Here is a 115,343-nt window from a genome sequence, read left to right on the forward strand (position 1 = left end):
ATTAATTGTATTATAGCTTAAAACTTCATTTTCATTTTGTTTTTTTGGTTTTGTTTTTAGGTATTCACGAAATTCGAATATATGGTCATAAGTTAATTTATTTAAATTTGTATTTTTAAAATAGGGCTTAATATGTCGCTCATAATTGTTTCTTTGTGTACTTGTATAGCTTATTTTTCTGCCATTTTTCAAATCATCTTCTTCAAGTAGGTCGAATAACATATCTGTGGTCACTACAAAGTCAAATTGTTTTTCTTTTAATTCTACAACTCTAATATGTTGTTCAAGTTCTAGGGCTTCCTTTTTAGATTTTAATCCTTTACGAATAATACGTATTCTTTTTTGTGTGACTGGGTGGAAACCGTTAGAAACATCAACAGTCCATTTACCACTTTTAGTTTTACGAATAGTCATTCATTATGCTTCTTTCTGGAGTTCAATTCCTAGTAGTTCTTCAGCGACACTGGCTGGAATTGTACCAATCCGTTTGTTATCGTAGATATTAAAACCACGATTCACTAATAGTAATTTGCCAGTATGGATAATCTTTCTTGCAGTTCCTGGAGCAAATCCAAGTTCGATAAGGTCATCTTTTGTTACAGTTTTAATCATGTGCTCTCCTTTTCTAATTAGATTAAGTACGGGGAGGATTAACTCCCCTTGTCTTATACTTATTTTTGTTTTACATCTACTAAATGGATAGCATCCGCCTTGTAATACATCGTTGAACTAATCATAGTAGCTTGTAAATTGTCAAATGTAACTGGTACTTGATCCATTGCTTGGATATAGTCATTATCGACTAAAGCTTCTGGATTGTCTACTGAGACTTGGGTTGATTTCTTTTTGAATTGTCCATCCTTGATCGTTACATTGTATTTCCAACCAATGATTTTATCGGTATTAAAACGTCTTTCGCTACCATCTCGGTTTTTAATAATTTCTCCGTTTGCATCTGCTCGGACTTCCGTTTCAAATTTTGGAATGACTTCATCCAATTCAAATTTTGTTCCAATGTTATTGAAATTCCAGTCATTTTGTGAGAGCATTTTTGCCATATTTAATTTCTCCTTTTGATATTTTCTTTGATTGTAGGGATTAAATCTTCTCTTTTAAAGAGAATTGCCCTTTCTATTAATCCACTTGCTAAATCTGGTGGATATTCCATATTGTTGAGTGCGAGATAGTTAGATTTCTCATACTCATGCAGTAAGTTATTGTCGTATAGAAATTTATACGCTTTTAGAATAGCTCCAGAACCTTTATAGGTAAACCATTCTAATTTTTGTTCTAGTTCTGTCTTTGGTTTTGAAATAATGATAGAGACAGGTTTTGAGTGACCTAAAAACTTTTCCCAAGATCTCAAAGGTTTTGAGAAGTGACTATCACTATAGAACCTCACTTTTTCTTTGAGGTATCCCTTGGTAAAGTTAAGAAGATCTATTTCTGAATGCAACCATTCTTGAATGAAGTAGTGAGCTTTTGCTTTCCTAAGTTCTAACTCAGTTCTTATCCAATTTTCTATATACCGCTTGCTGATCCCGAGCTTTTCAGCTTGTTCTAAGCGCTTATCGTAAATTCTAAGTCTTTCATCATCATTGGGTTTTCTTAAATATAAGGTCTGACCGATCGTTTCATCTCCGTAGGTATTGTAGTAGGTGCTTTTTCCATATAGAAAGCGTTTCTTCTGACAAATCTTTAGAAGTTGATTAGGAGTGAAATAGGGTGTTTCATTAAAATCATCTATTGCAATATCAATTCGTCTTACTGAAAAATGAATGTAATTGTAGTAGAGGTTGTTCAGAAACTGTCTTTCGGAGAGACTATTTGGATCTAATACCATATCTCTATAGAACTCTAGTGCCTGTCCTGACATGACAAGCATGTAGGACGACTCTTTCGCTCCATAGTAGATACGGATATTCCCATAATGAAGCTGGCTATCATAGTTATAGTATTTAAGGCTCCCCTTATTCTCAATAAATAGGTCAAAGTCAAGAAATAGGATATCTTCGATTATTTCTTTTGGCGAAAATTCAGTCTTATCAAACTGAATTTGAATCCAGTCAAATACAGAACGTAAATGCTCATTTTTTGCCATAGATTTTGATTCAACTTTTTGCCTAATTTTGCCACCCTTAAAATCTCCAAAACCCTTGGTAATACTGAATTTTTTCGATGGTACACCTAACTTGCAGAGGGTGGTGTTACTACACACCCTATCGGTCAAAAATGGTCCGTCCGCATCTACGCTCATTTTCGGCTTTCTGCCTCATGGCTCAGCCGAAAACTCGCTATTAGCCGAACCTATTTTTTGACCTCTTGTTAACAAACCCTAGTAAGCCGGTTTGCATCGACTCTTCAATATCTTGGATTTTCTTTTTTAGGTTGGAATTCTCAATTTTTATCAGTCGCATTTCTCGCTTAAATTCCTGTTTTAAGGCGCTCAGTTCATCGTAGAGCTCATCTATTACTTGGTTTAGGGATTCATGTTCATTGTCTGCTAGACTCCCAAATACGGCTTGTATAGCCTCTTTTAGACCTATTTCAAGTTTTAGTTTAGCTAACTTTTGAAATTGTCTAAGGTCTTCGTCTGTAAAATCATAGGCAACTGTATAACTTAATTGATGAGTTCTGGGATTTCTACTGATAGGAACTTTAATTTTCTTAAATTCCTTGCCACTTATCTCTTTAATCAGTTGAATCCAATTTTTAAGAGTAGAGGTAGAGTTTAGGCCAGAAATTTGATTGACTAACTCTTTATTGGTCATCTTTTTGTGAAACCTCCGAAATTTTCTTGTGCAACTGAAGAGTTTTCTGTGGTATAATTGTTACATAATATGTTTTGATCTTGGAACGAACGGCACATTTGTTTCAAGATTTTTTATTTTGTCGAATCCTACCTCCTTTATTAAAATTTTTTAAATCGACTACTAGTTACATACGCTTTTACCTCCTTTTATGCTATAATATTCTCAATGGAATATTCAATCTCAAAACAAATATTCCTTATGGAATAATTCTATTTTATACCGTTTAGAATATTTTGTCAAGCTAAAATATACGAATAAGAATATCTATAGGAGAATTATGTATACAGAGGATTATAAATTTTCAGAGAGGTTAAAAACTCTCAGAAAATCAAAAAAGTTAACTCAAGTACAAATATCGGAATTAATTGGAGTTCAACAAGGGACATATTCTCGGTGGGAGAATGGAACGTTAGAACCAGGATTAGAATTCGTTGTGAAATTAGCAAATATCTTTGGGACTACTACAGATTATTTGCTGGGACAAAAACCTTATTCAATTATCAGTAGTTTACCTCTAGAACAATTAGATCTTACCAATATTGCAAACTTTTCAAAGGATGAGTTTGATATTTTGAAACATTCAATAGCAGTTTCGGTGGCAAGAAATAAAATAAAGGCAACAGAACTAAAAGATAGAGTTATAGAAAAAAATCAGTTGTCAGAAAAAGATGCAGAACTTTTGAATAAGATTTTTGAAGAAGTTAAAACTTATTGGGAAAATTAGGAGGACGCTAGTCTTCAAAATTCCCTCCCAAAATGTGTCCAAAATATTGACAGAATTCTAGCTTTTCATTATAGTTCTTATGGAACTTTTTTTCTACAACAAAATAGGCTCCATAATATCCATAGGGGATTTACCCACTACAAATAGTATAGAGCCGGTTTTATTAATGTCCTGCATTTCCTAATAAGTTAACCATGACAACACCAATGATAATCAAAATTAAACCGATAATGCTATAAACATTTAGTGTTTCTTTGAAAATCATTACTGCGATAGAGGCTGTCAAAACTAAACCGACAGCTGACCATGTTGCATAAGCTATTCCTAAAGGAATTTTTTGCATTGCTAGTGAGAGGAAATAGAAACAAACGCCATAGCTAAGTAGGGCAGAAACGGTTGGAATAGGCTTTGTAAAACCGTCTGATAATTTCAAAAGGTTAGTTCCCAATATCTCTCCTACAATGGCGATAAAAAGATAAAAGTATGACATGTCTTTAACCTCCTATATGTCATGTTTTTGCTCTAAGAGCTATTATAGCTATCCGTTTTTTATAAATCTTGGCACAAGTCATGAGAATTTGTAGTAAAACTGTGGCAGACACTTTTTCAGAACCAATAGCTGATAAGTTTAGTATATCATAAGATAAATTTAAAAAAAAAAGTTTTGTTAGAAAATGAATTATCAAATTCTTGGGCTAAAGAGTTATTTTTGTTAAAATAATAAAAAACACTTACCCTAATTAAAGGAGAAAATAAAATGATTACATTAACTGTTAATCGTACAAGTGTCTTGAATACCTCTGGATGAATATAACCTGTTGGGACATATCGTCTATTCTCTGATGATGCTCTTAGAACGATAAGGTATGGAGTGTTACCAAAAAGTTACTAAAATTTGAAAAATGAGTCTATTTTGCAAGATTCAAAAGGCTTAAAACCCTATTAAATCAGGGTTGTAAGATTTAAATAATGGAGTTATGGAACTCAAAATCCAGTGTCCGCAAGGACGTGCCGGTTCGACCCCGGCCGCCGGTATAGATTATAAAGGAGTTTTGCTCCTTTTTTTGTTTTATTTTTTTCTTTTTTATGATATAATTAACCGGTAAAGTTTCTTTTAGTGAATTAGAAGGAGTTAATTTTGTCTGAAGTTGCAAATAAAATCGATCGATTTTTAAATTCTATTTTATTGTTATCAGAAAATCAGCATGAGATTTTAGTTGGTTCTTGTACAAGTGGTGTTTCATTAACCAACACTCAGGAACATATTTTAATGCTGGTTGCTGATGAAGCTCTAACCAATTCTGTCTTAGCTAAGAAATTGAATGTCAGTCAGGCGGCTATCACGAAGGCTGTGAAGCCCTTATTAAGCCAGGGGATGTTAGAGACTTATCGCGATGAGAATGATGCCCGGGTTCTCTATTATCGCTTAACTGATATTGGCAAGCCGATTGCCTTAGAGCATCAACATCACCATCAGCATACACTTCACACTTATGAGGATGTTTTGTCGAAATTTACTCATAATGAGCAAGGAGTTATTTCGCGATTTTTAGATTTATTAGAAGAGGAGTTATAGGTTGAGGTATATTACGGTTTCAAATTTATCGTTCTATTATGATCGAGAACCGGTTCTGGAAGGGATTAATTATTACTTGGATAGTGGAGAGTTTGTTACGCTGACTGGTGAAAATGGTGCTGCTAAGTCAACCTTGATTAAGGCTAGTCTTGGGATTTTACAGCCCAAGGTCGGGACAGTTGAGATTTCAAAGACGAATGTTAAGGGAAAGAAGTTAAGGATTGCTTATTTGCCACAACAGATTGCTAGTTTTAATGCTGGATTTCCAAGTACGGTCTATGAATTTGTGAAGTCAGGTCGGTATCCTCGTAAAGGCTGGTTTCGAAAGTTGAATGAGCACGATGAAAAGCATATTCTAAAGAGTTTAGAATCTGTTGGCATGCTGGAGTTCAAGGATCGGGCGATTGGTTCTTTGTCTGGTGGTCAGAAACAGCGGGCCGTCATTGCTCGGATGTTTGCTTCAGATCCGGATATCTTTGTTTTAGATGAACCGACAACAGGGATGGATGCGACGACAAAGAGTGATTTTTATGAGTTGATGCATCACAGTGCGCATTACCATCAAAAATCTGTGTTAATGATTACCCATGACCCTGAAGAGGTTAACCAATTTGCGGATCGGAATATTCATTTGGTTCGTGACCAGAGCTCTCCTTGGAGATGTTTTAACGTCCATGATACAGAAGGGGAGGGTGACCATGCTTGATTTATTCCAGTATGATTTTATGCAGCGGGCCTTGTTGGCTATGGTTGCCATGAGTCTTTTTTCTCCTGTGTTAGGGATTTTCTTGATTTTGAGACGGCAGAGTCTGATGAGTGATACGCTGAGTCACGTCTCTCTTGCGGGTGTCGCTTTTGGGCTTTTCCTTGGGATCTCTCCAACGCTCTCGACTATGATCATTGTCATTATAGCTGCGGTTTTTCTAGAGTATTTGCGGACCTTATTTAAGGACTTTATGGAGATCGGGACGGCAATTCTAATGTCCACTGGTCTTGCCCTAGCTTTGGTACTGATGCGTGGTGGTGGGAAAAGCTCCATGAGCTTGGATCAATATTTGTTTGGTTCTACCCTAACCATTACGGATGAACAGGTGATCGCCTTGTTTGTGATTGCTTTCGTTGTATTAGTGCTGACGGCCTTATTCTTGCGGCCTATGTATATTTTGACCTTTGATGAAGATACGGCCTTCGTAGATGGCCTTCCGGTCCGGACCATGTCCATCTTATTTAATGTGGTAACGGGTGTTGCTATTGCTTTAATGATTCCTGCAGCAGGATCGTTATTGGTTTCAACCATCATGGTCTTACCGGCTAGTATTGCGCTGAAATTAGGGAAGAACTTCCGTGGGGTCATGCTGATTGCGGTCATCATTGGTTTTATCGGGATGTTTAGTGGGTTGATTTTGTCTTATATTGCAGATACACCAGCGAGTGCCAGCATCACGCTTTTATTTGTGGCCTTGTTCTTGCTTGTGAATCTTGGATCACGTTTGAGGAAGTAGATATGAACGTTAAAAAATTTGGTTGGTTATTGTTAGTGGCTTTAACACTTGTTTTGACAGCTTGTGGCAAAAGTCAGAGTCAAAATGGGAAATTAAAAGTGATGACCACTTTCTATCCTGTTTATGATTTTACAAAAAATATTGTCGGAGATGAAGGAACGGTAGACCTGCTCATTGGAGCGGGATCAGAGCCTCATGAATATGAATTGTCTGCTAAGGGGCGGGCCATGATTCAAGATTCGGATGTTTTCGTCTATGAAAATGAAAATATGGAAACCTGGGTTCCAAATCTTTTGAAATCAATGAAGGATAAGAAAACCAAAGTGATCGATGCCACCAAGGGCATGGTCTTGCTTCCTGGATTGGAAGAGGAACATGAACACGAAGGGGGCGAAGAACACCATCATGAATATGATCCTCACCTTTGGCTCTCTCCACATCGTGCCATGAAGATGGTAGAGTCGATTCGTGATCAGTTAGTCGCAGCTTATCCAGATAAGAAAAAGACGTTTGAGAAAAATGCCCAAGCCTATCTGAAGAAATTACAGGCCTTGGATCAAGCTTATCAGGATGGGTTGAAAGATGCAAAACAAAAGAATTTCGTAACCCAACACGCAGCTTTCCGTTACTTGGCCTTGGATTATGGATTAAACCAGGTAGCCATTTCAGGGATTTCACCTGATAGTGAGCCTTCTGCCGCACGATTGCGTGAATTGACAGAGTATATCAAGAAAAATGAGATCAAGGTCATTTACTTTGAGGAAAATGCTTCTAAGTCCTTGGCGAAAACCTTGTCTTCTGAAGCTGGTGTTGAGTTGGCTGTCTTAAATCCTTTGGAAAGCCTGACGGATCAAGAAATGAAAAATGGCGAAGACTACGTGTCTGTTATGAAGGAGAATCTGAAGGCGCTAGAGAAAACAACGTCACAAGCTGGTAAGGATATTCAACCGGAACATGAGGAAGATTCAAAGACAGTTCAAAAGGGCTATTTCGAGGATAGTCAAGTGAAGGATCGTAGCTTAGAAAATTATGCAGGTGATTGGAAATCAGTTTATCCATACTTGCAAGATGGAACGTTGGATCAGGTCTTTGATTATAAGGCAAAATTAAATCCAACTATGACGGCTGCTGAGTATAAGGAATATTATACCAAGGGTTACCAAACAGATATTGATCGGATTAAGATTGATAAGGATTCAATGGAGTTTTATCAAAAAGGATCTTCTAAGAAATACACCTATAAATACGTAGGTAAGCACATTTTGACTTATAAGAAGGGGAATCGTGGTGTTCGTTATCTTTTTGAAGCGAAAGAGAGCGATGCGGGAGACTTCAAATATGTTCAATTTAGTGACCATGAAATTACTCCGGTAAAGGCAGCTCACTTCCACATTTTCCATGGAGGAAAGAGTCAAGAAGCGCTTTATGATGAGTTGGAAAATTGGCCAACTTATTATCCTTCGAACTTATCTGGTTTAGAAGTGGCACAGGAAATGCTGGCTCATTAAAAGTTGTATCAAAAGAGAGACTAGGACTGATTATCCCGGTCTCTTTTTGATTAAAAATGGGGAGTGAAGCTTGTCAAATGCTTGAAAATACGTTACAATGAAAGGGCTTTAAATTAAAAAATGTATGGGGAATTTTAAATGAAAAAAGTTGGTGCAATTCTTGTGAGTCTTCTCAGCGTGGTCCTGTTGGTAGCTTGTTCGCAACAGGGAGCGAGTAAAAAATCAACCGCTTCCTCTAGTCAAACGACGACCTCTTCTGAAGTCAAAAAGACGGCTGCTTCTAGTTCGGAAGTGAAGGAGAAAGAAAAAAAAGAAGAGAAAAAAGAAGTGAAGAAAATGGATCTTGAAGCGATTGCCAATGGAGATTACAGCAGTATTGCTGGGGTCTGGCAAGATGATAAGGGAAACAAGCTGGTCTTTAACGACAAAGGGTTGGTCTCACAAGAGTTAGAGGGCTATGGAGCTTCTTTGACAGATTATGGAACAGCATCAGAAGGCATTTATGGTGGTCGTGATGGAGGCTTCTTGTTGGAGTATATTCCTGCAGGAGTGACCATTGGTGATCAGGTCGATGATCAAGGACAAGTCGTCTTTAAAGATACATCAGATACCTCTAAAAACCGCTTATGGTCTGGTGTTGGTATCGCTAGTTTTGGGGAACAAGGCTCGATCTACTATCATGTAGGAGATGAATAATGGAAAAAGAGAGTGGGACAGAAATCGGTAATTCGTTAGAATTCGATTTCGTCGTCCCACCTCCGCACAGTTGAGTAGGGCTGTAAAAGCTGATGAAATCAGCGTAGTAGAGCCCACTCAACCACTGCGTCTTGCTCGACAATCTAAAAATAATTGAGAGGCTAGGACTTCTGTCCCACTCTCTTTTTCTTATGCATGTGGGGGGAGCCAAGAAAGCTCAAATTGGAGCAATTGGGCTTCAAGGAGATCTTGATGGGAAACCTCTTGTTTCTCTTTGCCATCTAATAGGGCTTTTTGGATGAAATAGGCGCCTGCAGTGTGTGAGTTGGCGCAAATCTTGAGCTCTTGCTTGGGAAGATGGAGAAGGACTTCTTTAAAGAGAGGGAGGCCTAGATCATAGATTGGTTTTCCAGGACAGGTTGGATAGAGTCCAAGGGCTGACCAGATGTACCAAGCAGATAGGCTACCATTGTCCTCATCACCTGGATAGGCTTGGAAATCTTGATGGAAAACTTGGGAACGGATCTGGTGGATCAGGAGATTAGTGTATTCGGGATGAAGACTGTAACGGAAGAGGTAGGGAATGTGAAAGCTGGGTTGATTGGAGATGGCGATCTGCCCAAATGGAGCTTGGGCCATTTCACTCATTTCATGGATTTCATAGCCATATCCTCTTACATCAAATTGAGGTTTTTGATTGGCCAGATCCAGCAGTCGTTGGGTGAAGGCTTTTTCACCGCCCATTAGCTCTATCAGACCGGAGAGGTCGTGTAAGGCTCCAAAAGTAGCTTGGGTGGCAGAGCATTCTGCATAATCTCCTCCCCAGCTGGTAGGAGAGAAGGGTTCTTTAAAGGTTCCATTGGTGGATCGTGCTCTCATAAAGCCTGTTTGGGCATCGTACAATGTTCGGTAGGAGAGGCTGGAAGCAGTATACCGAGTGGCTGTTTCTGTCTGACCCAATTGCTTGGCAACGGTAGCAATGCAAAAATCACTATAGGCATAATCTAGGCTATGGCTCACACTTTCGTGAAAATCATCGGGTAGGTAGCCAAGGGCCTTGTAGCTTTCATTGCCATGGCGACCAAAATGTTGAGTGGGATCTGTTTTTTGAGCTGTCTGGAGCATAGCTGTCAGCATGTTTTCATGTAGGTCTGGTGCGATCCCTTTTGTGACAGCATCCGCAAAGACCCCATCAATGAGGGTACCTGGCATCATCCCTCGTTCATCTGGGGCCAACCATTTTGGTAGAAAACCAGTATCCTTGTAAGTGTTTAAAAATCCTTCGAGAAAGTGACGGTAGTAATCGGGGTAGACAAGGCTAAAGAGCGGAAAAGAGGTCCGAAAGAGGTCCCAAAATCCGATATTGGTATAAGCTTTTCCTGGTTTGATTTCATTATGGGTGACATCCAGGTGCCAGTCATTTCCCTCGGTATCTGTTTCATAAAAGGTTTGAGGGAAAAGGAGGAGTCGGTAAAGGCAATGATCGAAAAAGGCTTGGTCACGCCCTCCGGTATCTTTTACTTCAATTCGTTTTAGCAGCTGATTCCATTGATCGGCTGCTTCTTTTTTAGCTTCTTCTAAGGGAAGGTGGGGAAGATGGCTGTGAGCCATGTCTTGGGACAGATAAGAAGTTCCTAATTGGACGGTCACTTCATTGCTCGCAAAGGTCAGAAAAAGATCTTGATCGATGTGAGTGACGCTCTCAATCGGCTGGCTAAATTGCCACTGGAGATAGAAAGAGTAGGAAGTATCTGCGGTATGGGCCTGATCCAGAATGTGGAAGTGGCAGGTTTGGCCTGTCAGAGTCAAGTCCTCTAGTTCCTTTGCTGCATGAAAGCAGAGTGTCAGCTTTTCTGGTGCTCGAAAGTGCATGATAGCCCCGTAGCGGCTTGGAACTAGCTCGCTTTGAATCTGATAACGTTCCGAAAAAATACGGAGGTAGTGGGGTTGGAAAACGGCTTCTTTCATCGAATAACTGCTTTGACGACGGAAGAGGTCGGAACTTGCAACTTCCCCTGTGATGGGCGTGATGAGGCACCAAGCGTAGTCTCCTATCCAAGGACTAGGCTGGTGGGTGAGGCGAAATCCCTGAAAAATAGGGAGATTGGGGTTGAAAAACCAAGCCCCCTGTTCGTGTGTCGTCTGGGGAAGGAAGTAGTTCATCCCAAAAGGGACTCCGGTATAAGGGAGGATGTTCCCGTGCGAATAGTGGGGATGATTATCGCTTCCCCAGCGGGTATCGATGGTTTGGCAATGTGTGCGCATCTTGTCTCCTTTTTCTTCATCAACCTTAAATGATCTGTGTTTTTCTTGGAACACGCGGTGGTATTTTCTTCATTGTATCAAAGTGTTGTCAAATATGATAGCGTTTTTATCAAATGGAAAATTTTGTAGAAAAAGGGCTATAGTTTGCGTATGTATTTCCCATTTGAAATCTTTTATACTGAATAGGAAAGAATCGATACGTGTGAGGAAAATAAATGACCTATTCAAAAGAAATTGTGCGAGAATGGTTGGATCAAGTGGCTGAGCGTGCTAAGGAATACCCTGATTGGGTGGATGTCTTTGAACGTTGTTATACAGATACTTTGGATAATACAGTTGAAATTTTAGAAGATGGGTCAACCTTTGTGTTAACAGGGGACATCCCAGCTATGTGGTTGCGTGACTCAACGGCTCAATTGAGGCCCTATCTTCATGTGGCTAAACGAGATCCCCAATTGCGCCAGACCATTGCTGGTTTGGTCAAACGTCAGATGACCTTGATTCTCAAGGATCCTTATGCCAACTCTTTTAATATTGAGGAGAACTGGAAAGGCCATCACGAGACCGACCACACCGATTTGAATGGCTGGATTTGGGAGCGCAAGTATGAAGTGGATTCGCTGTGCTATCCCTTGCAGCTGGCTTATCTTCTGTGGAAAGAAACTGGTGAGACTAGCCAATTTGATGAAACCTTTGTCACAGCGACTAAGGAGATTCTTCATCTCTGGACGGTGGAACAAGACCATAACAACTCCCCTTATCGCTTCGTTCGAGATACTGATCGTAAGGAAGACACGCTGGTGAATGACGGCTTTGGGCCAGATTTTGCCGTGACAGGGATGACCTGGTCAGCCTTTCGTCCAAGTGATGACTGCTGTCAGTATAGCTATTTGATTCCATCCAATATGTTTGCAGTGGTTGTTTTGGGTTATGTCCAAGAAATCTTTGCAACATTGAATCTAGCTGATAGTGAAAGCATCATTGCAGATGCCAAACGCCTCCAAGCGGAGATTCAAGAAGGGATCGAAAACTACGCCTACACGACTAACAGCAAGGGCGAGAAAATCTATGCCTTTGAGGTAGATGGTTTAGGAAATGCTAGCATCATGGATGATCCAAATGTGCCAAGTTTGTTAGCTGCTCCCTATCTGGGCTACTGCGCCATCGACGACGAAGTCTACCAAGCCACTCGTCGGACTATTTTGAGCCCTGAAAATCCTTACTTCTATGAAGGGAAGTACGCAAGTGGACTCGGAAGTTCTCATACCTTTTATCGCTATATCTGGCCGATTGCCCTTTCTATTCAAGGATTGACAACGACAGATAAAGCTGAGAAAAAATTCTTGCTCGATCAGCTGGTTGCCTGCGATGGAGGCACGGGTGTCATGCACGAAAGTTTCCATGTAGATGATCCAACCAAATACTCGCGTGAATGGTTCTCGTGGGCCAACATGATGTTCTGCGAATTAGTCTTGGATTACTTGGATATTCGCTAATGAGCTCTTGCTCGACAGATTCTTGTCAAGAATCACAAATATATCTTTAAATTTAAGTTAGAATGAGGTTTTACTCATGGAAAATGTTGTTGTACATATTATTTCTCACAGCCACTGGGATCGTGAGTGGTATCTACCTTTTGAAAGTCACCGCATGCAATTGGTGGAACTGTTTGACAATCTCTTTGATCTTTTTGAAAATGATCCTGAGTTCAAAAGTTTCCACTTAGATGGACAAACCATTGTCCTTGACGACTATTTAGAAATTCGCCCTGAAAACCGCGACAAGGTGCAACGTTATATCGACGAGGGCAAGCTCAAGATTGGTCCCTTCTACATTTTGCAGGATGATTACTTGATCTCCAGTGAAGCCAACGTCCGCAATACCTTGATTGGACAAGCTGAATGCGCCAAATGGGGCAAATCTACTCAGATTGGTTACTTCCCTGATACCTTTGGAAATATGGGGCAAGCTCCTCAAATCCTTCAAAAATCAGGCATTCACGTAGCAGCTTTTGGGCGTGGTGTCAAACCAATCGGATTTGACAACCAGGTCCTCGAAGATGAGCAGTTTACCTCTCAATTTTCTGAAATGTACTGGCAAGGGGCGGATGGTAGCCGTGTGCTGGGTATTCTTTTTGCTAACTGGTACAGTAACGGGAACGAAATTCCAGTGGATAAAGATGAAGCTTTGGCTTTCTGGAAACAAAAATTGTCAGATGTTCGTGACTATGCATCGACTAATCAATGGTTGATGATGAACGGATGTGATCACCAACCAGTTCAACGAAATTTGAGTGAAGCCATTCGTGTGGCAAACGAACTTTTCCCTGACGTGACCTTTGTTCACAGCTCCTTTGATGAATACGTTCAAGCAGTGGAAAGTGCACTTCCTGAACACCTATCAACTGTTACAGGTGAGTTGACTAGCCAGGAAACGGATGGTTGGTACACCCTTGCCAATACCTCTTCTTCACGCGTTTATCTTAAACAAGCCTTTCAAGAAAATAGCAACTTGCTAGAACAAGTGGTGGAACCTTTGACCATTATTACTGGTGGTCATAACCACAAGGATCAGTTGACCTATGCCTGGAAGACGCTCTTACAGAATGCGCCACACGATAGTATCTGTGGTTGTAGTATTGACGAAGTCCACCGGGAAATGGAAGTTCGTTTTGCCAAGGTCAACCAAGTTGGAAACTTTGTCAAGACTAACCTTCTGAACGAATGGAAGGGTAAACTAGCAACTCAAAAAGCCCAGAGTGAGCACCTCTTTACGGTCATCAATACTGGCTTGCATAATAAGGTGGATACCGTCAGCACGATTGTCGATGTAGCAGTTTGTCCATTTAAGGAATTGCACCCGACAGAAGGCTTCAAGAAAATGGCCGCTTTGACCTTGCCAGACTACCACGTAGAGGATTTAGATGGGCATCTTGTAGAAGCAGAGATTGAAGACTTGGGAGCAAGCTTTGGCTATACCCTGCCTAAGGATAAATTCCGCCAACCCTATATTGCACGTCAAGTGCGCGTGACAATTCCAATTCACCTTGCACCACTTTCTTGGTCAAGCTTCCAACTAGTCGAAGGGCCAGCAGCACAAAGCGATGGTATCTTCCAAAATGGAGTTATTGATACTCCATTTGTGACAGTAAGTGTAGATGAAGGTATCACAGTCTACGACAAGACTACAAACGAAGCTTACGAGGACTTTATCCAATTTGAGGACCGTGGCGATATCGGGAATGAGTACATTTATTTCCAACCAAAAGGAACAGAGCCAATTTTCGCAAAACTGAAAGGTTATGAAATTCTGGAAAACAATGCTCGCTATGCTAAGGTTTTGCTCAAACATGACTTGACTATTCCAGTTAGCGCAGATGAAAAATTGGATGCTGAACAAAGAGGTATCATCGAGTTCATGAAACGAGATGCAGGTCGTTCAGAAGAGTTGACAACCATTCCTCTTGAAACGGAGATGACCATTTTTGTAGATGATCCACAAATTCGCTTCAAGACTCGCTTTACCAATACAGCCAAAGACCACCGCATTCGTCTCTTGGTCAAAACTCATAACACACGCCCAAGTAATGATTCTGAAAGCATCTATGAAGTTGTTACAAGACCAAATAAACCAGCAGCTTCTTGGGAAAATCCTGAAAATCCACAACACCAACAAGCCTTTGTTAGCTTGTATGACGATGTTAAAGGAGTGACAGTAGCCAATAAAGGATTGCACGAATACGAAATCCTTGAGGACGACACCATGGCTGTAACCCTTCTCCGTGCTTCAGGTGAGCTAGGTGACTGGGGCTACTTCCCAACGCCAGAAGCTCAGTGCTTGCGCGATATCGAAGTTGAGTTTGCAGTAGAATGCCATCAAGCAGGGGAACGCTTCTCGGCCTTCCGTCGTGCTAAAGCCTTCCAGGTGCCATTTACAGCTCTTCAAGTTGCAAAACAAGAAGGTAGCGTTGCAGCAACAGGTAGTCTCTTCAACCATCCAGCACTAAGCTTGCCACAAGTCTGCCCAACAGCCTTTAAAGTTGCTGAAAATGAAGAAGGCTACGTCCTTCGTTATTACAACATGAGTCAAGAAAATGTCCGTGTGTCTGAAAAACAACAAACCATTCTTGACTTGTTGGAACGCCCATATCCAGTCCATTCAGGACTATTGGCACCGCAAGAAATCCGGACAGAATGGATTAAAAAAGAAGAAGTATAGCTGGTTGCAGCTGAAGAAACAATAAAAGGAAAGGAGGAGCGAAAAAGTAAGAACCAACTGCTGACTCGCTCCTTTGTACAGGTAAAAGCAATGACCATTGCAACGATTGATATCGGAGGGACTGGGATTAAGTTTGCTAGTCTCACTCCGGATGGAAAGATTTTAGATAAGGCCAGCACACCAACTCCAGAAACTCTAGAAGATTTGTCGGCTTGGTTGGACCAACGCTTATCAGAACGTGACTACCGTGGGATTGCCATGAGTGTGCCAGGGGCTGTTAACCAAGAAACAGGGGTAATTGAGGGGATCAGTGCCATTCCATACATCCATGGTTTCTCATGGTATGAGGCGCTTGCTCATCATAAGCTTCCTGTCCACCTAGAAAATGATGCCAACTGTGTTGGACTCAGTGAACTGCTAGCTCATCCTGAGATTGAAAATGCAGCCTGTGTCGTGATTGGTACAGGAATCGGTGGAGCCATGATTATCAATGGGAAGCTACACCGTGGTCGTCATGGTTTGGGCGGTGAGTTTGGCTACATGACCACTATCGAGCCTGCAGAAAAGCTCAACAACTGGTCACAACTAGCATCAACAGGAAACATGGTTCGCTATGTGATTGAAAAATCTGGTCAGTCTGACTGGGATGGACGTAAGGTGTACCAAGAGGCGGCAGCAGGCAATGCCCTTTGCCAAGAAGCCATTGAGCGGATGAATCGTAATCTTGCTCAAGGGCTCCTCAATATTCAGTACCTCATCGACCCAGATGTCATTAGCCTAGGTGGCTCTATCAGTCAGAACCCAGATTTTATCAAAGGGGTGCAAAAAGCGGTAGACGTCTTTGTGGAAAGATATGAAGAGTATACAATTGCGCCAGTGATCCAAGCCTGCACCTATCAGGCAGATGCCAATCTCTACGGTGCCCTTGTCAACTGGTTACAGGAGGAAAACCAATGGTAAATTTTACCGGAATTAGCAGTAAACAACAGCAAGCTATAGACTTACTTCAAAAGCACATTTCTCTACCAGATGTAGAAGTGGCAGTCACCCAGTCTGATCAATCTTCTATTTCTATCAAGGGTGAAGGCGGAAGCTATCAATTGACTTATCGCAAACCTCACCAACTCTATCGCGCCTGGTCTGTTCTCGCAACAGCTTTGGTAGAAGGTGATAAGGTAGAGATTGAGGAGCAAGCGGCTTATGAAGATTTAGCCTACATGGCCGACTGTTCGCGAAATGCAGTTCTAAATGTTGCATCAGCCAAGCAGATGATTGAAGTTTTGGCTCTGATGGGTTATTCAACCTTTGAGCTCTACATGGAAGATACCTATCAGATTGAAGGGCAACCTTATTTTGGTTATTTCCGCGGGGCTTATTCAGCTGAAGAGTTACAGGAAATCGAAGCCTATGCCCAGCAGTTTGATATGACCTTTGTACCATGTATTCAGACCTTGGCCCACTTATCAGCCTTTGTCAAATGGGGTGTTAAAGAAGTCCAGCAACTTCGTGATGTAGAGGACATTCTCCTCATCGGCGAAGAAAAAGTTTACGACCTAATCGACGGCATGTTTGCTACTTTGTCTAAACTACAAACACGCAAGGTCAATATCGGCATGGACGAAGCTCACTTGGTTGGTTTGGGACGCTATCTTATCTTAAACGGTGTGGTTGATCGTAGCCTCCTTATGTGCCAACACTTGGAGCGCGTGCTGGATATTGCAGACAAGTATGGTTTCCACTGCCAGATGTGGAGTGATATGTTCTTCAAGCTCATGTCAGCAGATGGTCAGTATGACCGTGATGTGGAGATTCCAGAAGAAACGCGTGTTTACCTAGATCGTCTCAAAGACCGTGTCACCTTGGTTTACTGGGATTATTATCAGGATAGCGAGGAAAAATACAACCGAAACTTCCGTAATCACCACAAGATTAGTCAAGATATCGCCTTTGCTGGTGGTGCCTGGAAGTGGATTGGTTTTACGCCCCACAACCATTTCAGCCGTCTTATTGCAGTAGAAGCCAATAAAGCTTGCCGTGCCAATCAGATCAAGGAAGTCATCGTGACAGGTTGGGGGGACAACGGTGGTGAAACGGCCCAGTTCTCGATTCTGCCTAGCTTACAAATCTGGGCAGAACTTAGCTATCGTAATGATTTAGAACGTCTGTCAGCTCACTTCAAGACTAATACAGGTCTATCTGTTGAGGACTTCATGCAGCTGGATCTTGCCAACCTCTTGCCAGATCTACCAGATAATCTCAGTGGACTCAACCCTAATCGCTATGTCTTTTATCAGGATGTTCTTTGCCCAATCCTTGACAAGCACATGACACCTGAACAGGATAAGCCTCACTTTGCCAAGGCAGCTGAGACACTTTCTGACATTAAAGTAAAAGCGGGTGTCTACGCCTATCTCTTTGAGACTCAGGCTCAGTTGAATGCCATTTTAAGTAATAAAGTGGATGTGGGCCGACGCATTCGTGAGGCCTATCAAGCAGGTGATAAAGAGAGCTTGCAACAAATCGCTAGAGGAGAATTGCCAAAACTCAGAAGCCAGATTGAAACCTTCCATGACCTCTTTAGCCACCAATGGTTGAAAGAAAACAAGGTCTTTGGCTTGGATACCGTAGACATCCGGATGGGTGGACTCTTGCAACGGATCAAGCGAGCTGAAAGTCGGATTGAAGACTATCTAGCTGGTTCCATCACATGTATCGATGAACTAGAAGTAGAAATCTTGCCATTCAACGATTTCTACGGAGATCAGGACTTCGCAGCCACAACGGCTAATCAGTGGCATACTATTGCGACTGCCTCAACCATTTATACAACGTAAAAAATGCCAAGTTGGATGACAGAAGTCTCATCTACAGTGGCTAGGAGTAGAAGAGGAGCTGTCTTTACGAACACCCTTTTCTACTCCTTTTTTAAAGCTATGTCATAAATTTGTAGAATTTTTTCTATAATTAGGAGTTTGAAAATATAAATGGGCTATCTTATAATAGGTGATGTAAACGCTACCAAAGCAAATAAACACGCTCAAGGCTCAAAGGGGGGAGTTAAATGAAAAAGTTTGTAAGGACTCTGAGAGAAAATTTCATTTTTCTTTTAATGGTCTTACCTGGTGCAGCGTGGTTAATCTTATTCTTCTATATTCCGGTTTTTGGGAATATCGTAGCATTTAAGGACTATCATATCACAGGAGAGGGCTTCATTGACAGTGTCATGAAGAGTAAGTGGGTTGGCTTTGACAACTTCAAATTCCTCTTTAGTTCCAAAGATGCCTACATTATTACAAGAAACACGGTATTGTACAACTTAGGATTCATCTTCTTAGGATTGATTGTTTCCGTTGGGATCGCCATCATCTTTAGTGAGTTGAGATCAAAAAGAGTGGTCAAGGTGCTTCAAACCTCCATGCTCTTCCCGTACTTCCTATCATGGGTTATCATCAGCTTCTTCACCGATGCCTTCCTTAACGTGGACAAAGGATTGGTCAACCACATCTTAACTTCATTTGGTATGAAAGCCATCAATTTCTATTCGGAATTGTGGATCTGGCCAGCGCTTCTCCTCTTCTTAGGAATCTGGAAAGGCTTTGGTTATAGCAGTGTCATGTATTATGCAACCATCATGGGAATTGACCCAACTTACTATGAAGCAGCGACCGTGGATGGTGCGTCTAAGTGGCAACGCATTCGCAACATCACCATTCCTCAGTTGTCTTCCTTGATTACGGTTTTGACCATTCTTGCAGTCGGAAATATCTTCCGCGCAGACTTCGGTCTTTTCTACCAAATCCCGCATAATGCTGGAGCTCTCTATAGTGTAACCAACGTTATTGATGTTTATGTCTACAACGGTTTGACCAAGTCAGGGGATATCGGGATGACAGCAGCAGCCGGTCTTTACCAATCGGTAGTCGGGCTGGTTCTTGTGTTAATCTCAAATATCATTGCCCGTCGCATTGATAAGAATGCCGCTCTCTTCTAGAAAGGAGGATCGTATGAAAAAATCAACCATTCAAAAAGAAAAAATTGATAATGTCGGGATCCATTCTTTCAGTAAGAAGAGCAACTTCTTCTTTACCTTGTTGTTGACCTTGGTCGGCTTGACCTGTGTGCTTCCCTTCATCTTCGTTGTCATGATCTCTTTGACAGACGAACAAAGTTTGGCAGTCCATGGCTTCCAATTCTGGCCAGCAAAATTTGGATTTGATGGTTACCTCTTCTTGGTACAGTTCAAAGACAAAATCTTGCAAGCCCTCTTCATTACCTTGTTTGTGACCATTGTGGGAACAGCATGTAATGTCTTTATCACCACAACTTATGCTTACGCTATCTCACGGAGTACCTTTAAATACCGCAAGTTCTTTACCGTATTTTCACTCCTTAGTATGCTCTTTAGTGCAGGGTTGGTTCCAAGCTACATTGTCACCACTCAACTCTTGAAGTTAGGTGATACCATCGGGGCTTTGATTATCCCAATGTTGCTCAGTCCATTTAACATCATCTTGATGCGGACCTTCTTTAAACGGACCATTCCAGAAGCTATCCTTGAATCCGCTCGGATCGATGGGGCAAGTGAAACACGGATCTTCTTCCAAATCTGCTTGCCATTGTCTCTTCCAGGGATTGCGACCATCAGTTTGTTCACCGCTTTAGGGTTCTGGAATGACTGGTTCAACGCCCTCCTCTATATTAAGAGTGACAACCTTTACCCATTGCAATACCTCTTGATGCAAATCCAAAACAATATGGATTACATCGCTAAAAACGTCGGGGTATCCGGCCAATTGGCAGGAGCTGTACAATCCATCCCACGGGAAACAGGACGTATGGCCATGGTGGTTGTGGCAACAGTGCCAATCGCCATTCTCTATCCATTCTTCCAACGCTACTTTGTAAAAGGCTTGACCATCGGTGGTGTGAAAGAATAACATCGTTTATTGAAAATCAGCAGGATTTTCAACTCATAACTTAGTCTAAAAAGAAAATAACATAAAGGAGATTTTTCTTATGAAAAATTGGAAAAAATACGCGTTAGCATCTGCTAGTGTCATCGCTCTTGGAGCTACTCTTGCTGCTTGTGGAAACCTTACAGGGAACAACAAGAAGTCTGCAACAACTGAAGACGGTAAACCAATCATCAAGATGTACCAAATCGGTGATAAACCAGATAACTTGGATGTTCTTCTTAAAAATGCCAACAAGATCATTGAAAAGAAAGTTGGCGCAAAATTGGATATCCAATATCTTGGTTGGGGTGACTATGCACAAAAAATGAACGTTATCATCTCATCTGGTGAAAACTATGATATTGCCTTTGCTAATAACTATGTCATTAACGCTCAAAAAGGTGCTTATGCTGACTTGACAGAATTGTACAAGAAAGAAGGGAAAGACCTTTACAAAGCACTTGACCCAGCTTACATCAAAGGGAACACTGTAAACGGCAAGATCTATGCTGTTCCAGTAGCAGCTAACGTTGCATCTTCTCAAAACTTTGCATTTAACGGACCACTTCTTGAAAAATATGGTATCGACGTTTCAAACGTGAAAGACTATGCTTCTCTTGAACCAGTCTTGAAAGCCATCAAAGAAAAAGATCCAAACGTTGTTCCATTTGCAATGAACAAGAGCTACGGTGGACCTTCAGATGACTTTGACTATGTGGCTGTTGATGGACTTCCATTCGTTGTTGACTTGAAAGGTGACACTACTAAGATCGTTGACCGTTACACCATTCCTCGTTATGTAGAAAACTTGAAGACTCTTCACAAATACTACGAAGCAGGATACATTCCAAAAGACGTAGCAACTAGCGACACTGGTTATGATCTTTCTCAAGATACATGGTTGGTTCGTGAAGAAACAGTAGGACCAGCTGACTACGGTAACAGCTTGCTTTCTCGTGTAGCAAACCGTAAGATCGAAATCAAACCATTTACTGAACTGTACAAGAAGAACAATACTACTCAAGTAGCTAACTTTGTTATCTCAAACAACTCTAAGAACAAAGAAAAAGCAATGGAAGTGTTGAACCTCTTGAACACTGATCCAGAACTCTTGAACGGCCTTGTTTATGGACCAGAAGGCAAGAACTGGGAAAAAGTTCCCGGCAAAGAAAACCGTGTCAAAGTCTTGGATGGCTACAACGGAAACACTCACATGTCTGGATGGAACACTGGTAACAACTGGATTCTTTACATCAACGAAAACGTAACAGATGAACAAATTGCACAATCTAAGAAAGACTTGGAAACTGCAAAAGAATCTCCAGCACTTGGCTTCATCTTTAACACAGATAAAGTGAAATCAGAAATCACTGCTCTTACAAATACTTTGAACCAATTCGCAGGTGCGATCAATACTGGTACAGTGGATCCTGAAGTAGAAGTTCCTAAGATGCTTGAAAAATTGAAATCAGAAGGTGCTTACCAAAAAGTGCTTGACGAAATGCAAAAACAATACGACGAATTCCTTGCTTCTAAAAAATAAGAACAGGTAGTTCGAAAAGGCTTTGGAGGGATCTCCAGAGCCTTTTATATTGAAGAGAAAGTCCTCTTAGAAGCTTTCCTTATGTGAGTACGGACGTCAGCGAACTTCTACGAAGTTCCATGACTTAGTTTTGAACCTAAAGTTTCAAAACTCCCGAGTGCTAGAAACACTAGTGTTTCTAGCACTTTTCTCACGGCGGAAAGTTTCGGTAGATGATTGAATAACTTTAACTCATAAAATGTTTTTATTTTTATATAATTTTATAGATCTGTATCAAAGAACAGTTTTTTATGAAAATAGAACTGTAAATGAAAATCAACATTTCAATTTACCAATGCAAATAGGGGGAAAGCGTTTTATTTTTATGGTATAATAGAATCACTAATTGGAAAAGAGGCTGAATGATGGGAAAAATCATCGAGTTCATTTTTACGAGAGTCTATGTTGCCATGCTGGTAACAGGGATTTTTTGGGTCTTGACGATCTGTGGGGGTGTTCTGCTAGGAGTAGGACCCGCTAGTGCCACTATCATGAGCCTCTATGCGGAAAATGGCATGACCTACAAGGACTATCATTGGTCACGCGCTTGGGAACTCTTCAAAGAAAATCTACGCCCGGCTAATCAAGTCTTTTATACCTTCTTTGCCATTGAAGGGGTTCTTCTCTATGGCATGTACCTCATGATCCAGATTCCTCACTTGAATTTCTTCCAAATTTTGGTTCTTTTGTTTAATCTGGTTTTTCTCTTGGTTGCGCCTCTAGCTTACGCCGTTTATTTGAAATTGCAAGTTCATTTCGATCTCTCTTATGCCAATAGTATCAAGCTCAGTTTGATCGGAATGTTGCTGGACATTCGTCCGGTTCTCAAGTTCATCCTTGGAACTGCGCTACTTGGCGTCATTAGCTACTATATGCCAGCCCTTCTCTTTTTCGTCTTGATCGGTGTATGGCATTTCTTTGTCAATGATATCTTTGACCCTGTTTATCAAAATATCCACGAAAAATTGGTATCCTAACGATGAAAAAAATCTGGTTAAGTACGCTTTTAAAATTCTACGCCTATGTCATGGTGGTCATTTTGACCATTATGGGTCTCGTCGTAGCGGGGATCTCTTGGAAAAACCAGCAAACTGAAGCCGATCGGATTGCCCAACGGGTCTTGACTGAAGTCGTGACGGATCTCGAGACCTCTTATCAGCGGGTCACACAAGAAGGGCGTAGTCTCGTTGAAAACCCTGCAAAGTTAGAAGGGGTTTATCGCTATTTTACCTTGTCACCATCGGAGTATGAGACTTGGCGATTGAATGCCCAGTTCCCTTCTTATATCCAATTGTCCCTACATAAGAATATTGACAGTCTCTATTTGAGCAATAAAAACATCGAGGGCATCGATGTCACCTTGTCTGATTACAAGACAGTATTTGTCTCTACCCGGCAATCGAAGGGGGGGAAGCAAGTTTCAGCGGACCATTACAAGGCTCCTGCGACAGCCATTCCGGTTCCTTTGACAGATCCGACTACGGGTGCTGGAGTTGGGATCGCTTATATGACGCTGGACCAGGAAATTTTGACGGCAGCAATTGACAATGCTAGAGGAGATCTACCGGTTGCTGTGCGGATCTTCACTCCCTTTGGGAAAGAAATGTACCATGAAGGGGATAAGGAGCAAGCAAAAGATGTTAAATGGCAAACCCGTAGCACGATCTATGGCTACAAGGTGGATGTCGTCGTTTCTGAAAGTTATTTGGTCAAGAAGGGTCTAGCTAACCTGACCACTTTTCTCTCCATTGCCTTCCTGATTTTCTTGATCCTGTACTTGTTATTACGGCAGATTTTCAAAAATTACCGGCGTCAAGTCCTCGACTTGGTTGATACCATGAATCAGATCAGTCAAGGCGATAGTGAACGTCGGATTGATACTTCGACGAAGGACCAAGAACTTTTGGTCATTGGTGATATGATCAATACCATGTTAGACAATATGGACAAGAACATTCGGGATATCTACCAGTTGCAGCTCAGCCAAAAAGATGCCAATATGCGGGCCCTACAAGCTCAGATCAATCCCCATTTCATGTACAATACACTGGAATTTATCCGGATGTATGCCGTCATGCAAGAGCAGGATGAATTGGGTGATATTATCTATGAGTTTAGTAGTCTTTTGCGCAATAATATCTCAGATGAGCGAGTGACGACGGTTGAAAACGAGCTCGAATTTTGTCGCAAATACAGCTACCTCTGCATGGTACGTTATCCCAAATCGATTGCCTATGGCTTTAAGATCGATCCAGGTTTGGAAAAAATGAAGATTCCAAAATTCACCATCCAGCCTTTGGTCGAGAACTATTTTGCGCATGGAGTGGACCATAAACGCAAGGACAATGTGATCAGTGTCAAGGTCTTGCAAGGAGAAGGGCAGGTCATCATCTTGATCACTGATAATGGGCGCGGGATGAAAGAAGAACAGCTAGAAAGCATTCAAGAGATGCTAGCCAATCGCAATCCACGCTCAGAAATCGAAGAAAAGAGTGGTCGGCAATCCATCGGAATTGTCAATGTCCATGAACGCCTGCTGCTCTATTTTGGAGATCGCTACCATATCCAAGTCTTCTCCCAACCTCACCATGGAGTGACCTATACGATAACCATTCAAGATGAATAAAGGAGACAGAATGTACAAAGTCTTATTAGTAGACGATGAGTATATGATTACAGAAGGGTTAAAAAAATTAATCCCCTTTGACCACTGGAATATGGAAGTGGTCGCAACTGCAGAAGATGCAGACCAGGCCCTTGATTATGTGCGAGAGTATCCGGTAGATGTGGTGATCACGGATGTCAATATGCCTGGGAAAACTGGACTTCAGATGATTGCTGAGATGAAGGATTTGATCCCAGATGCTGCCTTTATCATTATGTCAGGCTATCAGGATTTTGAATACGTCAAGACAGCTCTCAATTTGCGCGTGGCAGACTACCTGCTCAAACCTGTCAATAAGGTGGAGATGGGCAATATCCTAGAAAAAATTCAGCATAAAATCCAGCAACCAAGCCAAGAGTTGGCCGACCGTTTGATTCACGATGATATCTCTGAGGAAGAGTTTTGTCGCTATATCGCAGGTCGGAACTCATTGTGGATTGGAGTCGCTAAGGAGAAAAAAGGCTTTATCAGCTCGTCTTATCAAGTTCTTGGGCAAAATCTTCAACTCTTTATCTCGGATCAGGAAGAAGAAGCCATGATTGAGAAGGCCTTTGAACCTCCGTATAAGGAACACTTTCATCAATTTAAGGATCTAGTGGAGCGGAGCCTCTTTTATGGGGCGACCCCTCTCAATCAAGATGAAGAAGTCTTCCATTACTACGAGCCGGCCTATCGGGTGATCATGCAAGGAAATATCCAACAGATCTTAGAAGAACTGGACTGGTTAGAAAAAATGATCCTTGAGAAGACCCCTAAGGTCTCACTGACCAAGCAGCTCTTTATCCAATTTTTGATGGATGTCTTTCATTTGTTTGAATACCTGCAAGGTGATAATTTAGCTGATGTAGTCAAGAAAGTCCAAGAAACTGCCACTTTTAGCGAGATGATTGGCTTTATCCAGGAAGAGTTGTCCCGTTTCTTATCCCACTATCGGATGAATGAAAATGTAGCGAGTGTCCTCCAAGTGATTAGCCGTGATTACCAAAAAGAGCTGTCACTCAAGGATATCAGTCAGGGTCTCTTTATTAATCCAGTCTATTTAGGCCAATTGATTAAACGAGAAACCAATGCGACTTTCGCAGAACTCCTCAACAAACAGCGGATCAAGGCTGCCCAGCAACTTCTCTTATCGACCAATGATAGTATTGAAGATATCTGCTACAAGGTCGGTTACAGTAATGTTGGCTATTTCTACAAGGTTTTCCGCAAACTCTGTGGCAAATCGCCTAAAACCTATCGCTTACAAGTCATGACAGAGCATACAGAAGATGAGTAAAAGGCTGAGACGGTGGTCTCAGCCTTTTAATTGAAGATAAAGTCTTCTTAGAAACTCTCCTAAGGAAAGTTTTGAGTATTTTTTATTTGACAAATATAAGTAGACGGTGTATACTTTACAAAAAGTAGACAACGTATACTTTAATAAGGGAAGGTGGTCAAATGAAACGGAATACGGAAGAACTGAAAGAAAAGTTAATTTCGGTCGGCATTGAAGAAATCAGAACTAACGGGATTGACCGGATGTCTATGCGTATAATAGCTCAAAAATGTGGGGTGACTCATGGAGCTCCCTATAAGCATTTTGGAAGTAAAGATAGATATATTCAAGTTGTTATGGAACACTTATCAATGTTCTTTTTGAAAAATATGATACTTGGGATTGATACTTCCATAGATGCAAGAACTCAACTAACTCTGATGGGCTGTAACTTTGTAAGGTTTGCCCAAGAGGAAACCTATCTATTTGAAGCATTATTTATCAAATTTCCATATAACTATTTGGAGTTATCCCAGGAAACTATTTCAGTCAACTCCTCTTTACCAGGATTTGAACATTTTAAGTCGGTAGCGTTAAGACTTAAAGATGAGGAAAATCTTTCTAGTGGTGACGCAGAAATTTTGATCCATTTTTGGAGTTTTATTGCTGGTTTGGCTCTATTGGTAAGGAGTCCTGTTGGAGAAAGCTTTAAAGAAAATGATGTTCAAAAGACCGTCAGAACGATGCTTGATATTTATATAAAAGGAGATAGCTGATGAATGTTTTAATAATCTATTCACATCCGAATGAAACAAGTTATAATGCATCAATCCTTCAAACTGTGCAAAAGCATTTAGCACCAGAGCATAGAGTTAAAATAGTAGACTTATATAAAGAAAACTTTGATCCGGTTTTACGTTTTGATGAAACGCATAAAAGGAGAGATTTACAGCATAATGAAGACATGAAATCATATAGAGATTTATTGAGTTGGGCGGATCAGTTGATTTTTATTTTCCCTACTTGGTGGAGTGGAATGCCAGCTATTTTAAAAGGTTTTATTGATCGTGTTTTTGTTGCAGGTTTTGCTTATCAGAATGGACCTCGAGGTCCGGTGGGGCAACTAGATGGAAAAGCGTGGATCATTACGACGCATAATACGCCAAAAATTTTTCTTCCTTTTTCTCAAGACTACGCAAAGGTTCTAAAATCTCAAATCTTGAAACCCTGTGGTATTAAACCGGTTAAAATGACACAAGTTACACGAGTGGAGTATATGAGTGATCGTCAACGGAAAGAAGAACTCGAAAAAATCGCACAGATAGCCAAAAGGATTTAAAAACGTGCGTTACAAGTCATGACAGAGCATACAGAAGATGAGTAAAAGGCTGAGACAAATCGTCTCAGCCTTTTTACTTTGTATTTTAAGTCCTTTGTATCTTGATTTTCCCAACCAGCAGCTCAGCTTCAATGGTGATTTCTGTGAGTTGGGTCCAGTCGATTTTTTCTTGGTCAACATGAAATAGAAGGGGGGTCATGGTGAGGAGCGCCTGACGTTCTTCAGGAGTTAAACTCTTGGTAAGGCTGACCGTTTCGGATGAGAGGATCTGACAGTGATCTTCAAAGTGCTCCAAAATTTCCTGGTTGGAGTAAGATTGCTTGGCCAATTGATCTTGGGCAAACTGACGAATTTCTTTTAGATGAGAAGAGGTTGGGACGACCTTAATGATCACTCCTTCTGTCTTTAAGACACGTTCAAATTCAGCGTAATTAGCCGGGGAGAAGATGTCCAAAATGACCTCCATACTCTTAGATTGAATGGGTAAATGAGCCAAGTCTCCTACAAACCAATTGACCTTCCAGCTAGTGTCGCTCTTGGCAGCTAGTTGTACGGATTCCTTTGAAAGATCAAATGCATAGAAAGTAGCCTTGGGATAGGCTTCTTGTAGTTTTCGGGAGTAATAGCCTTCTCCACATCCGATATCTAGAATCTTGGCATCACTGGTCGGAATTTTTTGTCCGATCGCTGTTAGAATCGGCTCATAAAACCCTGCTTCTAAGATCAGCTGGCGATTCTGGAAATTTTCCTTGTCATAGTCCTTCGATTGTTTGATCTGGGGAGCCAGGTTGACATAGCCAAATTTTGCCAAATCAAAAGAATGGCCCTTGGGACATTTAAAACTAGTACCCACAAGTTCTAGGTCCAATTGACAGATGGGACAGGCAAAGGCAGTGGCTGTTTGAAATCGTTGTAATTTTGGTTTGATCGGTGTATTCATATTAGTAGTGTAACAAAAGAGCCTCTAGATAGCAACTGATGCTTTAATAGAGCTCTAATTGATTGAGAAATATGATTATGAGTCTCTGCCTCTCCATACAGAATAGGAGCTGACAGAAAAAGCAAGTCACTGATGCCGATTTTAAAGGACTTGAATCAATGGGGAAAAGAATAGTTGCATTAAATTTTCTTCTTCTTTTTGTCACTTTCATCTTGCCACTTAGGTTCTCATTTTGACCGCTTATCCCAAAAGGCCGTTTTTTAAACGGCTTTTTTGCTAAACTGATATTGTCAAAAAGGAGAGAGAACATGATATTACAAGCTAAAAACATCAGTAAACGGTATGGAAATCATCTAGCGGTTGATCATATTCACCTACAGTTTGAAAAGGGAACCTTTAATGCGATTCTAGGACCAAATGGGGCGGGGAAATCAACGACGATTTCCATGTTGATTGGTTTGAAACAACCAACGCAAGGCGACATTATTTATGAACCCGGTACTAAAATTGGTGTGGTCTTCCAAACCAGTGTTTTAGATGAGATGCTGACGGTTAGGGAAAATCTGACCATTCGTGCCAGACAGTACAAAGTCCTAAAACCAAATCGTGTGTCTGATCTTATTGATCGACTAGGCCTATCAGCTTTCCAAAAGCAGAAATATGGGACGCTTTCAGGCGGCCAAAAGCGCCGGGTTGACATTGCGCGTGCTCTACTGCACGGTCCAGATCTTCTGTTCTTAGATGAGCCAACGACAGGTTTAGACATTCAAACCCGGAAGTCTATTTGGGATTTGCTCTATCAATTGCAGAGAGAAGAGGGAATGACCGTTGTATTGACCACGCATTATCTTGACGAAGCAGATGAAGCTGATCAAATTTATATTGTAGACCATGGGAAAGTGATTGCTCAAGGATCGGCACTAGATATTAAGAGCCAGTATGCAAAAAATATCTTGAAGATTCGCTTCAAGGAGAGACAGCAGATAGAAAGTCTCAAAGCTTCGGGAATGTCAGTAGAGCAACAAGGTCAATTGGAGTATATTTTTCAACCCGAGAGTGAAAGGGAAGCCATTGATTACCTGGTACAAGTTAGAGATAAATTAGCCCATTTTGAGTTTCGTCCAGGGACCATGGATGATGCCTTTATTGCACTTACAGGAAGGGAGGTTCGCTAATGCTAGCCTTACTAAAGCGAAATTTTTTATTGTATTTTAGGAATCGTTCAGGTGTTTTCTTCTCCTTGTTGGGAGCCTTGATTTCCTTTATTCTCTATATTATTTTTCTTCAAAAAAATCTAACAGATGCCTGGGCTCAGCTCCCCAATAGTGCTCCTGTGTTAAATAATTGGTTAATGAGTGGGACGCTGGCTGTGACAGGGATTACGACAAGTCTGGCTGCCCTGACTCAGTTAGTAAAGGACCGTGAACATCAAGTAGATCAGGATCTTTATTTATCGGATCAAGGAAAGTGGCGGTTAGCATTTTCGTATCTAACGAGTGCAATCATCATTTCTTTTTCCATGCAGATCCTTATGTATGTGCTGATGTGTGGCTATTTTAGAGAAGTTCCAACCTTATCTCTATTACCTGAAGTGCTCCTCATTATGCTCCTTAGTAGCCTACTTTCTAGCTTAGTGAATGCCATTTTTGTTTATTTTTTCCAATCAGTAGACAGTCTTGGGAAGTTTTCGACCATAGTGGGTACAGCTTCTGGTTTTTTGGTAGGGACTTATGTACCTTTAGGTGTTTTACCCACTTTTGCACAATCACTAATGAAGTGCACTCCAGCAACTTATATTGCTGCACTTTATCGACAAGTCCTCATGAAAGAAGCATTAAGTGAGACCTTTAAAGGTCAAGATAATCTTCTTCAAGAGTTTCAAGAAAAAATGGGTGTTCAGCTCAAATGGCAAACTTTATTGACAAAGGAACAAACATACCTTATAGTGTTAGGAGGTATTCTTCTAGCTTTGGGGATTTGGATTTCCTTGGCAAAAAGATCGAGTAAAAGAAAGTAAGTGAGAATTGGAGTAGGAATGAAGATTCGTTTTGAGGAAAAACAAGATATCCCAGAAAACGACCTCTGTGTGGTCATTCAAGCCAAGCAATTATCTGATCAAGCACGAGAGGTGATGGAGTATCTCGAACAATTTTCGACAGTGAATCAAGTAGTGATCCCTATCAAAACAGATGATCATTTGATCATGGTGAAAATTGATGACATTATTCTAGCCGAGATTGATAAGAATCAGCTCACCATTTATACGACAGACAAAACGTTCACCATCAGAGATACTTTGATAAATTTTCAACATCGGATTAATCGTCGTAATTTTTTACAGATATCACGCCACGCGGTGATGAATATCGACCATTTAGAATCGCTATCGGATAGTTTTTCAGGCAATATGATGGCTAAACTGACACGTGGAGTAAAATCAAGTGTCAGTCGGAAATATGTCAAATCCTTGATGGATTATTTAGGGGTATAGGAGAAAGTGATGAAACGAGTTATAGCTTATTTTGTATCTGGTATGAGGACAGGATCCTTCTTTTATTTGTGTTTGGTGTTATTATCCCATGTCTATACCAACATCGTCTATCCCGCTGTAAATGTCCGCAACATCCTAGCGATATTTTTGATGAGTGGGACAATGGGGGTCTTGACCTTCATTCTTGAGGAAGAAGAGTTTTTGACCTATAGTTTGCGTGTGGCTTTGCATTTAGTTGTGACAGCTGCCATCTTAGCATTAACCTACTTGTTTTTTGGCTGGGGGACAGCCTTGAGGAGCCCGATTCCTTGGTTGATCTTTCTAGCCATTTACGGCCTGATCTGGCTGTACCAGATTTGGCAACTCCATAAAAAAACTCAACGAATCAACCAAGCTTTGTTGCATCGCAGAAAAGGGAAATAGTCTCAGAAAAAAGTGTATAAGAAAACCACGAAGTTCATACGAAACTTCGTGGTTTTACTTTCTTAATAAGTCAAAACAAAGTATTTTTTCTTACCGCGACGGATAACGGTCAATTCATTTTCTAATTTATCGCTATCGCTCAAGACATAGTCAAGGTCTTGGATGCGTTCGCCATTGACGTAGATCGCTCCATTTTGAACATCTTCGCGGGCTTGGCGTTTAGAATTCACTACACCAGCTGTGACCAAGAGTTCTACAATGTTGAGGTTGTCTTCTGCTTGGACCTGGTAGTTTGGCACACCACGAAGTCCCTGTTTGAGTTCTTTGACAGAAAGGTTTTTGATGTTTCCTGCAAAGAGTTGTTCCGTGATGTTGAGGGCTTCCTTGTAAGCTTCTTCACCGTGAACGAGGGTGACCACTTCACGCGCCAAGATCTTTTGAGCCAAGCGTTCATGAGGAGCAGCCTCAAACTGTTTGCGGATCTCTTCGATTTCATCGAGTGACAAGAAAGTGAAGATTTTCAAGAAGCGCACAGCATCCGCATCCATCACATTCATCCAGAATTGGTACATTTCGTAAGGAGATGTTTTGTCTGCATTGAGCCAGACGGCATTGCCTTCTGATTTACCGAATTTCTTACCAGTTGCATCTGTGATCAAAGGCACAGTCATAACATGACCAGTTTTATCTGCCTTACGACGCATCAACTCAGTACCAGCTGTCATGTTTCCCCATTGGTCAGATCCACCGATTTGAAGGGTGACATTGTGTTCTTGGTTGAGGACGTAGAAGTCGTAGCCTTGCATGATTTGGTAGGCAAACTCTGTGTAAGAAATCCCTGTCTCAATCCGTTTTTTAACAGATTCCTTACTCATCATAGCATTGACCGTAAAGTATTTTCCGACATCGCGAAGAAAGTCAATAAAGCTAATGCTTCCGAACCAATCGTAGTTGTTGACCATTTCGGCTTTGTTGTCACCATTTTCAAAATCGAGGAAACGAGACAATTGCCCTTGAATGGAGCGAACCCATTCTTGAACCGTTTCTTTTGTTTGGAGACTACGCTCAGCATCTTTGAAGGACGGATCTCCAATGAGACCAGTCGCACCGCCAACGAGCGCGTAAGGTTTGTGGCCTGCTAGTTGAAGGCGACGGCTCGTTAAGATGGCAACCAAGTGACCAAGGTGAAGGCTGTCAGCAGTTGGATCATAACCAGTATAATAAGAAACCTGACCTTCTTCCAGTGCTTTGCGCAAGGCTTCTTCATCCGTCGTTTGAAATACCAAACCACGCTCTTTTAGCTCATCAAAAATGTGCATGTGTCTTTTCTCCTTTATAAGTTTATTCATTTCTCTATTCTACCATAAACCACGGAAATGGCAATGCTTCCGTCATTTTCTTGTCCTTACCCAAGAAGATTGAGCGAGGATTTTTACGCTCTTGTGATTGAAAACAAAGGGGCTAATCTGCTATAATATAGGGAACAAGGAGAAAGAATCAGTGAATCAATTAAAAGAGAAGCTGCAAGAGTTTTGGAAGAAAGTCCAAAAATTCTTTGCAAAGATGTATACAGAAACTCCGAATAAGGAAAAAAATGAAGAAAGTAGCTGGTCTGTCGGCGATATTTTTGCGACCTTTTTGAGGACGCTCAAACTCTTGTGGGATGTGATGATCGCCTTATTTGTGTGCCTCTTTTTATTTGGCGCAGGGATCGGGATTGGTTATGCAGCAAGCCTCTTTAGCAATGTCAAGGTTCCAAAGACAGAAGAGCTGGTCCAGCAGGTTCGCAATGTCAGCAGTGTTTCAAAACTGACCTATTCCGATAAGAGCCTGATTGCAGAAGTGGACAGTGATTTGATCCGCACGCCGGTAGCTGGAGATGCCATTTCCGACAATGTCAAAAAGGCTGTGATCGCTACTGAGGATGAGAACTTTGAAAGCCACAAGGGGGTTGTGCCCAAAGCTGTTCTTCGGGCGACGCTTGGATCTGTAGCCGGTGTCGGTTCCTCTAGTGGGGGATCGACCCTGACCCAGCAGTTGATCAAACAGCAAGTCGTAGGAGATGCTCCCACCTTTACTCGTAAGGCGACAGAGATTGTCGATGCCCTAGCTTTAGAGAGGGGAATGGATAAAAACGAAATCCTAACCACCTACTTAAACGTCTCGCCTTTTGGACGAAACAATCGGGGGCAAAATATTGCAGGTGTGGAAGCCGCAGCTCAAGGGATCTTTGGCGTCTCTGCGAAAGACTTGTCTGTTCCACAAGCAGCCTTTATCGCTGGCTTGCCACAAAGTCCAATTGTCTATTCCCCTTATGCTGCAGACGGTAGCCTAAAGAGCAAGGAGAACCTCGAGTTAGGTTTGGCGCGTGCCAAAGATGTCTTGTTCAATATGTACCGGACGGGAGCCTTATCGAAAAAAGACTACGAAACCTATGCTCAGTACGACTTGACCAAAGACTTCATTGCTCCAGATGGCATCGAGAAAACACCGCATGACTACCTCTACTTCCAAGCAATGGAAGAAGCAAAAGAGGCCATGTATGATTACTTGATCAAGCGAGACAATGTAACCAAGCAAGACCTGAAAAATAATGAAACCGTCAAGGCTTATCAAGAATTAGCTGAGAGTGAGTTGCGCGAAGGTGGTTACACTATCCAAACCACTATTAACAAACCGGTTCACAATGCGATGCAGGCTGCAGTCGCGAATTTTGGAAGCGTCTTGGATGATGGAACGGGACTGGTAGAAGTTGGGAATGTCCTGATGGACAACCGAACGGGTGCTGTTTTAGGATTTATCGGTGGTCGGAATTTTGATGGTAACCAAAACAACCATGCCTTTGATACAGAACGTTCCCCAGGATCTACTATCAAGCCGCTGTTGGCCTATGGGATTGCCATTGACCAAGGCCTGATGGGAAGTAATAGCATCCTTTCTAACTACCCAACTAATTTCTCAAGTGGGGAGCCGATCATGCACGTGGATAGCCGAGGAACAGCCATGATGGATCTCCGTGAGGCCCTCAATACCTCATGGAATATTCCGGCTTACTGGACTTACCGAACCCTTCGTGAAAAGGGTGTGGATGTCCCATCCTACATGAAGAAAATGGGCTATGATATCCCTGAATATGGCATTGAGAGTCTACCAATGGGGGGAGGAATTGAGGTCACTGTTGCCCAACATACCAACGGTTTCCAAACCATTGCTAACAATGGGAACTACCTCAAACGCTACATGGTGGAGCAAATCATCGACCGAGATGGGGATGTAGTCTACAAGCACGAGGCAGATCCGGTTCGTGTCTACTCTCCAGCAACAGCAACGATTATGCAGGATCTCTTGCGTGGGGTCATCACATCTGGTGCCACAACGACCTTTAAGTCACGGATTAGCCAAGTCAACCCAACACTGGCAGGTGCAGACTGGATTGGAAAAACCGGTACCACTAACTCAAATGGAGATATGTGGCTCATGTTGTCCACCCCTAATGTTTCTTTAGGAGGTTGGATTGGCCATGACAACAATGCTTCCATGCAGACCTTGACTGGATACAACAACAATGCCCAATACATGGCGCAGTTGGCGAATGCGATCTACCAAGCAGATCCAAGTCTCTTCGGAATTCAGGATAAATTCACTCTCGATAAGAGTGTGATCCGTTCTGAAGTGCTCAAATCGACGGGTGAAAGACCGGGTCGCGTCAATGTCAATGGCCGGGATATCGATGTGAGCGGTCAAACGGTGACGAGTCTTTGGGCCAAAAACGGAGCGCCAACTACTCAATACCGCTTTGCCATCGGGGGATCGGATAGCGATTATCAAAGTGCTTGGGCGGCCATTCTCGGTAATAGCAGTGGAAATCAGTCGAATAATAAGAACAATTCGACAACCAATAGTTCATCAAGCAATAGTTCAAATCGAAACAGCTCAAATCGTGGCAATCGACGCTAGTCTGATCCAGTAGAAAACCTAGAGAAAGCCTTGATTTTTGGAGCAAAAAACGGTATAATAGTGATAACTAATTTGTCGTGTGCTTTATTTGAAATATTGTCCAAATAAGAGCTTACAGCAGTTAAATCTTACTTGAATAAGTCGATTTAGCTGCTCTTTTTGTGCCTATTTTTCAGAAAAATCCTAGTTTGTTACACAAATTTAATTTTTCTAAAAATTATAAAAAGCGACGAATGAGGTGAAGAGACAGCTCTTCACGTGATGCAAATCACACAATTGTAGTTAAAACCGGATAGGTGGTGAAAGTCATTTCACCAAGCTATCCTAGTATGGAAAAAGGAGCTAAAAACTTTGGCAGGACATGACGTTCAATACGGGAAACATCGGACCCGTCGTAGTTTTTCAAGAATCAAAGAGGTTCTTGATTTACCAAACTTGATTGAAATCCAGACAGACTCATTCAAAGATTTCTTGGATCATGGCTTGAAGGAAGTATTTGAAGATGTGCTTCCCATCTCAAACTTCACGGATACAATGGAATTGGAATTTGTGGGTTATGAAATCCGCGAACCTAAGTATTCGCTTGAAGAAGCGCGCATCCACGATGCCAGCTACTCAGCACCAATCTTTGTGACCTTCCGTTTGGTCAACAAAGAAACAGGTGAAATCAAGACCCAAGAAGTTTTCTTTGGTGATTTCCCAATCATGACTGAAATGGGAACTTTCATCATCAATGGTGGAGAACGGATTATCGTATCTCAGTTGGTCCGCTCACCAGGTGTCTACTTCAATGATAAGGTGGACAAGAATGGTAAAGTTGGTTATGGATCAACTGTTATCCCTAACCGTGGGGCTTGGTTAGAGCTTGAAACCGACTCAAAAGACATTGCTTACACACGTATCGACCGCACACGTAAGATTCCATTTACAACTCTTGTGCGTGCTCTTGGATTCTCTGGAGATGATGAAATCATCGATATCTTTGGGGATAGCGAATTGGTTCGTAATACCATTGAAAAAGATATCCACAAAAATCCAATGGATTCACGGACAGATGAAGCCCTCAAAGAAATCTACGAGCGTCTTCGTCCGGGTGAACCAAAAACAGCGGAAAGCTCACGCAGCTTGTTGGTAGCTCGTTTCTTTGATCCACGTCGTTATGACTTGGCTCCTGTCGGTCGCTACAAGATCAACAAGAAACTCAATATCAAGAACCGCTTGTTGAACCAAACAATCGCAGAACCATTGGTAGATGCTGAAACAGGGGAAATCCTTGTAGAAGCTGGTACTGTCATGACGCGCGATGTGATCGACAGCATCTCAGAACAATTGGATAACGGTTTGAACAAAATCACCTACATTCCAAATGATGCTGCTGTTTTGACAGAACCAGTAGAATTGCAAAAATTCAAAGTTGTCGCTCCAACAGATCCAGACCGCGTTGTCACCATCATCGGAAATGCCAACCCATCTGACAAAGTACGGATTGTAACTCCAGCAGATATCTTGGCAGAAATGAGCTATTTCTTGAACCTGGCAGAAGGTATTGGTCGCGTGGATGATATCGACCACCTTGGAAACCGTCGGATTCGTGCCGTTGGTGAATTGCTTGCCAACCAAGTGCGTCTTGGACTTTCACGGATGGAACGAAACGTTCGCGAACGCATGTCTGTACAAGATAACGATGTTTTGACACCTCAACAAATCATCAACATTCGTCCAGTAACTGCAGCGATTAAAGAATTCTTTGGTTCTTCACAATTGTCACAGTTCATGGACCAACACAACCCACTTTCTGAGTTGTCTCACAAACGTCGTTTGTCTGCCTTAGGGCCTGGTGGTTTGACACGTGACCGTGCCGGATATGAAGTGCGTGACGTACACTATACCCACTATGGTCGTATGTGTCCAATCGAAACACCTGAAGGACCAAACATCGGTTTGATCAACAACTTGTCATCTTACGGACACTTGAACAAATATGGCTTCATCCAAACGCCATACCGTAAAGTGGACCGTGAAAAAGGTGTGGTGACCAACGAAATCGTTTGGTTGACAGCCGATGAAGAAGATGAGTACATCGTTGCTCAGGCCAACTCTAAGTTGAACGAAAAAGGTGGCTTTGCTGAGCCAATCGTTATGGGACGTCACCGTGGTAACAACCAAGAATTCCCATCTGATCAAGTCGACTACATGGACGTATCTCCAAAACAAGTAGTTGCTGTTGCGACAGCATGTATTCCTTTCTTGGAAAACGATGACTCCAACCGTGCCCTCATGGGTGCCAACATGCAACGTCAGGCTGTGCCATTGATTGATCCAAAAGCCCCTTATGTGGGTACTGGTATGGAATACCAAGCTGCCCATGATTCAGGAGCTGCAGTCATTGCTCAACACGATGGTAAAGTTACTTATGCAGATGCAGACAAGGTAGAAGTTCGTCGGGAAGATGGATCTCTTGATGTTTATCATATCCAAAAATTCCGTCGTTCAAACTCAGGTACGGCTTACAACCAACGTACCCTTGTAAAAGTTGGCGATGTCGTTGAAAAAGGCGACTTTATCGCTGACGGTCCATCGATGGAAAAAGGGGAAATGGCCCTTGGTCAAAACCCAATCGTCGCTTATATGACATGGGAAGGGTATAACTTCGAGGATGCCGTTATCATGAGCGAACGCTTGGTGAAAGAAGATGTTTACACATCTGTTCACTTGGAAGAATTCGAATCAGAAACACGCGATACCAAGTTAGGCCCTGAAGAAATTACCCGTGAAATTCCAAACGTTGGGGAAGATGCTCTTCGTGACTTGGATGAAACAGGTATTATCCGTATTGGTGCTGAGGTTAAAGAAGGCGATATCCTTGTCGGTAAGGTAACACCGAAGGGTGAAAAAGACCTTTCTGCTGAAGAACGTCTCCTTCACGCGATCTTTGGAGATAAATCTCGTGAAGTGCGTGATACTTCTCTTCGTGTGCCTCACGGTGGAGATGGAGTCGTTCGCGATGTTAAGATCTTTACACGTGCAAACGGAGATGAATTGCAATCGGGTGTCAACATGTTGGTTCGTGTTTACATCGCACAAAAACGCAAGATCCGCGTCGGAGATAAGATGGCCGGTCGTCACGGAAACAAAGGGGTTGTGTCTCGTATTGTTCCAGTTGAAGACATGCCTTACCTTCCAGACGGTACACCAGTTGATATCATGTTGAACCCTCTTGGGGTGCCATCACGTATGAATATCGGTCAGGTTATGGAACTTCACCTTGGTATGGCCGCTCGTAACTTGGGTATCCACATCGCAACACCAGTCTTTGACGGAGCAAGCTCAGAAGACCTCTGGGATACTGTAAAAGAAGCTGGTATGGATAGCGATGCTAAGACAATCCTTTACGATGGACGTACAGGTGAGCCATTTGACAACCGTGTCTCTGTCGGTGTCATGTACATGATCAAGCTCCACCACATGGTTGATGATAAACTCCATGCCCGTTCAGTCGGACCTTACTCAATGGTTACCCAACAACCACTCGGAGGGAAAGCTCAATTTGGTGGACAACGTTTCGGGGAAATGGAAGTGTGGGCCCTTGAGGCTTATGGTGCATCAAATGTCCTTCAAGAAATCTTGACCTACAAGTCAGATGATGTCAACGGACGTTTGAAAGCTTATGAAGCAATTACCAAAGGTAAACCAATTCCAAAACCAGGTGTACCAGAATCCTTCCGCGTTCTTGTCAAAGAATTGCAATCTCTTGGTCTTGACATGCGTGTCTTGGACGAAGATGATCAAGAAGTGGAACTTCGTGACCTCGATGAAGGGGAAGACGATGATGTGATTCATGTGGATGACCTTGAAAAAGCACGTGAAAAAGCAGCTAAGGAAGCAAAAGCAGCCTTTGATGCTGAAGAATCAGAAAAATAATCAGTAAAAATGATTGTCTTGTAAGAAACCAATGCTTCTGACAGGATGATTCGATAACAAGATACAGACACAAGGAGGTGGCAAGAAAGTTTTCTTTCTTTCCCCACCTAAGCTGTATCCAAATGAAACAAGTATGAAAACAAGGAAAGGTAAGAAATAGTGGTTGATGTAAATCGTTTTAAAAGTATGCAAATCACCCTAGCTTCTCCAAGCAAGGTCCGTTCATGGTCTTATGGAGAGGTCAAGAAACCTGAAACAATCAACTACCGTACATTGAAACCAGAACGTGAAGGTCTCTTTGATGAAGTCATCTTTGGACCTACAAAAGACTGGGAATGTGCGTGTGGGAAATACAAACGGATCCGTTACAAAGGGATCGTTTGTGACCGCTGTGGGGTTGAAGTAACACGTGCCAAGGTTCGTCGTGAACGTATGGGACACATCGAGTTGAAAGCGCCTGTATCACACATCTGGTACTTCAAAGGCATCCCTTCTCGTATGGGATTGACTTTGGATATGAGCCCTCGTGCCCTTGAAGAAGTTATTTACTTCGCAGCTTACGTGGTCATCGATCCAAAAGATACACCACTTGAGCACAAATCCATCATGACAGAACGTGAATACCGTGAACGATTGCGTGAATACGGACCAGGTTCTTTTGTAGCTAAGATGGGTGCAGAAGCGATCCAAGACCTCTTGAAACAAGTGGATCTGGAAGCTGAAATTGCTCTCTTGAAAGAAGAATTGAAGACTGCAACTGGTCAAAAACGTGTGAAGGCTGTTCGTCGTTTGGATGTCTTGGATGCCTTCTACAAATCTGGTAACAAGCCAGAGTGGATGGTTCTCAACATCCTTCCGGTTATTCCACCAGATCTTCGTCCGATGGTCCAATTGGATGGTGGCCGTTTTGCTGCCTCTGACTTGAACGACCTTTACCGTCGTGTGATCAACCGGAACAACCGTTTGGCACGTTTGCTCGAGTTGAATGCCCCTGGTATCATCGTGCAAAACGAAAAACGGATGCTCCAAGAAGCCGTTGATGCATTGATTGACAATGGTCGTCGTGGTCGTCCGATTACAGGACCAGGTAGCCGTCCACTCAAATCATTGAGCCACATGCTCAAAGGTAAACAAGGACGTTTCCGTCAAAACTTGCTCGGTAAACGTGTCGACTTCTCAGGACGTTCTGTTATCGCCGTTGGTCCAACTCTTAAGATGTACCAATGTGGTGTACCACGTGAAATGGCGATCGAGCTCTTCAAACCATTTGTGATGCGTGAAATCGTTGCGCGTGATATCGTGCAAAACGTCAAAGCTGCAAAACGCTTGGTCGAACGTGGAGATGAACGCATCTGGGATATCCTAGAAGAAGTGATCAAAGAACACCCAGTTCTCTTGAACCGCGCACCGACCCTTCACCGTTTGGGGATCCAAGCTTTTGAACCTGTATTGATTGACGGGAAAGCTCTTCGCTTGCACCCACTTGTCTGTGAAGCCTACAATGCCGACTTTGACGGGGACCAAATGGCCATCCACGTACCGCTTTCAGAAGAAGCCCAAGCAGAAGCTCGTATCTTGATGTTGGCTGCTGAGCACATCTTGAACCCTAAAGACGGTAAACCAGTTGTTACCCCATCTCAGGATATGGTATTGGGGAACTACTACCTCACTATGGAAGAAGCTGGTCGTGAAGGCGAAGGCATGGTCTTTAAAGACCGTGATGAAGCGGTCATGGCCCTTCGCAATGGCTATGTTCACTTGCATACCCGTGTCGGAATTGCGACAGATAGCTTGAACAAACCATGGACAGAAGCGCAACAACACAAGATTCTCTTGACAACTGTTGGTAAGATTCTCTTTAACGATATCATGCCTGCAGAACTTCCATACCTTCAAGAGCCAAATAATGCCAACTTGACAGAAGGCGTTCCAGCTAAGTACTTCTTGGAGCCTGGTCAAGATGTCAAAGCAGCGATTGAAAAATTGGAATTAAACGTTCCATTCAAGAAGAAAAATCTTGGAAATATCATCGCAGAAATCTTCAAACGCTTCCGTACAACTGAAACGTCTGCTTTCTTGGACCGCTTGAAAGACCTGGGTTACCATCACTCAACCCTTGCTGGTTTGACAGTGGGGATTGCCGATATCCCGGTCGTTGAAGACAAGGCAGAAATCATTGAAGAATCTCACAAACGTGTGGAACAAATCACCAAACAATTCCGTCGTGGTTTGATCACGGATGACGAACGCTACAATGCCGTTACAGCTGAATGGCGTGCGGCTCGTGAGAAATTGGAAAAACGCTTGGTGGATAACCAAGATCCGAAGAACCCAATCGTTATGATGATGGACTCTGGAGCCCGTGGTAACATCTCAAACTTCTCGCAGCTTGCCGGTATGCGTGGTTTGATGGCCGCTCCAAACGGACGGATCATGGAATTGCCAATCCTTTCAAACTTCCGCGAAGGTTTGTCAGTACTCGAAATGTTCTTCTCAACTCACGGTGCCCGTAAAGGGATGACCGATACGGCCCTTAAGACAGCCGACTCTGGTTACTTGACTCGTCGTTTGGTTGACGTGGCCCAAGACGTCATTATTCGTGAAGATGACTGTGGAACAGACCGTGGACTTGTAATCCGTGCCATTACTGATGGCAAGGAAATGATCGAGCCACTCGAAGAACGCTTGACAGGTCGTTATACCAAGAAATCTGTTAAACACCCTGAAACAGGTGAAGTCATTGTTGGGCCAGATACCTTGATCTCAGAAGACCTAGCACGTGAAATTGTCAAAGCTGGTGTGGAAGAAGTCACTATCCGCTCTGTCTTTACATGTAACACCCGCCATGGTGTCTGCCGTCACTGTTATGGTATCAACTTGGCGACTGGTGATGCGGTTGAAGTGGGTGAAGCAGTCGGAACCATCGCTGCCCAATCTATCGGGGAACCTGGTACACAGTTGACCATGCGTACCTTCCACACGGGTGGGGTTGCCTCAAATGCCGATATCACGCAAGGTCTTCCTCGTGTCCAAGAAATCTTTGAAGCCCGCAATCCAAAAGGGGAAGCGGTCATCACTGAGGTCAAAGGGGAAGTCACAGCCATCGAAGAAGATGCTTCTACACGGACCAAGAAAGTCTTTGTTAGCGGAGCAACTGGTGAAGGTGAATACGTTGTCCCTTACACTGCCCGCATGAAAGTCGAAGTAGGAGATCAAGTCTCTCGTGGTGCGGCTCTGACAGAAGGGTCTATCCAACCAAAACGTCTCCTTGCCGTTCGTGATGTCTTGTCGGTTGAAACTTACCTTCTTGCGGAAGTACAAAAAGTATACCGTAGCCAAGGGGTAGAAATCGGCGATAAACACATCGAGGTAATGGTTCGTCAAATGATCCGTAAAGTACGTGTCATGGATCCAGGAGATACAGACCTTCTCATGGGTACGCTTATGGACATTACAGACTTTACAGATGCTAATAAGGATGTCCTTATCTCTGGTGGAGTTCCTGCGACTGCTCGTCCAGTCCTTATGGGAATCACCAAAGCCTCTCTTGAAACCAACAGTTTCTTGTCAGCTGCTTCCTTCCAAGAAACCACTCGTGTTCTTACTGACGCAGCGATCCGTGGTAAGAAAGACCATCTCCTTGGACTTAAGGAAAATGTTATCATTGGTAAGATTATTCCTGCAGGTACAGGTATGGCTCGTTACCGTAACTTGGAACCACAAGCGATTAATGAAGTTGAAATTATCGAAGAAGTGCCATTAACAGATGGAACAGTTGATGAAGTTCAAACAGCTGAAGTCGTAGAAGAATAAGAAAATTAGTCGGAACTACAAGTTCCGGCTTTTTTTTGAAAAAAGGACCCAATAGTAATTAGGCAGTCTATTTTTGGAAAATATTGGTGAAAATCACCTGAAAACTGCCTGAAAAATCATGCTCTGAGCAGAAAACTTTTATTCTCAAAGAATTTTCTATATAATAGACGATACAAAGGATGGAAGAGTTTATGTATCGAGTGATTGAAATGTACGGGGACTGTGAACCCTGGTGGTTTTTAGATGGTTGGGAAGAAGATATCGTGAGTAGTCGGAAGTTTGAAGACTATTACCAGGCTTTGAAATACTACAAGCAGAAGTGGTTGGAGTTAAATGAGCACTTTCCAAGTTATAAGAGTCGGAGTGACCTCATGACGATCTTTTGGGATACCAAGGAGCAAGAGTGGTGTGAGGACTGCAGTGAAGATGTGCAGTTTTTCCATTCGATTGTCCTCCTAGAAGACGAGCACAAGATCCCTAAAAGCAAGCTCCGTCCAGGTTACGAAAAGGAAAGAGGCAGTCGCAAGCACCGTTCTTGTCAATATACACTCGATTCAAAAAGGGGGACGACCCTGTCATAAGAGAAATGCGGAAGATTTTTTAGAGCGATCTAGAAAGTCTTCTTTTTTTGTCTTCTTTTTCGAATAGTATAAGTGAGAGGAGGAACTATGGTTCAAGAAATTGCAAAAAAACTGATCCGTATGGGGAAAAAGGAAGAAGCTCAGGATCTTTACTTCATTCCTCGGAAGGAGAAGTACCAAGTTTTTATGAGGGTGGGAGACGAGAGGCGCTTTGTGCAGTCCTTCCCTTTTGAGGAGATGACAGCTATTATCAGCCACTTTAAGTTCGTAGCAGGGATGAATGTGGGAGAAAAAAGGCGCAGCCAGCTAGGATCGTGTGATTACCCTTTGGAGAATGGAGTGGTCTCGATTCGCTTGTCGACGGTGGGGGATTATCGTGGTTATGAAAGCTTGGTCATTCGGCTCTTGCATGATGAGGAACGTGAATTGCGGTTTTGGTTTGATCAGTTGCCAGACTTGCAGAAGAAATTGGCCGGTCGTGGTCTCTATCTCTTTGCAGGTCCTGTTGGTTCGGGAAAGACCACTCTCATGCATGCTTTGGCGCAAGAGCGCTTTGCGGACCAGCAAGTCATGTCTATTGAAGACCCTGTCGAGATCAAGCAGGATAATATGCTTCAGCTTCAGCTGAATGACCAGATCGGCATGACCTATGACAACCTGATCAAACTCTCCTTACGCCATCGGCCGGACCTTCTCATCATTGGAGAGATCCGAGATAAGGAAACAGCTCGTGCAGTCGTACGAGCTAGTTTGACAGGAGTCACCGTCTTCTCTACTATTCATGCCAAGAGCGTTCGAGGTGTTTATGAGAGGCTCTTAGAACTTGGAGTGAGTGAGGAAGAGCTCAAGATTGTTTTACAAGGTATTTGCTACCAACGATTAATTGCAGGAGGAGGTGTGGTCGATTTTGCGACGGAAAACTACCAAGAGCACTCAGCCAGCCGCTGGAACCAACAAATGGATCTCTTGGCTCAATCGGGATATATCCAGCTGGCTCAGGCGCAAGCCGAAAAAATTATCTACCGCTAAACAAAAGCAAATCATCGAATTGTTTTTGAATCTTTATTCGAGTGGTTTTCATCTGTCTGAGATTGTCGATTTTCTGGATCGCTCTCACCTAGTGGAGAGTCGTTTGGTTTCCCAGATGCGAGAGGACCTTTCTCGGGGCCGGAGTTTTTCAGAGATGATGGCGGGGATCGGTTTTTCAGATGCAGTGACGACACAGCTGTCTCTCGCTGAGCTCCATGGCAATCTTATATTGAGCTTGGAGAAAATCAGTGCTTACCTAGAAAACATGCGCAAGGTCAAGAAAAAGCTGATTGAGGTGAGCACTTATCCTCTTATCTTGCTTGGATTTTTAGTTCTGATTATGCTAGGCTTGCGCAATTACTTGCTTCCTCAAATGGATGCTCAAAATATTGGGACGCAATTGATCAGTTCCTTCCCCCAACTCTTTTTGGTCTTAGGAGCGGGACTGGTGACCTTCTTCTTACTCGGCTTTCTCTATTATCGAAAGTCAGGCAAGATCAACGTTTTTAGAACCTTGTCTCATCTGCCTTTCGGAAAAGGCATGATTCAAGCTTATTTGACAGCCTATTATGCCAGAGAATGGGGCAATCTGATTGGGCAAGGATTGGAGTTGTCTCAGATTTTTTCCATGATGCAGGACCAAAAATCCCAGCTTTTTCAAGAAATTGGAAGGGACTTAGCTCTTTCTTTAGACCGTGGCCAGTCCTTTTCAGAGACGGTCAGGGGGTATCCTTTTTTCAAAAAAGAATTGCCCCTTATGATTGAATATGGTGAAGTCAAATCAAAGCTCGGAAGTGAACTAGAGATCTATGCTGAAAAAACATGGGAAGATTTCTTTCGTCGGGTTCACAAGGCCATGAATGTGATACAACCCTTGGTGTTTGTCTTTGTAGCTCTTGTGATTGTCTTACTCTATGCAGCCATGTTGCTGCCGATTTATCAAAATATGGAGGTTCATTTATGAAAACATTAAAAACCTATAAGGTTAAGGCCTTTACACTTATTGAAAATAGCGTAACCAAATTTATCAAATTTTCCAGCGGATCACTATCTTGTCAGATGTGACTTGTACCTTTTCAATCAGCTCTCTGACAACGACTTTTTGATTATCGTAGGACATATCCAGTACACTGCTGGCATCTAATAGTTTTTCAATCTTCTCTCTTTTGCCCGCTTGCTTATCAGTAACGGCTTTTTTTATTTCTTCTTCCAGGGTAGCCCTTTGCTTGATGAAATCTGAAGACTTGGTCCTTAATTCGTCCAGCGTGATCCTATCGTCCAAGTATAGATCGTTCAGCTTGCTAAGTTTTAGTGTTAGCCCGTCTATTTGTTTTTGGACTGCCTGCTTGTCAACGGCAGGGCTGGTATCGTCCGAAAATAGTTCTTGTATCTTGTCCGGATCATTTTGTAGCTGGGAAATTCGAGTTAGTACATAATGCTCTAGTAGCTCCATATCATAGTAGCCAGATTCGCATTTCTTGTTGTCATTGTAGACCGTGACACCTTTTGTCTTTCGAGGGTGTCTTTGGTAGCACTCGTATCTTTTAAATCGTGTGCCGTCCTTTCGCTTTTGACCTAAAATGACTTTTAGGGGCGCGTGACAGTAACCACATTGAGTCAGTCCGGATAGCATATATTTAGCCTGGAATGGTCGAGGGTTCGACAGTTCTTTGGCTGTCTGCTGCCGTTTGGCCAGCTCTCTTTGCGTTTGCTCAAAGTCATCTAGCGAGATTATAGCCTTGTGTGTGCCTTGGAATGTTTGGCCTTTGTATTGATTGAGGCCACAATATACAGGATTGGCTAGTATTCCTCTGATTGTGCGATAGCTCCATGCCGGCTGTTTTGGGTATTCCTCGTTTATCTTATCCCTTAGTTTAGTTATTGACATACCAGCCAAATATGACGAGTATATCTCTTTGACTGCCAGGGCCTCATACTCGTTAACGGTCATTGACCCTGTTTCTTTGTCGTAGTTGTAGCCATATGAGGTTTTAGCCCACATCATAGACTTTCCAGCTTTAGCACGTCCTAGTTTGCCTAGCTGCATACGCTCTTTTATCTGCTCTCTTTCGAGCTGAGCAAATACGCTCAAAAGTCCTATAACGGCCCGCCCGAAAGGTGTAGACGTGTCGAAGTTTTCCAGCAGGCTAACGAACTCAATATTATTTTTTAAGAAGATATCCTCGATCAAGTAGAGCGTGTCCTTTTGGCTCCGGCTCAATCGGTCCAGCTTGTATACTAGTACTGTATCAAATAGCTTGCTCTGGGCATCTTTTATCAATTGCTCAAGTGCTGGGCGCTCGGTTGTAGACCCAGAAAAGCCCCCGTCAGTATATACCTTGTAAATGTGCCAGTCCTTTATATCGCAGTAGCTTTCCAGTTTTGCCTTTTGTTCTTCTACTGAGTAGCCTTCTTCGAGCTGAGAAGTAGTTGAAACTCGAACGTACAAGGCTACTTTATTTATTTCATTCATTGTCTTTTTCCTCCATTTCTGATAAAATAGAGTACATAAAGAGTTCTTTCAAAATATTCATTTTGAAGCCTTTCCTTATCTTGACTGCCTCACGCTCAGACTCGCCAAAGTTTGAGAGCGTGGGGCTTTTTTTATTTGTCGTAAACCATCGCGCCATTTTCTTCATGCGCAAGTTGAACCTCGTCTTTGTCATGCACATAAACGGGCGGTGCTGTAAAACCTTTATCAGTGATTTTATATGTCTTTTCGACATCGTTTTTTATTTTAAGCAGGCCGTCCGCTGTCTGGTGTAGCTGGTCGTTTGTCAATTCAGATGATGCGACTGGTAGCAAGACAGCTACTCTATCACTGCGATAGTATACGTCCATTTGACTAGAGTCAAGCCATTGTTTATAAGAGTTCGCAAACTGATCCAGTAGCGGTCTAGCCTTACTTACCCGTCCAGTAGCCATTCTATATTTCTCTTCGCCTTGGTTTTCTTCTTTGCTTTTGGCTTTAGCCTTGTCTACCAGCTCCCAAGCCTTTTCTTTTTGCGTTTTTTCTGAGCTGGACTCGGTTGTCACTTGCTCGGTTGCTTCTTCTTGGCTTGGTTCAGATTCTTCGTTTTGACTGCACCCGGCAATAAATAGAGTTAGTATTGCTACTGCTGCGAGTGTTACCTTTTTCATATTTTTCCTCCCGGCTATCCAACTAGCCTATAAAATTCATCAATTACCATTAATTCGTCGGTTACTGATTTAAGTTTGTGTTTTTCCATAAAATTTAAGTAATTAAAATCTTCCTTGTCTACTCTTTCCAGCTCCTCTCTTAAAAGCGCGTGTATCATGGCCCGGTTGGCTTCATTTTCGCACTTTATCGGGTTGATAATATAATTAGCCTCGGTATGCTCTAAGTGGCCCAATTCGTGCAATATGACCCTTTTCTGGGCCTCTCTAGTTAGTGATTTGTTAACGAAGATAATCCTCATATCTGAGATTATCATTCCTGGCCGTGGCCATAGGTCGTTATCAAAGTAAGCAAGGGTGACTCCCTCACTATCGCATATTTCTTCTATCGTCATAATCTGCCTTTTAGATACCCCTCGATAATATTCTGTATAGCCACGATATCGCTTTCTGTTAGTGGCTTACCGTCGAAAGTCTTTGCGCTTTCGGCAAGTTTGCGCAGGTCTGTTTCAGAGTACCCTGTTTCAGTGGTTTGCTCTGCTTCATCTTCCCAACCCATAAGGTCAGCGGGTGAAATATTCAACGTTTCAGAAATCTTCTTTAGTACCTCTGGACCGACCTTTTCTATATCCCCTCTTTCGTATCTGAATATAGTTGAGCGAGAAACTCCCACGCGCTCAGCGAGGGTATCGGCAGAGATCTTCAATTCTTTTCTTCTTAATTTAATTCTTTCTCCGACATTCATGATTTTTTCTCCTCTTATATATTACACGTTAATTTTACACCCTTAGTTTCAAAAACGCAACAAAAAAGTTTCAAAAATGCGATTTTTTTGTTGACAAACTTTTCTGGTCATGTTATACTTGATTCAACAAGTCGCAGAAGTGCGACAAAAAAGAAAGGAGAATACATGGTTAATGTATCAAAGTTAAAAGGTAAAATCGTAGAGCGAAACACCACGCAAGAAGAACTTGCTAGTAAAATTGGTGTTACTAAAAGTACGTTTTACCGCAAGATGAAGCGAAATGGCAACTTTTCAATCAAGGAAGTAAACTTGATCGTGTCAGCCCTCAATCTTTCAAAAGATGAAGCTATGGCCATTTTTTTTAGCGAGACAGTCGCATAAATGCGACAATCTTGCAGAGCAAATAGAAAGGAGAAAGAATGCCACTGAAGATAGACGACTATAAAGATTTTGAAATGTTTTATAAACTCCCTCAAGAGTTGTTCGATGAATGTTTCAAGGGGTTGTCAATCGGTGCTAAGGTCTTATACGCGATCTTGCGGGACAAATGGGGTCAGTCACAAAAGAACGGCTGGCATGATGAAAATGGTATCTATTGCAACTTCTCAGTTAAGTTACTCTCGGAGATAATGGGATGCTCTGAAAAGACAACTATATCTTATAAAAAGGAATTAAGTAACTATCACTTGATTTCTGAACGTAGACAATTTAACTCAACTAATAAAATCTACGTGAATAGAGTATCAGAAGCAAAAAGATACGTACATGAAGATTTTACATGTACGGAGGTGAAAAATTTACATCACGTACATGAAGATTTTACATGTACGGAGGTGAAAAATTTACAATCTAACCAGACTAATATTAACCAGACTAATTTAACCAGACTTAATGATAATGATGATAGGCCTCAAAAATTAGAAAATATTCAATCTGGAACTATCGCACAGACACTCAGAAGTCGAGGTTTTAAATTAGATCAAATTCAATTTCAACAGTTATTTGACTATATCGCTTTAGACGGTATGAATATAGAACTTGTCCAGCTTGCCATCAGCAAGTCAGCAGACAACGAAGCTAGAAATTTCAGATATCTAAAAAGTATCTTGGATAACTGGAAGAAAAACGGTGTGACAACGGTCGAGGAAGCGGAGCGGGCGGATGAAAAGTATAAATCATCTAAAAAGCCTAAAACGCATAACAAGCGTAAAGAAGCCATCCCTTACCCTATCAAAAACCCAGTATTCAGCCCTTACACGGACTTGCTACCCTGGGAAGAAGATGAGGAGGGATAGCCTATGGATCTACCACTTGTCTATCACATTAATGAGTCTGAAACGTGTGAAATACATCAATGTTTCAAGTGGTCGTTAAACGATGATGTACCTTTGCAGGATGAACGGAACAGAACCTTTTGCCCAGAGTGTCAGCGCGAAAAAATGGCGCGTGAGGAAGAACAGAAAATCGGTCAAGCTCACACAGCTACTATCTTGCGCAAGACTTACGACGTGCTGGATAAAAACAGCATCGTACCAAGCGGACTGAAAGAAGCTAGTTTTAAAAACTTCATGGTTACTAATCAAATTGACCGTGAAGCCAAGAATTACGCTTTACGTTTGGTATCGCACTACTTGCACGATGGGAAAGGTAACGCTCTGATAATGGGGAAAGCTGGACGCGGTAAGTCACATCTAGCTATGGCAGTAGCAAGTAAGTTGAACGCTGACTGGAAAGCAAACAAGCTACCAAAGAGCATACTATTTGTTAACTTGCCAGCCTTGTTTATCAAAATTCAAAACTCTTTCAACCGTAAAGAGGGAATGACCAGTAACGAATGGCTGGAACTACTAAAGAAAGTTGACTATCTGATATTGGACGACCTCGGACGGTCTGATAACGCTCAGTGGAAGCAGGACTTTTTATACAGCTTATTAGACGAGCGAGAAGCAACAATCATCACAACGAACCTTGTAGGGTCAGAGATGAAGTCACTTTTTGAAACCGGACTGGTCAGCCGAATCACAAAAGGCGGACGGGATCTTTACTTTAAGTACCCGGATAATGCAGAGGATAGGAGGAAATTGCCGTTTTGATTGACAAAATGATTGAGGGCTTCGAAGCTACTTGCTACGAGCTTTCGGATGAGATTAAAGCTAAGCTACTAGCTAGTGATCCGGATAGTGCTAGAGGTAAGATCATGGACCTGTACGCTTGCCGGCTAGCTGGCAGAGCATAAAAAAAGACCCTTGGAGAAGGGAACTCCAAGCGGTCAAGAGATAAAACTTTTCTAAGGGAATTATAACATGACTAGAATTAAAAATCAATGGCGACCGCGCATAATCAATATTATGGCGGACGGTAGCCAAGTAGACGACCTAACAGGGTACACGATACCAAAAGACAGCGGATATTATAACGCAATCAGACGAATTAATAAGGAGATATGAAATGTATAACGATATTTTGGCCTGTATGACAATTGCAGGAACATTTTTTGCAGCAGGCTTCGCAGGGGCGATTTGGGATTTTAAACGCGCACAACGCAAGAAAGCAAGACTGGCAAAACAGGAAGCGATCATGCAACAGTACGAGGAAGATCTACAAGAGAAATTCAACGAGGGCTACCAAGCATTTCAAGCTGATCTAGCTTACGCACGGAAACACTCTCACTCTGATAATGACTGGAGCACTGCAGATGTTATATAGCAAAAAAATTAAAGCATTAAAGCAAGAGATACATTTTCAGAAAATCGACCTAGAGGGTAAGAATAATATACTTCGAGTAACCTTGAACGATAACAGAAAGTTGCGGAAGGAACTTAACCAAAAAAACCAACTTTTGAAAAAGTATCAAGAGGTCTTAATGAAATATCAAGGGGAGGGTAAGCTATGAACGAACGCTTACAGCTAATACTAGCCTGTATCAGAGTAGGACGGGCGAATGTACTGACCACACGCGACATTGCCAAAATGACGAACTTATCAGTCCGTAAGGTTCGAGGTGGCATCGCAGAGCTTCGACTTAATTACTCGGTGCCTATCGTGGCCAGCCGGTCATTGCCTCGCGGTTACTATTTTGCAGAAAATGACGATGAGTACACGGCATGGGTTCTGCAGTACAAGAAGCAGATCAAGACAGAGCAGAAGCTACTGAACAGCTTGAAATCTACAAAATGGGATCACTACAAGAAAATCAAAAAGGAGATAAAACAATGACAAACAACCAAGTGGCAGTTAAAACAACAGGAGACTTTCTCACAAACCCGCAACTATTGAATGCAAAGATCGTGAAGCAGTATCTTGATCCATCTGGCAAAGCCAGCGATGAAGAACTAGCCTACTTTATCGCAACGTGTAAAGAGCGCAATCTAAACCCATTTACCAAAGAGGTTTATTTCATCAAGTATGGAACAAACCCAGCACAAGTAGTTGTTTCAAAAGATGCCTTTATGAAACGAGCTGAACAAAACCCTAACTTTGACGGGTTTGAAGCTGGCATCGTGGTAGAAACTCCAGAAGGTGAGATAAAGCAGATCACAGGCACAATCCACAGCAAACATGATGAGCTTTTAGGGGGCTGGGCTAAAGTCTACCGCAAAGATCGCAGTTTTCCTATAGAGGTAGACGCAGACTTTAAGGCTTACAACACAGGAAAATCTATGTGGGCCAAAATGCCAGAATTGATGATCCGTAAAGTAGCTCTCGTGTCTGCAATGCGTGAAGCATTTAGTGAAAATGTTGGAGGCTTGTACACAGCGGACGAAATGGAGCAAGCGCAACCTATTGATGTGACACCAAAAGAAAGCCGTGAAGAAGTCATGAAACGCAAACAAGCGCAGATTGAACAGATGAAACAGGAACAACCAAAGAAAGAAGTTGAACCAATCGCAAGCACGGAATACCCAGCGGAAGAAATGCCTTTTGTAGCAGAAGAGCTACCAGAAGAGATTGACTTACCTTTTACTTAAAAAAGGAGACACAGAAAAATGAAAGAAGCAGAAACAATTAACCAGCTTGACAATATCCAGATCAATTTTGAACCTGCCAAGGTCGCATTTAGCGACTTTGGAGCGTTCGAGGCTGGGATTGAGCAAGCTATTGCAAAATACGGGACATTTGACCTTGAAGTCAACACGATTGAAGAAGTCAAACAAGCACGGACTGACTTGAACAAATTGAGCAAGAGCCTTGAAGATCGCAGAAAAGAAATCAAGGGTAAAATAAACGAGCCTTACACTGAATTTGAAAAGGCTTACAAAGTACCTTACGGCAAGCTGGAAGATTTGATCGATATCTTGAAACAACAGATAGATGGCTATGAGGACGCTCAGAAGGAATTGCGACAAGATACGGTGCGTAACTGGTTTAAAGAGAAAGCCCTTGAGGGCAATCTTAACCCAGACATCTTTGAGCAATATCTGGACGGTTATACCAAAGCTGGACAATTCAAAAAGGATAGCTTCCAACTGTTAAAGAAAACAGAAACGGAGTTAGAAGCTATTGTACTTGCTGAATTGCAAAAGCAAAACCAGAAAGACCAAGATATCTCGATTATCAGTAGCCAGTGTGCTACTCACAACATCGGGCCAGCTACTTATATTCGGGCCTATGAAAGCGGTCAGACACTAGCAGAAGTGCTTGATAGTATCACTGCAGACATCGAGAGTGCCAAGCTATTTAAAGAGCGTCAAGAGGCACAGAAGCGAGCAGAGGAAGAACGCAAGGCAGAGATCGAGCGTATGGCTAAAGAGCAAGCAGAAGCAAGTATCAAGGCCTACGATGCAGAAACTGGTGAAGTTATCGAAGATGAACCAAAACCAGCACCAACAAATAGTAAATACGTTACTACTATCAAGTTTTGGTTTGATCTCGAACAGGCAAAACAATTCAAAGAGTGGTTAGACACTCATAACATCAAATTTGAAACCGTGGAAGGAATGAAGAAATGTTAAATAGCGTATGTCTTGTCGGTCGTATGACCAAAGATGCAGAACTACGATACACTCCAAGCAATCAAGCAGTAGCTACTTTTAGCCTAGCTGTTAACCGCAATTTCAAGAGCCAAAACGGCGAGCGTGAAACCGATTTCATCAACTGTGTGATCTGGCGTCAGCAAGCAGAAAATCTTGCAAACTGGGCCAAGAAAGGGGCTTTGATTGGAATTACAGGACGGATTCAAACACGGAGCTACGAAAACCAGCAAGGTCAACGTGTTTATGTCACTGAAGTCGTAGCAGAAACCTTCCAGCTTTTGGAAAGTCGGAAAGACCGTGAAGCTGGGCACTCACAAGGATACAGCCAGCCAGACTTTGGACGGCACGAACCAATGAATGCAAACCCGATGGATATCTCAGATGATGATTTGCCATTTTAAAAATGTAAAACAAGGAGAAATAACATGAAACAACAAAAGGAATTTTACGCAATCGCAAAAGATAACAACAACCGATTTTTGGCTGAGTACAAAAATAATGACAGAGCATTAACATTCACTGCTAAAACAACCGATGATATCCGCTTCGCATTGATTTTTGAAAAAGGAAACGAGAAAACTGACAAATCTATAGAAAATCTAGCTAAGGCAGTAGGTGGTCGCCTGGTTAAAGTTAAAGCCGAGTATGAGATTACCGAAGAAGACGGATCGGAGTTAAAAGATCCGGAAGTAGGCGATGAAGAAGATGAATTCAAAGATTTTTTGAGCCGTTTATTGAAGCGTGGTTTGGAGTAGCGAATGAAAGAATTGACATTATCGCTTGACGCTTCCACTAGCGCGACAGGCTGGGCTGTATATGACGGCCCGGTCCTGTTAGAAAGTGGGGTCGTTAACCCTAAAGGCACATTTTTAGAGCGGGCCTTACAAATGGCGAACAAACTGAAAGCTATCCAGTCACGGCTTATTTTAAAGTATAACAAGCCTTTTAAAGAGATTGTGATCGAGCAAAACAACGTCGGAGGTGGCAACCAGCAAACGATGGTTAAAATCGGAATAGCAACGGGCATTATCCTTTCCCATCTTATCGCGGACCGCGTTTACTTTGTTAACGTGCGGACCTGGAGAAAGCACTTTGCTATTAAAGGCAAAGGCCGGCAGGTTTTGAAACAGCAAGCAATCGACATCGTGGCAGATAAATTTAATAAAGATGTTAAGGACGATGAAGCGGACGCAATCTTGATCGGGCTATATTTTGAAGAAATGTACAGCTTCAGGGACGGCCTAGAAAATCATCGTTTAGGTATTTGAGATGGAAAAGGAAAACTTACTACGATCCAAGCGTATCTATGAGAAACGGCTGAGCGAGGAACTACAGCTTAAAACAATCAGCAATACGCGAGGACACCACTACAGCGCGAATTATCGCGGATGGCTACACAAGGAAATTAAAGCCATTGACAAAAAAATAAAAGAAATTGAGGGGGACATGATAGATGGATATTGACAAAATTGAGGAACTAACCGAGCTTACCAGACAGTGGTTTATTGACCGGGACATCACACAGGGAGATGTCTTTAAGCAGACGCTCAAGCTATTCGAAGAAATGGGGGAGTTATGCGCAGGGTATGCCAAGCAAAAAGAGCAACTAACCAAGGATAGTATTGGAGATTGTGCCGTGGTTGTCGTAGGACTCGCAATGATGATCGAACTTGATCCAGTTGAGATCATGATTAAAGCGGTAGAAACCAGAAAGGGCGATGTTAAAGATTGCTTTGAGTTGATGATCGAGAATGCGAGTGAATTTCAATTTACTCGAAAACACGAAGTTAAAATAAACGCTAAGTTTAACTTGCTGAGAATCGTGAGCTATTTAAAAGCGATTGCGCATAAATTAGGCTATGACTTCGCAGATTGTTTCGAACTAGCTTATAACGAGATCAAGGACCGGAAAGGTCGCTGGGTCGAGGGTAGCTTTGTAAAAGAGGAGGACCTGGAAAATGAACCGGATTAAAGAACTAAGAAAACAACGGAAGCTAAGTCAAAGAGCCTTATCTGAACAAATTGGTGTAAATATTAGAACCGTACAACGTTGGGAACGTGGAGAGGGCGCGATGAAGCCCCCGACAGCAGAGGGTGTAGCCAATTTCTTTGGAGTTGGTGTGGGGTATCTTTTGGGGTATTCACAAAAACCAGATATTCCAGAGAAAGAAGATCTACAGCTTTCAAAACGTCAATATTACATGCTGAAATTAATTAGTATTAAGGCGTGTTTGTTACGCGAACAAGAAGAGATAAGCGCGCAAGACTTGAGCGATATTAAGAAAGAAGCCAGATGCTTATATGAGGATCTGGTATGGATGCAATTTGAAGCAGAAGAAAGAGAAGGTGAATGAAAATGAATAAACGAGAATTAATTGAACACATTAATAACACATTATTTGATAATTTGAAAGATACATTGTTCACAGAACCTACACTTTCAATCACAGAAAGCGCAAAAGATAATAAAGTGACAATAGCGTTTGAAACCGAGCAGGGCGGTCTCCTTGTGGGCGGTATGTTAAAGAAATTTGAAAAAGTCACGATCCCATGGTTTATTGCTAACTGGATCGCACTAGCAAAAAAAGAAGGCTATAACATTAGAGGTGCAATTGAACAAGCACCAAGGGGCGATATTGAAGATTGGCTCGAACTTGAGAATGTGGATATCTTTGCAGAAGCTTGGGTGAATGGTTACCATGTCGATAAAGAAAAAATGTATCTTGTGAATATGAAAGGAATTGATAAAACATCTTATCTTAATCATGATATCTTAAAGCAAACGTGGTTTTTCAGTATTGAGCATGATGGTTTTACTGTACGAACCCACCACACCCGCAAAGATCTTGAAGAAGCTGGCTTTGGGGATGTGTTTGATAGCCCGTTGTTTGAAGTTGAAGAGGTGGAAGAATGATAATATCGACCGAAGAATGGATAAAATTCAGAGAAGACGGACAAAAATTTGCCTTGGAGAAAATCGAAGAATTATTTCCAGACAATAATGATGAGGTGGAAGAATGAATAAACAAGAATTAATTGAAAGAATTATAAATTTGCCTTACGAAGCAGGCGTGGTCACGGATACGCTCAAGATCAATCGAGCCGGATTGATAAATCTGATCGATCAATTCGACGAACCGCAGAAAGTCCAAGTCCCGCAAATCGTCGCTGACTATATCAAATATACTAAAGACGCTGACTGGGATCTGCAAGAAGCGATGGACGATGTGGCTTATGAAGATAATAAAGATCTTCGAAAATGGTTTAACAATAATATAGAAACTTTCGCCCGTGCTTGGCTTGATGGCTACGAGATCGAGAAAGAGAAGCGGTATTATGTAAGGTTTAAATGGATTGAAGAATCATATAGTTACTTAACCTTGATTAAGCACCTAAACGCTTGGACGTTATCGTCAATAAAATTAGATAAAAAATTTCGGACAGAACACACAAAAAAACAGCTTGAAGAGGCCGGGTTTGGTTGGGTGTTTGATTGCCCAGGAATTGAGATTGAGGAGGTGGAAGGATGATTCCAAAGTATAGGATGTGGAATGAAATCATATCAAGATTGCATAGTGTTGATGGATTATATTTTGATAGAGAAGTGGCTCAATATAAAGATGAAGTAGGTGTATCGAGACTTATTAAGTTTCAAAATGCTATCCTCATGCAATCAACAGGCCTGTATGATAAGAATGGCAAGGAAATCTTTGAGGGGGATATACTTGGCGTTGATACCGATGAAGAGATTGTGAACTTAAATATTTATTGGGATAGCAAACATGCTTTATTTATGTTTGAGTCGAAAAAATACAACGAGAAGGATCTCTTGGCTGAATTGGTTGAAGACAATACTTATCCATTTGAAATCATCGGCAACATCTACGAAAATCCAGAATTGTTGGAGGTGGAGTGATGTCACTGAATAAAACAAGAAAACGATTGATTAGGAAGTATCGTGGATATTACAATGGCCGTCTTTTAGGATTAAAAATAAAAACGGCTGATGATAAAAAATGGACAATACTTTCTCCAACTGTCGAAGATTTTGATCCAGATAGTATGGTTATGGAAGCAGGGGTTATTGATGCTAGTGTACTATCGGGCAATGGTATCACTTTAGAGAATAAGGAAATAACGATCAGTTTTGGTTTTTCCAAAAAAGGAAATAGAAAATTGAGAGAAGCTTTGAGGGGGTATTAATGGACCTACAAAACTTTATATACCTACTATTCACACTGGTCTGGCTATCTGGTCTGATCTGGGCTGGTGGGATAGCTTTTATTCTCACTGGCAACGGAGACTATGCAAGAATTGGCAGTATAGGTCAATTTTACAAAGATCTGATCTCGGAGGACGAGCGATGACGAATAATGCAAAGCTAGTATGCGCGAATATCGCGTTTGTATTCTTCATCCTATTCGTGGTATATATCAACCTAAACGCACGGGTTCGAGTGCTTGAAACGAGCAATAGCGATCTACAGCGAACAATCCAAACACAAAAGGACGAGCTTGAGAAAATCGAAGAAAAAAACACAATGCAAGACGTGATAATTAATAAATTGAACAACGATTATAACTCACGTATGGCTCAAGAATTACAAGAAATTGCCGATATGAACGGCGTGGGGGGATAACATGATTAGAGCGATAAGGTTTGAAAATGAAAGTAGGTTAGGAGATCCCAGATCCCCGGCTGAAAAGTTGGAGATTTTTATTAATAAAACTTCGTGTGAAGTGCTGAATGTTGTCGTTACTTCGACGACAAAATTTGAAAATTCCTCTTACGAGAAAAGAAGCTGGGCTGATGAAATACTTTTGATTTATCGACGGAGGGAAAAAGATGGACTTGAAGAAAGAGTTCTTCCAGGAAGCAGACAAGGCGATAGCTGAATTTGACTCTATCTATGATTTTTTTAAAGTCGCGAAAAGTCACAATGCTTACCAAGACGGAGCGCGCTATGAAAAATACAAGAAACAAAACAGAATGCCATCATCTGCAATCGTCGCGAAGTTTGTAGGTTTTGTCGAAACTGATCTGCTTTACGAATGTATGAAAGAGTCACTTGATAAAGTAGGCCCAGGACGGTCTAGTGAGGACCTGGTGGAACGATTTTACAGAGATAATCATAACTACAAGCGAAACGGAGAACGCAAGCGAGAGCGCCGTTTAAGACGGAAGTTGGAAGCATTAGATTTAATCTTAAAAATGGAAGGGTGGGATTGAATGCTTTTTGGTGAAGTGTTAAAAAACAAAACAAAGGAGAACGCAGATAACACCCTAAAGAACTACCGCGTACTGTTAAGAATTGCTGGGGAGGAATACAGCCCGAAAGTAACAGCTACTTACTCCCTGGAACCAAAGAGCGCACCAAGTTCCCCAAGCCGACAAACTGAGCAGATGGTGATTAGACGGGTAAGCGCCCAGCAAGAGCTGGAGCTTATGGCATCAGCTATTAACCGGCTGTCTGATCTCAATCTATCACAGATTTTGATTGAGCGATATTGCAGAGTGAGATTTAGACAAGACAAGGCTATTTATCCAAGCCTAGGATATTCGGAAAGTGAATACTATAGATTGCTGGATCGGGCATTATTAGAGTTTGCAGAGGCTTATAAAGCAGGGGAATTGCTAGAGTATAGATTTCTGGGAGACAATTGAAAGAAAGTAGGGAGTAAAAGCGCTGTATTGAGTGGTATTATAGTATTATCCAATGAAGTAGGAAGGACCTGCGCCATTTGGTTGTCTCCTTATAGTAGGTTGCTGGGTAACTCAACGGTTAGAGTAACGGACTTTTCACCCGTATAATGTAGGTTCGATTCCTGCCCCGGCTATAAAAAGCACCGCAAAAAATAGAAAAATGAAAGTGACCGATGATGTAAGTTTGGTGCTACTTGCTAGGCCCTTTGAATTATTTTGTCAACGAGGACAAAGTAGACCATATAACCCAAGAAGCGCGCATCGTCAAGGTGCGCTCTTTTTGGTGCTTGGAGCTAAAAAATGAAAATAGAAAAGATCAATATTTCGGAGATAACCGAATATGAGAACAACGCGAAGCTACACCCTCGCGAACAAATCGAACAGATAAAGAAATCAATCCAGGAATTTGGGAATAACGACCCGATAGCGATTGACGAGAACAACGTCATTATTGAGGGCCACGGACGCTACAAGGCTTTGCAAGAGTTAGGCTTTGACGAGGTGGAAGTGATTCGTCTATCTCACATGGATGATGAGCAGAAACACGCTTACATCCTAGCTCACAATAAATTGACTATGAACTCTGGGTTTGACATTGAGCTTTTGAACTCGGAACTTGAAAGTATCGTGAATATCGACATGGAAGATTTCGGTTTTGATTACTACGAGCCAGAGTCCGAAGTTGAAGAGGACGATTTTGAGGTTGAAGAAACAAAGGAACCAATCGCGAAGCTGGGCGACATCTACCAGCTCGGACGTCACCGTCTTATGTGTGGTGACTCCACTGATCCGGACCAGCTTGCGAAATTGGTAGATGGGCAGCAGATTGACTTGATTGTAACAGACCCGCCTTATAACGTAGCCTACGAGGGTGGCACAGAAGAAGCTCTCACGATTATGAATGACAGCATGGATAATGAGTCGTTTAGAAAGTTTTTGAGAGACGCGTTCTTTGCAGCAGACACAGTCCTGCGTGAAGGGGGGGCGTTTTACATCTGGCACGCAGACTCAGAAGGTTACAATTTTAGAGGAGCTTGCTCTGATATCGGTTGGACAGTACGTCAATGTTTAATCTGGAATAAGAACACTCTGGTTTTGGGTCGTCAAGATTATCAGTGGAAGCATGAACCTTGCTTGTATGGTTGGAAAGAGGGGGCAGCACATTACTTTGTGAATGACCGTTCTTTGACTACTATCATTGAAGATGTGGAAGAGTTGAATAAAATGACGAAGGCCGAGCTAATTGAGTATATTGAGCGTATGCAGGCCAACTCTCCTACCACTATCATCAACGAGAATAAACCGACAAGAAATGGCTTGCACCCTACCATGAAGCCGTTGAAACTGATTGAACGGCTGGTTCGGAACTCTAGCAAGAAAGGCTGGAATGTGTTAGATAGCTTTAATGGCTCCGGATCGACTATGATTGTTTGTGAGGATTTAGGACGGACCTATTTTGGCATGGAGTTAGATCCACGATATGTGGATGCAACAATTCAACGCTGGGAAGAACACACAGGACAGACGGCTGTTAAGTTGAATTAAGAACATTATTTGAGAAGGAAGTGAGGCGATGGCTGGTGCAGATAATTTAATACCAAATGAACAGCGAACGCCCGAAGAACGCCGAGCGAATGCAAGGAAAGCGGGTATCGCTTCCGGTAAGGCACGCAAAAGAAAAGCGAACATGAAAAAGACGCTTGAGGCTCTACTTGTTTCTAAAGTTTCGAATCCTCAGCTCTCTAGAGTACTACAGGACATGGGTTTTGAGGACGATTACGAGTCAGCTCTCCTTTTGGTAGCAATGCAAAAAGCCTTAAAAGGTAGCTCGCGTCACATGGAGTTAATATCTAAGATAGTAAACAGCGAGGGTGCCAAGGATACGCTTGATAAGAAAGAACAGAAAGCACGTATCAAGGCCCTTGAGCTTGAAAACAAACGCAAGGCCCAGGCATTAGACGAAGCGGGAGGTGGTGCTGATGAGTCAATCCTCATCATCGACGATATCCCGAACGACTAAACCAACTATAAAGCTAAGTAAAGAGATCAACCCTAAGTTTTATAAAGTATGGCGGTCAGCAAAGCCTTACAACATTTTAAAGGGTGGGCGGAACTCTTTTAAATCCTCAGTCATTGCTCTCTTGCTTGTCTTTATGATGATTAAAGCGATAACCCAGGGGCAATGCGTAGAGATTATTATTGTCCGTAAAGTCGGTAACACAATCTTTGACAGTGTCTACAAGAAGATAATCTGGGCACTTGATAAGTTTGGCATGGCTAACCAGTTCAAGCGGACTAAAAGCCCTTATAAGATCGTACATAGACGGACGGGATCAACGTTCCACTTCTACGGCCAGGACGACTTCCAGAAATTGAAATCAAACGAGGTCGGAAAGGTTATTGCTGTATGGTACGAGGAAGCAGCCGAGTTTGCTGACTCGGAAGAGTTCGACCAATCAAACAGTACTTTCATGCGTCAGAAGCACCCGGACTATCCATTCGTGCAATTCTTCTGGTCGTACAACCCACCTCGCAACCCGTATAACTGGATTAATGAGTGGGTTGATTCACTGCGTACGGCTGAGAAGTATTTGATACATGAATCTAGCTACCTGGACGATGAGCTGGGCTTTGTGACTGAACAAATGCTGGACGAGATAGAGCGTATCAAGAGCAACGACTACGACTACTATAGGTATTTATATCTTGGTGAACCCGTGGGCCTTGGTACAAACGTTTATAACATGGACCTGTTTAAACGCGTTGACAAAATCCCGGACGGTGAACGCGTTATCGGTCAGTTATTCGCAGCAGACACGGGACACCAGCAGTCAGCAACTACTTGCTTGCACGCGGTTGTTACTAACAGATCTAATCTCTATCTTGTGGATAACTACTACTATAGCCCGGCTGGTAAGGTCAAAAAGAAAGCTCCGAGTGTATTGTCTAAGGAGCTACACGATTTTGTTATCAAACAGACGCAGAAATATCCGAATGTACCAGTAATCGAAATGACGATAGATAGTGCGGAGGGAGCGTTGAGAAACCAGTATTTAGAAGACTTTGGTATTCGCTGGCACCCGGTAGCGAAGAAGAAAAAAATAATAATGACAGAATACGTCCAATCGCTACTTGCGAATGGTCGTTTTTATTATTTTCCAACCGATAACAACCTCAAGTATTTTATTGAGGAACACAAACGATATCAATGGGATGAGAAAACAGTCAAGGACGACGACCCGAAAGTCATTAAAGAGGACGATCACACTTGCGACGCGTTTCAGTATATGGTCGTAGATAATGCACAACTACTAAGATTAAAAGCCTAGAGAAAGGTTTGAAATGAGTATCTTACAATCACTAAAAAATATATTTAAGAGGGGTAAATATGTAATGACAAGCCAATCATTAGGCAATATCACAGAACATCCTAAAATTGCAATTAACAAGGACGAATACGATCGTATCCAGAAGAACTTAAAATACTATCAGAGTAAGTGGGACCCTATCCGTTACCGCAATTCAAACCGCGTTGATAAACAGCGGACACGAAACCACTTGCCTATCGCTCGCACGGCTTGTAAGAAGATCGCCAGCCTGGTATTCAATGAGCAGGCAGAGATAAGCGTTGCGAATGGAACGACAAACGAGTTCATTCAATCAGTCTTGCTGAATGACCGCTTTAATAAGAACTTTGAGCGATACCTTGAGAGCTGTCTTGCGCTTGGTGGTCTTGCTATGCGTCCTTACGTTGATGACGATAAGATCAAGATTTCATTTGTTCAAGCCCCTGTTTTTTATCCGTTACAGTCCAATACGCAGGACGTATCTTCTGCAGCGATTATCAATAAGAGCCAAAAGACAGTAGGAAAAGAAACAATCTACTATACTTTGGTTGAGTTGCATGAGTGGACCAAGGATAAAAAATACACAATCACTAATGAACTGTACCGTTCGAGTGAAAAGGAGCGCGTTGGTGACCGTGTGCCACTATCCGAGGTATACGAGGACCTTGAGGAAGAAGTAACGCTTGACGGGCTTACACGTCCGTTATTTACTTACCTAAAACCTCCTGGCATGAATAACAAAGATATTAACAGCCCGCTTGGCCTGTCTATCTTTGATAATGCTAAGAGTACTATTGACTTTATCAATACCACTTATGACGAGTTTAAGTGGGAAGTGCGCATGGGTCAACGGCGCGTGTTAGTACCAGACCAAACTGTCCGGATTGGTTTTGACCATCACGGAGATACCGATCTAGTCACGCGCGAATTTGATCCAGAGCAAAACGTCTATGAGCAGATTGACGGCGGGAAAGATACACCAATCAACATCACAGACCTTACTACTCCTATCCGGTCAGACGACTACATCAAGGCAATCAATGAGGGCCTTGCGTTGTTTGAGATGCAGGTTGGAGTATCGCCTGGAATGTTTACGTTTGACGGTAAGAGCATGAAGACTGCGACCGAGGTTGTATCCGAAAACTCTGATACATATCAGTTAAGAAACAGTATCGTGAGCCTTGTAGATCAGTCTATCAAAGAGCTTGTGATCTCTATTTGTGAGATTGGTAAGCTATACGGCTTGTATAGCGGTCCTATTCCAGAGATGAACGATATCACGGTAAACCTTGATGATGGTGTCTTTGTTGACAAGAATAACGAGCTTGACTACTACGCTAAAGCCTTGTTAAGTGGCCTTGTCAGCAAGCAATACGCTATTTCCAAAGCGCTGGGCTTGTCAGATAAGGAAGCTGCACAAATGCTCGCGGACATCAAAAAAGAGACCGCTGAGAGCATGGAGCTAGAGCGTAGCACCAGCGAAGTTGACATTTATGGAGAGTGAGTAAATGGCGCGTAACAAGTACCCGGTATTATTTAACGAGGAACAACTAGAATTACGCGCTTCACAGGTTGGTGATATCTATCATCAAATGGCGCGTGACCTATTCAATGAGGTGGTTGATAGGTTGTTAGAGCGCGGTGCTGAATCACTGGCAGACAACCCGTATATCTGGCAGTTAGAGCGAATGAGCCAGATGCACATGTTAAATGAGCAGAACCTGGACACAATCTCCCGTTACTCTAAAATAGGCCGTGAACAGCTCAGAAAGGTCATTGAGGACGAGGGCTTTAAAATCTATCAGACGACCAAAGAACAGCTCATAGACGACCTCGGGGGTGGTGATTTTGGCGATTCTAAGCACGCGCAGGAGTTACTTGCTGGGTATTTCGAACAGTCGCACGGCGATATTAGTAACTTGATTAATACCACGCTTCCAGGCATCGTTACAGATGTATACCGTCAAATGGTCCAGGAAGTCGTAGCTCGTCAAGTGGTTGGTCTAGTCACGCATGACAAGGCTGTATCTCAAACCGTCATGAAATGGCAAGAGATAGGCTTTAAAGGCTTCATTGACCGTGGTGGACACTACTGGAAAGTAGACAACTACGCTAGGACGGTTATTAAAACAACTGTCATGCGTAGCTATCGGGAAATGCGCACCATGCCAGCGGACGAGCTGGGTATTGATACCTTTTATTATTCTAAAAAGGCAACGGCCCGCGAGGCTTGCGCACCGCTACAGCACCATATAGTAACCTATGGCCCGGCTAGGGAAGAACACGGTATTAGTATTCTATCGCTTGCGGATCATGGCTACGGGACGGCTGGGGGCTGTCTTGGTACCAACTGCGGACACATGCTTACTCCTTTTGTCCCTGGTATAAACGAACTACCAGAGCTTGGTCCAGACGTTAAGAATATAACGCAGGAAGAAGCTATTAGAAATGCTAATGCGCAATCTAAGCAAAGGGCATACGAGCGAGCTATTCGGAAGTCTAAGGAAAAGCTACACGTTGCCGAGAAGCTGGGCGACCAGGAACTTATCAGCAAGTTTAAAAACAAAATCAGAGATCAACAGGCAACCTTGCGAGATTATATCGCGGACAAACCTTTCTTACATCGTGACTATTCACGGGAAAGGTATTTTAAACCGAACGAAGAATAAAGGCTTTTATAGCCTTTTTATTTTGCTCCCTTTCTGGATAAGAGGTGATTTCCTCCTTTTTTCTTACCTCTTGCGGGATCGTACCCCGCTGGGAGCTTTCGTTGCTGGACGTAAACCGGCGAATTCGTCTACTGGACGTAAAACAGGAAGGAGTTTTAGACATGAGTTTAAAACGAGAGATGTTGGTTGATGCAGGTATTGAAGACAAGGACACTATTGAGCGTATTATGGCAGCGTACGGGTCAGCAATCAAAGAGGCCAAGTCAGAAGTACAGGCAGAAAACGACAGCTTAAAAACACAACTTGAACAACGGGACCAAGCTATCAAGGACTTACAAGCCAAAGAGGGAGCTAGTGAAGAAGCCAAGAAACAACTGGAAGATTTACAGGCTCAATTTGAAAGCTATAAGACGGATAGTGAAGCGAACCTTGCGCAAGTTAAGAAAACCAACGCGGTTGCCTTGGCTTTGAAAGATGTGGGAGCGCATAACTCCGAGGACCTTATGAAGTTTATTGATCTTGACAAGATCGAGCTTGCAGAAGACGGCAAGCCAAAACTAGAAGAAACTATCAACGGTCTAAAGGAATCAAGCCCTTACCTTTTTATCCAAAAAGAAGAACCACAGGAACCACAGCCAAAGTTCGCGCTTGGTGGCAATCCGTCCGCTGGTGGTGATAGCGACCTCAGCGCGGAAGAACAAGCTCTATTTGCTGGCTTTGACAGCATTTAAAAATAAAAGAAAGTAGGATAAGCCTATATGACTATTAACTATGCAGCTAAATTTGACGCTAAAGTAGATGAGCGCTTCGCCAAAGAGGCCCTCTCTACTGGTATTATTAACCAGGACTTTGACTTTACTGGTGTAGATACCGTTAAAGTGTACTCAATCCCAACTGCTGGAATGAATGACTACTCATTGACTGGTAACACCCGCTACGGTACTGCAGCCGAATTGGAAAACAATGTACAAACATTGACACTTACTAAAGACCGTTCATTCACGTTTACAATCGACAAACGATCAGTGCAAGACACAAACGGCACAATGGAAGCAGGGAAAGCCCTTGCCCGTCAACTTTCAGAAGTTGTCATTCCAGAAGTTGATAAGTACCGTTTTGGTAAAGTAGTTGCTGGTGCTGATACAGACCACGTTAAAACTGGCGCAGTTACTAAAAACAACGCTTATGAAGCGGTGCTTGACGGTCAAGTTAAATTGACTGATGCGCTTGTACCAGAAGAAGGACGCAAGTTACACGTGTCTCCTGAGTTTTACAAACTCATCAAACTTGATCCATCATTCGTGAAGAACTCTGACCTTGGTCAAGAAGTAGCGTTTAAGGGTCAAGTGGGAGTTATCGACGGCTTGCCTGTTATCTTGACTCCAACTTCACGCTTGCCAGAAAACGTAGCATTTGTTATTGCGCACCCTATCGCAACTACTTCCCCTGTTAAGTTGGAAGACTACAAGATCCACGACAACCCACCAGGCATCAACGGCTACCTTGTAGAAGGTCGTATCCGTTACGATGCCTTCGTTTTGGACAGCAAGAAGAAAGCGATCTACGTTCATAAAACTGCGTAAGAGGTGATAAATGTCAGAAGAAACAAAAACAACTAAAACAGAAGCAGTAGCCGAAAAAACTGGGACGGTTTTGGTAAAAGGAGATGTAACCTTTACTATTACTGATCCTAACCTTGTATCTGCTTTTTTGACTAGTGGGTACGAGATCAAGGAGTAACGTATGGCAAAATATAAAGCTACTTGTAACTTTTTGATCGAGTCAACAGACCAAAACTTCGACGAGGGCAAGGTCTACGAGTTGACGACTGCAGAAGCAGAAGAAATCAACCAAAAAACAAACCTCGCGTTTGGTGAGGAGTGGTTGGAAATTGTTTCTGATAGCGAAACCGTGGCCCAAAAGGTGGCCTCTGAATAGGGGGTATCATGGCATACTTAACACATGAAGAATATCGTGAGTTAGGTTTTGAAAGTACAAGCGAATTTGATGAGCTACTTAAACGAGCGGAGCTAGCTATTGACCTCTTTATCCGTCATTTTTACGAGTTTCATGACTTCGACAAAGATCATAAGATTCGTAAAAAGGCCGTTAAACTTGCCGTTGCTTACCAGATCCAATACCTGGACAGCACGGGCATTTTAACCGCGGAGGATAAACAGACAATCGCAAGTACAACACTAGGTCGTACATCGGTATCCTATGGCTCAAATAATGGCTCTAGAGCGTCTGAAACAGCATCGGGATATAATCTATCCCTTGACGCGTTTAATGCTCTTAACTCGGCTGGTTTTTTGTATAGCGGGGTGGATTATGGTCGTTGTTGATAAACGGACACTTGTCGATTCGGTGACGATCTCAAAACCTACGGGCAAAAAAGACGGGTGGGGGAAAGAAGAATTCTCCTACCCTATTCTTTTAAGCCCAGTACGCTTCGACCGTAACTTTGACGGCCCTGGGTCAGTCAATAACCCGTCCGGACAAAAGAACCCGTCATTTAGAGCGCCTGGTGTTATCTTCGTATACCCTCGCTATTGCAACGTTGAACTTGATTCGTCATTTCGCAATTCGATTATAAAAGATGGCGACGATGAATACATCGTAAACAAGATCATTCCTGTTTATGAACCATTCAACCGCAAAGTCTTTTGCTACGAAATCGAGGTGATGTGATGGGCATCAATGTCACGATAGATTTGAGCGGAGCAACACGGAAGACATCGCAAGCGTCGGAGCGAAAGGCACAGTTAGAGATCGCAAACCAAGCCTTGTTAGATATGGAGCCTTATGTGCCGTTATTGCATGGCCCGCTACGATCTAGCGGTCATGTGGCAGGCAATGGCTCACAGATTATCTACAACACACCATACGCACGCGCCCAGTTTTACGGTGGTGCTTATAACAAGTACCGCAGTTTTAGCTTTGGGAAGTATACCACTCCTGGAACTGGTAAGCGCTGGGACTTAAAGGCCTCGGCTAACCACGGGAACAAGTGGGCAGAGGTCGGACTGAAAGCAATGGGGTTTAATAAATGAAAAGTAACAATGACTTTAATGTTGTTTTGCGCGATTTTATCAACACCCTCGGTCTACCGCTTGCTTGTGAGCTGAACTTTCTGAGCGAGCTGGACTCTTTGGTCCTATACCCGCTTCCAGGCGGTAAGGTCGAGCGTGTATATATGGATGGTTCGCGAGATGTGACTCTAATCTTTGAAATCGCAGTCAAGGTAAAAGATCCGCAAGTTGCGAGTGATTGCCTTTGGGAAATCAACAAGGCACTCTCCGAATTTGATCTGGTCTTACCGAGTCAAAACAACTCATATATTTTTAACAATTTAACTACTACCCAGCCGTCTTTGAACGAACGGGACGAGCAGGGCTTTTATATTTATCTGCAGGACATCACTGCAAACCTAACAATTCTAAACAACAAAGGAGTGTAATATATGGCACGTCAAAAGAACGCCCTTCGCGGGCATTTTATCGCACTGGTTACAGATCCAAAAACTGAACCAGAAAAGGCATCCTACAAAGAGCTTGCTAAATGGATCGAAGATGTGGAAGATGATACAGATGAAGGTACTACGTCAATCGCTTATTATGACGGTGACGGTACAGAAGAAACAACTGTAACATCTGTAAAAGGATCATACACATTTAAAGGTACCTATGACAAGGAAGATGAAGCAATGGCCCTTATCGCTGGTTTGAAATACAAGCTAGGTAATGACCGCCTTGTATGGCACAAAGTTGTAGATTCAGACGGCAAAAATCAACATGTCGGAATCGCTACCGTGTCAGCAATCAAGGCTGGATCTGGTGCTGCTGCAAACTACGAGGAATTCTCTTGTAAAATCTCTTACAACTCAATTCCTAAAACTACTGCAGTCGTAGGGTAATAAGTAAAAGTAAAAGCGTTCCATTTTGGGACGCTCTTTTTTGTGCATAAAGGAGGAAGAACATGTCTATTTCAATCGAATTAAAACGCAATTATATCCCTATCAAAATCGGAGAAATTGAACTCCAATTTGACACATCACTAGAAAACATCTCACGTCTTGCAACGCTCCAGGAAGAAATCGCAGAACGCTTTAACAAGTACCAGTTAGAGCTTATTGAACGGTCTAACAATGGAGAGTTTGACGATCTCAAAGAAGGAGTTATTAACAAGCAAGTTATTGACGAAGCCTTTGAAATGCAGAAGAAAATGACGGAGATCAAGTATGATGTGCTATTCGGTAACGGTACCTTTGCTAAGCTATACAAACGTTATCCAGACCTTGACGCTCTGGATCATGCATTTGATGAGGTCGATACAATGCTGGGTGCTGAACTTGACCGTCTAGGCCAAGAACGGGCCAAGGCATCGGGTGTGGTTGCTGAGTCCTTTGTTAAAAAAGCAAAAGCTAAGAAAACCAAAAAAGCCACCAAAAAATAGCAAGGAGGACTGCTCATGAAATTAAATGAGCCTATACAGAACTCCTTTGAATTGAACGGGCGCACCTATGAGGTGGACTGCTCCTTTGATCTGGTGCTTGACGTATTCGAGATGTTTGATAACGAAGTCATGAACAATCTTGAGAAGATGCGTACAGCGGTTTTAATGATGACGGACGAAGCCTTGGACAATCCAGAGGACATAGTGGCCGTATGGGAATATATCGACGAGCATTTTTTGAAAACCAAAAAAGAGCGCGTGGTTTATGACCGGCACGGAAACCCTATGCCGGTAGCCAAGGACGAAGAAGAAGATATTCGTTTGATTGATTTTGAAGTAGACGCCCAGGAAATTTACGCGAGCTTCGTGCAAGCGTACAATATCAACCTCTTTGAAGCACAAGGCCGGCTAACATGGCCCGAATTTATCGCGCTACTTAACGGTTTACCAGAGGGAACGGCTGTATCTCAATTAGTGGAGATACGGTCTTGGAAGCCCTCGAAGAACGATAGTAGCGAGTATAAGGCCAAAATGAGACGGCTACAAAACAAATATAAATTAGACGGAAAGGAGGGAGATGAATAATGGCAGATGGAAAAATTGTAATTGACGTCCAGGTCAATGGACGCAAACTTACAGAGCTATCTGATGCCTTGAAGCGTTTAGAGTCCGAAGCTCGCAGATCGGGCCAAGGTGTCAAAAGCGCAGGCGATGGTATTCAGGCGACCGGTGATAAAGCTCTAAGAGCTGGACAAGGTTTTAAACGCGCTGGTGACCGTATGGCCGAGGGTGCGAAACTATCAGAAACATCAAGCAACGGCTTTCGTCGTGCCGGGGAGAAGATCAAAGAAAGCTCTGATTTAGCTGGACGCTCTGGTTCTGGTTTTAAACAAGCTGGGGAGAAAGTCAAAGAAAGTTCTGATCTTGCCCAACGGTCTGGCGATGGTTTTAAGCAAGCGGCAGAAAAAGTAAAAGCATCTGGCAACGAAGCCAAAACAGGCGGAGAGGGCTTTAAGTCAGCAAGTTTTAAAATCAAAGAAGCCGGTGCGCTTTCCAAGTCTGGCGGTGATGCTTTTAAACAGGCAGCCGAGAAAGTAAGGGAAGCTGGCACAATCAGTAAAACCGGTGGGAATGGCTTTAAGGTAAGCGCTGATCTAGCCCATAGAGCTGGACAAGTCGCATCTCAAAGTGGGGGCGGTTTTGTCAAGCTAAAAGACATCATCAAAACCACAGGCGACCAGGCTGAAAAGAGCGCGTCAAAATTTGACAAGATCAAGGACGCAATCAAGAACTTCTCAGTCGGTGCGGTAGCCTTTAAAGCTGTCAGCTCAGCGATGAACCTTGTAAGCCAGTCAATGGACAAAGCTATCGACCGGTTCGATACCTTGCAACGGTTCCCGAAAGTCATGAAATCGCTGGGCCACTCTTCAAAAGATGTGGCAGCATCTACTAAGCTACTTTCTGAGGGTATCGAGGGCTTACCAACAACACTTGATACAGTTGTAAGTACCACTCAAAAACTAACCTCAATGACTGGTAACTTGAAACAGTCTACCAAGTTGACAATCGCTTTAAATAATGCGTTCCTTGCCTCTGGGGCATCTACGGAAGATGCAAGCCGTGGATTGCAACAGTACACCCAGATGTTATCTGCTGGTAAGGTTGATATGCAAAGTTGGAAGACCTTGCAAGAAACCATGCCTTACGCATTGCAGAAGACGGCAGAATCGTTTGGTTTTGCTGGTGCATCAGCCCAGAAAGACTTCTACTCAGCCTTACAAGACGGCAAGATCACGTTTACTGATTTCAGTAAGCGACTGATTGAGCTGAATAAAGGCACGAACGGTTTCGCTGAAATGGCGAAGAAAAACTCTGAGGGTATCAAGACTTCATTCGGTAACATCGTAAACGCGGTAGCAAAAGGGATCGCAAACGTCATTGCCGAGTTTGACAAGATGAGCAAGGCAGTCACTGGTAAGAGCATTGCCCAAAACCTTGATAGCATTAAAGGAGCAGTAAACAGCACCTTTAACGTTATCATCAGTGTTATCCGTGGTGCTACACCAGTAATTAAATCTTTAGTCAGTGTATTAGGCTTTCTTAAGCCCGTATTAGACCCGCTTATCTCGGTATTCGCTGGTGTCGCAGGAGCAGTATTGCTCTTTAAAGGAGCGATGCTTGGGTTATCCATTATCAAGGGTATCGGTAGCCTGATTGGTACGCTTATCACTTCCCTTGTATCTCTAACCAGCACCTCGCTCATAGCCCAGGGGGCCACTACTGGACTGGCTGGGGCTTTGGCTTCTCTTTCATCTGGTGGAGTATTCCTGGTTGTCGGTGCTATCGCTGGTCTGGTGTCATGGTTGACACGGGAGAGTGAGGAAGTAAAGAAAGCAAAAGCCGAGAATGAAGAATTCAAACGCTCCATCGACGATCTGCACGATAGTGTAAGCAAAGGCAATGAAGCCTACAAAGATCGCAGAAATGAGATCAAAGCTACAGCCGAGGATAACGAGCGACTTGTCAAGAAAATCGATGAATTGAACGCAGTCGAGAACAAGACTGCAGCTCAAAAGAAAGAGCTTGCTTCGGCTGCTGAAATCCTCAACTCACGTATTGACGGATTAAATCTTGTCTACGATAAAGCAACGGGCACGATCAACATGACCACGGATGCTATTCGCAAACAGATTGAAATCTCCAAGCAATCAGCGGAAGCTGAGGCGGCACAACAACGACTGGTTGAAATTGCCAAGAAACGGCTTGAAATCGAAGACAAAGAAGCAGAAGTCAAAAAGAAACACGCACAAGCCATTGAAGAAGTAGACGCAAAAGAAACACACTTAGGGTTGACGTGGGCAGAAAATAGTCTAAAAGCAGGTATGCGTAAGAAGATTGACGAGGAAGCTGCAGAAGCATCTAAGAAACTTCAAGACGCAAAGGCTCAGTTAGGCGAACAAGAACAACGTTTAACTGGTATCATTCAAAACTCATTAGAAGCCCAAGCAAAAGCAACTGAAGATTCTGCAGGTCGTCAAATTTTAACATTGCAAACAATGGACGAAACGCAGAAGAAACTTGTCGATGACATGAAAGCGCAATATGAAGCTCTTAGAGGAGAGGTTCAAAACGCATTTCAGGCGATCGAACAACAAACCGCCTTGTCTGCAGATCAGATGACTGCTAACTTGCAGAAGAACATCGATGCAGTGGATAAGTGGTCGCAAAACCTTGAAACACTAGCTAAACGCGGATTGGACCAAGGGCTTATCGAACAAATGCGACAGGCTGGCCCTAAAATGGCAGACCAAACGCAGGCCCTTGTCAATGCATCAGATGAACAGCTAGGCGCACTTAATACTAAATGGACGGAAGCCGGTGATAAAGCAAAAGAGGGATTCTTGCGCGGTATCAGAGCGACTGGTGTCGAACTCGCTCCGGAAGTCCAGGCAATGGTTACAGCGATTGGTGATGAATTTAGGCAAGCATTGATAGATGCTGGTTTTGATGTCAAAGCCCGTGAAATTCCCCAAAAGGTTGGTGAGGGTATCGAAGCCAACAAGGGCGCTGCCGCCCAGGCTGTGAATGGCATGACCGAAAGTGCCAAACAAGCCTTTAACAACTTACCAACAGAAGCTAAATATAGCGGATCGCAAGTAAGTGGTGGATATGCCCAAGGTATCACGGACAACCAAGGATCAGTCCAGGGCGCAGTTGACGGCCTTAAAAACGCATCTCTAGGGGTTTTAGCTAACTTGTTCGGTGAGGGTCAAGCCAAAGGTGCTGAACTTGGCGCGGGTGTCGGAGACGGTGTATTGAGCCGGTCCGATGTCGTGCAAGGTGCAGCAAGTACCCTCAAATCAAATGCGACTGCTACAATGGACGGTATGGCCAGCGATGGGCAAGCTAAGGGTTCGGAGTTTGGCTCTGGTATCGCACTCGGTATCGGTGTAGGTCAGCAAGTAGCAGTTGGTGCAGCGTCTGTGATGAACCTTGCTATTTCTGCTCAATTCCTCGCGATGTCGATGAATGGCCAGCAGTACGGTTCACAATTCGGTACAGGTATTGGCGGTGGTATCAATTCCTCGCAAGGTATTGCTACCGGTGCATCTAATGCCATGAAGATGATGATTAATGCATCAGTTAACTCGCTAGGCCACGACGGTAGAAATGCTGGATCACAATTTGGTACGGGTGTTACTAGTGGTATCGCTAGCCAAAACGGCGCGGTACATGGTGCGTCAAGTGCCTTGAAATCATCGGCTCACAGCGGAATGTCTGGTGGATATAGTGGAGGTTATAGCGCAGGTACGGCTATTGGCGAGGGCATGATGAGCGGTATCTATGCGATGGCTGGATCGGTTGCAGCAGCAGCAGCCAGCATCGCAAGTAGCGCGGTTGCAGCAGCCCGATCTACTTTGCGGATCAACTCGCCATCAAAAGTTTTTAGAGATCAAGTCGGTCGCGCTATCCCAGAGGGTATGGCAGTAGGTATTGAAAAATACGGCTACTATGTAGACGACTCAATGACTGACCTTGCTAACAAGACAGTAGAGTCTGGCAAAAAGTACACAGATGGCTTTGGTTTTAACTTGCCAGGTCGCGGTGATCTTGTCAGTGGTCTGACTGATACACTAGCTACGCGCTTTGGATATGCAGGCGGTGGAAGCTCAAGCTCAAATGTTACAAACAACTATACACTTAACGCAAACGGCACAGCTAATGATAATTTTTTCAGCCCCGAAAATATGCGCAGGCTCTTGCGTGAGCTTGCATACTATACGAATTTGGAAGGAGGTAGAATGGCATAATGGGAAGTTTTACATTTAACGGTGTATCAAGCACCACTCACGGGCTACGAGTGACCAGCGACTATATTATTAGTTCGACTGGTAGCGACGTGGAAACAGTAGCGGTCCCTGGTCGTGATGGTGATCTATTGATCTCAAAGAACCGTCTTAAATCGGTGACTATCGAACTGCCTTGTACCGTCCTTTCTAATCGTAAGCTCACAGATGCAGAAAGCGAGATCAGTAACTGGCTAAACGTTGACGGCTACAAAGATTTAACTCTATCCTGGGACCCAGATTTTATCTACCGGTCAGCTTTTATTGAGACTTTTGAAGTGTCTAGCCTTATGCGACAGTTTGGGAAAGTCAAGCTGAACTTCTTGACCTATCCAGTCAAATTTTACAAGCAAGGGCGCACTACTCAAAAACTGACAAATGGGGTTGCTATCAACGGCATGGGCAACGTCAACGCAAAACCCGTTATAACACTAGTCGGATCTGGTGACTGTACGCTTACTATTAACGGGCGCAAGACCAAGTTAAAGGCTGTACAAAATAAGATCACGCTGGATATGCAAGCAAACCAAGTATTCTCTGGCAACTTGCAAGCCTGGGATAAGGTGGTTCGCTCTCCTCAATTTCAGATGCCTTACTTTGACTACGGCCGTAACTTGATTAGTTGGGACGGGAATTTTGAAGTGTTTACAATCCCGAACTGGGGGGTTAAGCTATGAGGCCTATTTTATTTAATAAAAATGAGACGGCTTTCGACACTTACGGTCTTGGTGAACTTAACGTTACCAAGGGGACTGTAACCCGTGAACGCAACGGAAATTATACGCTATATTCAGAAATTCCCGCGAACGATCCAATGGTTGCAACCCTTGAGAAAGAAATGAAGCTCAAGGCTGACGCTGGACTGCGAACTAAAAACCAAACCTTTGAGATCTCGCGAATCGTAAAAGATAGCAGTAACATCGTTAAAATCTACGGTCAGCATATCAGTCATAAGCTGGAATACATGGGGCTAGTGAATGGCAGGCCCTTTAGTGGTTCTGCCTTTACTGCTCTCGCAATCTGGCACAATGCAACGATTGGTGATCTACGTTTTGATGTATGGTCGGATATCCAAACCACTGGAAAAGGCGTATTTGATATCTCTAAAATGGAGAATGCCCGTCTTGCCCTTGGTGGTGTAGAAGGTTCTATTTTAGACATCTATGGCGGTGAGTATGAGTTTGACAATACGACGGTCAGACTACATAAGCAGTTAGGTCGTACTGCTCCAACCGTGCTTGAATATGGTCGAAATATCTTATCGGCTGAATTAGATGAAACAATCGAGAGTGCATACACTAGCGTACTGCCTTTCGCGACTTACACACCAGACAAACCAGAGGGCGACACTAGCGATAACCAGCCTGATCCTGTTACCGTCACGCTTCCAGAGAATTATGTAGATAGTAAGTATAAGGCTCTCTACGCACATCGCAGAATTAAAGTCGTAGACTTCTCTAGCGAGTTTAAATCAGATAGTAAGAGTAAGGATATCCCAACTCCAGATAAGTTGCGTAAACTTGCTACGGATTATATGGAGCATAACGCAATCGGTAAGCCTAAGATCAACATCAAAATCGAGTATGCTGATTTAGCTAAAACACTTGATTATGCAGATAATGGCTGGATTGAAGAACTAGAACTATGCGACATCGTACCTATCTACTACCCACAGATTGGGCTTACGGACGAAACCGCGAAAGTAACGACTGTTACTTACGACTTTGTCAATGAGCGAAACGAGAGTGTAGAGTTTGGTGACATTGGTACAAATGTCCGTGCGACAATGCAGAGCGGACTCGCTGGCAAGGTTGATGATATTGCTAAAGCCCAGCAAGACTTTGAGAATAGCTTGCCAGATTATCTCTTAAATGCACAGGGAAATAAAGTTTGGTACAACAGACCAGATGACAAAGAACATAAAATCGGCGATATCTGGTTTGAAAAGAACGGTCTATATGACCGAATGTATGTCTGGAACGGTTCGCAATGGGAGAAGCGTATTGATACGGAAGATGTCGATAAGATTAAGAAAGAGGTTGATAAACAGCTTGAACAAGCCAAGCAGTCAACTGCTATCGAGATTGAAAAGGCAAACGCTAAAGCTCAAGAAGCTCTTATAAAAGCTGGAACGATTCCAGACACAGCTACATTATCAGATCGGATTAAAACGCTGATTTTAAACAGTCCAGATCTGAGCCGTAAGGTTACGGAAACATTTAACAATGCTGATAATGGGGATACGATCTATAGCAAGGTGTATTCCAAGGTAGCAAAGAATTTTGCATCACGAGATCAATTTGAAAATTTGGATCGCGCACAAAACGACCAAGGCCGTGATTTACTAACCCTTTCTAAAAAAATTGAAACGCAAACCGTAGAATTTAACAAGCTGACGGAAAGTAACAAACTCTATGAGCGTATCCTTGGCACGTCAGAAACAGGCGCACCAGACAAGCTCTCTCGCTTGGTTATGTCAAGTGAAATATTTCAAACCGAAGTTGGGAAGTATGTCACAGATGATAATAACTTGATCGTCAACTCAATGACAATGGCTACTAATACGCTTGTCGGGAACAACAATCCAAATGCAAGCGTATCTGTCACAGATGGTATTTTTACGATAAAGGCGCAAGGGCTTACTGATTATAACTGGACAGGGTTCACACTCCCGATTTACGTTCGCAAAATTTATAAAGGTGAAACATACACGCTAGGATTTAAATATCGTATTAGAGAGTATCCAGATGTATCATTTGCATTTAACATCAAAAACCACGGACTAAATAAAACCCTAACATGGTCTAATATCGGCGAGAATAGGCCACCACTAAACGAGTGGCAGGAGTTCCAAAAAACTTTTACCATGACGGAAGACTTTACTTTCGGAGAAGATAAAAACTATCCATTTTATATCTTTTTGTCTAAAAATGGTTGGATAGAATTTAAGGAACCTATTTTGGTCCGTGGGTCAAACACAGGGCCTTACAAACCAAGTCAATTTGATGACGCTTATAAGGCTAGCAATGAAGCGAAAGTACTTGCTAGCGACGCGCAAGCAAAAGCGATTCAAGTTGCACAAGGTACGGAAGCGGTCAGAACGCAAATGAGTCTGCTTGCGGGGTCTTGGGCGGTGCGTAACCTAAATAACAACGGTGACGTACTCAACTCTATCAACCTACTTGCTAACGGTACGAACCGAATAGATGGAAGTCTAACGCATATCACAGGTCAGACCAAGATTGATAATGCGGTGATTAAAGATGGTATGATCGCTAACTTAAACGCTGATAAAATTGTCGGTGGCACGATTGATGCTAGTCAAGTCAATGTGATTAACGTAAACGCAAGCAACGTACTAGCTGGTACGCTAACTGGTATGACCGTTCGAGGTGGTCGGATCGAAGGTCTAAATGGCAAGATGTATATTGACTTACAAAATAGTCAATATAACGTTTTAAACAACGAAGCCACAATCAGACGGATTGACGATACCAATTCCTCGCAATTTATTAAATTAACAAAGAGTGGATTTGTCGCAGAACGATTCAGAGATAGCAATGCTGCACTCATGGTTTTAGGCACGAATCACAACAAAGACCCTAAAGAGGTAGAACGGCATGATAATGAAACGTTCGCAGGTATTCGGCTTTGGTCTGGTAAAGGAAACGGCACGGAAGAAAGTCTTACTGAATTCGTGGGTGACCGTGTGTTGATTTATAACAATGGTCGATACCGCAGTCCTTGGAACTTCCACGGAAATACAAATGACGGGAATGCCTATCTAATACCAATGAACCAAAATGGTGTTAAACATTTTATTGGACGTGGTGACTTTTTCTTAGAGGGTATTTACTCACGGAAATTTTACATGAGTGGTGGTATTGATATCGGTGATTACATCTGGGACTTGCTCACTTGCTTTGGAGAAATGGCCAAAAACAATATGCTTGGTGGGGCTAAAACCCACATTACTGGTGTACTACGGAAACGAGGTTACAGAATTTAATGAACACAACAGACAAAATTATCAACGATGTCGCAGTCCAACTTGCGAATAAAATTATTGAGTGCGCTAATTATAAGGCGTACTACGAACAAACAAATGAATTGCTAACTAAATTTAACGATGTTTTAGCTAGTGACTCAGCACTCAAGGACCTCTTTGATGAGGCCTCTCAAAAATTAGAAGAAGGTAAATAGTATATGACATTTAAAGTAGTAAACAAATACTTACAAGAAACTAACAAAACATTCGTAGCAATTCGACAAGACGCACCATATACGGCTTTTGACCGCGTATTAATCGGTGACCGTACAAGCGAGTCAGACGATGCACTTATCGAGGCTGTATTAGGTCAGATCGCAACCGAATTTAACCCAGCGGATGGTGTCAAGAAATTACAAGAAGATTTGCACGTCCAAGCAGAAAGCTACGAGCAGAAACTAGCTGAGAAAGATACAAAAATCGCAGAAGTAAAAGCGGTAGCAGATTGGGCAGTATTGGCGCGGGTGACTGACACAGATAACCCATTAGATCCAACAATCTACAAGCGTGGTCTTGAATTGGTCGATCTTGGACAGTCTGGTAAAACCTACAAGTCACAAGAAATCTTTGCAATTGAAGATGCCACACACAATGCATTGTATGGTGAGGGTAACCGTGTGATGGTGCAAGTCAACAGTGACTTTACCTATAATGGCGAAACTATTGATCAGCTTGCAAGCCTTGAGCAAAACGGCAAGCTGGCAGTTTGGAAGTGGACGAAACCGAAAGAAAATACTGATTTAGAAACTCAACCACTGGCATAGAATTGAGGTGATTGAGTGACATTCTCTGATTTGATCGCACACCTCGCCCCGACTTTCGGAGTGATTGCTACTGGCTGGTTTGGGATGAAAGCTAGTAAATCTGCAAACTTAAACAAAGAACAGTTTAACGAATTAAAAGACGAACTAGGAACAATCCAACAGGCGGTAGAGACCGTTAAAGTTGTGGGTGAGGATAATAATAAGAAAATCAATGAAGTGAATGATAAGTTAGCCGTACATGATGAAGCGCATCTAGTCACAATGTATTTGAGGCTAGAGCGTGACATCTCTACGGCTATCAAGCGTGGATATACCACAGTCCACGAATCAGATATCATTCATAAGATGCATAAAAGTTATAAGAAATTGGGTGGCAATGGATACATTGATGCCCTGTATAGTAAATATGTAAATTTAGAAGTGAGGAATTAATATGAATAAAATTAACTGGTCAGTACGTTTAAAAAATAAAAACTTTTGGCTTGCAATCGTTCCAGCGCTTGCATTGCTATTTCAAGCGTTTGCGGATATCTTTGGCATCAAGCTAGAATTTGGACAAACCATTGATAAAATCTTGGTATTCGTCAATGTGTTGTTTGCATTCTTCGTGCTTGTCGGAGTGGTCAATGATCCAACTACTGCTGGATTGAGCGATAGCAAACGTGCGTTAGGTTATGAAGAACCTAGCGAAGATTAATATATTTTTACTGGCTACTATCTATTTTTGGATAGTAGCCTTTGATTTTAGAAAGGAGCAGTAATGGCTACTTTAAATGATATTTTAGGATATGTAGAAAGCCTAGCAAACCAAGGGGTGGGAGCTGATGCGGATGGAGCGTATGGTACGCAGTGCGTGGACTTACCTAACTCTATTTCTATTAACTTCTTTGGCCGTGCGCTTTGGGGAAATGCGATTGATCTGCTTAATTCTGCCCGTGACATTGGATATGAGGTGGAATACAACCAAGAGGGTAATCTCGATAGTAAGCCACGGGCTGGGGCAGTATTCGTTATGGATACGACGTACATCTACGGCCACAGCTATGGCCACACAGGTCTAGTCATCGAAGATAGTGACGGATATACCATGCGCACTATTGAACAAAACATTGACGGTAACGAAGATGCTCTTTATGTCGGTGGTCCTGCACGATACCACACACGCAACTTTGATGGAATTGTTGGATGGTTCTATTTCCCAACTGATGACACATCTGTGACATTTGAACAGCCAGAACCATCAGAACCATTGACAATTGAATCAAATGGATTCAATCCAGAAACAGGGACATTCACTGTTGAAGTATCTGCTCTAAATGTACGAACTGAAGCCGGTCTTGGAGCTGAGATTGTAGCTGTATACAGTACAGGTCAAGAAATCAATTACGATGGATGGATTGATAATGATGGATACATCTGGATCACATACATCGCAGGCTCTGGCAATCGCAGATATGTCGCAGTAGGACAATCGGAGAATGGTAAGCGTATCAATAGTTTTGGATCATTCTCATAAGGAGGTGAACCATGCGTATTAATTCAACGAATTTAAAACAATTCGAGGGGGGCGAAGTCGTCAAGCAAGGCGACACAGCTTCCCTCTTTGGCTATGAATTGCTAGATGAAAATTATAGTCCAGTCTCAGAAATTGAGGGGCAGGAAGCGACAATTACGCTTGCCAATCGAAGCGGTAAAACCAAGTTAACCAGTACAGTCACAGACCACAAGATTAAATTTACGATTGGTAAAATCTTACCAGTTGGTATCTATCAAGTAGAGATCACTTGCGGTAACTATGTATTTCCGTCTGATAAATCAACGGTAATCAAGGTGACACAATCAACAGAAGAATATACCTCAGATAGTTTAGAGGAACTTCGGAAACGTGAGCAAGGCGAAGAACTCCCAGATCTAACCGTACTATATAACCTAGCTAAAATTTAAAAGGAGAAATAAATGACTTTAAACACAGAAAAATTAACACAATTCGCTCAAGCTGTCGGAGCTGATGTCAAAGAGATTAAAACCACACTTGCAAGCAAAGCTGACAAGTCAGAACTTGGACAAGCTGGAATCACTCAGCAGCAGTTAGATACAGCTATTCAAGGGGTTAAAACCGCAATTCTTGGCGAGGGTGTGCCAGAAGAACTTGACACTCTCAAAGAAATCGCAGACCGTATTGCTAACGGTGCAGGATCAGCAGATCAGGCTATCGTGTCTAAAATGACAGAGCTTGGTCAAAAATTTACTGACTTGGAAAATACCGATTTTGCACAGATTTATAATACCGCTAAAAATACCCTCTAAGGAGGTGAAGCATGGATAAACTAAAACAAGTTATTCAGGCGATTGGGGTTGATATAGGTGTGCTTCAAGGACAACAGGCTTCATTTTTATCAACCTCTAAAGCATACGAACTATTTCCAACCTATACAACCTTGCAATCCCAGATGGCCAATAACATCAAAGACAAGCACCTTGAATTGGGTCTGGATGCATTGATTGATACAAAATTGCAAAACAGTGGTGATCCATTTGTCACACGCTCAAAATTGCCAACGATTGACACAAGTCAGCTTGCAAGCAAGAATGATCTGGAAGAGCTGAAACGCTCAGTCGGATCTGGAAACGGTGCAAGTACCGAACTAAAAGGCCAAGGCTTCCCGTACAATCTAAACGCTGACATCGGTACAATATATACCGATACGACAGCTAAAAACGGAGCGGTGAAGTGGATCAAGAAAGGCTCCGGAACCGGCTCTAACGCTTGGTCGGTCTTGTTTGGAGATGTCAAAATTAAACCAAGAAATATCAACTCAAATCAAACTAATGCATATGTTGAGTTTAGACGTGTAAATTCCACGGTAGAGGTCGGTTTCGGTGGTCTATCGTGGGGTTGGTTTGGAATCGTGAGACGAGGTGCGCCCAGCTACGTTCCCCAAGGGTCGGACCGTGAGCGTAACGTGGTGATCTTAAATGTCGGTGGTATACCCGTCGGTTTTCGTGCCACCAGCTCAAAACTTGGTATTATGACAAATGACAAGGGCAAACGTTTGGGAACATTTTATTTAGGCGGGCCGGGCGATGGCAACCAGCTACGCTTACAATTCGATGATCCAGTACCAACGGATAGGGATATCGGAGATTTGCGATTTACTAATATGTCGTACACAACAGATGATCCGTGGCCAGAAACTTTATAAAATGATAAACAGCGGTAGCATTATGCTACCGTTTTTTTATTTTCCAAGTAAATTCCAAATAGGCTAAAAACACTGTAAAATCAACGTTTTTTTATTTTCTTTAAAATGCGAAAAGATAGCAGTATATTTTAAAATGTGCTATAATATATACGAAATATGTATAGTTTCTTTACCTCGAAAACCACTAGCCCCAACTAGTGGTTTTTTCTGTTATAACGGCAATTTTAAAGATTGTCTATTATAACAGCAATCGAATGACTACGTAATTGACTACGTTTTTATTTATTTAAGCAATATTTGACCATGCCCAAAATATAGTAAAATCAACTAACCGCACTTAATGGATATCTAATGGTAATCGTTTTAAAATTTTGGTATAATAGATAGTATTAATCTCAAAGGAGTGCGATTTGCAAGGAACCATCGTCAAGGCCTTGGCTGGCTTCTACTATGTGGAGTCAGACGGCCACATTTACCAGACACGGGCTCGTGGAAATTTTAGAAAAAAAGGACAGACTCCTTATGTGGGGGATCAGGTGGAGTTTTCAGCTGAAGAGAATTCAGAAGGCTACATCTTGAGTATTGCCCCTCGAAAAAATAGCCTCGTGCGCCCTCCGATTGTCAATATTGATCAGGCAGTAGTCATCATGTCGGCTAAGGAGCCGGATTTTAATGCCAATCTCTTGGATCGTTTTCTGGTCCTTCTAGAGCACAAGGGGATTCATCCCATTGTCTATATTTCAAAACTGGACTTGTTAGAAGATATGGCAGACATCCACTACTACCAAGGAATCTATCAGGCTATTGGCTATGATTTTGTCTTGTCGATTGAGGAACTTTTGCCCCTTTTAACCCATAAAACTACCGTCTTTATGGGACAGACCGGTGTGGGAAAATCGACCTTGCTCAATAAAATCGCTCCGGACCTGGAGCTTGAAACGGGTGAGATTTCAGATAGTCTGGGGCGTGGTCGACACACGACTCGAGCTGTCAGCTTTTACTATCTAAATGGTGGCAAGATTGCAGACACCCCTGGTTTTTCATCCCTTGATTATGAAGTGACAACCAGTGAAGATTTAAATCAAGCCTTTCCAGAGATTGCGGACGTGAGCCACTCTTGTAAATTTCGTACCTGTACCCACACGCATGAGCCTGCTTGTACGGTGAAACCAGCCGTTGAAAGAGAGGAAATTGCGACTTTCCGATATGAGGATTACTTGCAATTTCTAAGTGAGATTGAAAATCGTCGCGAAACCTATAAAAAAGTTTCGAAAAAAATGCCAAAATAGGAGACAATAGAAGAATGAAAACAATGAAAATAGCACCCTCAATTTTGAGTGCAGATTATGCCAATTTTGAAAGTGAGTTGAAACGCTTAGAAGCAGCTGGAGCCGACTATGCTCATATCGATGTCATGGATGGTCATTTTGTGCCAAATATCAGCTTTGGGGCTGGAGTGGTAGAGAGCATGCGTCCGCATAGCAAGTTGGTCTTTGATTGCCACTTGATGGTGACCAATCCCGAACACCACATTGAAGAATTTGCCCGTGCAGGTGCAGATATCATCAGCATTCATGTGGAAGCGACTCCTCATATCCACGGAGCTCTTCAAAAAATTCGTCAAGCCGGTGTGAAAGCTAGTGTTGTGATTAATCCAGGAACTCCTGTAGACAGTATCAAACACGTCTTGAACTTGGTGGATCAAGTCTTGGTCATGACCGTTAATCCAGGATTCGGTGGTCAAGCCTTTCTTCCAGAAACAATGGACAAGGTGCGTGAATTAGCGGCTCTTCGTGAAGAGAAAGGATTAGACTTTGATATCGAAGTCGATGGCGGAATTGATGGCCAAAGTATTTCTCAAGCAAAGGAAGCCGGGGCTAATGTTTTTGTAGCGGGCTCTTATGTCTTTAATGGAGATGTCAATGAGCGTGTGCAAACGCTCCGAGATGCCATCAATGGTTAATATAGGAGTATTGGCAGGTGGAGATTCTTCTCTACTACCAAAAGATCAAGAGCTTTACGTAGGTGTCGACGGAGGCTGTTTGAAGTTGCTGGAACAAGGCTTGCCTTTAGATATGGCTGTGGGGGATTTTGATTCCATTTCTGAAACTGATTTGAGCAAGATCCAAACCCAAGCCAAGCAAGTGGTTCAATCCGTCCCTGAAAAGAACGATACGGATTTGGAATTGGCCTTGAAAGTAGCCTTTGAGGCCTATCCAGATGCTGCTGTCACCGTTTATGGTGCCTTTGGCGGTCGCTTGGATCACTTTTTGTCCAATATCTTTTTGCCGACCGATCCAGACCTAGCTCCCTACATGGAGCAGATCCAATTAGTCGACGGTCAAAATCGCTTGATCTACAGACCAGCTGGTTGCCATGAGATTCAGCCAGATCCAGCCATGTCCTATGTTGGTTTTATGCCTGTCGGACAAGGTCGCTTAGAGATCACAGGAGCTAAGTATCCGCTCCATCAGGAGAATTATTTTTTGAAGGCCATGTATGGCTCCAATGAATTTTTGGATCAACCGATTCAAGTGAGTCTTGATCGTGGCTATCTTGTCATTGTTTATAGTAAAGACAGAGGTTAATATGAATATCATTCTGCTTCTGATTGGCCTGCTCAATCTGGGCCTCCTCATCTATCTCTTGCAACGGTCAGATGATACCAGACCGGCTTTACGAGAGATGCTGGAAGACCACGAGGATCATTTGACAGACCAGTTGGACTATCGTTTTGAAAAAGAAAGACAAGCAAGCCAGATTGCCAATCAGCAGTTAGAGATCGCGCTGACAGATCGCTTAACCGAGATGCGAGTAGAGATCCACCAGCAGACGACGGCTCTGCGCGCTGAGATGAATGAGCACTTTACTAAAAATCGGGACAAAACAGATGAGCGCATGCGCCAGATCCAAGAGTCCAATGAAGTGCGGCTAGAACAGATGCGCCAAACGGTAGAAGAAAAATTGGAGAAAACCTTGCAGCACCGCTTGCAGACCTCCTTTGAGACGGTTTCAAAACAATTGGAGTCGGTCAACAAAGGGTTGGGAGAAATGCAGACAGTGGCGCGGGATGTCGGAACCCTTAATAAAGTTCTCTCCAATACCAAGACGCGTGGGATTATGGGCGAATTGCAGCTAGGCCAAATCATTGAAGATATCTTGACCCCAGCCCAGTATGAGCGGGAGTTTGTCACCGTTCCCCAATCTAGTGAGCGCGTGGAGTATGCTATTAAGCTACCAGGACAAGGAGAGGAACCAGTCTATCTGCCGATTGACTCTAAATTCCCACTGGAAGACTACTATCGTCTGGAAGAAGCTTATGAATCAGGAGAGAAAGAGGAGATCGAGCGTTACCGCAAGGCCCTTCTTGCTAGTATCAAGCGTTTTGCTAAGGATATCCAACAAAAATACCTCTTTCCACCAGCGACAACGAATTTCGGAATTCTCTTTTTGCCAACTGAAGGCCTCTATTCCGAAGTGGTTCGCAATCCAGAATTCTTCGATCGCTTGCGTCGGGACGAACAAATTTTAGTGGCTGGTCCAAGTACCTTATCAGCCCTCTTGAACTCCTTGTCTGTTGGCTTTAGAACGCTCAACATCCAAAAGAGTGCAGATGACATTAGCAAGGTGTTGGGATCGGTCAAATCAGAATTTCATAAGTTTGGAGGGATTCTGGCCAAGACTCAGCGCCATTTAAAGAATGCTTCCAATAATATTGATGATTTGCTAACCAGACGGACCAGTGCCATCGAGCGGACACTCCGCCAAATCGAAAGCGATGAGGACCTGCTGGGACTAGATGTATATATAGAAGATGGAGAAGATGATGGTCAAAATTAACCAAATGAAAAAAGATGAATTGTTTGAAGGATTCTATTTGATCAAGTCAGCAGAAGTGCGTCAAACGCGGGCCGGGAAAAACTACCTCGCCTTTGTCTTCCAGGATGAGACCGGTACAATCGAAGGTAAACTATGGGATGCCCAACCTCACAATGTAGAGAGTTTTATGGCTGGGCGCGTGGTCCATATGTCTGGACGTCGAGAAGTTTACAATAATACTCCGCAAGTCAATCAATTGAACATGCGCTTGCCACAAGCAGGAGAGCCCAACAATCCAGCAGACTTCAAGGAAAAACCACCAGTAGATCCTAAAGAATTGCATGAATACTTGTCAAACATGATTTTCAAAATTGAAAATCCAGTCTGGCAACGGATTGTCCGTGCCCTCTATGGGAAATATGAGAAAGAGTTTTATAGTTATCCAGCTGCTAAGACCAACCACCATGCCTTTGAAGCAGGCCTTGCTTATCATACGGCAACCATGGTCCGCTTGGCAGATAGTATCGGAGATATCTATCCTCAGTTGAATAAGAGCTTGCTCTTTGCAGGGATTATGTTACACGATTTGGCCAAAGTGATTGAGTTGACGGGCCCTGAGAATACAGAATACACTGTTCGGGGCAACCTCATCGGCCACATTGCACTCATCGATGAAGAAATCACCAAGGTCTTGCAAGACTTGAAGATTGATGATCAAAAAGAAGAAGTCATCGTCCTTCGCCATGTGATCTTGAGTCACCATGGCTTGCTGGAATACGGTAGTCCTGTTCGTCCAAAGATCATGGAAGCAGAGATTATTCATATGATCGATAATTTGGATGCGGAAATGATGATGATGACAACAGCACTTGGCTTAATTGGTCCTGGCGAAATGACCAATAAAATCTTTGCTATGGAAAATCGTTCCTTCTATAAACCGAATCTCGACTAGTAAAAACAGAGATAAATACGGGAATGATTCTGCCAAAAATAAAATAATCAGGAAAAAACGGCCTTCTGTAAATCAGAATGTTCGTTTTTTTCGCTTCTTATGGTATAATGATAGAAAAAACTACATGGTGAGAAAATGAAATTAAGAAGAAGTGAACGGATGGTCGTAATTTCTAATTACTTGATCAACCATCCCTATGAATTGACTAGCCTCAATACGTTTGCGGAAAAGTATGAGTCTGCCAAGTCTTCCATCTCAGAAGATATCGTGATTATTAAGCGGGCTTTTGAAGAGATGGAAATCGGAAATATTGAGACCATTACAGGAGCTGGTGGAGGCGTGATCTTTACACCGTCTATCTCAGATCAAGAATCCAAAGAAATCGTCGAGGATCTTTGCAAGCAACTGTCTGAAAGTGATCGTATCCTTCCTGGTGGCTACATTTACCTGTCTGATCTTTTGAGCAATCCGAAGATTTTGAATCGGATCGGCCGCATCATTGCCAAAGCCTTCCGAGATAAGAAGATTGATGCTGTCATGACCGTAGCGACCAAGGGAGTTCCTTTAGCGAATGCAGTGGCCAATGTCTTGAATGTTCCATTCGTCATTGTCCGTCGTGATTTGAAAATCACAGAAGGGTCAACCGTTAGTGTCAACTATGTTTCAGGCTCAAGTGGGGATCGCATTGAGAAAATGTTCCTTTCAAAACGGAGCCTAAAAGCAGGAAGCAGGGTCTTGATTGTCGATGACTTCCTTAAAGGTGGCGGAACGATTAACGGGATGGTCAGTCTCTTGGCTGAATTCGATTCTGAATTAGCAGGGGTAGCTGTCTTTGCGGATAATGCTGCAACCGACCGTGAATTCTTTGAACACAAATCCTTATTGCGCGTGACCAACATCGATGTGAAAGAAAATAAATTGAGTGTCGAAGTTGGGAATATCTTTGATTAAGAGCAACAAAGGAGGATCAAAAAGTGAAAAGAATTTTAGATCGATTTGATAATAGTCCTTTGTGGATTCGCTTGGTGACAGTTCTGTCTCTATCCTTTATTTTGGTAGCTGGTTTGTATACCGTTAAAAAGAATACGGCTGCCCAGGTAACGACAGAAATTCAACCTGCTAAAAAGACAGGTTCCCTTCCAGTGAAAAAGGAAACAAAGGAAGAAAAAGAAAAGAAGGAAGAAAAGAAAAATACAGAAGCTGCTGAAAAAGCAGTCGTTCAAATGGAAACAACGCCAAGTCAAGATTCTGTGAACGCTGCCCAAGCTGCTGTGAAGAAAGTCAAAGATGCGACTCAAAAGCAATCGCTTGAGGCCCGTATCCAATACATCGCTAACTATTATGGACTGACCTATGAGAGCGACACAACGGCAACACAGCAGACTCAAACAGACGCTAATGCCAACACGAACGCGAACGCAAATACTAATGCCAATGCTGGAGTAGCTGGAGCCAATGCGACAGTTCAACCACAACAGCAACAACAGTATGCTCCGGCTGCAGATGCAGGGGCAGAAGAACCTGCTCAAGCTGGTCAATAATGAACTTTTTCGACTTCTTTAAAAAATAAAAAAACATCTTGCAATCAAAGTGCCGTCATGTTATAATAATAGACGGTACTTTTTACTTTTGGTCTCTCAAGAGTGTACAGGGACGTGCTGACAAATGTTGCAAAAGTACACACAGATGGTAGCTGTCACCAAGTGTACCATCACCAAAAATAAAAAATTTCACAGGAGAATGTAGATGCCTACAATTAACCAATTGGTTCGCAAACCGCGTAAATCAAAAGTAGAAAAATCTAAATCACCAGCTTTGAACGTTGGTTACAACAGTCATAAAAAAGTTCAAACAAACGTTTCTTCACCACAAAAACGTGGTGTTGCAACTCGTGTTGGAACAATGACACCTAAAAAACCTAACTCTGCCCTTCGTAAATTTGCCCGTGTACGTTTGAGCAACTTGATCGAAGTGACTGCTTATATCCCAGGTATCGGACACAACTTGCAAGAACACAGCGTGGTTCTTCTTCGTGGTGGACGTGTAAAAGACCTTCCAGGGGTACGTTACCATATCGTCCGTGGAGCACTTGATACTGCAGGTGTAAACGATCGTAAACAAGGCCGTTCTAAATACGGTACTAAAAAACCAAAAGCATAAGGAAAGGGGATAAAGAAAAATGAGTCGTAAAAACCGTGCGCCTAAACGCGATGTATTGCCAGATCCGCTTTACAATTCACAATTAGTTACTCGTCTTATCAACCGCGTTATGCTTGATGGTAAACGTGGTACAGCTGCTTCAATCGTATACGGAGCTTTCGAACAAATTAAAGAAGCTACTGGAAACGACGCTCTTGAAGTATTCGAAACAGCTATGGAAAACATCATGCCTGTACTTGAAGTACGTGCTCGCCGTGTCGGTGGTTCTAACTACCAAGTCCCAGTTGAAGTTCGTCCAGAACGTCGTACAACACTTGGACTTCGTTGGTTGGTAACAATCGCTCGTCAACGTGGTGAACACACAATGGTTGATCGTCTTGCAAAAGAAATCTTGGATGCAGCGAACAACACTGGTGCTGCTGTTAAGAAACGTGAAGATACTCACCGTATGGCTGAAGCTAACCGTGCATTCGCACACTTCCGTTGGTAAGATCATGATGCTAGGAACGGCAAGGATGCAAAGTGAAAATAGGAAACTGACGCAGTATTCGATGAATACAAGGAAGTTTATCTTTTTCACACAGCATCCCGTTCCGGCTCAGATCGGTTAACTTGAGCTTTTAGCCCGAGTTCAATTAAGCTTCGTCAGCTCTTGAACCCAATTCAACCTTCTTACGAGTTGAAACCAACAAATCATGAAAACACTGAGAACGGGTAGGTCCTGCCTATCCGTTTTTATTAAATCATGTTATAATAGAATATAGAAATAAAAAATATAGGAGAAACAAACCTCATGGCACGCGAATTTTCACTTGAAAAAACTCGTAATATCGGTATCATGGCTCACGTCGATGCTGGTAAAACAACTACAACTGAGCGTATCCTTTACTACACTGGTAAGATTCACAAAATCGGTGAAACTCACGAAGGTGCGTCACAAATGGACTGGATGGAGCAAGAACAAGAACGTGGTATCACTATCACATCTGCCGCTACAACAGCTCAATGGAAAGACACTCGTGTAAACATCATCGACACACCAGGACACGTGGACTTCACTATCGAAGTTCAACGTTCACTCCGCGTTTTGGACGGTGCTGTAACCGTTCTTGACTCACAATCAGGTGTTGAACCTCAAACTGAAACAGTTTGGCGTCAAGCAACTGAATACGGAGTTCCTCGTATCGTATTCGCTAACAAGATGGATAAAATCGGTGCTGACTTCCTTTACTCAGTAAGCACACTTCATGACCGTCTTCAAGCAAACGCTCACCCAATTCAATTGCCAATCGGTGCTGAAGATGACTTCCGCGGAATCATTGACTTGATCAAGATGAAAGCTGAAATCTATACTAACGACCTTGGTACAGATATCCTTGAAGAAGATATTCCAGCTGAATACCTTGAACAAGCTCAAGAATACCGTGAAAAATTGGTTGAAGCAGTTGCTGAAACTGATGAAGACTTGATGATGAAATACCTTGAAGGGGAAGAAATCACTAACGAAGAATTGAAAGCTGGTATCCGTAAAGCTACAATCAACGTTGAGTTCTACCCAGTACTTTGTGGTTCTGCCTTCAAGAACAAAGGGGTTCAATTGATGTTGGATGCGGTCCTTGACTACCTTCCAAGCCCACTTGATATCCCTGCAATCAAGGGTGTAAACCCAGATACAGACGAAGAAGAAGAACGTCCAGCATCTGATGAAGAGCCATTTGCAGCTCTTGCCTTCAAGATCATGACTGACCCATTCGTAGGTCGTTTGACATTCTTCCGTGTTTACTCAGGTGTCTTGAACTCAGGTTCATATGTATTGAACACTTCTAAAGGTAAACGTGAACGTATCGGACGTATCCTTCAAATGCATGCCAACACTCGTAAAGAAATCGAAACAGTTTACTCTGGGGATATCGCTGCTGCCGTTGGTTTGAAAGATACTACAACTGGTGACTCATTGACAGATGAAAAAGCAAAAATCATCCTTGAATCAATCGAAGTTCCAGAACCAGTTATCCAATTGATGGTTGAGCCTAAATCTAAAGCAGACCAAGACAAGATGGGTATCGCCCTTCAAAAATTGGCTGAAGAAGATCCAACATTCCGCGTTGAAACAAACCCTGAAACTGGTGAAACAGTTATCTCTGGTATGGGTGAGTTGCACTTGGATGTCCTTGTTGACCGTATGAAACGTGAATTCAAGGTTGAAGCAAACGTTGGTGCTCCTCAAGTATCTTACCGTGAAACATTCCGCGCTTCTACACAAGCACGTGGATTCTTCAAACGTCAATCTGGTGGTAAAGGTCAGTTTGGTGATGTTTGGATCGAATTTACTCCAAACGAAGAAGGTAAAGGATTCGAGTTCGAAAATGCGATCGTCGGTGGTGTGGTTCCACGTGAATTCATCCCTGCAGTAGAAAAAGGACTTCAAGAATCTATGGCGAACGGTGTTCTTGCTGGCTACCCAATGGTTGACGTGAAAGCGAAGCTTTACGATGGATCATACCACGATGTCGACTCATCTGAAACTGCCTTCAAGATCGCTGCATCTCTTGCTCTTAAAGAAGCAGCTAAATCAGCACAACCAGCTATCCTTGAACCAATGATGCTTGTAACCATCACAGTTCCTGAAGAAAACCTTGGGGATGTTATGGGTCACGTAACTGCTCGTCGTGGACGTGTAGACGGTATGGAAGCACACGGTGCAAGCCAAATCGTTCGTGCTTATGTGCCACTTGCTGAAATGTTCGGTTACGCTACTGTCCTTCGTTCTGCAACTCAAGGACGTGGTACCTTCATGATGGTATTTGACCACTACGAAGATGTACCAAAATCAGTACAAGAAGAAATCATTAAAAAAGCTAAAGGTGAAGCTTAATTTACCAAAGCTAAAAAAACTCTTCCCACTTTGGGAAGAGTTTTTCTTTGTTCCAAAAGTGAGTACAAGTAAAATAGCGCTTTTCCTATCGATCAAGACTTTGTGAAAAACTTTAATAAAAGAGGTGGTGATCTATGATAAATCTTGCTTTTCGTTGGGAAATAGTTGCTTTTTAATGCAATAAAGTATATAATAGAGACTGTTAAAAGATGTTTGGCGCTGTGTCAAGTTACTCTTTTCACAAAAAATTTTTTTGATTTTCATAAGGAGGAAATCACGAATGGTAGTTAAAGTTGGTATTAACGGTTTCGGTCGTATCGGACGTCTTGCTTTCCGTCGTATCCAAAACGTAGAAGGTGTTGAAGTTACACGCATCAACGACCTTACAGATCCAGTTATGCTTGCACACTTGTTGAAATACGATACAACTCAAGGTCGTTTCGACGGTACTGTGGAAGTTAAAGAAGGTGGATTCGAAGTTAACGGTAAATTCATTAAAGTTTCCGCTGAACGTGATCCAGAACAAATCGACTGGGCTAACGACGGTGTAGAAATCGTTCTTGAAGCAACTGGTTTCTTTGCTACTAAAGCAGCTGCTGAAAAACACTTGCATGCTGGTGGTGCTAAGAAAGTTGTTATCACTGCTCCTGGTGGATCAGATGTTAAAACAGTCGTATTTAACACTAACCACGATATTCTTGATGGTACTGAAACAGTTATCTCAGGTGCTTCATGTACTACAAACTGCTTGGCTCCAATGGCTAAAGCTCTTCAAGATAACTTCGGTGTTGTTGAAGGATTGATGACTACTATCCACGCTTACACTGGTGACCAAATGATCCTTGACGGTCCACACCGTAAAGGTGACCTTCGTCGTGCACGCGCTGGTGCTGCTAACATCGTTCCTAACTCAACTGGTGCTGCTAAAGCAATCGGTTTGGTTATCCCTGAATTGAACGGTAAATTGGACGGAGCTGCACAACGTGTTCCTGTTCCAATTGGATCAGTTACTGAATTGGTAGTTGTTCTTGACAAGAACGTTACTGTTGATGAAGTGAACGCAGCTATGAAAGCAGCTTCAAACGAATCATACGGTTACACTGAAGATCCAATCGTTTCTTCAGACGTTGTAGGTATGTCTTACGGATCATTGTTTGACGCAACTCAAACTAAAGTTATTGACGTTGACGGTAAACAATTGGTTAAAGTTGTTTCATGGTATGACAACGAAATGTCTTACACTGCACAACTTGTTCGTACTCTTGAATACTTCGCAAAAATTGCTAAATAATTCATGCGTATGATGAGAGGAGGGAAACCTCCTCTTTTTTTGTACTTTTTTTAGGACTTTCTCATCATATTATAGGAATTGGCAAAATAGATTGACAGTGCTAAATAGATTAGGGTATCCTATTCTTGATTGGAGATTTCTAATACAATAAAATGAAAGCGATTACAGTTCGTAGAGAAAGGAGCCAATGGAAATCGCTCAAGAAAAAGAAAAAAACCATACAAGGAGGTCAAGATGAAAGGTCATCTATTTGAAAAGAAAGAACGATTTAGTATACGAAAATTCAGTGTGGGAGTTTGCTCCGCATTGATTGGGTTAGCATTTTTAGGAACAGGAGCTGTCTCTGCAGATGAGACAGTTTCTACTAGTGAACAACCCTTAGAAACATCTTCAGTAGCGACAGAAGATGTCAATCATCTAGTGAGAGAAGCTGGCGTCTATACTGCAGATGCGGCCTTGCCTGCTGCAGAAACGGAAAAACCAGTCGCAGAAGCGGTCGCTCCGGAGGCTAGTCCTACAAGTACAGAAGCTAGCTCGACAACTACAGATACTCCAGCTGTTTCAGAGACTGAAAAACCGAAAGCTGCTGCAGAAAAAGTGGCCGATTTACCAACCAATGAAGAAAAACAATTAAGATCCAAAGAAGTTAAGTTCGATACCTGGGATGATCTCTTGAAGTGGGAACCAGGAAAACGAGTGGATGACGATATGAACAGAGCAAGCGTTCCACTTGCGAGCCGCTTTCAAGGGAAACAAATTAATGAACAAGCCAACCCTGAAGCGAAGATCCAAGCACTGTCAAACATGAACTCCAAAGCCAAGGATCATGCGTCTGTCGGCGGGGAAGAGTTTAAGGCCTATGCTTTTGATTACTGGCAATATTTGGATTCCATGGTCTTTTGGGAAGGACTGGTTCCATCAGCAGATGTGATTGATGCAGCCCACCGAAATGGGGTTCCTATTTATGGAACACTCTTTTATAACTGGTCTAGCAGCATCAAGGATCAAGAACATTTTGCAGAAACCTTGAAAGAAGATAGTGAAGGCTCTAAAACTTTCCCGATCGCCCGTAAATTAGTCGAACTTGCCAAGTACTATGGCTTTGATGGTTACTTTATCAACCAAGAAACGACCGGAAATCTTGTAGAACCATTGGGTCCAAAATTGAGAGATTTTCTTCTTTATACCAAGGAATATGCGAAAAGTCTGAACTATCCGATTAAGTATTCTTGGTATGATGCTATGACCTATGAATATGGCCGTTACCATGAGAATGCGCTGGGAGAATACAACTACAATTTCATGCAGCCAGAAAATGGGGAAAACCCAGTGGATACCTTCTTTGCTAACTTTAACTGGGGCAAATCAGAAGTGGATTATTCCATCAGTACAGCCAAATGGATTAAGCGCAATCCTTATGATGTTCTAGCTGGACTTGAGCTCCAAAAAGGTGGCTCTTATAAGACTAATGTAGACTGGAATGCCATTTTAGATGAACATGGCAAGTTGCGTCTATCTCTTGGTCTTTATGCGCCAGATACCATTACAGGTCTAGGAAAGACTGGAGAAGGTTACCATACTCATGAAGATCTATTCTGGACAGGTTTCCAAGGAGATCCGACTAAAGGAAAACCAGCAGACCAATCTTGGTACGGAATGTCTAATTTGGTTGTGGACAAAACCCCAATCACTAGTGAAGATTTCAATACTTCCTTCAATACTGGTCACGGAAAACACTGGTTTGTGGATGGCAAGATTTCTAAAGAAGGGGAATGGAACTACCGTTCTGTTTCTGGCTACCTTCCAACATGGCGTTGGTGGGTAGAGCATAGTGAAGATAGTACACCATTAAAAGGTCGCTATGATTTTGATCAAGCTTACAATGGAGGAAATTCTCTAGCTTTTGAAGGAGATTTAAAAGCCAATAGCAGTCAAAATGTCATGCTCTATTCGACCAAGATTCCTGTGACAGAAACGACAAAATTGAGCGTCAGTCATAAAGGTGGGATCGGAGCAGCTGCCTGGGTAGCTGTTGCCACCAAAGAAGACTACTCTGAATACGAATGGAAAGAATTGACACCGAGTGCGGATTGGTCTACTCAAACCTTTGATTTGGGAAGTTTGGCTGGCAAGACCATTTATGCTGTGAAGATGTTCTTTGACCATGATACGGATGTTAAAGACTACAAATTTAATCTCGGCCAATTGTCGATTACTTCAAACCAAGAGAAACCAGCGACTCCAGCAGAAGTATCCGTTCGAGCAAAACGCCTACAAAATGCGCAAGAAGCAGAAGCAGTCCTCAATTTTAAAGGGGTAGCAGATGCGGATTATTATGAAGTCTATGAAAAAGATGGCGATAACTGGCGTCTCTTAACAGGGTCTTCTGCGACAACCGTCTATCTACCAAAAGTTAGCCGTTCAGCAAGTGCTGAAGGAACTACTCAGGACCTCAAGGTTGTGGCAGTTGGAAAGAATGGTCAACGTTCAGATGCGGGAACCGTGGCCTTTGATTGGGGCATGACCGTGTCAGATACCAGTCTTCCAAAAGCTTTAGCGCCAAACGTAGTCATCGGAGCCAAAGTGATCGGTTCAAGCTTCCCAGATGCGGATGGTAGTGAAGGCATTGAAGGCATGTTAAATGGGACTATTACCAGTCTTTCAGATAAATGGTCTTCTGCTCAATTGAGTGGAACCGTCGATATCCGCTTGACACAACCTCGGACCATTGTTCGTTGGGTCATGGACCATGCTGGTGCTGGTGGAGAGTCTGTCGATGATGGCAAGATGAATACCCGTGACTTCGACCTTTACTACAAGGATGAAGCCGGTGAGTGGAAATTAGCCAAGGAAGTTCGTGGCAATAAAGCCCATGTATCTGACATTACACTTGATCATCCGATCAAGGCTCAAGACTGGCGTCTCCATGTCATTACAGCCGATAACGGCACCCCATGGCAAGCCATCCGGATTTACAACTGGAAGATGTATGAAAGTCTGGATACTGAAACGGTCAACATCCCGATGAAACATGCTGCAGCGCAAAACCTAGGTAATCATTTTGTCCAAGTCGGTTTCAAAGATGTCCCAGCTCATACTACTCTGACTCTTTATGCCGATAAAGAAGCCACTAGTCCAATTGCGACCATGACAGCCGATCAAGCTGGAAATCTCATCTTTAAACCGCTCGCTTTTGAATCAACCCCATCTCTTCTTTACTATCGTGCGCAAGAACCTGGAAAAGATATCAGTAATGTTCTGGCGATCGAAGTTCCAAAGAATGATAAAGAAATTGCGGGACTTCAATTTGAAGATGGTTTGACCAAGAAGGTTTACCGGGAAGGGGATGCTCTTTCCTTGAAAGGGGCAACTCTCCGCGTTCATTATAAAGATGGCCAAGCAGATCAACTGGTCAATCTCACCAACTCAGGTGTAGAGATTCATGGATTTGACAGTAGCAAGCTTGGAGAACAACACCTAGAAGTCTCTTACCTTGGTCAGAAATTGGATAAGACCCTCACTGTTTTTGTGGTCAGTGCAGAGGAAGCAGGTGAAAAAGCAGTTGCTGGTCTAGAATTGACCGACAAACCAAAAGTGGAATATATCGTCGGAGAAGCATTGGAGAAAGAAGGCGGACGCTTTACAGTCGTCTTTGAAGATGAAACGACCGAAACGCACGCCTTGACCGATGAAGGTGTTGAAATAACTGGCTTTGATACGACCAAGGAAGGTCGTCAAACCATCACTGTCCATTACAAAGGAGCTAGCACAAGCTTTGATGTCCTCGTCAATCCAAAACCAGCTCTCAACGATGAATACCTCAAGCAAAAATTGGCTGAAGCTGAAGCTGCAAAAGCCAAAGTAGACTTTACTTTTGCCACTCCTGAAGTCAAAGAAGCCTTGCTAGCTGGAATGGCTGCTTCTGAAAAAGTCTTGAAAGAGCATGATACCAGCACACAAGATCAAGTCAATGAGCAGTTGAACCAATTGACCGCTCTCTTGAAAGCCTTGGATGGTCAAGCTAATCTAACAAAAGAAAAAGAAGCTCTCTCTGTCCTAACAACAGAAGCGACTGCTCTATTAGCGAGCAAGCCAAATCACCCTTCTGGTGAAGCTTTGCAGGCACTGGTTGAGAAAAATAAAGAGCTCCTAGCTTCTTCAGAGCTCACTCCTGAAGCGCTTGAAACAGCTAAGACAGGTCTAGAGACCTTGATTGCGCTCCTGAAAGAAGATAAGCCAGCGGTCTTTGTAGACCCTGCGACTGGAGTCGAAGTTCAATTCTCCAACTTAGAGCCAACCGTTGTCAAAGGACTAAAAGTTGCAAAAGTTGAATCCAATCAGGCAGAAAAAGAAGAGCTGAAGGGTCGAGAAGGAATCGTCTTTGATATCGAAGGCGTGGATGCAAGCGGTCAAGATATCGATACCCACCATCCATCACTTGTGAAAATTCCTGTGGATAAGGATAAAGAAGTGGAGCAAGTTCTCTTCTTCCCAGAAGGTCAAGCTCCTCAATCCTTGGCCTTTGAGAGAGTCGGAGATGTAGTCATCTTTACAGCACCTCACTTTACTCACTATGCGATTGTCTATAAGCCAGCACAAACGGAAGGACCAGATCAACCGATCCAACCAGATCAACCGGCTAAACCAGATCAGCCTGTTCAACCGGCTCAACCGGCTCAACCAAATCAGCCAGTCCAACCAGCTGTCCCAGTGATTCCAGAACCGGCTAATCCACTGAAGCCTACAGAGTCTTCTCAAGTGGATCAGTTGGCCCCAACGACTTCTACTCAAGCGGGTCATCAAGAGGAAAAACACAAGGATATGGTTGATCAAGAGATCCATCAGTTGTTAAGTGCCCACCAAGGGGGGAACGCACAGCCAACAGTTCAGCAAGAAACAAAAGATGCCAGCAAAGAAAGTCAATCGGAACACTTACCAAATACGGCAAGCCTAGAAGCTTCCTTTGCAGCTGAAGCTGTTCTCCTAGCAGCCTTAGGCGGCTTCCTCTTGGCTGGTAAGAAGAAAGAAGAGTAAGTCTTTTACAGGATTCTTTCGTTCACTTAAAAAGTCACTCTCAAAAAAACCTCTCTGGTGAAAACTAGAGAGGTTTGATCTTGTATCTAGAAGTGTCGTTCGGATCCTGCGAATTAGAGGGGAAAAGCATTGGATTTTTCTACCTCTTTTACAGCTTTTGTGATATAATTATCATGTATTAAAAAAAGAAGGAGTCATATCTAATGGCAAAATTGACTGTTAAAGACGTTGACTTGAAAGGGAAAAAAGTTCTCGTTCGTGTTGACTTCAACGTTCCTGTAAAAGATGGCGTGATCACTAACGATAACCGTATCACTGCAGCTCTTCCAACTATCAAGTACATCCTTGAACAAGGTGGACGTGCAATCCTCTTCTCTCACCTTGGACGTGTAAAAGAAGAAGCAGATAAAGAAGGTAAATCACTTGCTCCTGTAGCTGCTGACTTGGCTGCTAAATTGGGTCAAGAAGTTCAATTTATCCCAGGTGTTACACGTGGTGCTGAATTGGAAGCAGCTGTTAACGCTCTTGAAGATGGACAAGTTCTCTTGGTTGAAAACACTCGTTTCGAAGATGTTGATGGCAAGAAAGAATCTAAAAACGATCCTGAACTTGGTAAATACTGGGCATCACTTGGAGATGGTATCTTCGTAAACGATGCATTTGGTACTGCTCACCGTGCACACGCATCTAACGTTGGTATCTCTGCAAACGTTGAGAAAGCTGTTGCTGGATTCCTTCTTGAAAACGAAATTGCTTACATCAAAGAAGCAGTTGAAGCTCCAGAACGTCCATTCGTAGCTATCCTTGGTGGATCTAAAGTATCTGACAAGATCGGTGTTATCGAAAACTTGCTTGAAAAAGCTGATAAAGTTCTTATCGGTGGTGGGATGACTTACACATTCTACAAAGCACAAGGTATCGAAATCGGTAACTCACTTGTAGAAGAAGACAAATTGGATGTGGCTAAAGCTCTTCTTGAAAAATCAAACGGCAAATTGATCTTGCCAGTTGACTCAAAAGAAGCGAACGCATTTGCTGACTACACTGAAGTGAAAGACACTGAAGGTGAAGCAGTAGATCCAGGATTCCTTGGTCTTGATATCGGTCCTAAATCAATCGCTAAATTCGACCAAGAATTGACTGGTGCGAAAACAGTTGTATGGAACGGACCTATGGGTGTATTTGAAAATCCTGACTTCCAAGCTGGTACAATCGGTGTGATGGACGCTATCGTGAAACAACCAGGCGTTAAATCAATCATCGGTGGTGGTGACTCAGCTGCTGCTGCGATCAACCTTGGCCGTGCAGACAAATTCTCATGGATCTCTACTGGTGGTGGTGCTTCTATGGAACTCCTTGAAGGGAAAGAACTTCCAGGATTGGCTGCTCTTACAGACAAATAATCTAAATAGAATGAAAGAGGCTGGGACAAAAGTCCTAGCCTCTCAATTATTTTTGGATTGTCGAGCAAGACGCAGTGGTTGAGTGGGCTCTACTACGCTGATTTCATCAGCTTTTACACCCCTACTCAACTGTGCGGAGGTGGGACGACGAAATCGAATTCTAACGAATTGCCGATTTCTGTCCCACTCTCTTTTTTCTTTCTATTGATATCTGTTCTCTCCTTTCTGAAAATATGGTAGAATAATAGAAATAGAAAGATAGGTGACCATGGATTACTTTAAACGACACAAATTTGATTGGTCCAAATTCCGTTTGGGGATGAGAACCTTTAAAACAGGGATTGCCGTTTTTATTGTACTACTTATTTTTGGAATATTTGGCTGGCGAGGCCTTCAGATCGGGACTTTGACAGCTGTTTTTAGTTTGAGGGAAGACTTTGATAAGAGTGTCCATTTCGGGGCTTCGCGTGTCATGGGCAACAGTATCGGAGGTTTTTATGCTGTATTGTTCTTCCTTTTAAAAACGTTCTTTCATGGGGCGTATTGGGTGACTCTGATTTTTGTACCCATTGCGACCATGTTAACCATTATGACAAATGTTGCTATGAATAACAAAGCAGGAATTATTGGAGGAGTTTCGGCAATGCTGATCATTACCCTCTCGATTCCTAACGGAGAAACCTTCTTGTATGTTTTTGCCCGAATATTTGAGACCTTTATTGGCGTTTTCGTTGCGATTTTGGTCAATTCGGATGTGGATCGCATTCGCGATTTTCTCAAGAAACACAAAAAACCTATGTAAGATTATGTAACATTTAATCTTGACATAGATTTTTTTTTCGATATAATAGAATAGAAAGAGGAATGGTATGAAGGAAAAGGAATTACGACGCTCGCTGGCAGTCTTTCCGATTGGCAGTGTTATGAAGCTGACCGACTTGACAGCTCGCCAGATTCGTTATTATGAAGATCAGGGATTGATTTCTCCTGACCGGACAGAAGGCAATCGCCGCATGTATTCGTTGGACGATATGGACCGCTTGCTTGAGATCAAAGATTATATCTCAGATGGCTTCAATATTGCGGATATTAAGAAGAAATATGCGGAAAAAGAGCAAGAGCAAACCAAGGTTGTCAGTCAAGAAGAGATCCGTAAGGCTCTTCATCGTGACATTCTTCAGCAAAGTCGCTTCACATCTTCCCCATCGCCATATGGTCAATTTCGTTGATCATTTCATAAGCTTGTAATCTATTTTAAGGAGACAAAAATGTCAATTACTGCTGCAGATATTCGCCGTGAAGTAAAAGAAAAAAATGTTACTTTTATTCGCTTGATGTTCTCTGATATTTTGGGAACCATGAAGAACGTCGAAATTCCAGCTACCGATGAGCAACTGGACAAGGTTCTTTCAAACAAAGCCATGTTTGATGGTTCTTCTATCGAAGGATTTGTCCGTATCAACGAGTCAGATATGTATCTTTACCCAGATTTGGATACATGGACAGTCTTTCCTTGGGGAGATGAAAATGGTAGCGTAGCTGGCTTGATCTGTGATGTCTATACGACAGAAGGAGAACCATTTGCAGGGGACCCACGTGGCAACTTGAAACGTGCCCTTCGTCATATGGAAGAACTTGGATTCAAATCCTTTAACCTTGGTCCAGAACCAGAATTCTTCCTCTTTAAGTTGGACGAAAATGGAGATCCAACTCTTGAAGTAAACGACAAAGGTGGCTATTTTGACTTGGCTCCAACAGACCTTGCAGATAACACTCGTCGTGAAATCGTAAATGTCTTGACCAAGATGGGCTTTGAAGTAGAAGCCAGCCACCACGAAGTAGCCGTTGGTCAGCATGAAATCGACTTCAAATATGATGAAGTGCTCCGCGCTTGTGATAAGATTCAAATCTTTAAACTCGTTGTGAAGACCATCGCTCGTAAACACGGTTTGTATGCAACCTTTATGGCCAAACCAAAATTTGGAATTGCTGGATCAGGTATGCACTGTAATATGTCTCTCTTTGACCAAGATGGCAACAATGCCTTCTTTGATCCAGAAGATCCACGTGGAATGCAGTTGTCAGAAACCGCTTATCATTTCTTGGGTGGTTTGATCAAGCATGCCTACAACTTTACAGCAGTGACCAATCCAACTGTTAACTCATACAAACGTTTGGTTCCAGGATATGAAGCACCCGTTTACATCGCTTGGGCGGGCCGCAACCGTTCCCCATTGGTACGTGTGCCAGCATCACGTGGTATGGGAACTCGTTTGGAATTGCGTTCCGTAGACCCAATGGCCAATCCTTATGTAGCCTTAGCAGTCTTGCTTGAAGTCGGCCTTCACGGTATCGAAAACAAAATCGAAGCACCTGCTCCGATCGAAGAAAATATCTATGTGATGACACCGGAAGAACGTAGAGCCGCTGGAATCACAGATCTCCCTTCTACCCTTCACAATGCCTTGAAAGACTTGACAGAAGACGAAGTGGTGAAAGCTGCCTTGGGTGAGCACATCTACACCAGCTTTCTTGAAGCCAAACGAATCGAATGGGCAAGCTATGCTACCTTCGTATCTCAATGGGAAGTAGACAACTATTTAGATCTTTATTAAGAAACAAGAGTAAAGAGGCTAGGACAAAAGTCCTAGCCTCTCAATTATTTTTGGATTGTCGAGTAAGACGCAGTGGTTGAGTAGGGCTCTACTACGCTGATTTCATCAGCTTTTACAGCCCTACTCAACTGTGCAGAGGTGGGACGACGTAATCGAATTCTAACGAATTACCGATTTCTGTCCCACTCTCTTTTTGATCCTCAAAAAGTCACTATAAAACCAGTTGAAACAGTGGTCTCAACTGGTTGTTTTTTTAATTTTCGTCATCTGGTGTGAGAATCATTGGAATAATGATGGGTTCACGTTCCGTGCTTTCGTACAGGAATGGACGAAGAGCATTGACAATCGCACCATTAACGGTTTGGATATTGGCATCTTTGTTCTTCAAGGCGATACGAATGGCATTGAAGAGGATGCGTTGGCTTTCACGGATCAGGTCTCCTGATTCACGCATGTAGATGAAACCACGGCTCAAGATATCTGGTCCTGCCAGAATCATCTTCGATTTGAAGTCAACAGTCGCAACAGCAAGCACAACACCGTCTTCGGAAAGGTCTCTCCGGTCACGAAGAACAGCAGCCCCGATTTCCCCGATGCGGTTTCCATCGACATAGATATCTTGAGCATTGAAGCTTCCTGCGATCCGAGCAGAGTTAGCTGTAAGAGCGAGGACATCACCATTACTCATGATGAAGATATTGTCTTTTTCTACTCCACAATCACGCGCAAGTCCTGCGTGGATCTTCTGCATCCGGTATTCACCATGGACAGGCATGAAGTATTTTGGTTTGATCAAGCGGAGCATGAGTTTTTGTTCTTGTTTCCCCCCGTGTCCAGAGGTATGGATGTTGTTGATCTTCCCGTGAATGACCTCTACACCCGCTTCAGAAATCGTATTGATCAATTTATTCACACTGGTTGTATTTCCAGGAATTGGACTAGAAGAGAAGATCACGGTATCTCCTGGTTGGAGTTGCACTTGGCGGTGTGTTCCGTTGGCAATCCGAGAGAGGGCTGCCATTGGCTCTCCTTGGCTTCCTGTACACATGATCAGGATTTCATTGGCTGCATAGTCTTTGATCTCATTTGGCTCGATAATGGTTCCAGCAGGGACCTTGATGTAGCCAAGCTCGATTCCATTGACGATGGCTTTTTCCATCGAGCGTCCAAAGACGACGATCTTACGACCGGTCTTAACAGCGGCCTCAGCAGCTTGTTGGAGACGGAAGATATTCGAAGCAAAGGAGGCAAAAATGATGCGCCCATGGATGCCTTCGATGATCTTCATGATGGATTGGCCAACCACTTTTTCAGAGTTAGTAAAGGTTGGGATTTCCGCGTTGGTTGAGTCTGAAAGCAGACAGAGAACGCCTTCTTCCCCAAGGGCCGCCATACGATGGAGGTCAGCCGGTTCCCCAACAGGTGTGAAGTCAAATTTGAAGTCTCCGGTACAGACAATCTTTCCTTGAGGGGTGTGAATCACAATTCCCAAAGGTTCTGGAATCGAGTGAGTCGTACGGAAGAAGGTTGCTTTAAGATTTTTAAATTGAAGCTCAGTGTTTTGGTTGATTTCGTAGAGTTTGGCATCACGAAGAAGCCCGTGCTCTTCTAATTTTCCACGGATTAAGGCAAGCGCCAAAGGCCCAGCATAGATAGGGACATTGGCTTGCTTCAAAAGGAAAGGAATCCCACCAATGTGGTCTTCGTGCCCGTGGGTAATGAGGACCGCTTTGACGCGATCGATATTGTCAACGATATAAGAGTAATCTGGGATTACATAGTCGATCCCAAGGAGGTCATCTTCTGGAAATTTGATCCCGGCATCGACAATGATGATTTCATCTTGGTATTCGATCCCGTAGGTATTTTTTCCGATTTCTCCAAGTCCACCAATGGCAAATACACCAACTTCTTCAGGTTTTAAGGTATAAGCCATGGATTAGTACTCCGTTAGTTCAAAAGCACCTGACTCTTTCTCGTAAGCAAGGTGTTGCTCAGAAAGTGGTGTGATAAATTCAATGTTGAAATCTGTGTTTGCTTCAACCAATTGACGTGCTTGGATGCGTCCTTCGCGTTCGTTTGGTGCATCAATATCGAGATAAAGTGCATGCGTTGTTTCACGACGAGGGTTGCGGTCTTTTGTTTCCTGATAAAAAACTTTGTAAATCATGAAGTAATTTTCCTTTCATTATTTCGGTCCATTTGTTAGCTGCGAAGGAGTGCAATCACTAGAGTTTCCTACTCGCAACCAGTGGACCTGATTCGATACAATTAATTATCATTATATCATAAATTCGCCTGTAAGTAAAAGATAGACTGGAAAAGTCAGAGAGGCAAAGACCTATAATAGAGAAGCTTTTGAGCGGTTTTGGATAGGAAAATCCTGCGCTCTAGAGGAGAGTTTCGCTGGGATTTGAAGGGAATTTGTAGTATAATATAATCCAGTTCAAGAGGAGTAGGAAATGAAATTATTAGCATTTGATACCTCGAGTAAGGCTCTTTCTGTAGCGATTTTAGAAGATGAGACTCTACTTGCAGAAACAACATTAACCATTAAAAAGAATCATAGTATTACCTTGATGCCGGTCATCGATTTTTTGATGCAACAAATTGACTTGACACCCAAGGACTTGGACCGCATCGTGGTGGCAGAAGGTCCTGGGAGTTACACTGGGCTGCGCATTGCAGTCGCAACCGCAAAGACCTTGGCTCATACTTTAGGGATTGAATTGGTCGGGGTTTCGAGCCTCTTAGCCTTAGTGCCAGATGATCTAGAAGGTTTGGTAGTTCCTATCATGGATGCCCGTCGAAACAACGTTTATGCAGGTTTTTACCAAGAAGATCAGCTGGTTGCACCAGAAGGGCATTTTCCATTTGAGGAAGTCCTAGATCGTGCAGCAACGAGTGAGCAGGTCACCTTTGTCGGAGAAGTCACTGCCTTTAAGGAACAGATTGCCTCCAGCCTGCCAAGAGCTACTTACTATGAAACCTTGCCAGATGCAGTGAAAATCGGACGTCTCGGTCTCAAACAAGCGCCTGTTAGCCTCCATGATTTTGTCCCTCATTATCTCAAACGGGTCGAAGCAGAGGAAAATTGGCTCAAAGACCACACGGAAACAACGACCTCTTACATCAAGCGTCTATGATGAAAGGAACAATCAAGAAAGGGAGCAGCCAGGATGCGGCTGCCATTCTCGCTGTCATGGAAGATGTCTATGAAGCGAGTCCCTGGAAGTTGGAGCAGATTGAAGCCGATTTAGAGCAGGAATCGACCTCCTATTTCCTAGCTGTGGATGAAGGACAAGTCCTTGGATTTGTCGCCATTCAAGAGACTCTCTATGAAGCAGAGGTCCTACAGATTGCGGTCAAGCGCGCCTTTCAAGGCCAAGGCCTAGCTCAGCAGTTACTCGCGCAGTTGCCGGACCATAAAGAAATTTTCTTAGAAGTGCGCGTGTCCAATCAACCGGCCCAAGGCCTATACAAAAAAATGCATTTTGAAGAAATTGCACGGAGGAAAAACTACTATCACGATCCCATAGAGGATGCTGTGATCATGAAGAGGAACCCAAATGAAAGATAGATATATTTTGGCTTTTGAGACATCTTGTGATGAGACCAGTGTGGCTGTCTTGAAAAATGACGACCAACTCTTGTCCAATGTCATTGCCAGTCAAATCGAAAGTCACAAGCGTTTTGGTGGGGTGGTGCCTGAGGTAGCCTCTCGTCACCATGTGGAAGTCATCACCGCTTGTATTGAAGAAGCCCTGGAAGAAGCCGGTATCACAGAAGCAGATGTCACAGCTGTGGCTGTCACCTACGGTCCAGGCCTAGTTGGAGCTCTTTTAGTCGGCCTAGCTGCAGCCAAGGCCTTTGCCTGGGCGCATGGACTTCCTTTGATTCCTGTCAATCATATGGCAGGGCATTTGATGGCCGCTCAAAGCGTCGAGCCCTTAGAGTTTCCGCTTTTGGCCTTGCTGGTGAGTGGAGGACATACAGAACTAGTCTACGTCAGTGAAGCGGGTGATTATAAGATCGTCGGAGAGACCCGTGATGATGCTGTCGGAGAGGCTTATGACAAGGTTGGGCGCGTGATGGGCTTGACCTATCCAGCAGGACGTGAGATTGATCAGCTGGCCCACCAAGGGGCTGATATCTATGATTTCCCTCGGGCCATGATCAAGGAAGACAATCTGGAATTCTCCTTTTCAGGACTCAAATCTGCCTTTATCAATCTGCACCATAATGCCGAGCAAAAAGGAGAAAGTCTCTCCAATGCAGACTTGTCTGCAAGTTTTCAGGCAGCCGTACTAGACATTCTCATGGCCAAGACCAAGAAGGCCTTAGAAAAATATCCGGTCAAAACCCTGGTCGTTGCTGGTGGGGTCGCAGCTAACCAAGGTCTTCGCGAACGCTTGGCTTCTGAGATCACAGATGTTAAGGTCATCATTCCGCCTCTGCGCCTCTGCGGGGATAATGCAGGGATGATCGCCTATGCCAGTGTCAGTGAGTGGAACAAAGAAAACTTCGCAGGCTGGGACCTCAACGCCAAACCAAGCCTAGCCTTTGAAGGAATTGAATAAGAAAAAGGAGCCAATTGGATGTGCGATTCCAATGGCTTTTTTGCTGGGATCTCACCAACTAGTAGCGGATTTGCGAGGTGAAAGAAAATTCGGTATGATAGAAGGAATAAAACCTAGATGGAAGAGAGGGAAGTCGGATGGTACGAAACAGAAATAAAATTAAACAGAATGTAGTTGTATATTCTAGCTTAATTTTACTAGGAATGGGGTTTATTTTATTTCTTTTTGGTTGCTCAAAATATTTGAAGGAAGATACTAAGAGATCTACTAATGGAGATGAAAATGAATATTTTAATACTTATAATCTTAATGCAGATATCCAGGATTTTCAATTTATCCATGCTAAAAATGGTATAGTAGTTGAATGGAAGTTTGAAAATAATAAAGTAGCAAAAGCAGTCAATTCCCCTGATTGGATTAGAGTAAATCAACATTATCTTGTTAGAGCGAGGGAGAAATTAAGACTAGCGTCTGCCTCTAAAAAAATGAAGTCAGATGAATACTCGTATTTAGATGTCTTTGATTTAACCAATAAAAAAGCCTCTAAGAAAGAAGTTAATGTTTGGAAATTAATGGTTAACTATTTAAAAAATGATAATTTTGAATTGGTTGGAACCTTGCCAACTCTAAGAAGGATAGAAAACAATGATTATGTTGTTATTAGAATAAATGATCAACTAACATATCGTTATTTCTTACTTAATCTTAAAACACTTAAAATTGATAAAGAAACAACGGAAGAAAAATTAAATGAGAAGAATAGAGTGTATCTCTTTATTTCTACCCGTAAAGGTTACACTGCTGGAGTTCTTCCGTTTGATAATGGATTTTGGAAGGAAAAATCTTTCAAAGGGGATATCAATTTAAGAGCGTCTTATCCGACAGCATTTAAACTCTTTTCAAAACCAGAAGGTTTTGCTTATAAAGTGATCAATTCTGAGAATGGTGCCATTACGAATGGGAAAGAACTGATTGATCTAGAAACAGAATTTCTTACATTAGGTTCCTCTGTGTACGATTATGCCTATCTGCCTAAAGAACTGAGTATTGAAAATAAAGATACGAAAATCTCTCAATTCGATGAGATTCAACAGTATTATAATGGTAAATCTGTTTCAAATTGGCACTGAGAGAATTTTTAGGAAACATACAAGGAGAGTGAAAAAGAGGTTGTTATGCAAACAATGATTAATTTAGGGATATGGGAGAACAAGAATTACCATTTTGATTGGGAGGAAAAAATCTTACTAGAAGAGACATCTTCTCCTAACTACTGGTCTTATGTACTTCTCCCTATTACATTATTTATTATCAACAAAATTTCGGATGGATTAGCGGAGGCTGGAATATTTGACAATCAGTTGGTACGACTTGGAACGATTCCAATTTTAGGTGTTATCTCCTACTTCTTAGCTGCGTGGATCATTCGATATTACCATGCAAGTCTGAAATTACAGCCATCCAAGTTGGATGTGGATCAGTGCAAGAAGTTAATCAAGGCATTAAAGAGACGGAAGGTCTACTTTACATTTCTGGTCAATCTTTTTAGGTGCCTAACTGTAGCCGCTATTCTTTTGTTTGTCATCGGAAATGAAACCATTGCAGTACTCTTTTTGCTCATTAGTTTTATAGTGATATTTATGTTTAAATTTGATTATCAATTATCCAAATGGCCTGATATGATAGAGATCATTGCCAAAAAAGTAGAAAAGGAAGATAAGGAAAGTTTCTAAAATAGCATAGGTAGTGAGTTAAGTGAGTGAAGCCTCATCTGGAAGAACGGGAGTCGAAGGAAGCTGAGTTTGACTGCTTTACATGGTCTAGGCTGCTATCCTGAAAGTATGTAGGAAGTAAATAGGATGTTAGAATATAAAGAAACAAGTATTTTCTGTCATCAACTGGTAGAGTACGATGGCAAAAAATTTCTGTTAGATGCTAGTACCATGAAGCCTAAGTTCTATTATTGGGGGTTGCCAACGGAAGCTATCACTGTTGAGATGATGGAAGTAGATAAAAAAGTTACAATTCCAGGCACACCCATCCATAAAATAAATGGAGGAACAGTAGCTATCATAGTCCAGCCATTTGTTGGAGTGGTTTATAGTCTCTTAAAAAAGCTATTCAGTGAGTATGCCATTAGTCAACAAATTTTTCTAAAGATAGTCTTATTTGTGGTTGCCATGCTTATATCTTATGTGCTCTTCCGATGTTCTGTAGAAAAGGCACGTAAAAAGGTCAAGAATCTATTTCCTACAGCAAGGAAGAGATATATTGTGACTTTCAAGCCGATAGCAGAAAGAAAGCAAATTTTTGATGCCCATCTATTAAATCTTGTCTTACTGGCCTGTTTAGCTATGTATTTATTTAATAATAATGGTCAAGAAGGTATCTTTTTAGTGATAGGCGGTATTCTTACAGCTTTTCTATTGACCTTCGAATTTGGTAAAGTTCCAGTTCTTTTAGGAGCTAAAACAGGGAATTTAAGTCTTGATAGTGTAGAAGAGATCATCATTGAAAAAAGTAACTAGAATAGAATGGACAAGAATAAAAGAGTAGAAATCATGAAAAAAACAATCGTTTTGTTAGTAGCGCTTCTATCATTAACAGCATGCGCCCAGTCTCGACAGGACTCAAAAGATTCTTCGCCGAGTAAAACGGAGCAGACTTCAAAAGAGTCCTCAGCTGTTAAAAATGAAAAAGGCTTGCAGTTTGTGGTGGGACCACAATATGAAGGAACAGAATCAAACTTAATTGATCTAGGGAAGAAATTAACCAAGGAACATCCAGAACTAGGAAATCAAGGAAGCCTATCGGTCAACTATACTGGCGCAACTTTCTCATCCAATCAACAAGAATATGCCGTATTTCTATTGATTAACAAAGCTGGACTTCAAATTGATAAGGATTTTGAGTTTTCATTGAGTTGGAAATATGATGGGCAATTCATTTATCAACATCAACGGATTGGCTATAAAATTAGTGACAGTGGAACATTGCCTGATCAATCTGCCACGATTTTGACCTTGCCAATATCCAGCGAGCAAAAACAAATTGTCGAGAGCATGACACAAGAAGAAAAGATGTCATTAGAAATGTCGGATTTAAAAGTGAATCAGTAGGGGAGAGATAGAAATATATCGAGGGCTTATCCATTCTCTCTCATTGGTCCTTTTTCAAGCTTTTTTCTTGTGTTATAATAGAGCTCAATGATTCAGAAAGGAGTGAGAGAGTGGAAAAAGATTTTTGGCAGGGGGTGAGGGATGCACTGCCGACAGCTCTAGGCTATATCAGTATCGGCCTGGCTTGCGGTGTGGTGGCGTCTCCCTATCTTTCTCCTTTGGAGATGGCCTTGATGAGTATTCTAGTCTATGCTGGGGCGGCTCAGTTTGCGATGATCTCTCTGATTGCGGCCCACTCTTCGATCTTGAATATGGCCTTGACCGTGTGTTTGATCAATCTCCGGAATATGTTGATGAGTCTGCATACGTCCTCTGATTTTAAGGATGCGAGTCTCGCTCATACCATTGGGATTGGAAGCCTCTTGACCGATGAGAGTTATGGGGTTTACTTGAGTGAGAAGTTAAAGACGGATACTATTACAGTTCCTTGGATGCATGGGAACAATCTAGTAGGCTATGTAGCCTGGATCGGTGCGACGGTTATCGGAACAGCTCTGGGATCTCTCCTACCAGATCCAAAGGCTTTTGGGCTTGATTTTGCCTTAGTGGCTATGTTTATTGGGATTTTTGCAGCCCAGTTTCAAGGTATGCAACTGACAGAAAAGACCAAGACCATGCTAATGGTGCTCTTAGCAGTAGCAGTGAGTTTCTTTCTCTTCCTCTTTTTTGTTTCGCAACCGCTAGCAGTGCTAGCTGCGACCTTGATCGGCTGTTTTGTGGGGGTGGTCTGTGATGCGTGTGAATAGTTCTATCTTCATGACCATTCTGGCCTCAGCCCTCGTTACCTGGATTCCTCGGATCTTACCCTTCCTCTTAGTTAAATACAAGGGACTGCCGGCTCCTGTGACCCGCTTTCTCAAATACCTGCCCATTTCCATTATCTTTGCCTTGGTTTTATCGAGTTTAGTAGAGGGGAAAATGGGAAGTCTCCCGCAGTTCCACTGGTTGGACCTCATGGTGACCATTCCTAGCTTCTTTGTAGCCTTTCGTTACAAAAACCTTATGGGAACCGTTTTGTTTGGAATTGTCTTGATCGCTCTATTACGATTGACATTTTAAATGCAAAAATATGTTACAAAAAAATTACAATTGTTACAAAAAAACTTGATATTTGTAATAATTGAGGTATAATGGGAGTCAGAAAGATAAAGAGGTGATCTTATGAAAAAATCAATCTTCCGTTGGAGTGCCGCTGTTCTGGTGGCTGCTTCACTTGGTCTAGCTCTCGGTGGTTGTGGTGCTAAGGATAAAAAGACAGCTTCCTCCTCCGCAAAAGTATCTACCAGTAAGGTAGAGAAAAAAACCAAAAGTAATAGCAAAAAGAGTGCAGCATCTTCTGCTCAAGCAAAAGATACAGCTAGCTCTTCAACTCAAGCCAGTAGCGCGACAGGTACAAAAGACTCTAGTAAGACCGAGAATGCGTCTGCTACGACGCAAGCTACTGTCCCTGCAGAACTAGTGGGAACTTGGGTAGGATCTAGTCCACAAGCGGATGCGATTAAAATGACAGTGGATGCCAATGGAAATGTGACAACAGTGGTAAGCTTCAAAAATGACAGCGAACCGACTCGGACGGCGACCTATACGGCAAGAGCCGTCCAAGCAACTGGAAATATCTACTATTGGAATGTTGAAGGCTTTGATGGGGCTGATGCCTTGCTCCCTGGGATCACAGGCTTAGGTGGAGCAAACTTCCGATTTGAGCCTGGTTTTGTCTTGGAAGAAGGACACTATACACCGATTGTTTTCACAACGGATCTCAATACAGAATTTGACTATACTAAATACAATGATTTCCGCTTTTCATTAACCAAAGAACAATAAAAAGACGAACTCGATGGAAAATCGAGTTCGTCTTTTTAGTCATTAGATTATCCAAGATAGATAACTTTGAACAATAGTACAGCTAAGATAGCAGCAAGAATTGGGGCTACAACGGGTACCCAAGCATACCACCATTTAGAATCACCCTTGTGCTCTCCTAAGACAGACTTTGGAAGGAAGGCGTGAACCAAACGAGGACCAAAGTCACGTGCAGGGTTCAAACCAGGTCCAGTAGGACCACCGAGTGATGTGACAAGAGCCATAACAAGGAAACCAAGGGCCAAGTGAGCAATTCCTAGACCAGGGGCATGTGCTTGTGATAAAGCCAATTTCGCTGCTGTTGAGGTAGCATCGAAGACTCCTCCTTGTTCAGTAGCAGCTTTTTGTGCAAGGCCTGCAACTTCTGCACCGAAGAAATTCTTGGTTAATCCAAGTGCACAAAAGAAAAGGACGAAAGATCCTGCAAACTCGTTGATAAAACCATTGATGGTAGCAGCCTTACGTGATTCAGGAGTTCCTTTATCCAAACTAGAAATCGTTGAGAATGTTCCCAAGATGTTGTTAGGATTTTCAGTCTGGAGATAGTATGGACGGTGAGCTGCAACGACAACCAATTGTCCAAACATAGCTCCAAGAAGTTGAGCAGCGATGTATGGTAAAACATTGGCCCATGGGAAGAGTCCGCTAACCGCAAGTCCAAGAGTAAAGGCTGGATTAATGTGGTTTCCTGAAACGTTACCAAACATCAAGGCTGGCATCATGACACCCATTCCGTACCCGATCGCAATGACAAGCCATCCGCTTTGATGACCTTTAGTTCCTTTTAATTCAACGTTTGCAACAGCACCGTTTCCGAGAATAAGTAGCAATGCTGTCCCGAAAAACTCAGTCATGAGTTTAACACTAAAATCAAAATCCATGATTCTAATAATCTCCTTTATAAATTTTATACCAATCCATTCTATCAAGTAAATACTAACTTGTAAAGAATTTTTAAAAATTTTATTTCAATAGATGAATAATAAAGTTAGTGAATTTCTATCAGTAATGAGGGCTTCCTGCTACCCAACCGGTACAGAGGGCGGATGTGATATTAAAACCGCCTGTATGGGCATTGATATCGAGGACCTCTCCTGCAAAGTGGAGTCCAGGAACTAGCTTACTTTCTAAGGTTTTAGGGTTGATTTCTTTGAGGCTAACCCCTCCCTTGGTCACAAAGGATTTGGCTAGAGACATCTTACCAGTGACTGGAATGGGCATTTCTTTTATCTTTTGGATCAGCTCTTCTGTCTGACTAGGAGTCAGCTGTTTGGCTTTTTCAGGGAATCCTTGGGCTAAGAAATCAGCTAGACGCTCAGGAAGAAGGGTTTTGAGGCTATTTTTAATGGTCTTTTCTCGATGCTCTTCGAGGAAGTCTTTTAGATCTTGAGAAGAAGTGGTTGGCAGGAGATCCAGAGACAAGATTTCCCCGCCCTTAACAAAGCTGGACATCCGAAGAGCTGCAGGACCCGAAAGTCCAAAATGAGTAAAGAGAAGATCGTGGGTGATCATGTGTTTGTCATAGCTCAGTGTGATATCTGTTAGCGAGATTCCTTGCAAGGCCTTATGGGGAAAATCTGTCAACAGAGGACTCTCTGCCGCTTCGAGATCGGTGATGGTATGCTTGAAGTGACGGGCAATCTCATACCCATAACCCGTAGAGCCAGTCGATGGGTAAGATTTGCCACCAGTTGTAACGACTAGCTTGTCAGCTGTCCACGTATGCTCAGAAGACTTGATGATAAAGACGTCCTCGGGCTTGGTGACAGAAACCACTTCACAGTTGGTGGCAATGCTAGCACCTAGCTCAAGGATCTTATTCTCTAAGGCTTGAATAATGGTGCGAGATTGATCACTAGCAGGAAAGACCCGGCCATGGTCTTCGACTTTTAGCTTGACGCCATTATCGGTGAAAAATTGGATGATATCATGATTATCAAATTGGGAAAACACACTGTAAAGGAAGCGCCCATTTCCAGGGATACCGGCCATCAAATCGTCTAAGGTTCCGTTGTTCGTGACATTACAGCGACCTCCTCCGGTACCAGCAAGTTTCTTACCGAGCCTTTTATTTTTTTCGATCAGTAGTGTAGGTTGGCCATAAGAGGCGCTGGCAATGGTCGCCATCATACCTGCTGGGCCACCACCGATGACAATGGTGTGAAAATGAGTCATGTAGATCCTTTCATGTTAACTTAACCGTTTTTGGTTTCATTGTATCATAAAATGGATGTCATGAATCAAAATAGTAGCTTCAATTTTTGGTAATTTGTTTTATTTTTTTAGAAAAAAGCTTGCAAATTTTCCGAAAAGGAGTAAACTGATAGGGATAAATGGATGTTTACTTCTAAGTAAGCAGAAGCGAGGATACGAATCCTTATTGGAAATGATCCAAAAAAAGGGAGATGAAGATGAAATTATATGTACAACTGACGATTATATTCACGATTTCATTAATTGGTGAAATCATTTCGGATGGGTTGCACTTACCAATTCCTGGAAGTATGATCGGGCTGTTGATCCTATTTTTATTATTGCAGTTTAAGTTACTACGCATGCGCCACGTCAATATGGTAGGAAATTTTTTATTAGCAAACATGACGATTTTATTTCTTCCCCCTGCTGTCGGTATCATGGATAAATTTCATGTGATTGCTCCTTATCTATTTCCGATCATGTTGATTCTAGTTGGAGCCTTGGTTATCAATGTGGCTTTAATTGCAATTGTGGTTAGTTTTATAAAAAATCGTTTTGAAGGTGATTATCCAGAAGGGGGACGCAAGCATGGCTAATTTTGCGAGTAATCCTTTATTTGGGATTGTCTTATCTATTTGGGCTTATTTGATTGGAATGTTAATTTTCCGCAGGTATCCTCATCCAATAACAACGCCACTTTTAGTGGCTACAGTTATCGTTATCTTATTCTTAATGATTACAGGAATTTCTTATAAAGATTACTATGTCGGTGGTTCCCTGTTAAATCAGTTGATTGGACCATCGACAGTCGCCTTGGGGATTCCTCTCTATAAGAGTTTCCATTTGATGAAGCATCATGCACGGAGTATTCTGATCGGCTCGACAGTGGCAGTTATTGTGAATACGATTTTTACAGCATTGATCGCGAAAGCATTTGGAATGAAGTACTTTCTAGCCATTTCGCTCTTTCCAAAATCAGTTACGACTGCAATGGCAGTTGGGATTACTGAAAAAATGCAAGGAATTACGACCATCACTCTTGTGGTAGTTGTAGCAACTGGATTATTAACAAGTGTCTTGGGCCCAACGATATTGAAACTGTTAAAAATAAAAGATCCAGTGGCTATTGGTTTAGCCCTTGGCGGAACAGGACATGCAGTAGGAACAGGGACAGCGTTTAAGTATGGTCATGTGGCCGGTGCTATGGCAGGATTGGCAATTGGGATCACAG

120 protein-coding genes, 1 tRNA gene and 1 pseudogene (2 of these 122 cut by a window edge) are annotated in these 115,343 nt (G+C 42.6%); 105 read left to right on the forward strand and 17 right to left on the reverse strand.

Annotated elements, in window-relative coordinates:
* The 5 genes in view from SM122_RS08385 to SM122_RS08405 are tightly spaced (at most 59 nt apart) and all read right to left on the reverse strand, a layout consistent with a single transcriptional unit that may run on beyond the window.
* On the reverse strand, nucleotides 1-414 hold the 5' end (the start) of the coding sequence (locus tag SM122_RS08385; protein ID WP_324738198.1) for a tyrosine-type recombinase/integrase. Its footprint begins 720 nt before the window's first position; 414 of the gene's 1,134 nt are visible here — the first part of the coding sequence; it begins with the start codon at nucleotides 412-414; its stop codon lies off the left edge, out of view.
* A gap of 3 nt (nucleotides 415-417) precedes the next feature.
* Complete coding sequence (locus tag SM122_RS08390; protein WP_000598356.1) at nucleotides 418-612, reverse strand: DUF3173 domain-containing protein; 195 nt, start codon at nucleotides 610-612, stop codon at nucleotides 418-420.
* 59 nt (nucleotides 613-671) lie between these two features.
* A complete protein-coding gene (locus SM122_RS08395) occupies nucleotides 672-1,058 on the reverse strand; it encodes a hypothetical protein (protein WP_001096844.1) in 387 nt (128 codons plus the stop codon).
* A 2-nt stretch (nucleotides 1,059-1,060) separates the two neighbouring features.
* A complete protein-coding gene (locus SM122_RS08400; protein ID WP_324738200.1) occupies nucleotides 1,061-2,257 on the reverse strand; it encodes a replication initiation factor domain-containing protein in 1,197 nt (398 codons plus the stop codon).
* A 40-nt stretch (nucleotides 2,258-2,297) separates the two neighbouring features.
* Nucleotides 2,298-2,771, reverse strand: a complete 474-nt coding sequence (locus tag SM122_RS08405) for a hypothetical protein (protein WP_000182279.1) — start codon at nucleotides 2,769-2,771, stop codon at nucleotides 2,298-2,300.
* Nucleotides 2,772-3,090: 319 nt separating this feature from the next.
* Here SM122_RS08405 and SM122_RS08410 point away from each other — a divergent pair, with 319 nt between their 5' ends.
* Entirely contained in the window at nucleotides 3,091-3,537 is a 447-nt protein-coding gene (locus tag SM122_RS08410; RefSeq protein ID WP_000287814.1) for a helix-turn-helix transcriptional regulator, read from the forward strand.
* A 163-nt stretch (nucleotides 3,538-3,700) separates the two neighbouring features.
* Here SM122_RS08410 and SM122_RS08415 read toward each other — a convergent pair whose 3' ends face one another.
* Nucleotides 3,701-4,027, reverse strand: coding sequence for a DMT family transporter (locus tag SM122_RS08415; RefSeq protein WP_009732038.1), 327 nt, complete (start codon nucleotides 4,025-4,027; stop codon nucleotides 3,701-3,703).
* 648 nt (nucleotides 4,028-4,675) lie between these two features.
* Here SM122_RS08415 and SM122_RS08420 point away from each other — a divergent pair.
* The 5 genes from SM122_RS08420 (at nucleotide 4,676) to SM122_RS08440 (ending at nucleotide 8,819) form a co-directional block, all read left to right on the forward strand.
* On the forward strand, nucleotides 4,676-5,113 hold the full coding sequence (locus SM122_RS08420; RefSeq protein ID WP_195529796.1) for a zinc-dependent MarR family transcriptional regulator: 438 nt from the start codon (nucleotides 4,676-4,678) through the stop codon (nucleotides 5,111-5,113).
* Nucleotide 5,114: 1 nt separating this feature from the next.
* A complete protein-coding gene (locus SM122_RS08425; protein ID WP_195327245.1) occupies nucleotides 5,115-5,819 on the forward strand; it encodes a metal ABC transporter ATP-binding protein in 705 nt (234 codons plus the stop codon).
* A complete protein-coding gene (locus tag SM122_RS08430) occupies nucleotides 5,812-6,615 on the forward strand; it encodes a metal ABC transporter permease (protein WP_003009676.1) in 804 nt (267 codons plus the stop codon). Before SM122_RS08425 ends, SM122_RS08430 begins: the two co-directional genes overlap by 8 nt.
* A gap of 2 nt (nucleotides 6,616-6,617) precedes the next feature.
* Complete coding sequence (locus SM122_RS08435; protein WP_195327243.1) at nucleotides 6,618-8,123, forward strand: zinc ABC transporter substrate-binding protein AdcA; 1,506 nt, start codon at nucleotides 6,618-6,620, stop codon at nucleotides 8,121-8,123.
* Nucleotides 8,124-8,261: 138 nt separating this feature from the next.
* On the forward strand, nucleotides 8,262-8,819 hold the full coding sequence (locus tag SM122_RS08440) for a DUF6287 domain-containing protein (RefSeq protein WP_195327241.1): 558 nt from the start codon (nucleotides 8,262-8,264) through the stop codon (nucleotides 8,817-8,819).
* Between the two features lie 189 nt (nucleotides 8,820-9,008).
* On the opposite strand, the gene SM122_RS08445 is transcribed toward SM122_RS08440, so the two are convergent.
* The gene (locus SM122_RS08445) at nucleotides 9,009-11,084 is read right to left on the reverse strand and encodes a GH92 family glycosyl hydrolase (protein WP_195327239.1); all 2,076 of its coding nucleotides are present in this window, start codon (nucleotides 11,082-11,084) and stop codon (nucleotides 9,009-9,011) included.
* Between the two features lie 215 nt (nucleotides 11,085-11,299).
* Between SM122_RS08445 and SM122_RS08450 the strand changes: the two genes are divergently transcribed.
* The 12 genes from SM122_RS08450 to SM122_RS08505 all read left to right on the forward strand — a co-directional run bounded on the left by SM122_RS08450 (nucleotide 11,300) and on the right by SM122_RS08505 (nucleotide 27,098).
* Nucleotides 11,300-12,580 (forward strand): glycoside hydrolase family 125 protein, encoded by a 1,281-nt coding sequence (locus SM122_RS08450; RefSeq protein WP_195327237.1) that lies wholly within the window; start codon nucleotides 11,300-11,302, stop codon nucleotides 12,578-12,580.
* A 76-nt stretch (nucleotides 12,581-12,656) separates the two neighbouring features.
* Nucleotides 12,657-15,302 (forward strand): alpha-mannosidase, encoded by a 2,646-nt coding sequence (locus SM122_RS08455; RefSeq protein WP_195327235.1) that lies wholly within the window; start codon nucleotides 12,657-12,659, stop codon nucleotides 15,300-15,302.
* 90 nt (nucleotides 15,303-15,392) lie between these two features.
* The gene (locus SM122_RS08460; protein WP_195327233.1) at nucleotides 15,393-16,262 is read left to right on the forward strand and encodes an ROK family protein; all 870 of its coding nucleotides are present in this window, start codon (nucleotides 15,393-15,395) and stop codon (nucleotides 16,260-16,262) included.
* Nucleotides 16,256-18,136, forward strand: coding sequence for a beta-N-acetylhexosaminidase (locus SM122_RS08465; RefSeq protein WP_324738208.1), 1,881 nt, complete (start codon nucleotides 16,256-16,258; stop codon nucleotides 18,134-18,136). The genes SM122_RS08460 and SM122_RS08465 overlap by 7 nt, the downstream gene beginning before the upstream one ends.
* A 227-nt stretch (nucleotides 18,137-18,363) precedes the next feature.
* Nucleotides 18,364-19,293 (forward strand): ABC transporter permease, encoded by a 930-nt coding sequence (locus tag SM122_RS08470; RefSeq protein ID WP_003009701.1) that lies wholly within the window; start codon nucleotides 18,364-18,366, stop codon nucleotides 19,291-19,293.
* A 13-nt stretch (nucleotides 19,294-19,306) separates the two neighbouring features.
* The gene (locus SM122_RS08475) at nucleotides 19,307-20,239 is read left to right on the forward strand and encodes a carbohydrate ABC transporter permease (RefSeq protein ID WP_155169409.1); all 933 of its coding nucleotides are present in this window, start codon (nucleotides 19,307-19,309) and stop codon (nucleotides 20,237-20,239) included.
* Between the two features lie 79 nt (nucleotides 20,240-20,318).
* On the forward strand, nucleotides 20,319-21,800 hold the full coding sequence (locus SM122_RS08480) for an ABC transporter substrate-binding protein (protein WP_003009706.1): 1,482 nt from the start codon (nucleotides 20,319-20,321) through the stop codon (nucleotides 21,798-21,800).
* A 404-nt stretch (nucleotides 21,801-22,204) separates the two neighbouring features.
* Nucleotides 22,205-22,816 carry a YesL family protein gene (locus SM122_RS08485; RefSeq protein WP_021154271.1) on the forward strand — a complete coding sequence of 204 codons (612 nt, stop codon included), beginning with the start codon at nucleotides 22,205-22,207 and terminating at the stop codon, nucleotides 22,814-22,816.
* A gap of 2 nt (nucleotides 22,817-22,818) precedes the next feature.
* Nucleotides 22,819-24,465, forward strand: coding sequence for a sensor histidine kinase (locus SM122_RS08490; RefSeq protein WP_195327227.1), 1,647 nt, complete (start codon nucleotides 22,819-22,821; stop codon nucleotides 24,463-24,465).
* A gap of 10 nt (nucleotides 24,466-24,475) precedes the next feature.
* Complete coding sequence (locus SM122_RS08495) at nucleotides 24,476-25,780, forward strand: response regulator transcription factor (RefSeq protein ID WP_024055441.1); 1,305 nt, start codon at nucleotides 24,476-24,478, stop codon at nucleotides 25,778-25,780.
* A gap of 161 nt (nucleotides 25,781-25,941) precedes the next feature.
* Nucleotides 25,942-26,535 carry a TetR/AcrR family transcriptional regulator gene (locus SM122_RS08500; RefSeq protein ID WP_195327226.1) on the forward strand — a complete coding sequence of 198 codons (594 nt, stop codon included), beginning with the start codon at nucleotides 25,942-25,944 and terminating at the stop codon, nucleotides 26,533-26,535.
* The gene (locus SM122_RS08505) at nucleotides 26,535-27,098 is read left to right on the forward strand and encodes an NAD(P)H-dependent oxidoreductase (RefSeq protein WP_195327224.1); all 564 of its coding nucleotides are present in this window, start codon (nucleotides 26,535-26,537) and stop codon (nucleotides 27,096-27,098) included. The genes SM122_RS08500 and SM122_RS08505 overlap by 1 nt, the downstream gene beginning before the upstream one ends.
* Before the next feature lie 85 nt (nucleotides 27,099-27,183).
* On the opposite strand, the gene SM122_RS08510 is transcribed toward SM122_RS08505, so the two are convergent.
* Nucleotides 27,184-28,038, reverse strand: coding sequence for a putative RNA methyltransferase (locus SM122_RS08510; RefSeq protein ID WP_195327222.1), 855 nt, complete (start codon nucleotides 28,036-28,038; stop codon nucleotides 27,184-27,186).
* Nucleotides 28,039-28,096: 58 nt separating this feature from the next.
* Here SM122_RS08510 and SM122_RS08515 point away from each other — a divergent pair.
* From SM122_RS08515 to SM122_RS08535, 5 genes and pseudogenes are all read left to right on the forward strand, one after another.
* Nucleotides 28,097-28,212, forward strand: a pseudogene (locus tag SM122_RS08515) (winged helix-turn-helix transcriptional regulator); the annotation flags it as partial.
* A 134-nt stretch (nucleotides 28,213-28,346) separates the two neighbouring features.
* Entirely contained in the window at nucleotides 28,347-29,213 is an 867-nt protein-coding gene (locus SM122_RS08520) for an ABC transporter ATP-binding protein (protein ID WP_195327220.1), read from the forward strand.
* Nucleotides 29,213-30,055, forward strand: coding sequence for an ABC transporter permease (locus SM122_RS08525; protein ID WP_195327218.1), 843 nt, complete (start codon nucleotides 29,213-29,215; stop codon nucleotides 30,053-30,055). Before SM122_RS08520 ends, SM122_RS08525 begins: the two co-directional genes overlap by 1 nt.
* A gap of 18 nt (nucleotides 30,056-30,073) precedes the next feature.
* Nucleotides 30,074-30,529, forward strand: coding sequence for a LytTR family DNA-binding domain-containing protein (locus SM122_RS08530; RefSeq protein ID WP_195327216.1), 456 nt, complete (start codon nucleotides 30,074-30,076; stop codon nucleotides 30,527-30,529).
* 9 nt (nucleotides 30,530-30,538) lie between these two features.
* Entirely contained in the window at nucleotides 30,539-30,952 is a 414-nt protein-coding gene (locus SM122_RS08535) for a DUF3021 domain-containing protein (protein ID WP_049513833.1), read from the forward strand.
* Between the two features lie 62 nt (nucleotides 30,953-31,014).
* On the opposite strand, the gene tyrS is transcribed toward SM122_RS08535, so the two are convergent.
* Complete coding sequence (gene tyrS, locus SM122_RS08540) at nucleotides 31,015-32,271, reverse strand: tyrosine--tRNA ligase (protein ID WP_003004779.1); 1,257 nt, start codon at nucleotides 32,269-32,271, stop codon at nucleotides 31,015-31,017.
* Between the two features lie 181 nt (nucleotides 32,272-32,452).
* On the opposite strand from tyrS, the gene pbp1b reads away from it, so the two are divergent.
* From pbp1b to comGB, 6 genes are all read left to right on the forward strand, one after another.
* Nucleotides 32,453-34,909, forward strand: a complete 2,457-nt coding sequence (pbp1b, locus tag SM122_RS08545) for a penicillin-binding protein PBP1B (protein WP_195327215.1) — start codon at nucleotides 32,453-32,455, stop codon at nucleotides 34,907-34,909.
* A gap of 351 nt (nucleotides 34,910-35,260) precedes the next feature.
* The gene (gene rpoB / locus SM122_RS08550; protein WP_023919659.1) at nucleotides 35,261-38,830 is read left to right on the forward strand and encodes a DNA-directed RNA polymerase subunit beta; all 3,570 of its coding nucleotides are present in this window, start codon (nucleotides 35,261-35,263) and stop codon (nucleotides 38,828-38,830) included.
* 159 nt (nucleotides 38,831-38,989) lie between these two features.
* Nucleotides 38,990-42,643 (forward strand): DNA-directed RNA polymerase subunit beta', encoded by a 3,654-nt coding sequence (rpoC, locus tag SM122_RS08555; protein ID WP_070465298.1) that lies wholly within the window; start codon nucleotides 38,990-38,992, stop codon nucleotides 42,641-42,643.
* Nucleotides 42,644-42,834: 191 nt separating this feature from the next.
* The gene (locus tag SM122_RS08560; protein ID WP_195327214.1) at nucleotides 42,835-43,224 is read left to right on the forward strand and encodes a DUF1033 family protein; all 390 of its coding nucleotides are present in this window, start codon (nucleotides 42,835-42,837) and stop codon (nucleotides 43,222-43,224) included.
* An 87-nt stretch (nucleotides 43,225-43,311) separates the two neighbouring features.
* Entirely contained in the window at nucleotides 43,312-44,253 is a 942-nt protein-coding gene (gene comGA, locus SM122_RS08565) for a competence type IV pilus ATPase ComGA (RefSeq protein WP_195327213.1), read from the forward strand.
* Entirely contained in the window at nucleotides 44,186-45,217 is a 1,032-nt protein-coding gene (gene comGB, locus SM122_RS08570; RefSeq protein ID WP_195327253.1) for a competence type IV pilus assembly protein ComGB, read from the forward strand. Before comGA ends, comGB begins: the two co-directional genes overlap by 68 nt.
* A gap of 63 nt (nucleotides 45,218-45,280) precedes the next feature.
* On the opposite strand, the gene SM122_RS08575 is transcribed toward comGB, so the two are convergent.
* The 4 genes from SM122_RS08575 to SM122_RS08590 form a co-directional block, all read right to left on the reverse strand.
* On the reverse strand, nucleotides 45,281-46,726 hold the full coding sequence (locus SM122_RS08575; protein WP_324738209.1) for a recombinase family protein: 1,446 nt from the start codon (nucleotides 46,724-46,726) through the stop codon (nucleotides 45,281-45,283).
* A gap of 131 nt (nucleotides 46,727-46,857) precedes the next feature.
* The gene (locus SM122_RS08580; RefSeq protein WP_324738211.1) at nucleotides 46,858-47,394 is read right to left on the reverse strand and encodes a hypothetical protein; all 537 of its coding nucleotides are present in this window, start codon (nucleotides 47,392-47,394) and stop codon (nucleotides 46,858-46,860) included.
* Nucleotides 47,395-47,408: 14 nt separating this feature from the next.
* Nucleotides 47,409-47,786, reverse strand: a complete 378-nt coding sequence (locus tag SM122_RS08585) for an ImmA/IrrE family metallo-endopeptidase (protein WP_324738212.1) — start codon at nucleotides 47,784-47,786, stop codon at nucleotides 47,409-47,411.
* Nucleotides 47,783-48,136, reverse strand: coding sequence for a helix-turn-helix domain-containing protein (locus SM122_RS08590; RefSeq protein ID WP_324738213.1), 354 nt, complete (start codon nucleotides 48,134-48,136; stop codon nucleotides 47,783-47,785). The genes SM122_RS08585 and SM122_RS08590 overlap by 4 nt, the downstream gene beginning before the upstream one ends.
* A gap of 165 nt (nucleotides 48,137-48,301) precedes the next feature.
* Here SM122_RS08590 and SM122_RS08595 point away from each other — a divergent pair, with 165 nt between their 5' ends.
* From SM122_RS08595 to glnA, 64 genes are all read left to right on the forward strand, one after another.
* Nucleotides 48,302-48,517, forward strand: a complete 216-nt coding sequence (locus SM122_RS08595; RefSeq protein WP_049473947.1) for a helix-turn-helix domain-containing protein — start codon at nucleotides 48,302-48,304, stop codon at nucleotides 48,515-48,517.
* A gap of 38 nt (nucleotides 48,518-48,555) precedes the next feature.
* Nucleotides 48,556-49,431 (forward strand): replication initiator protein A, encoded by an 876-nt coding sequence (locus SM122_RS08600; protein ID WP_324738214.1) that lies wholly within the window; start codon nucleotides 48,556-48,558, stop codon nucleotides 49,429-49,431.
* 144 nt (nucleotides 49,432-49,575) lie between these two features.
* Entirely contained in the window at nucleotides 49,576-50,229 is a 654-nt protein-coding gene (locus tag SM122_RS08605; RefSeq protein ID WP_324738215.1) for an ATP-binding protein, read from the forward strand.
* Between the two features lie 210 nt (nucleotides 50,230-50,439).
* A complete protein-coding gene (locus tag SM122_RS10925; protein WP_407700474.1) occupies nucleotides 50,440-50,583 on the forward strand; it encodes a BOW99_gp33 family protein in 144 nt (47 codons plus the stop codon).
* Nucleotide 50,584: 1 nt separating this feature from the next.
* Nucleotides 50,585-50,842 (forward strand): hypothetical protein, encoded by a 258-nt coding sequence (locus SM122_RS08610; RefSeq protein WP_324738216.1) that lies wholly within the window; start codon nucleotides 50,585-50,587, stop codon nucleotides 50,840-50,842.
* A gap of 183 nt (nucleotides 50,843-51,025) precedes the next feature.
* Nucleotides 51,026-51,352 carry an HTH domain-containing protein gene (locus SM122_RS08615; RefSeq protein ID WP_324738217.1) on the forward strand — a complete coding sequence of 109 codons (327 nt, stop codon included), beginning with the start codon at nucleotides 51,026-51,028 and terminating at the stop codon, nucleotides 51,350-51,352.
* Nucleotides 51,349-52,104, forward strand: coding sequence for a phage recombination protein Bet (gene bet, locus SM122_RS08620; RefSeq protein WP_324738218.1), 756 nt, complete (start codon nucleotides 51,349-51,351; stop codon nucleotides 52,102-52,104). The genes SM122_RS08615 and bet overlap by 4 nt, the downstream gene beginning before the upstream one ends.
* 18 nt (nucleotides 52,105-52,122) lie before the next feature.
* Complete coding sequence (locus tag SM122_RS08625) at nucleotides 52,123-53,088, forward strand: DUF1351 domain-containing protein (RefSeq protein WP_324738219.1); 966 nt, start codon at nucleotides 52,123-52,125, stop codon at nucleotides 53,086-53,088.
* Nucleotides 53,082-53,510: a single-stranded DNA-binding protein gene (ssb, locus tag SM122_RS08630; protein WP_324738220.1), complete on the forward strand. Its 429-nt coding sequence runs from the start codon at nucleotides 53,082-53,084 to the stop codon at nucleotides 53,508-53,510. The genes SM122_RS08625 and ssb overlap by 7 nt, the downstream gene beginning before the upstream one ends.
* Nucleotides 53,511-53,534: 24 nt before the next feature.
* Nucleotides 53,535-53,864 carry a hypothetical protein gene (locus SM122_RS08635; protein WP_324738221.1) on the forward strand — a complete coding sequence of 110 codons (330 nt, stop codon included), beginning with the start codon at nucleotides 53,535-53,537 and terminating at the stop codon, nucleotides 53,862-53,864.
* Nucleotides 53,865-53,867: 3 nt separating this feature from the next.
* Nucleotides 53,868-54,377 (forward strand): hypothetical protein, encoded by a 510-nt coding sequence (locus tag SM122_RS08640; RefSeq protein ID WP_324738222.1) that lies wholly within the window; start codon nucleotides 53,868-53,870, stop codon nucleotides 54,375-54,377.
* Nucleotides 54,378-54,562: 185 nt separating this feature from the next.
* Complete coding sequence (locus tag SM122_RS08645; protein ID WP_324738223.1) at nucleotides 54,563-55,081, forward strand: MazG-like family protein; 519 nt, start codon at nucleotides 54,563-54,565, stop codon at nucleotides 55,079-55,081.
* Nucleotides 55,068-55,463 carry a helix-turn-helix domain-containing protein gene (locus tag SM122_RS08650; protein WP_324738224.1) on the forward strand — a complete coding sequence of 132 codons (396 nt, stop codon included), beginning with the start codon at nucleotides 55,068-55,070 and terminating at the stop codon, nucleotides 55,461-55,463. Before SM122_RS08645 ends, SM122_RS08650 begins: the two co-directional genes overlap by 14 nt.
* Nucleotides 55,464-55,465: 2 nt before the next feature.
* Complete coding sequence (locus tag SM122_RS08655; RefSeq protein ID WP_324738225.1) at nucleotides 55,466-56,023, forward strand: DUF1642 domain-containing protein; 558 nt, start codon at nucleotides 55,466-55,468, stop codon at nucleotides 56,021-56,023.
* Between the two features lie 103 nt (nucleotides 56,024-56,126).
* Nucleotides 56,127-56,639 carry a DUF1642 domain-containing protein gene (locus tag SM122_RS08660; RefSeq protein WP_324738226.1) on the forward strand — a complete coding sequence of 171 codons (513 nt, stop codon included), beginning with the start codon at nucleotides 56,127-56,129 and terminating at the stop codon, nucleotides 56,637-56,639.
* Nucleotides 56,636-57,025 carry a YopX family protein gene (locus SM122_RS08665; protein ID WP_324738227.1) on the forward strand — a complete coding sequence of 130 codons (390 nt, stop codon included), beginning with the start codon at nucleotides 56,636-56,638 and terminating at the stop codon, nucleotides 57,023-57,025. Before SM122_RS08660 ends, SM122_RS08665 begins: the two co-directional genes overlap by 4 nt.
* Nucleotides 57,025-57,312 (forward strand): hypothetical protein, encoded by a 288-nt coding sequence (locus SM122_RS08670; protein ID WP_049473912.1) that lies wholly within the window; start codon nucleotides 57,025-57,027, stop codon nucleotides 57,310-57,312. The genes SM122_RS08665 and SM122_RS08670 overlap by 1 nt, the downstream gene beginning before the upstream one ends.
* A gap of 160 nt (nucleotides 57,313-57,472) precedes the next feature.
* Nucleotides 57,473-57,748 carry a hypothetical protein gene (locus SM122_RS08675; RefSeq protein ID WP_324738229.1) on the forward strand — a complete coding sequence of 92 codons (276 nt, stop codon included), beginning with the start codon at nucleotides 57,473-57,475 and terminating at the stop codon, nucleotides 57,746-57,748.
* Between the two features lie 206 nt (nucleotides 57,749-57,954).
* Nucleotides 57,955-58,338 carry a hypothetical protein gene (locus tag SM122_RS08680; RefSeq protein WP_324738230.1) on the forward strand — a complete coding sequence of 128 codons (384 nt, stop codon included), beginning with the start codon at nucleotides 57,955-57,957 and terminating at the stop codon, nucleotides 58,336-58,338.
* Nucleotides 58,339-58,773: an ArpU family phage packaging/lysis transcriptional regulator gene (locus tag SM122_RS08685; protein WP_049473908.1), complete on the forward strand. Its 435-nt coding sequence runs from the start codon at nucleotides 58,339-58,341 to the stop codon at nucleotides 58,771-58,773.
* Between the two features lie 101 nt (nucleotides 58,774-58,874).
* Nucleotides 58,875-58,946: transfer RNA gene (locus SM122_RS08690), tRNA-Lys, on the forward strand.
* A gap of 166 nt (nucleotides 58,947-59,112) precedes the next feature.
* Nucleotides 59,113-60,357, forward strand: coding sequence for a site-specific DNA-methyltransferase (locus tag SM122_RS08695; protein WP_324738232.1), 1,245 nt, complete (start codon nucleotides 59,113-59,115; stop codon nucleotides 60,355-60,357).
* Nucleotides 60,358-60,385: 28 nt separating this feature from the next.
* Entirely contained in the window at nucleotides 60,386-60,832 is a 447-nt protein-coding gene (locus tag SM122_RS08700) for a stress-induced protein (RefSeq protein ID WP_324738233.1), read from the forward strand.
* On the forward strand, nucleotides 60,792-62,141 hold the full coding sequence (locus tag SM122_RS08705) for a PBSX family phage terminase large subunit (protein ID WP_324738234.1): 1,350 nt from the start codon (nucleotides 60,792-60,794) through the stop codon (nucleotides 62,139-62,141). The genes SM122_RS08700 and SM122_RS08705 overlap by 41 nt, the downstream gene beginning before the upstream one ends.
* 13 nt (nucleotides 62,142-62,154) lie before the next feature.
* Nucleotides 62,155-63,663: a phage portal protein gene (locus SM122_RS08710; protein ID WP_324738236.1), complete on the forward strand. Its 1,509-nt coding sequence runs from the start codon at nucleotides 62,155-62,157 to the stop codon at nucleotides 63,661-63,663.
* Nucleotides 63,664-63,667: 4 nt separating this feature from the next.
* On the forward strand, nucleotides 63,668-64,828 hold the full coding sequence (locus tag SM122_RS08715; RefSeq protein WP_324738237.1) for a phage minor capsid protein: 1,161 nt from the start codon (nucleotides 63,668-63,670) through the stop codon (nucleotides 64,826-64,828).
* A 161-nt stretch (nucleotides 64,829-64,989) separates the two neighbouring features.
* Nucleotides 64,990-65,559 carry a phage scaffolding protein gene (locus tag SM122_RS08720; RefSeq protein ID WP_324738238.1) on the forward strand — a complete coding sequence of 190 codons (570 nt, stop codon included), beginning with the start codon at nucleotides 64,990-64,992 and terminating at the stop codon, nucleotides 65,557-65,559.
* A 27-nt stretch (nucleotides 65,560-65,586) separates the two neighbouring features.
* Nucleotides 65,587-66,411 carry a N4-gp56 family major capsid protein gene (locus tag SM122_RS08725; RefSeq protein ID WP_324738239.1) on the forward strand — a complete coding sequence of 275 codons (825 nt, stop codon included), beginning with the start codon at nucleotides 65,587-65,589 and terminating at the stop codon, nucleotides 66,409-66,411.
* A 10-nt stretch (nucleotides 66,412-66,421) separates the two neighbouring features.
* Nucleotides 66,422-66,568, forward strand: a complete 147-nt coding sequence (locus SM122_RS08730) for a hypothetical protein (RefSeq protein WP_324738240.1) — start codon at nucleotides 66,422-66,424, stop codon at nucleotides 66,566-66,568.
* Nucleotides 66,569-66,571: 3 nt separating this feature from the next.
* Nucleotides 66,572-66,766 (forward strand): hypothetical protein, encoded by a 195-nt coding sequence (locus tag SM122_RS08735; protein ID WP_324738241.1) that lies wholly within the window; start codon nucleotides 66,572-66,574, stop codon nucleotides 66,764-66,766.
* A gap of 8 nt (nucleotides 66,767-66,774) precedes the next feature.
* Nucleotides 66,775-67,173: a head-tail connector protein gene (locus SM122_RS08740; protein WP_324738242.1), complete on the forward strand. Its 399-nt coding sequence runs from the start codon at nucleotides 66,775-66,777 to the stop codon at nucleotides 67,171-67,173.
* Nucleotides 67,160-67,519 (forward strand): putative minor capsid protein, encoded by a 360-nt coding sequence (locus tag SM122_RS08745; protein ID WP_324738243.1) that lies wholly within the window; start codon nucleotides 67,160-67,162, stop codon nucleotides 67,517-67,519. Before SM122_RS08740 ends, SM122_RS08745 begins: the two co-directional genes overlap by 14 nt.
* Nucleotides 67,519-67,881, forward strand: a complete 363-nt coding sequence (locus SM122_RS08750) for a minor capsid protein (protein WP_324738244.1) — start codon at nucleotides 67,519-67,521, stop codon at nucleotides 67,879-67,881. Before SM122_RS08745 ends, SM122_RS08750 begins: the two co-directional genes overlap by 1 nt.
* A complete protein-coding gene (locus SM122_RS08755) occupies nucleotides 67,878-68,288 on the forward strand; it encodes a minor capsid protein (protein WP_324738246.1) in 411 nt (136 codons plus the stop codon). Before SM122_RS08750 ends, SM122_RS08755 begins: the two co-directional genes overlap by 4 nt.
* 3 nt (nucleotides 68,289-68,291) lie before the next feature.
* Entirely contained in the window at nucleotides 68,292-68,744 is a 453-nt protein-coding gene (locus tag SM122_RS08760; RefSeq protein ID WP_324738247.1) for a phage tail tube protein, read from the forward strand.
* Between the two features lie 62 nt (nucleotides 68,745-68,806).
* Complete coding sequence (locus SM122_RS08765) at nucleotides 68,807-69,283, forward strand: hypothetical protein (protein WP_324738248.1); 477 nt, start codon at nucleotides 68,807-68,809, stop codon at nucleotides 69,281-69,283.
* A gap of 15 nt (nucleotides 69,284-69,298) precedes the next feature.
* Nucleotides 69,299-69,868: a Gp15 family bacteriophage protein gene (locus tag SM122_RS08770; protein WP_324738249.1), complete on the forward strand. Its 570-nt coding sequence runs from the start codon at nucleotides 69,299-69,301 to the stop codon at nucleotides 69,866-69,868.
* On the forward strand, nucleotides 69,868-74,094 hold the full coding sequence (locus SM122_RS08775; protein ID WP_324738251.1) for a tape measure protein: 4,227 nt from the start codon (nucleotides 69,868-69,870) through the stop codon (nucleotides 74,092-74,094). Before SM122_RS08770 ends, SM122_RS08775 begins: the two co-directional genes overlap by 1 nt.
* Nucleotides 74,094-74,807, forward strand: coding sequence for a distal tail protein Dit (locus SM122_RS08780; protein WP_324738252.1), 714 nt, complete (start codon nucleotides 74,094-74,096; stop codon nucleotides 74,805-74,807). Before SM122_RS08775 ends, SM122_RS08780 begins: the two co-directional genes overlap by 1 nt.
* The gene (locus tag SM122_RS08785) at nucleotides 74,804-78,139 is read left to right on the forward strand and encodes a phage tail spike protein (protein WP_324738253.1); all 3,336 of its coding nucleotides are present in this window, start codon (nucleotides 74,804-74,806) and stop codon (nucleotides 78,137-78,139) included. Before SM122_RS08780 ends, SM122_RS08785 begins: the two co-directional genes overlap by 4 nt.
* Nucleotides 78,139-78,333: a hypothetical protein gene (locus SM122_RS08790; protein WP_324737657.1), complete on the forward strand. Its 195-nt coding sequence runs from the start codon at nucleotides 78,139-78,141 to the stop codon at nucleotides 78,331-78,333. Before SM122_RS08785 ends, SM122_RS08790 begins: the two co-directional genes overlap by 1 nt.
* A 3-nt stretch (nucleotides 78,334-78,336) precedes the next feature.
* Nucleotides 78,337-78,942: a hypothetical protein gene (locus SM122_RS08795; protein ID WP_324737658.1), complete on the forward strand. Its 606-nt coding sequence runs from the start codon at nucleotides 78,337-78,339 to the stop codon at nucleotides 78,940-78,942.
* A 15-nt stretch (nucleotides 78,943-78,957) separates the two neighbouring features.
* Nucleotides 78,958-79,374, forward strand: a complete 417-nt coding sequence (locus tag SM122_RS08800) for a hypothetical protein (RefSeq protein ID WP_324737659.1) — start codon at nucleotides 78,958-78,960, stop codon at nucleotides 79,372-79,374.
* 1 nt (nucleotide 79,375) lies between these two features.
* On the forward strand, nucleotides 79,376-79,639 hold the full coding sequence (locus SM122_RS08805) for a phage holin (protein WP_324737660.1): 264 nt from the start codon (nucleotides 79,376-79,378) through the stop codon (nucleotides 79,637-79,639).
* Between the two features lie 63 nt (nucleotides 79,640-79,702).
* Entirely contained in the window at nucleotides 79,703-80,458 is a 756-nt protein-coding gene (locus tag SM122_RS08810; RefSeq protein WP_324737661.1) for a CHAP domain-containing protein, read from the forward strand.
* An 11-nt stretch (nucleotides 80,459-80,469) separates the two neighbouring features.
* Complete coding sequence (locus tag SM122_RS08815) at nucleotides 80,470-80,886, forward strand: hypothetical protein (RefSeq protein ID WP_324737662.1); 417 nt, start codon at nucleotides 80,470-80,472, stop codon at nucleotides 80,884-80,886.
* A gap of 12 nt (nucleotides 80,887-80,898) precedes the next feature.
* On the forward strand, nucleotides 80,899-81,249 hold the full coding sequence (locus SM122_RS08820; protein WP_324737663.1) for a hypothetical protein: 351 nt from the start codon (nucleotides 80,899-80,901) through the stop codon (nucleotides 81,247-81,249).
* 11 nt (nucleotides 81,250-81,260) lie between these two features.
* Nucleotides 81,261-82,145, forward strand: coding sequence for a hypothetical protein (locus tag SM122_RS08825; RefSeq protein ID WP_324737664.1), 885 nt, complete (start codon nucleotides 81,261-81,263; stop codon nucleotides 82,143-82,145).
* 410 nt (nucleotides 82,146-82,555) lie between these two features.
* Nucleotides 82,556-83,434 carry a ribosome small subunit-dependent GTPase A gene (gene rsgA / locus SM122_RS08830; protein ID WP_155170282.1) on the forward strand — a complete coding sequence of 293 codons (879 nt, stop codon included), beginning with the start codon at nucleotides 82,556-82,558 and terminating at the stop codon, nucleotides 83,432-83,434.
* Nucleotides 83,435-83,448: 14 nt separating this feature from the next.
* The gene (rpe, locus tag SM122_RS08835) at nucleotides 83,449-84,108 is read left to right on the forward strand and encodes a ribulose-phosphate 3-epimerase (RefSeq protein ID WP_155170280.1); all 660 of its coding nucleotides are present in this window, start codon (nucleotides 83,449-83,451) and stop codon (nucleotides 84,106-84,108) included.
* Nucleotides 84,101-84,733 carry a thiamine diphosphokinase gene (locus SM122_RS08840; protein WP_155170338.1) on the forward strand — a complete coding sequence of 211 codons (633 nt, stop codon included), beginning with the start codon at nucleotides 84,101-84,103 and terminating at the stop codon, nucleotides 84,731-84,733. Before rpe ends, SM122_RS08840 begins: the two co-directional genes overlap by 8 nt.
* 1 nt (nucleotide 84,734) lies before the next feature.
* A complete protein-coding gene (locus tag SM122_RS08845; RefSeq protein ID WP_155170278.1) occupies nucleotides 84,735-85,985 on the forward strand; it encodes a DNA recombination protein RmuC in 1,251 nt (416 codons plus the stop codon).
* Nucleotides 85,972-86,916, forward strand: a complete 945-nt coding sequence (locus tag SM122_RS08850) for a 3'-5' exoribonuclease YhaM family protein (protein ID WP_037608119.1) — start codon at nucleotides 85,972-85,974, stop codon at nucleotides 86,914-86,916. Before SM122_RS08845 ends, SM122_RS08850 begins: the two co-directional genes overlap by 14 nt.
* Before the next feature lie 135 nt (nucleotides 86,917-87,051).
* Nucleotides 87,052-87,867, forward strand: coding sequence for a pur operon repressor (gene purR, locus SM122_RS08855; protein WP_003012466.1), 816 nt, complete (start codon nucleotides 87,052-87,054; stop codon nucleotides 87,865-87,867).
* A gap of 23 nt (nucleotides 87,868-87,890) precedes the next feature.
* Nucleotides 87,891-88,457, forward strand: a complete 567-nt coding sequence (locus SM122_RS08860) for a hypothetical protein (RefSeq protein ID WP_195327005.1) — start codon at nucleotides 87,891-87,893, stop codon at nucleotides 88,455-88,457.
* Nucleotides 88,458-88,662: 205 nt separating this feature from the next.
* Nucleotides 88,663-89,076, forward strand: coding sequence for a 30S ribosomal protein S12 (gene rpsL, locus SM122_RS08865; RefSeq protein WP_003003125.1), 414 nt, complete (start codon nucleotides 88,663-88,665; stop codon nucleotides 89,074-89,076).
* A 19-nt stretch (nucleotides 89,077-89,095) separates the two neighbouring features.
* Entirely contained in the window at nucleotides 89,096-89,566 is a 471-nt protein-coding gene (gene rpsG / locus SM122_RS08870; protein ID WP_003003105.1) for a 30S ribosomal protein S7, read from the forward strand.
* A 303-nt stretch (nucleotides 89,567-89,869) separates the two neighbouring features.
* Nucleotides 89,870-91,951 (forward strand): elongation factor G, encoded by a 2,082-nt coding sequence (gene fusA / locus SM122_RS08875; protein ID WP_155170276.1) that lies wholly within the window; start codon nucleotides 89,870-89,872, stop codon nucleotides 91,949-91,951.
* 280 nt (nucleotides 91,952-92,231) lie between these two features.
* Complete coding sequence (gap, locus tag SM122_RS08880) at nucleotides 92,232-93,242, forward strand: type I glyceraldehyde-3-phosphate dehydrogenase (protein ID WP_324738258.1); 1,011 nt, start codon at nucleotides 92,232-92,234, stop codon at nucleotides 93,240-93,242.
* A gap of 234 nt (nucleotides 93,243-93,476) precedes the next feature.
* Nucleotides 93,477-98,276, forward strand: coding sequence for an endo-beta-N-acetylglucosaminidase (locus SM122_RS08885; RefSeq protein WP_324738259.1), 4,800 nt, complete (start codon nucleotides 93,477-93,479; stop codon nucleotides 98,274-98,276).
* A gap of 203 nt (nucleotides 98,277-98,479) precedes the next feature.
* Complete coding sequence (locus tag SM122_RS08890; protein ID WP_031573909.1) at nucleotides 98,480-99,679, forward strand: phosphoglycerate kinase; 1,200 nt, start codon at nucleotides 98,480-98,482, stop codon at nucleotides 99,677-99,679.
* A 268-nt stretch (nucleotides 99,680-99,947) separates the two neighbouring features.
* Complete coding sequence (locus tag SM122_RS08895) at nucleotides 99,948-100,481, forward strand: FUSC family protein (RefSeq protein ID WP_195327003.1); 534 nt, start codon at nucleotides 99,948-99,950, stop codon at nucleotides 100,479-100,481.
* A 67-nt stretch (nucleotides 100,482-100,548) separates the two neighbouring features.
* The gene (locus tag SM122_RS08900) at nucleotides 100,549-100,908 is read left to right on the forward strand and encodes a MerR family transcriptional regulator (RefSeq protein ID WP_003008872.1); all 360 of its coding nucleotides are present in this window, start codon (nucleotides 100,549-100,551) and stop codon (nucleotides 100,906-100,908) included.
* A 39-nt stretch (nucleotides 100,909-100,947) separates the two neighbouring features.
* Complete coding sequence (gene glnA, locus SM122_RS08905; protein ID WP_324738260.1) at nucleotides 100,948-102,294, forward strand: type I glutamate--ammonia ligase; 1,347 nt, start codon at nucleotides 100,948-100,950, stop codon at nucleotides 102,292-102,294.
* A 253-nt stretch (nucleotides 102,295-102,547) separates the two neighbouring features.
* Here glnA and rnjA read toward each other — a convergent pair whose 3' ends face one another.
* Both rnjA and SM122_RS08915 read right to left on the reverse strand, forming a co-directional pair.
* Nucleotides 102,548-104,230: a ribonuclease J1 gene (gene rnjA / locus SM122_RS08910; protein WP_324738261.1), complete on the reverse strand. Its 1,683-nt coding sequence runs from the start codon at nucleotides 104,228-104,230 to the stop codon at nucleotides 102,548-102,550.
* A gap of 3 nt (nucleotides 104,231-104,233) precedes the next feature.
* Entirely contained in the window at nucleotides 104,234-104,464 is a 231-nt protein-coding gene (locus SM122_RS08915; RefSeq protein ID WP_003008866.1) for a DNA-directed RNA polymerase subunit epsilon, read from the reverse strand.
* A 292-nt stretch (nucleotides 104,465-104,756) separates the two neighbouring features.
* Between SM122_RS08915 and tsaB the strand changes: the two genes are divergently transcribed.
* The 10 genes from tsaB to SM122_RS08965 all read left to right on the forward strand — a co-directional run bounded on the left by tsaB (nucleotide 104,757) and on the right by SM122_RS08965 (nucleotide 111,877).
* Nucleotides 104,757-105,440: a tRNA (adenosine(37)-N6)-threonylcarbamoyltransferase complex dimerization subunit type 1 TsaB gene (tsaB, locus tag SM122_RS08920; RefSeq protein WP_195327002.1), complete on the forward strand. Its 684-nt coding sequence runs from the start codon at nucleotides 104,757-104,759 to the stop codon at nucleotides 105,438-105,440.
* On the forward strand, nucleotides 105,437-105,874 hold the full coding sequence (gene rimI / locus SM122_RS08925; protein ID WP_024054742.1) for a ribosomal protein S18-alanine N-acetyltransferase: 438 nt from the start codon (nucleotides 105,437-105,439) through the stop codon (nucleotides 105,872-105,874). The genes tsaB and rimI overlap by 4 nt, the downstream gene beginning before the upstream one ends.
* Entirely contained in the window at nucleotides 105,864-106,874 is a 1,011-nt protein-coding gene (gene tsaD, locus SM122_RS08930) for a tRNA (adenosine(37)-N6)-threonylcarbamoyltransferase complex transferase subunit TsaD (RefSeq protein ID WP_024054743.1), read from the forward strand. The genes rimI and tsaD overlap by 11 nt, the downstream gene beginning before the upstream one ends.
* 137 nt (nucleotides 106,875-107,011) lie before the next feature.
* Nucleotides 107,012-108,004, forward strand: a complete 993-nt coding sequence (locus tag SM122_RS08935; RefSeq protein ID WP_195327001.1) for a hypothetical protein — start codon at nucleotides 107,012-107,014, stop codon at nucleotides 108,002-108,004.
* 45 nt (nucleotides 108,005-108,049) lie between these two features.
* Nucleotides 108,050-108,607 carry a hypothetical protein gene (locus SM122_RS08940; RefSeq protein WP_195327000.1) on the forward strand — a complete coding sequence of 186 codons (558 nt, stop codon included), beginning with the start codon at nucleotides 108,050-108,052 and terminating at the stop codon, nucleotides 108,605-108,607.
* A 126-nt stretch (nucleotides 108,608-108,733) separates the two neighbouring features.
* Nucleotides 108,734-109,402, forward strand: a complete 669-nt coding sequence (locus tag SM122_RS08945) for a DUF443 domain-containing protein (RefSeq protein ID WP_195326999.1) — start codon at nucleotides 108,734-108,736, stop codon at nucleotides 109,400-109,402.
* Between the two features lie 6 nt (nucleotides 109,403-109,408).
* Complete coding sequence (locus tag SM122_RS08950; protein ID WP_195326998.1) at nucleotides 109,409-109,993, forward strand: membrane lipoprotein lipid attachment site-containing protein; 585 nt, start codon at nucleotides 109,409-109,411, stop codon at nucleotides 109,991-109,993.
* 110 nt (nucleotides 109,994-110,103) lie between these two features.
* Complete coding sequence (locus SM122_RS08955; RefSeq protein WP_070466628.1) at nucleotides 110,104-110,799, forward strand: AzlC family ABC transporter permease; 696 nt, start codon at nucleotides 110,104-110,106, stop codon at nucleotides 110,797-110,799.
* Complete coding sequence (locus SM122_RS08960; protein WP_371609001.1) at nucleotides 110,786-111,112, forward strand: AzlD domain-containing protein; 327 nt, start codon at nucleotides 110,786-110,788, stop codon at nucleotides 111,110-111,112. The genes SM122_RS08955 and SM122_RS08960 overlap by 14 nt, the downstream gene beginning before the upstream one ends.
* A gap of 102 nt (nucleotides 111,113-111,214) precedes the next feature.
* Nucleotides 111,215-111,877: a hypothetical protein gene (locus tag SM122_RS08965; RefSeq protein WP_049507503.1), complete on the forward strand. Its 663-nt coding sequence runs from the start codon at nucleotides 111,215-111,217 to the stop codon at nucleotides 111,875-111,877.
* Nucleotides 111,878-111,924: 47 nt separating this feature from the next.
* On the opposite strand, the gene gla is transcribed toward SM122_RS08965, so the two are convergent.
* Nucleotides 111,925-112,797: an aquaglyceroporin Gla gene (gla, locus tag SM122_RS08970; protein ID WP_195326997.1), complete on the reverse strand. Its 873-nt coding sequence runs from the start codon at nucleotides 112,795-112,797 to the stop codon at nucleotides 111,925-111,927.
* A gap of 121 nt (nucleotides 112,798-112,918) precedes the next feature.
* Nucleotides 112,919-114,091: a BaiN/RdsA family NAD(P)/FAD-dependent oxidoreductase gene (locus tag SM122_RS08975; protein ID WP_195326996.1), complete on the reverse strand. Its 1,173-nt coding sequence runs from the start codon at nucleotides 114,089-114,091 to the stop codon at nucleotides 112,919-112,921.
* A gap of 236 nt (nucleotides 114,092-114,327) precedes the next feature.
* On the opposite strand from SM122_RS08975, the gene SM122_RS08980 reads away from it, so the two are divergent.
* Together SM122_RS08980 and SM122_RS08985 are read left to right on the forward strand one after the other, a co-directional pair.
* Entirely contained in the window at nucleotides 114,328-114,708 is a 381-nt protein-coding gene (locus SM122_RS08980; RefSeq protein ID WP_041818372.1) for a CidA/LrgA family protein, read from the forward strand.
* Nucleotides 114,701-115,343, forward strand: the 5' portion of a protein-coding gene (locus SM122_RS08985; protein WP_003008843.1) for an LrgB family protein. 53 nt of this gene lie beyond the right edge of the window; the window shows 643 of its 696 coding nt (coding positions 1-643); it begins with the start codon at nucleotides 114,701-114,703; its stop codon lies beyond the right edge, outside the window. Before SM122_RS08980 ends, SM122_RS08985 begins: the two co-directional genes overlap by 8 nt.

The sequence above is a fragment of the Streptococcus gingivalis genome, assembly GCF_035544715.1.
Lineage (GTDB): Bacteria > Bacillota > Bacilli > Lactobacillales > Streptococcaceae > Streptococcus > Streptococcus gingivalis.

Bases quoted from the DNA above. Each gene is read 5' to 3' on its own strand.
- SM122_RS08850 (WP_037608119.1), top strand. From the start codon at position 85,972: ATGGTCAAAATTAACCAAATGAAAAAAGATGAATTGTTTGAAGGATTC.
- SM122_RS08770 (WP_324738249.1), top strand. From the start codon at position 69,299: ATGAAATTAAATGAGCCTATACAGAACTCCTTTGAATTGAACGGGCGC.
- gap (WP_324738258.1), top strand. From the start codon at position 92,232: ATGGTAGTTAAAGTTGGTATTAACGGTTTCGGTCGTATCGGACGTCTT.
- SM122_RS08440 (WP_195327241.1), top strand. From the start codon at position 8,262: ATGAAAAAAGTTGGTGCAATTCTTGTGAGTCTTCTCAGCGTGGTCCTG.
- SM122_RS08645 (WP_324738223.1), top strand. From the start codon at position 54,563: ATGGATATTGACAAAATTGAGGAACTAACCGAGCTTACCAGACAGTGG.
- rimI (WP_024054742.1), top strand. From the start codon at position 105,437: ATGATGAAAGGAACAATCAAGAAAGGGAGCAGCCAGGATGCGGCTGCC.
- SM122_RS08580 (WP_324738211.1), bottom strand. From the start codon at position 47,394: ATGAAAAAGGTAACACTCGCAGCAGTAGCAATACTAACTCTATTTATT.
- SM122_RS08600 (WP_324738214.1), top strand. From the start codon at position 48,556: ATGCCACTGAAGATAGACGACTATAAAGATTTTGAAATGTTTTATAAA.
- SM122_RS08845 (WP_155170278.1), top strand. From the start codon at position 84,735: ATGAATATCATTCTGCTTCTGATTGGCCTGCTCAATCTGGGCCTCCTC.
- SM122_RS08390 (WP_000598356.1), bottom strand. From the start codon at position 612: ATGATTAAAACTGTAACAAAAGATGACCTTATCGAACTTGGATTTGCT.
- SM122_RS08740 (WP_324738242.1), top strand. From the start codon at position 66,775: ATGGCATACTTAACACATGAAGAATATCGTGAGTTAGGTTTTGAAAGT.
- SM122_RS08685 (WP_049473908.1), top strand. From the start codon at position 58,339: ATGCTTTTTGGTGAAGTGTTAAAAAACAAAACAAAGGAGAACGCAGAT.
- SM122_RS08610 (WP_324738216.1), top strand. From the start codon at position 50,585: ATGTATAACGATATTTTGGCCTGTATGACAATTGCAGGAACATTTTTT.
- SM122_RS08775 (WP_324738251.1), top strand. From the start codon at position 69,868: ATGGCAGATGGAAAAATTGTAATTGACGTCCAGGTCAATGGACGCAAA.
- SM122_RS08890 (WP_031573909.1), top strand. From the start codon at position 98,480: ATGGCAAAATTGACTGTTAAAGACGTTGACTTGAAAGGGAAAAAAGTT.
- tsaB (WP_195327002.1), top strand. From the start codon at position 104,757: ATGAAATTATTAGCATTTGATACCTCGAGTAAGGCTCTTTCTGTAGCG.
- SM122_RS08795 (WP_324737658.1), top strand. From the start codon at position 78,337: ATGACATTTAAAGTAGTAAACAAATACTTACAAGAAACTAACAAAACA.
- rnjA (WP_324738261.1), bottom strand. From the start codon at position 104,230: ATGGCTTATACCTTAAAACCTGAAGAAGTTGGTGTATTTGCCATTGGT.
- SM122_RS08950 (WP_195326998.1), top strand. From the start codon at position 109,409: ATGGACAAGAATAAAAGAGTAGAAATCATGAAAAAAACAATCGTTTTG.
- SM122_RS08695 (WP_324738232.1), top strand. From the start codon at position 59,113: ATGAAAATAGAAAAGATCAATATTTCGGAGATAACCGAATATGAGAAC.
- tyrS (WP_003004779.1), bottom strand. From the start codon at position 32,271: ATGCACATTTTTGATGAGCTAAAAGAGCGTGGTTTGGTATTTCAAACG.
- SM122_RS08715 (WP_324738237.1), top strand. From the start codon at position 63,668: ATGGCGCGTAACAAGTACCCGGTATTATTTAACGAGGAACAACTAGAA.
- SM122_RS08745 (WP_324738243.1), top strand. From the start codon at position 67,160: ATGGTCGTTGTTGATAAACGGACACTTGTCGATTCGGTGACGATCTCA.
- SM122_RS10925 (WP_407700474.1), top strand. From the start codon at position 50,440: ATGACTAGAATTAAAAATCAATGGCGACCGCGCATAATCAATATTATG.
- SM122_RS08495 (WP_024055441.1), top strand. From the start codon at position 24,476: ATGTACAAAGTCTTATTAGTAGACGATGAGTATATGATTACAGAAGGG.
- SM122_RS08445 (WP_195327239.1), bottom strand. From the start codon at position 11,084: ATGCGCACACATTGCCAAACCATCGATACCCGCTGGGGAAGCGATAAT.
- SM122_RS08590 (WP_324738213.1), bottom strand. From the start codon at position 48,136: ATGAATGTCGGAGAAAGAATTAAATTAAGAAGAAAAGAATTGAAGATC.
- SM122_RS08965 (WP_049507503.1), top strand. From the start codon at position 111,215: ATGAAAAAATCAATCTTCCGTTGGAGTGCCGCTGTTCTGGTGGCTGCT.
- SM122_RS08750 (WP_324738244.1), top strand. From the start codon at position 67,519: ATGGGCATCAATGTCACGATAGATTTGAGCGGAGCAACACGGAAGACA.
- SM122_RS08525 (WP_195327218.1), top strand. From the start codon at position 29,213: ATGCTAGCCTTACTAAAGCGAAATTTTTTATTGTATTTTAGGAATCGT.
- SM122_RS08885 (WP_324738259.1), top strand. From the start codon at position 93,477: ATGAAAGGTCATCTATTTGAAAAGAAAGAACGATTTAGTATACGAAAA.
- SM122_RS08435 (WP_195327243.1), top strand. From the start codon at position 6,618: ATGAACGTTAAAAAATTTGGTTGGTTATTGTTAGTGGCTTTAACACTT.
- SM122_RS08585 (WP_324738212.1), bottom strand. From the start codon at position 47,786: ATGACGATAGAAGAAATATGCGATAGTGAGGGAGTCACCCTTGCTTAC.
- SM122_RS08465 (WP_324738208.1), top strand. From the start codon at position 16,256: ATGGTAAATTTTACCGGAATTAGCAGTAAACAACAGCAAGCTATAGAC.
- purR (WP_003012466.1), top strand. From the start codon at position 87,052: ATGAAATTAAGAAGAAGTGAACGGATGGTCGTAATTTCTAATTACTTG.
- SM122_RS08410 (WP_000287814.1), top strand. From the start codon at position 3,091: ATGTATACAGAGGATTATAAATTTTCAGAGAGGTTAAAAACTCTCAGA.
- SM122_RS08415 (WP_009732038.1), bottom strand. From the start codon at position 4,027: ATGTCATACTTTTATCTTTTTATCGCCATTGTAGGAGAGATATTGGGA.
- SM122_RS08945 (WP_195326999.1), top strand. From the start codon at position 108,734: ATGTTAGAATATAAAGAAACAAGTATTTTCTGTCATCAACTGGTAGAG.
- SM122_RS08450 (WP_195327237.1), top strand. From the start codon at position 11,300: ATGACCTATTCAAAAGAAATTGTGCGAGAATGGTTGGATCAAGTGGCT.
- SM122_RS08595 (WP_049473947.1), top strand. From the start codon at position 48,302: ATGGTTAATGTATCAAAGTTAAAAGGTAAAATCGTAGAGCGAAACACC.
- SM122_RS08535 (WP_049513833.1), top strand. From the start codon at position 30,539: ATGAAACGAGTTATAGCTTATTTTGTATCTGGTATGAGGACAGGATCC.
- SM122_RS08460 (WP_195327233.1), top strand. From the start codon at position 15,393: ATGACCATTGCAACGATTGATATCGGAGGGACTGGGATTAAGTTTGCT.
- SM122_RS08635 (WP_324738221.1), top strand. From the start codon at position 53,535: ATGAAACAACAAAAGGAATTTTACGCAATCGCAAAAGATAACAACAAC.
- SM122_RS08650 (WP_324738224.1), top strand. From the start codon at position 55,068: ATGAACCGGATTAAAGAACTAAGAAAACAACGGAAGCTAAGTCAAAGA.
- SM122_RS08660 (WP_324738226.1), top strand. From the start codon at position 56,127: ATGAATAAACAAGAATTAATTGAAAGAATTATAAATTTGCCTTACGAA.
- SM122_RS08405 (WP_000182279.1), bottom strand. From the start codon at position 2,771: ATGACCAATAAAGAGTTAGTCAATCAAATTTCTGGCCTAAACTCTACC.
- SM122_RS08665 (WP_324738227.1), top strand. From the start codon at position 56,636: ATGATTCCAAAGTATAGGATGTGGAATGAAATCATATCAAGATTGCAT.
- SM122_RS08755 (WP_324738246.1), top strand. From the start codon at position 67,878: ATGAAAAGTAACAATGACTTTAATGTTGTTTTGCGCGATTTTATCAAC.
- SM122_RS08705 (WP_324738234.1), top strand. From the start codon at position 60,792: ATGAGTCAATCCTCATCATCGACGATATCCCGAACGACTAAACCAACT.
- SM122_RS08915 (WP_003008866.1), bottom strand. From the start codon at position 104,464: ATGATTTACAAAGTTTTTTATCAGGAAACAAAAGACCGCAACCCTCGT.
- SM122_RS08895 (WP_195327003.1), top strand. From the start codon at position 99,948: ATGGATTACTTTAAACGACACAAATTTGATTGGTCCAAATTCCGTTTG.
- SM122_RS08785 (WP_324738253.1), top strand. From the start codon at position 74,804: ATGAGGCCTATTTTATTTAATAAAAATGAGACGGCTTTCGACACTTAC.
- SM122_RS08500 (WP_195327226.1), top strand. From the start codon at position 25,942: ATGAAACGGAATACGGAAGAACTGAAAGAAAAGTTAATTTCGGTCGGC.
- SM122_RS08805 (WP_324737660.1), top strand. From the start codon at position 79,376: ATGAATAAAATTAACTGGTCAGTACGTTTAAAAAATAAAAACTTTTGG.
- SM122_RS08605 (WP_324738215.1), top strand. From the start codon at position 49,576: ATGGCGCGTGAGGAAGAACAGAAAATCGGTCAAGCTCACACAGCTACT.
- SM122_RS08940 (WP_195327000.1), top strand. From the start codon at position 108,050: ATGCAAACAATGATTAATTTAGGGATATGGGAGAACAAGAATTACCAT.
- rpe (WP_155170280.1), top strand. From the start codon at position 83,449: ATGAAAACAATGAAAATAGCACCCTCAATTTTGAGTGCAGATTATGCC.
- rpsG (WP_003003105.1), top strand. From the start codon at position 89,096: ATGAGTCGTAAAAACCGTGCGCCTAAACGCGATGTATTGCCAGATCCG.
- SM122_RS08780 (WP_324738252.1), top strand. From the start codon at position 74,094: ATGGGAAGTTTTACATTTAACGGTGTATCAAGCACCACTCACGGGCTA.
- SM122_RS08485 (WP_021154271.1), top strand. From the start codon at position 22,205: ATGGGAAAAATCATCGAGTTCATTTTTACGAGAGTCTATGTTGCCATG.
- SM122_RS08765 (WP_324738248.1), top strand. From the start codon at position 68,807: ATGTCTATTTCAATCGAATTAAAACGCAATTATATCCCTATCAAAATC.
- SM122_RS08615 (WP_324738217.1), top strand. From the start codon at position 51,026: ATGAACGAACGCTTACAGCTAATACTAGCCTGTATCAGAGTAGGACGG.
- SM122_RS08725 (WP_324738239.1), top strand. From the start codon at position 65,587: ATGACTATTAACTATGCAGCTAAATTTGACGCTAAAGTAGATGAGCGC.
- SM122_RS08730 (WP_324738240.1), top strand. From the start codon at position 66,422: ATGTCAGAAGAAACAAAAACAACTAAAACAGAAGCAGTAGCCGAAAAA.
- SM122_RS08530 (WP_195327216.1), top strand. From the start codon at position 30,074: ATGAAGATTCGTTTTGAGGAAAAACAAGATATCCCAGAAAACGACCTC.
- SM122_RS08575 (WP_324738209.1), bottom strand. From the start codon at position 46,726: ATGAATGAAATAAATAAAGTAGCCTTGTACGTTCGAGTTTCAACTACT.
- SM122_RS08900 (WP_003008872.1), top strand. From the start codon at position 100,549: ATGAAGGAAAAGGAATTACGACGCTCGCTGGCAGTCTTTCCGATTGGC.
- SM122_RS08395 (WP_001096844.1), bottom strand. From the start codon at position 1,058: ATGGCAAAAATGCTCTCACAAAATGACTGGAATTTCAATAACATTGGA.
- SM122_RS08475 (WP_155169409.1), top strand. From the start codon at position 19,307: ATGAAAAAATCAACCATTCAAAAAGAAAAAATTGATAATGTCGGGATC.
- SM122_RS08840 (WP_155170338.1), top strand. From the start codon at position 84,101: ATGGTTAATATAGGAGTATTGGCAGGTGGAGATTCTTCTCTACTACCA.
- SM122_RS08655 (WP_324738225.1), top strand. From the start codon at position 55,466: ATGAATAAACGAGAATTAATTGAACACATTAATAACACATTATTTGAT.
- SM122_RS08640 (WP_324738222.1), top strand. From the start codon at position 53,868: ATGAAAGAATTGACATTATCGCTTGACGCTTCCACTAGCGCGACAGGC.
- SM122_RS08960 (WP_371609001.1), top strand. From the start codon at position 110,786: ATGCGTGTGAATAGTTCTATCTTCATGACCATTCTGGCCTCAGCCCTC.
- rpsL (WP_003003125.1), top strand. From the start codon at position 88,663: ATGCCTACAATTAACCAATTGGTTCGCAAACCGCGTAAATCAAAAGTA.
- SM122_RS08430 (WP_003009676.1), top strand. From the start codon at position 5,812: ATGCTTGATTTATTCCAGTATGATTTTATGCAGCGGGCCTTGTTGGCT.
- fusA (WP_155170276.1), top strand. From the start codon at position 89,870: ATGGCACGCGAATTTTCACTTGAAAAAACTCGTAATATCGGTATCATG.
- bet (WP_324738218.1), top strand. From the start codon at position 51,349: ATGACAAACAACCAAGTGGCAGTTAAAACAACAGGAGACTTTCTCACA.
- ssb (WP_324738220.1), top strand. From the start codon at position 53,082: ATGTTAAATAGCGTATGTCTTGTCGGTCGTATGACCAAAGATGCAGAA.
- SM122_RS08815 (WP_324737662.1), top strand. From the start codon at position 80,470: ATGCGTATTAATTCAACGAATTTAAAACAATTCGAGGGGGGCGAAGTC.
- SM122_RS08825 (WP_324737664.1), top strand. From the start codon at position 81,261: ATGGATAAACTAAAACAAGTTATTCAGGCGATTGGGGTTGATATAGGT.
- SM122_RS08710 (WP_324738236.1), top strand. From the start codon at position 62,155: ATGAGTATCTTACAATCACTAAAAAATATATTTAAGAGGGGTAAATAT.
- SM122_RS08400 (WP_324738200.1), bottom strand. From the start codon at position 2,257: ATGAGCGTAGATGCGGACGGACCATTTTTGACCGATAGGGTGTGTAGT.
- SM122_RS08670 (WP_049473912.1), top strand. From the start codon at position 57,025: ATGTCACTGAATAAAACAAGAAAACGATTGATTAGGAAGTATCGTGGA.
- SM122_RS08510 (WP_195327222.1), bottom strand. From the start codon at position 28,038: ATGAATACACCGATCAAACCAAAATTACAACGATTTCAAACAGCCACT.
- SM122_RS08720 (WP_324738238.1), top strand. From the start codon at position 64,990: ATGAGTTTAAAACGAGAGATGTTGGTTGATGCAGGTATTGAAGACAAG.
- SM122_RS08560 (WP_195327214.1), top strand. From the start codon at position 42,835: ATGTATCGAGTGATTGAAATGTACGGGGACTGTGAACCCTGGTGGTTT.
- SM122_RS08455 (WP_195327235.1), top strand. From the start codon at position 12,657: ATGGAAAATGTTGTTGTACATATTATTTCTCACAGCCACTGGGATCGT.
- SM122_RS08810 (WP_324737661.1), top strand. From the start codon at position 79,703: ATGGCTACTTTAAATGATATTTTAGGATATGTAGAAAGCCTAGCAAAC.
- tsaD (WP_024054743.1), top strand. From the start codon at position 105,864: ATGAAAGATAGATATATTTTGGCTTTTGAGACATCTTGTGATGAGACC.
- SM122_RS08790 (WP_324737657.1), top strand. From the start codon at position 78,139: ATGAACACAACAGACAAAATTATCAACGATGTCGCAGTCCAACTTGCG.
- SM122_RS08735 (WP_324738241.1), top strand. From the start codon at position 66,572: ATGGCAAAATATAAAGCTACTTGTAACTTTTTGATCGAGTCAACAGAC.
- SM122_RS08935 (WP_195327001.1), top strand. From the start codon at position 107,012: ATGGTACGAAACAGAAATAAAATTAAACAGAATGTAGTTGTATATTCT.
- comGA (WP_195327213.1), top strand. From the start codon at position 43,312: ATGGTTCAAGAAATTGCAAAAAAACTGATCCGTATGGGGAAAAAGGAA.
- glnA (WP_324738260.1), top strand. From the start codon at position 100,948: ATGTCAATTACTGCTGCAGATATTCGCCGTGAAGTAAAAGAAAAAAAT.
- SM122_RS08760 (WP_324738247.1), top strand. From the start codon at position 68,292: ATGGCACGTCAAAAGAACGCCCTTCGCGGGCATTTTATCGCACTGGTT.
- SM122_RS08975 (WP_195326996.1), bottom strand. From the start codon at position 114,091: ATGACTCATTTTCACACCATTGTCATCGGTGGTGGCCCAGCAGGTATG.
- SM122_RS08675 (WP_324738229.1), top strand. From the start codon at position 57,473: ATGACGAATAATGCAAAGCTAGTATGCGCGAATATCGCGTTTGTATTC.
- SM122_RS08700 (WP_324738233.1), top strand. From the start codon at position 60,386: ATGGCTGGTGCAGATAATTTAATACCAAATGAACAGCGAACGCCCGAA.
- SM122_RS08520 (WP_195327220.1), top strand. From the start codon at position 28,347: ATGATATTACAAGCTAAAAACATCAGTAAACGGTATGGAAATCATCTA.
- SM122_RS08680 (WP_324738230.1), top strand. From the start codon at position 57,955: ATGGACTTGAAGAAAGAGTTCTTCCAGGAAGCAGACAAGGCGATAGCT.
- SM122_RS08505 (WP_195327224.1), top strand. From the start codon at position 26,535: ATGAATGTTTTAATAATCTATTCACATCCGAATGAAACAAGTTATAAT.
- SM122_RS08490 (WP_195327227.1), top strand. From the start codon at position 22,819: ATGAAAAAAATCTGGTTAAGTACGCTTTTAAAATTCTACGCCTATGTC.
- SM122_RS08625 (WP_324738219.1), top strand. From the start codon at position 52,123: ATGAAAGAAGCAGAAACAATTAACCAGCTTGACAATATCCAGATCAAT.
- SM122_RS08470 (WP_003009701.1), top strand. From the start codon at position 18,364: ATGAAAAAGTTTGTAAGGACTCTGAGAGAAAATTTCATTTTTCTTTTA.
- SM122_RS08980 (WP_041818372.1), top strand. From the start codon at position 114,328: ATGAAATTATATGTACAACTGACGATTATATTCACGATTTCATTAATT.
- gla (WP_195326997.1), bottom strand. From the start codon at position 112,797: ATGGATTTTGATTTTAGTGTTAAACTCATGACTGAGTTTTTCGGGACA.
- SM122_RS08480 (WP_003009706.1), top strand. From the start codon at position 20,319: ATGAAAAATTGGAAAAAATACGCGTTAGCATCTGCTAGTGTCATCGCT.
- SM122_RS08820 (WP_324737663.1), top strand. From the start codon at position 80,899: ATGACTTTAAACACAGAAAAATTAACACAATTCGCTCAAGCTGTCGGA.